At 41.1% G+C, this 115,343-nt stretch carries 98 protein-coding genes (1 of these 98 running past the window's edge); 64 read left to right on the top strand and 34 right to left on the bottom strand.

Translation table 11 applies throughout. The features are described from left to right. Together QQK00_RS10905 and QQK00_RS10910 are read right to left on the bottom strand one after the other, a co-directional pair. On the bottom strand, nt 1-10,530 hold a 10,530-nt coding region (locus QQK00_RS10905), incomplete at its 3' end, for a hypothetical protein (RefSeq protein ID WP_284217602.1). Nucleotides 10,531-10,772: 242 nt separating this feature from the next. Continuing rightward, on the bottom strand, nt 10,773-12,224 hold the full coding sequence (locus QQK00_RS10910; RefSeq protein ID WP_284217603.1) for a TrkH family potassium uptake protein: 1,452 nt from the start codon (nt 12,222-12,224) through the stop codon (nt 10,773-10,775). A 455-nt stretch (nt 12,225-12,679) separates the two neighbouring features. On the opposite strand from QQK00_RS10910, the gene polA reads away from it, so the two are divergent. Beyond that, nucleotides 12,680-15,469, top strand: coding sequence for a DNA polymerase I (gene polA, locus QQK00_RS10915; protein ID WP_284217604.1), 2,790 nt, complete (start codon nt 12,680-12,682; stop codon nt 15,467-15,469). Between the two features lie 209 nt (nt 15,470-15,678). Here the strand turns inward: polA and yihA are convergent, their stop codons facing one another. Beyond that, the gene (gene yihA / locus QQK00_RS10920) at nt 15,679-16,287 is read right to left on the bottom strand and encodes a ribosome biogenesis GTP-binding protein YihA/YsxC (protein ID WP_284217605.1); all 609 of its coding nucleotides are present in this window, start codon (nt 16,285-16,287) and stop codon (nt 15,679-15,681) included. Nucleotides 16,288-16,458: 171 nt separating this feature from the next. On the opposite strand from yihA, the gene QQK00_RS10925 reads away from it, so the two are divergent. The 6 genes from QQK00_RS10925 (at nt 16,459) to QQK00_RS10950 (ending at nt 21,976) form a co-directional block, all read left to right on the top strand. Beyond that, nucleotides 16,459-17,082: a c-type cytochrome gene (locus QQK00_RS10925; protein ID WP_284217606.1), complete on the top strand. Its 624-nt coding sequence runs from the start codon at nt 16,459-16,461 to the stop codon at nt 17,080-17,082. A gap of 356 nt (nt 17,083-17,438) precedes the next feature. After that, nucleotides 17,439-17,951 carry a Der GTPase-activating protein YihI gene (gene yihI / locus QQK00_RS10930; protein ID WP_284217607.1) on the top strand — a complete coding sequence of 171 codons (513 nt, stop codon included), beginning with the start codon at nt 17,439-17,441 and terminating at the stop codon, nt 17,949-17,951. A gap of 3 nt (nt 17,952-17,954) precedes the next feature. Then, a complete protein-coding gene (locus QQK00_RS10935; RefSeq protein WP_284217608.1) occupies nt 17,955-18,410 on the top strand; it encodes a DUF2489 domain-containing protein in 456 nt (151 codons plus the stop codon). An 87-nt stretch (nt 18,411-18,497) separates the two neighbouring features. Next, on the top strand, nt 18,498-19,406 hold the full coding sequence (gene glyQ / locus QQK00_RS10940) for a glycine--tRNA ligase subunit alpha (RefSeq protein WP_284217609.1): 909 nt from the start codon (nt 18,498-18,500) through the stop codon (nt 19,404-19,406). After that, entirely contained in the window at nt 19,406-21,505 is a 2,100-nt protein-coding gene (gene glyS / locus QQK00_RS10945) for a glycine--tRNA ligase subunit beta (RefSeq protein WP_284217610.1), read from the top strand. Before glyQ ends, glyS begins: the two co-directional genes overlap by 1 nt. 9 nt (nt 21,506-21,514) lie before the next feature. Next, the gene (locus QQK00_RS10950) at nt 21,515-21,976 is read left to right on the top strand and encodes an early set domain-containing protein (protein ID WP_284217611.1); all 462 of its coding nucleotides are present in this window, start codon (nt 21,515-21,517) and stop codon (nt 21,974-21,976) included. Nucleotides 21,977-22,065: 89 nt separating this feature from the next. On the opposite strand, the gene QQK00_RS10955 is transcribed toward QQK00_RS10950, so the two are convergent. Then, nucleotides 22,066-24,057, bottom strand: a complete 1,992-nt coding sequence (locus QQK00_RS10955) for a beta-propeller domain-containing protein (RefSeq protein ID WP_284217612.1) — start codon at nt 24,055-24,057, stop codon at nt 22,066-22,068. A 175-nt stretch (nt 24,058-24,232) separates the two neighbouring features. Between QQK00_RS10955 and QQK00_RS10960 the strand changes: the two genes are divergently transcribed. The 4 genes from QQK00_RS10960 to QQK00_RS10975 are packed head-to-tail and all read left to right on the top strand — an operon-like array spanning nt 24,233 to nt 27,507. Then, complete coding sequence (locus tag QQK00_RS10960; RefSeq protein ID WP_284217613.1) at nt 24,233-25,126, top strand: MipA/OmpV family protein; 894 nt, start codon at nt 24,233-24,235, stop codon at nt 25,124-25,126. A 9-nt stretch (nt 25,127-25,135) separates the two neighbouring features. After that, nucleotides 25,136-25,561 (top strand): DUF3019 domain-containing protein, encoded by a 426-nt coding sequence (locus tag QQK00_RS10965; RefSeq protein ID WP_284217614.1) that lies wholly within the window; start codon nt 25,136-25,138, stop codon nt 25,559-25,561. Continuing rightward, nucleotides 25,561-26,271 carry a response regulator gene (locus tag QQK00_RS10970; protein ID WP_284217615.1) on the top strand — a complete coding sequence of 237 codons (711 nt, stop codon included), beginning with the start codon at nt 25,561-25,563 and terminating at the stop codon, nt 26,269-26,271. The genes QQK00_RS10965 and QQK00_RS10970 overlap by 1 nt, the downstream gene beginning before the upstream one ends. 9 nt (nt 26,272-26,280) lie before the next feature. Next, nucleotides 26,281-27,507 carry an ATP-binding protein gene (locus QQK00_RS10975; protein ID WP_284217616.1) on the top strand — a complete coding sequence of 409 codons (1,227 nt, stop codon included), beginning with the start codon at nt 26,281-26,283 and terminating at the stop codon, nt 27,505-27,507. Between the two features lie 8 nt (nt 27,508-27,515). Here QQK00_RS10975 and QQK00_RS10980 read toward each other — a convergent pair whose 3' ends face one another. The 3 genes from QQK00_RS10980 to QQK00_RS10990 all read right to left on the bottom strand — a co-directional run bounded on the left by QQK00_RS10980 (nt 27,516) and on the right by QQK00_RS10990 (nt 30,247). Continuing rightward, a complete protein-coding gene (locus tag QQK00_RS10980) occupies nt 27,516-28,286 on the bottom strand; it encodes a DODA-type extradiol aromatic ring-opening family dioxygenase (RefSeq protein WP_284217617.1) in 771 nt (256 codons plus the stop codon). A gap of 19 nt (nt 28,287-28,305) precedes the next feature. Next, nucleotides 28,306-29,244 carry a glutathione S-transferase family protein gene (locus QQK00_RS10985; protein WP_284217618.1) on the bottom strand — a complete coding sequence of 313 codons (939 nt, stop codon included), beginning with the start codon at nt 29,242-29,244 and terminating at the stop codon, nt 28,306-28,308. Between the two features lie 109 nt (nt 29,245-29,353). Continuing rightward, nucleotides 29,354-30,247, bottom strand: coding sequence for a LysR family transcriptional regulator (locus QQK00_RS10990; RefSeq protein ID WP_284217619.1), 894 nt, complete (start codon nt 30,245-30,247; stop codon nt 29,354-29,356). 148 nt (nt 30,248-30,395) lie between these two features. On the opposite strand from QQK00_RS10990, the gene QQK00_RS10995 reads away from it, so the two are divergent. Both QQK00_RS10995 and QQK00_RS11000 read left to right on the top strand, forming a co-directional pair. Next, nucleotides 30,396-30,971, top strand: a complete 576-nt coding sequence (locus QQK00_RS10995; RefSeq protein ID WP_284217620.1) for a YceI family protein — start codon at nt 30,396-30,398, stop codon at nt 30,969-30,971. A 146-nt stretch (nt 30,972-31,117) separates the two neighbouring features. Next, nucleotides 31,118-31,945: a hypothetical protein gene (locus QQK00_RS11000; RefSeq protein WP_284217621.1), complete on the top strand. Its 828-nt coding sequence runs from the start codon at nt 31,118-31,120 to the stop codon at nt 31,943-31,945. 132 nt (nt 31,946-32,077) lie between these two features. On the opposite strand, the gene gyrB is transcribed toward QQK00_RS11000, so the two are convergent. The 4 genes from gyrB to dnaA are packed head-to-tail and all read right to left on the bottom strand — an operon-like array spanning nt 32,078 to nt 38,388. Beyond that, nucleotides 32,078-34,495 (bottom strand): DNA topoisomerase (ATP-hydrolyzing) subunit B, encoded by a 2,418-nt coding sequence (gyrB, locus tag QQK00_RS11005; protein ID WP_284217622.1) that lies wholly within the window; start codon nt 34,493-34,495, stop codon nt 32,078-32,080. A 2-nt stretch (nt 34,496-34,497) separates the two neighbouring features. After that, nucleotides 34,498-35,601, bottom strand: coding sequence for a DNA replication/repair protein RecF (gene recF, locus QQK00_RS11010; RefSeq protein WP_284217623.1), 1,104 nt, complete (start codon nt 35,599-35,601; stop codon nt 34,498-34,500). 12 nt (nt 35,602-35,613) lie between these two features. Next, nucleotides 35,614-36,741 (bottom strand): DNA polymerase III subunit beta, encoded by a 1,128-nt coding sequence (gene dnaN, locus QQK00_RS11015; RefSeq protein WP_284217624.1) that lies wholly within the window; start codon nt 36,739-36,741, stop codon nt 35,614-35,616. Between the two features lie 24 nt (nt 36,742-36,765). Further along, nucleotides 36,766-38,388 carry a chromosomal replication initiator protein DnaA gene (gene dnaA / locus QQK00_RS11020; RefSeq protein WP_284217626.1) on the bottom strand — a complete coding sequence of 541 codons (1,623 nt, stop codon included), beginning with the start codon at nt 38,386-38,388 and terminating at the stop codon, nt 36,766-36,768. A 475-nt stretch (nt 38,389-38,863) separates the two neighbouring features. Between dnaA and rpmH the strand changes: the two genes are divergently transcribed. From rpmH to QQK00_RS11140, 24 genes are all read left to right on the top strand, one after another. Then, nucleotides 38,864-38,998 carry a 50S ribosomal protein L34 gene (gene rpmH / locus QQK00_RS11025; RefSeq protein WP_284217627.1) on the top strand — a complete coding sequence of 45 codons (135 nt, stop codon included), beginning with the start codon at nt 38,864-38,866 and terminating at the stop codon, nt 38,996-38,998. A gap of 12 nt (nt 38,999-39,010) precedes the next feature. After that, a complete protein-coding gene (gene rnpA / locus QQK00_RS11030) occupies nt 39,011-39,370 on the top strand; it encodes a ribonuclease P protein component (RefSeq protein WP_284217628.1) in 360 nt (119 codons plus the stop codon). Continuing rightward, complete coding sequence (yidD, locus tag QQK00_RS11035; protein WP_284217629.1) at nt 39,370-39,633, top strand: membrane protein insertion efficiency factor YidD; 264 nt, start codon at nt 39,370-39,372, stop codon at nt 39,631-39,633. The genes rnpA and yidD overlap by 1 nt, the downstream gene beginning before the upstream one ends. Before the next feature lie 20 nt (nt 39,634-39,653). Then, nucleotides 39,654-41,303: a membrane protein insertase YidC gene (gene yidC / locus QQK00_RS11040; protein WP_284217630.1), complete on the top strand. Its 1,650-nt coding sequence runs from the start codon at nt 39,654-39,656 to the stop codon at nt 41,301-41,303. Nucleotides 41,304-41,393: 90 nt separating this feature from the next. Then, nucleotides 41,394-41,876 (top strand): YajQ family cyclic di-GMP-binding protein, encoded by a 483-nt coding sequence (locus QQK00_RS11045; RefSeq protein WP_284217631.1) that lies wholly within the window; start codon nt 41,394-41,396, stop codon nt 41,874-41,876. Nucleotides 41,877-41,908: 32 nt separating this feature from the next. Continuing rightward, nucleotides 41,909-43,273 carry a tRNA uridine-5-carboxymethylaminomethyl(34) synthesis GTPase MnmE gene (mnmE, locus tag QQK00_RS11050; protein WP_284217632.1) on the top strand — a complete coding sequence of 455 codons (1,365 nt, stop codon included), beginning with the start codon at nt 41,909-41,911 and terminating at the stop codon, nt 43,271-43,273. Nucleotides 43,274-43,284: 11 nt separating this feature from the next. Next, complete coding sequence (gene mioC / locus QQK00_RS11055; protein WP_284217633.1) at nt 43,285-43,716, top strand: FMN-binding protein MioC; 432 nt, start codon at nt 43,285-43,287, stop codon at nt 43,714-43,716. Further along, the gene (locus tag QQK00_RS11060; protein WP_284217634.1) at nt 43,713-44,360 is read left to right on the top strand and encodes a DnaT-like ssDNA-binding domain-containing protein; all 648 of its coding nucleotides are present in this window, start codon (nt 43,713-43,715) and stop codon (nt 44,358-44,360) included. Before mioC ends, QQK00_RS11060 begins: the two co-directional genes overlap by 4 nt. After that, on the top strand, nt 44,357-45,181 hold the full coding sequence (locus QQK00_RS11065; protein WP_284217635.1) for an ATP-binding protein: 825 nt from the start codon (nt 44,357-44,359) through the stop codon (nt 45,179-45,181). Before QQK00_RS11060 ends, QQK00_RS11065 begins: the two co-directional genes overlap by 4 nt. 681 nt (nt 45,182-45,862) lie before the next feature. Further along, nucleotides 45,863-47,764 (top strand): tRNA uridine-5-carboxymethylaminomethyl(34) synthesis enzyme MnmG, encoded by a 1,902-nt coding sequence (gene mnmG, locus QQK00_RS11070; RefSeq protein WP_284217636.1) that lies wholly within the window; start codon nt 45,863-45,865, stop codon nt 47,762-47,764. Continuing rightward, nucleotides 47,764-48,402, top strand: coding sequence for a 16S rRNA (guanine(527)-N(7))-methyltransferase RsmG (gene rsmG / locus QQK00_RS11075; RefSeq protein ID WP_284217637.1), 639 nt, complete (start codon nt 47,764-47,766; stop codon nt 48,400-48,402). Before mnmG ends, rsmG begins: the two co-directional genes overlap by 1 nt. Nucleotides 48,403-48,413: 11 nt before the next feature. After that, the gene (locus QQK00_RS11080; protein WP_284217638.1) at nt 48,414-49,196 is read left to right on the top strand and encodes a ParA family protein; all 783 of its coding nucleotides are present in this window, start codon (nt 48,414-48,416) and stop codon (nt 49,194-49,196) included. Between the two features lie 24 nt (nt 49,197-49,220). Beyond that, nucleotides 49,221-50,135, top strand: coding sequence for a ParB/RepB/Spo0J family partition protein (locus tag QQK00_RS11085; RefSeq protein WP_284217639.1), 915 nt, complete (start codon nt 49,221-49,223; stop codon nt 50,133-50,135). Between the two features lie 202 nt (nt 50,136-50,337). Further along, nucleotides 50,338-50,718 carry an ATP synthase subunit I gene (locus QQK00_RS11090; protein WP_284217640.1) on the top strand — a complete coding sequence of 127 codons (381 nt, stop codon included), beginning with the start codon at nt 50,338-50,340 and terminating at the stop codon, nt 50,716-50,718. A gap of 52 nt (nt 50,719-50,770) precedes the next feature. Continuing rightward, nucleotides 50,771-51,604, top strand: a complete 834-nt coding sequence (atpB, locus tag QQK00_RS11095; RefSeq protein WP_284217641.1) for a F0F1 ATP synthase subunit A — start codon at nt 50,771-50,773, stop codon at nt 51,602-51,604. A 45-nt stretch (nt 51,605-51,649) separates the two neighbouring features. Continuing rightward, the gene (gene atpE, locus QQK00_RS11100) at nt 51,650-51,865 is read left to right on the top strand and encodes a F0F1 ATP synthase subunit C (protein ID WP_284217642.1); all 216 of its coding nucleotides are present in this window, start codon (nt 51,650-51,652) and stop codon (nt 51,863-51,865) included. A 46-nt stretch (nt 51,866-51,911) separates the two neighbouring features. Further along, a complete protein-coding gene (gene atpF / locus QQK00_RS11105; protein WP_284217643.1) occupies nt 51,912-52,382 on the top strand; it encodes a F0F1 ATP synthase subunit B in 471 nt (156 codons plus the stop codon). Between the two features lie 12 nt (nt 52,383-52,394). Then, nucleotides 52,395-52,928, top strand: coding sequence for a F0F1 ATP synthase subunit delta (gene atpH, locus QQK00_RS11110; RefSeq protein WP_284217644.1), 534 nt, complete (start codon nt 52,395-52,397; stop codon nt 52,926-52,928). A gap of 13 nt (nt 52,929-52,941) precedes the next feature. Next, nucleotides 52,942-54,483, top strand: coding sequence for a F0F1 ATP synthase subunit alpha (gene atpA / locus QQK00_RS11115; protein WP_284217645.1), 1,542 nt, complete (start codon nt 52,942-52,944; stop codon nt 54,481-54,483). A 56-nt stretch (nt 54,484-54,539) separates the two neighbouring features. Further along, on the top strand, nt 54,540-55,400 hold the full coding sequence (atpG, locus tag QQK00_RS11120; protein WP_284217646.1) for a F0F1 ATP synthase subunit gamma: 861 nt from the start codon (nt 54,540-54,542) through the stop codon (nt 55,398-55,400). A gap of 31 nt (nt 55,401-55,431) precedes the next feature. Next, nucleotides 55,432-56,814: a F0F1 ATP synthase subunit beta gene (gene atpD, locus QQK00_RS11125; protein WP_284217647.1), complete on the top strand. Its 1,383-nt coding sequence runs from the start codon at nt 55,432-55,434 to the stop codon at nt 56,812-56,814. 30 nt (nt 56,815-56,844) lie between these two features. Further along, nucleotides 56,845-57,261, top strand: coding sequence for a F0F1 ATP synthase subunit epsilon (locus tag QQK00_RS11130; protein ID WP_284217648.1), 417 nt, complete (start codon nt 56,845-56,847; stop codon nt 57,259-57,261). Nucleotides 57,262-57,698: 437 nt separating this feature from the next. Further along, nucleotides 57,699-61,310, top strand: coding sequence for an Ig-like domain-containing protein (locus QQK00_RS11135; protein ID WP_284217649.1), 3,612 nt, complete (start codon nt 57,699-57,701; stop codon nt 61,308-61,310). Between the two features lie 5 nt (nt 61,311-61,315). Next, nucleotides 61,316-61,897: a hypothetical protein gene (locus QQK00_RS11140; RefSeq protein WP_284217650.1), complete on the top strand. Its 582-nt coding sequence runs from the start codon at nt 61,316-61,318 to the stop codon at nt 61,895-61,897. A 142-nt stretch (nt 61,898-62,039) separates the two neighbouring features. Here the strand turns inward: QQK00_RS11140 and QQK00_RS11145 are convergent, their stop codons facing one another. The 3 genes from QQK00_RS11145 to QQK00_RS11155 all read right to left on the bottom strand — a co-directional run bounded on the left by QQK00_RS11145 (nt 62,040) and on the right by QQK00_RS11155 (nt 66,270). After that, a complete protein-coding gene (locus tag QQK00_RS11145; protein WP_284217651.1) occupies nt 62,040-64,886 on the bottom strand; it encodes a hypothetical protein in 2,847 nt (948 codons plus the stop codon). 29 nt (nt 64,887-64,915) lie between these two features. Beyond that, on the bottom strand, nt 64,916-65,671 hold the full coding sequence (locus tag QQK00_RS11150) for a fimbrial biogenesis chaperone (protein ID WP_284217652.1): 756 nt from the start codon (nt 65,669-65,671) through the stop codon (nt 64,916-64,918). Between the two features lie 83 nt (nt 65,672-65,754). After that, nucleotides 65,755-66,270 (bottom strand): hypothetical protein, encoded by a 516-nt coding sequence (locus QQK00_RS11155; RefSeq protein WP_284217653.1) that lies wholly within the window; start codon nt 66,268-66,270, stop codon nt 65,755-65,757. Nucleotides 66,271-66,743: 473 nt separating this feature from the next. Between QQK00_RS11155 and QQK00_RS11160 the strand changes: the two genes are divergently transcribed. Beyond that, the gene (locus tag QQK00_RS11160; protein ID WP_284217654.1) at nt 66,744-67,145 is read left to right on the top strand and encodes a GFA family protein; all 402 of its coding nucleotides are present in this window, start codon (nt 66,744-66,746) and stop codon (nt 67,143-67,145) included. A gap of 49 nt (nt 67,146-67,194) precedes the next feature. Further along, nucleotides 67,195-67,710: a hypothetical protein gene (locus QQK00_RS11165; RefSeq protein WP_284217655.1), complete on the top strand. Its 516-nt coding sequence runs from the start codon at nt 67,195-67,197 to the stop codon at nt 67,708-67,710. A 67-nt stretch (nt 67,711-67,777) separates the two neighbouring features. Here QQK00_RS11165 and cydB read toward each other — a convergent pair whose 3' ends face one another. The 3 genes from cydB to QQK00_RS11180 all read right to left on the bottom strand — a co-directional run bounded on the left by cydB (nt 67,778) and on the right by QQK00_RS11180 (nt 70,775). Continuing rightward, nucleotides 67,778-68,782, bottom strand: a complete 1,005-nt coding sequence (cydB, locus tag QQK00_RS11170) for a cytochrome d ubiquinol oxidase subunit II (protein ID WP_284217656.1) — start codon at nt 68,780-68,782, stop codon at nt 67,778-67,780. Continuing rightward, nucleotides 68,782-70,155, bottom strand: coding sequence for a cytochrome ubiquinol oxidase subunit I (locus tag QQK00_RS11175; RefSeq protein WP_284217657.1), 1,374 nt, complete (start codon nt 70,153-70,155; stop codon nt 68,782-68,784). The genes cydB and QQK00_RS11175 overlap by 1 nt, the downstream gene beginning before the upstream one ends. 71 nt (nt 70,156-70,226) lie before the next feature. Next, nucleotides 70,227-70,775 (bottom strand): GbsR/MarR family transcriptional regulator, encoded by a 549-nt coding sequence (locus QQK00_RS11180; RefSeq protein WP_284217658.1) that lies wholly within the window; start codon nt 70,773-70,775, stop codon nt 70,227-70,229. 466 nt (nt 70,776-71,241) lie between these two features. Between QQK00_RS11180 and QQK00_RS11185 the strand changes: the two genes are divergently transcribed. Beyond that, the gene (locus tag QQK00_RS11185; RefSeq protein ID WP_284217659.1) at nt 71,242-72,228 is read left to right on the top strand and encodes a DUF2971 domain-containing protein; all 987 of its coding nucleotides are present in this window, start codon (nt 71,242-71,244) and stop codon (nt 72,226-72,228) included. Nucleotides 72,229-72,373: 145 nt separating this feature from the next. Here the strand turns inward: QQK00_RS11185 and QQK00_RS11190 are convergent, their stop codons facing one another. The 3 genes from QQK00_RS11190 to QQK00_RS11200 all read right to left on the bottom strand — a co-directional run bounded on the left by QQK00_RS11190 (nt 72,374) and on the right by QQK00_RS11200 (nt 74,019). Further along, the gene (locus QQK00_RS11190) at nt 72,374-73,162 is read right to left on the bottom strand and encodes an ankyrin repeat domain-containing protein (protein ID WP_284217660.1); all 789 of its coding nucleotides are present in this window, start codon (nt 73,160-73,162) and stop codon (nt 72,374-72,376) included. Between the two features lie 205 nt (nt 73,163-73,367). Beyond that, the gene (locus tag QQK00_RS11195) at nt 73,368-73,646 is read right to left on the bottom strand and encodes a helix-turn-helix transcriptional regulator (RefSeq protein WP_284217661.1); all 279 of its coding nucleotides are present in this window, start codon (nt 73,644-73,646) and stop codon (nt 73,368-73,370) included. Next, nucleotides 73,639-74,019: a HipA domain-containing protein gene (locus QQK00_RS11200; RefSeq protein WP_284217662.1), complete on the bottom strand. Its 381-nt coding sequence runs from the start codon at nt 74,017-74,019 to the stop codon at nt 73,639-73,641. The genes QQK00_RS11195 and QQK00_RS11200 overlap by 8 nt, the downstream gene beginning before the upstream one ends. 757 nt (nt 74,020-74,776) lie before the next feature. Here QQK00_RS11200 and QQK00_RS11205 point away from each other — a divergent pair. Further along, on the top strand, nt 74,777-76,072 hold the full coding sequence (locus QQK00_RS11205; protein ID WP_284217663.1) for an Ig-like domain-containing protein: 1,296 nt from the start codon (nt 74,777-74,779) through the stop codon (nt 76,070-76,072). A gap of 155 nt (nt 76,073-76,227) precedes the next feature. On the opposite strand, the gene QQK00_RS11210 is transcribed toward QQK00_RS11205, so the two are convergent. The 11 genes from QQK00_RS11210 to QQK00_RS11260 all read right to left on the bottom strand — a co-directional run bounded on the left by QQK00_RS11210 (nt 76,228) and on the right by QQK00_RS11260 (nt 84,809). Continuing rightward, nucleotides 76,228-76,698, bottom strand: a complete 471-nt coding sequence (locus QQK00_RS11210; RefSeq protein ID WP_284217664.1) for a prepilin-type N-terminal cleavage/methylation domain-containing protein — start codon at nt 76,696-76,698, stop codon at nt 76,228-76,230. Nucleotides 76,699-76,788: 90 nt separating this feature from the next. Continuing rightward, nucleotides 76,789-77,058 (bottom strand): superinfection immunity protein, encoded by a 270-nt coding sequence (locus QQK00_RS11215; protein ID WP_284217665.1) that lies wholly within the window; start codon nt 77,056-77,058, stop codon nt 76,789-76,791. A gap of 87 nt (nt 77,059-77,145) precedes the next feature. Next, nucleotides 77,146-77,730: a hypothetical protein gene (locus QQK00_RS11220; protein WP_284217666.1), complete on the bottom strand. Its 585-nt coding sequence runs from the start codon at nt 77,728-77,730 to the stop codon at nt 77,146-77,148. Further along, a complete protein-coding gene (locus tag QQK00_RS11225) occupies nt 77,720-78,229 on the bottom strand; it encodes an RNA polymerase sigma factor (RefSeq protein WP_284217667.1) in 510 nt (169 codons plus the stop codon). Before QQK00_RS11225 ends, QQK00_RS11220 begins: the two co-directional genes overlap by 11 nt. A gap of 107 nt (nt 78,230-78,336) precedes the next feature. Next, nucleotides 78,337-79,086, bottom strand: coding sequence for an FkbM family methyltransferase (locus QQK00_RS11230; protein ID WP_284217668.1), 750 nt, complete (start codon nt 79,084-79,086; stop codon nt 78,337-78,339). 26 nt (nt 79,087-79,112) lie between these two features. Next, nucleotides 79,113-79,487 (bottom strand): 6-pyruvoyl trahydropterin synthase family protein, encoded by a 375-nt coding sequence (locus QQK00_RS11235; RefSeq protein ID WP_284217669.1) that lies wholly within the window; start codon nt 79,485-79,487, stop codon nt 79,113-79,115. Between the two features lie 59 nt (nt 79,488-79,546). Further along, nucleotides 79,547-80,521: an MDR/zinc-dependent alcohol dehydrogenase-like family protein gene (locus QQK00_RS11240; RefSeq protein ID WP_284217670.1), complete on the bottom strand. Its 975-nt coding sequence runs from the start codon at nt 80,519-80,521 to the stop codon at nt 79,547-79,549. Between the two features lie 2 nt (nt 80,522-80,523). After that, entirely contained in the window at nt 80,524-81,483 is a 960-nt protein-coding gene (locus QQK00_RS11245; RefSeq protein WP_284217671.1) for a RibD family protein, read from the bottom strand. Nucleotides 81,484-81,504: 21 nt separating this feature from the next. Continuing rightward, nucleotides 81,505-83,289: a sulfatase-like hydrolase/transferase gene (locus tag QQK00_RS11250; protein ID WP_284217672.1), complete on the bottom strand. Its 1,785-nt coding sequence runs from the start codon at nt 83,287-83,289 to the stop codon at nt 81,505-81,507. Between the two features lies 1 nt (nt 83,290). Continuing rightward, entirely contained in the window at nt 83,291-84,115 is an 825-nt protein-coding gene (locus tag QQK00_RS11255; RefSeq protein WP_284217673.1) for a class I SAM-dependent methyltransferase, read from the bottom strand. Continuing rightward, the gene (locus tag QQK00_RS11260; RefSeq protein WP_284217674.1) at nt 84,096-84,809 is read right to left on the bottom strand and encodes a CDP-alcohol phosphatidyltransferase family protein; all 714 of its coding nucleotides are present in this window, start codon (nt 84,807-84,809) and stop codon (nt 84,096-84,098) included. Before QQK00_RS11260 ends, QQK00_RS11255 begins: the two co-directional genes overlap by 20 nt. 336 nt (nt 84,810-85,145) lie before the next feature. Here QQK00_RS11260 and QQK00_RS11265 point away from each other — a divergent pair, with 336 nt between their 5' ends. The 8 genes from QQK00_RS11265 to QQK00_RS11300 all read left to right on the top strand — a co-directional run bounded on the left by QQK00_RS11265 (nt 85,146) and on the right by QQK00_RS11300 (nt 93,256). Continuing rightward, nucleotides 85,146-86,186: a glycosyltransferase family 4 protein gene (locus QQK00_RS11265; protein ID WP_284217675.1), complete on the top strand. Its 1,041-nt coding sequence runs from the start codon at nt 85,146-85,148 to the stop codon at nt 86,184-86,186. Beyond that, a complete protein-coding gene (locus QQK00_RS11270) occupies nt 86,174-86,827 on the top strand; it encodes a methyltransferase family protein (protein WP_284217676.1) in 654 nt (217 codons plus the stop codon). The genes QQK00_RS11265 and QQK00_RS11270 overlap by 13 nt, the downstream gene beginning before the upstream one ends. Next, nucleotides 86,828-87,532 (top strand): class I SAM-dependent methyltransferase, encoded by a 705-nt coding sequence (locus QQK00_RS11275; RefSeq protein WP_284217677.1) that lies wholly within the window; start codon nt 86,828-86,830, stop codon nt 87,530-87,532. 394 nt (nt 87,533-87,926) lie between these two features. Further along, entirely contained in the window at nt 87,927-89,327 is a 1,401-nt protein-coding gene (locus QQK00_RS11280) for a M20/M25/M40 family metallo-hydrolase (protein ID WP_284217678.1), read from the top strand. Continuing rightward, nucleotides 89,328-90,179, top strand: a complete 852-nt coding sequence (locus QQK00_RS11285; protein ID WP_348521153.1) for a putative RNA methyltransferase — start codon at nt 89,328-89,330, stop codon at nt 90,177-90,179. 5 nt (nt 90,180-90,184) lie between these two features. Then, nucleotides 90,185-91,171, top strand: coding sequence for an FAD:protein FMN transferase (locus tag QQK00_RS11290; RefSeq protein ID WP_284217680.1), 987 nt, complete (start codon nt 90,185-90,187; stop codon nt 91,169-91,171). A 70-nt stretch (nt 91,172-91,241) separates the two neighbouring features. Further along, entirely contained in the window at nt 91,242-92,318 is a 1,077-nt protein-coding gene (locus QQK00_RS11295) for a phosphotransferase family protein (protein ID WP_284217681.1), read from the top strand. A 146-nt stretch (nt 92,319-92,464) separates the two neighbouring features. After that, nucleotides 92,465-93,256 carry a substrate-binding periplasmic protein gene (locus QQK00_RS11300; protein ID WP_284217682.1) on the top strand — a complete coding sequence of 264 codons (792 nt, stop codon included), beginning with the start codon at nt 92,465-92,467 and terminating at the stop codon, nt 93,254-93,256. 34 nt (nt 93,257-93,290) lie between these two features. Here the strand turns inward: QQK00_RS11300 and QQK00_RS11305 are convergent, their stop codons facing one another. From QQK00_RS11305 to QQK00_RS11315, 3 genes are read right to left on the bottom strand one after another with little or no spacing between them, the layout of a single operon-like run. After that, on the bottom strand, nt 93,291-94,943 hold the full coding sequence (locus tag QQK00_RS11305) for a general secretion pathway protein GspF (protein ID WP_284217683.1): 1,653 nt from the start codon (nt 94,941-94,943) through the stop codon (nt 93,291-93,293). A gap of 21 nt (nt 94,944-94,964) precedes the next feature. Further along, nucleotides 94,965-97,448, bottom strand: a complete 2,484-nt coding sequence (locus QQK00_RS11310; RefSeq protein WP_284217684.1) for a LamG domain-containing protein — start codon at nt 97,446-97,448, stop codon at nt 94,965-94,967. A 2-nt stretch (nt 97,449-97,450) separates the two neighbouring features. Then, nucleotides 97,451-98,560, bottom strand: coding sequence for a hypothetical protein (locus QQK00_RS11315; RefSeq protein WP_284217685.1), 1,110 nt, complete (start codon nt 98,558-98,560; stop codon nt 97,451-97,453). Between the two features lie 831 nt (nt 98,561-99,391). Here QQK00_RS11315 and QQK00_RS11320 point away from each other — a divergent pair. The 15 genes from QQK00_RS11320 to QQK00_RS11390 form a co-directional block, all read left to right on the top strand. Then, nucleotides 99,392-102,106, top strand: coding sequence for an HzsA-related protein (locus tag QQK00_RS11320; RefSeq protein WP_284217686.1), 2,715 nt, complete (start codon nt 99,392-99,394; stop codon nt 102,104-102,106). Nucleotides 102,107-102,108: 2 nt separating this feature from the next. Then, nucleotides 102,109-102,858 carry an SH3 domain-containing protein gene (locus QQK00_RS11325; protein WP_284217687.1) on the top strand — a complete coding sequence of 250 codons (750 nt, stop codon included), beginning with the start codon at nt 102,109-102,111 and terminating at the stop codon, nt 102,856-102,858. 9 nt (nt 102,859-102,867) lie between these two features. Next, a complete protein-coding gene (locus QQK00_RS11330; protein WP_284217688.1) occupies nt 102,868-103,614 on the top strand; it encodes an outer membrane beta-barrel domain-containing protein in 747 nt (248 codons plus the stop codon). Nucleotides 103,615-103,624: 10 nt separating this feature from the next. Beyond that, nucleotides 103,625-104,128 carry a TlpA family protein disulfide reductase gene (locus QQK00_RS11335; RefSeq protein ID WP_284217689.1) on the top strand — a complete coding sequence of 168 codons (504 nt, stop codon included), beginning with the start codon at nt 103,625-103,627 and terminating at the stop codon, nt 104,126-104,128. Nucleotides 104,129-104,137: 9 nt separating this feature from the next. After that, complete coding sequence (locus tag QQK00_RS11340) at nt 104,138-104,434, top strand: DUF4266 domain-containing protein (RefSeq protein ID WP_284217690.1); 297 nt, start codon at nt 104,138-104,140, stop codon at nt 104,432-104,434. Next, on the top strand, nt 104,394-105,590 hold the full coding sequence (locus tag QQK00_RS11345; RefSeq protein ID WP_284217691.1) for a DUF3570 domain-containing protein: 1,197 nt from the start codon (nt 104,394-104,396) through the stop codon (nt 105,588-105,590). Before QQK00_RS11340 ends, QQK00_RS11345 begins: the two co-directional genes overlap by 41 nt. Before the next feature lie 2 nt (nt 105,591-105,592). After that, complete coding sequence (locus QQK00_RS11350) at nt 105,593-106,159, top strand: hypothetical protein (RefSeq protein ID WP_284217692.1); 567 nt, start codon at nt 105,593-105,595, stop codon at nt 106,157-106,159. A gap of 106 nt (nt 106,160-106,265) precedes the next feature. Continuing rightward, complete coding sequence (locus QQK00_RS11355) at nt 106,266-108,299, top strand: tetratricopeptide repeat protein (RefSeq protein ID WP_284217693.1); 2,034 nt, start codon at nt 106,266-106,268, stop codon at nt 108,297-108,299. Further along, on the top strand, nt 108,296-111,625 hold the full coding sequence (locus tag QQK00_RS11360; protein WP_284217694.1) for a tetratricopeptide repeat protein: 3,330 nt from the start codon (nt 108,296-108,298) through the stop codon (nt 111,623-111,625). Before QQK00_RS11355 ends, QQK00_RS11360 begins: the two co-directional genes overlap by 4 nt. Further along, nucleotides 111,615-112,472 carry a tetratricopeptide repeat protein gene (locus QQK00_RS11365; RefSeq protein ID WP_284217695.1) on the top strand — a complete coding sequence of 286 codons (858 nt, stop codon included), beginning with the start codon at nt 111,615-111,617 and terminating at the stop codon, nt 112,470-112,472. The genes QQK00_RS11360 and QQK00_RS11365 overlap by 11 nt, the downstream gene beginning before the upstream one ends. Next, a complete protein-coding gene (locus QQK00_RS11370; RefSeq protein ID WP_284217696.1) occupies nt 112,472-112,882 on the top strand; it encodes a hypothetical protein in 411 nt (136 codons plus the stop codon). Before QQK00_RS11365 ends, QQK00_RS11370 begins: the two co-directional genes overlap by 1 nt. 150 nt (nt 112,883-113,032) lie before the next feature. After that, nucleotides 113,033-113,698, top strand: coding sequence for a MotA/TolQ/ExbB proton channel family protein (locus QQK00_RS11375; protein WP_284217697.1), 666 nt, complete (start codon nt 113,033-113,035; stop codon nt 113,696-113,698). A 12-nt stretch (nt 113,699-113,710) separates the two neighbouring features. Next, the gene (locus tag QQK00_RS11380; protein WP_284217698.1) at nt 113,711-114,313 is read left to right on the top strand and encodes a biopolymer transporter ExbD; all 603 of its coding nucleotides are present in this window, start codon (nt 113,711-113,713) and stop codon (nt 114,311-114,313) included. Continuing rightward, nucleotides 114,314-114,877, top strand: a complete 564-nt coding sequence (locus QQK00_RS11385; RefSeq protein ID WP_284217699.1) for an ExbD/TolR family protein — start codon at nt 114,314-114,316, stop codon at nt 114,875-114,877. After that, nucleotides 114,874-115,343 carry the 5' portion of an AgmX/PglI C-terminal domain-containing protein gene (locus QQK00_RS11390; RefSeq protein WP_284217700.1) on the top strand. It continues 553 nt past the right edge of the window, so 470 of the gene's 1,023 nt are visible here — the first part of the coding sequence; its start codon is at nt 114,874-114,876; its stop codon lies beyond the right edge, outside the window. The genes QQK00_RS11385 and QQK00_RS11390 overlap by 4 nt, the downstream gene beginning before the upstream one ends.

The raw sequence follows: 115,343 nt of genomic DNA on the forward strand, positions 1-115,343 counted from the left end.
ACTGTGGTTGAAATAATCCGGCACCTCAAATGCGTGTACGAAAGAGTTTGGCGAAAGCGTAGCACTCCCTGATGATTGCTTCACACTTATTGGCTGTTGCGCTACTTCTAGAGTAAATACAACTGGACTACTTTTGCTTCCATTTTCATCTACGGCTCGTAAGGTAAACGTAAATCCATCTGCACTTAACGGCAGCGCACCAATTGAACGAAGACCACCTGCATTTGCCTCCAAATACGGCGATAAACCAGAAAACTCCACACTTGCTATACTATCCCCATCATTGTCCGTAAAACGTCTCAGTAAATTTTCTTTTGAAATACTGAATGTATTTCCTTCACTTACTGAAAATACTTTCGAACCAGATTTTGCAATAGGAGTACTTTTCTTAGTAATAGTAAAATCAACCTCAGCAGTCGAACCTCCAGCCCCAGTACCTGTGACCGTGAACCCTACGCTTATTGCAGTTGACGGTCCAACCGCAGGCCGACTAAACCCAAAGTACACAAGCCGTGGAGCACCCCCACCTGGATTCACAACACTCGCATTAAACGGCCCCAAGGGGGCACTTCTACCATCTATTGTTATATTACTTACTTCAAATGAAGCGCCGTCACTGTGGTTGAAATAATCCGGCACCTCAAATGCGTGTACGAAAGAGTTTGGCGAAAGCGTAGCTCTCCCTGATGATTGCTTCACACTTATTGGCTGTTGCGCTTTAACACCAGGAAAATAAAAGGTAAAAGAAACTGGAACTGAGGGCAATCCGTCACCTTCATTATCCGTTGCGATAACTTTAACCGTGACTTCATGCGCCTCTTGATTTGTTGGGCGATACGACAGCCTGTTGCCTTCGACTATACTAATGGTGCCATCATCAGCGTCACCAAAGTCATAAATGCTATAGATTAGTTTAGAAACATCTTCGTCATCCTGAAAATAATTAAACAATGGGAAGTTACGGACTGTCTCACCTAGTAGCATACCCAACCGATAATTTTTGTCAGGTATGGGTTCAGGCGCCACATTCACATCTACACTAGCGCTAATCGTTAGAATGAATTGGTTACTTGTAGTGCCATCATTTGCTATAACTTTGAAAGTAACGTCACTACTGAAGTTTACTGGAACTACTTCCCCTTCTTTTGTCTTAATAGTTGCAATACCAGAGTCTATATTTGAGATATCCAGTTCCAACCAATCCGGTAAGCTAGCCAATGGTTCAGCCACTACATTGAAGTTAAGTTGTTTACCTTCAGGATCTTGTATAAATTCTATTAAATTAAATTCTTTTTCATATGTTGTTCCGGGTAATAATTCAGGAACTTCACCAAACCTTATTTCAGGATCACTAAATCTGGGCTTTAAATCATCTCGCACGGGCAAGAAAAACGGTAATAAAGTAAACAATTCCGTTTTTTCTGGTTGCTTCGCCCTAATAGCATAATGATGATCACCAACTTGAGCCTCTTGAGCATGGATATGCAACACATTGTCGCCGTCACCATCGGTATCCAATATTAACTGCAACCAATGGCCGCCAAAGGTCGCCGGATTTGAACTCAAGTTATCATCTACAACCACATATTCATTGCCTTGTTTTAGCAACAACTCGTACTCAAGATCATCTATTTGTTCATCAATAAAAATGTCTTTTAGTTTACCAATTTCGTAATTGTATTCTTCACCGGTCGTCGCTGGTGTATAAGACAAGCCCTGAAAATCTGGATTGATACTAGGCGCCTTGTCGGCGTCTATTGTCCCTGAATAACCATTGAAGACTTCAACACTTCTGCGGTTACCCATTGCATCGTAGGTATATCTTAGTGCAGAACGTATTTTTTCTTGTGTTTGATCATTGACATTAATGTCTGTCACCAACACTTGGGTGGCTCGCCCGTGAGCGTCGTATGTAGTATCTGTGCGCTCAATTAGCGTTTGCTGCAAGCTATTGACGGTTTTTCTGGTTTCGCTGACTAATTGGCCTGCAATGTCATATTCAAAATCACTTCGGCTTGTGGTGGATGAATCTTCTACCGACTTTAATAGCCCGTTGTCATAATATTCATAGTCAACTGTTTGGTTCTTTACTCCAGCCAGTTTAAAATTAATCGTGCGTTCTTCTAATAAGCCGTTTTCATGGGTAAAGATATATTCGTTATCGCTTAAGTCACTCTTTTGTATCTGCTGACCAAAATAGTTGTAGGTATTTTCTATCTGATTAAGCTTGCCAGATGTTGCGGCGTTTATGCGAAGTCTGTCATAACTTTCAACCGTTTGTTGGCCTTGCCTGTTGTACGCGTAACTCATAACGACGTTTTCAGGACTATGCGTTTTTGTCACATTTCCGCGAATGTCATTTTCATAATGATATTGGTGATCTAAGGCATTGGTAAACTGCGTTTTATACCCCAACTCATTAAATATAAAGCTATTCAAGCGCTGGTAGGTCAATGCACTTCCATCTTCTGGCGCACGAATGTCTCCTGTTTCAATGACTCTGCCAAGCTTATCGACCTTTGTGGTAGAGATATACCCGATAGCATCCCGAGTGGCGATATGCTCACCAAACACGTTGTACCCTAAATGTGTAGAATGTCCAACCTCGTCTTTAGTTTGCGTTAAATTCCCACGCGCATCATATTTATTTACGCGCAGTCCGTTGTTGGCATCTTTGCGAGCAATTAACTGATTGTAAATATCGTAGTAATTATTAAACTCTGGTGCTTTCACTTCAGAACTACCATCGTCATCGGCCACTACTACTAAATGGCGGGTTTCATTAGTTATCTGATTGTTATGGTTGTACGAATAAGTCGTTGTGTAACCGTTAGCATTAGTAACTTGAACAACGTTCCCCCAACGGTCATATTGTTGCCTTACTACCGGCGTAACCCTTGCCGAAAGACCATCACCTGCACGTTTAGCAACGAACGACGCTAAAAATTGTTTTTCGACTCTACCAAGCTTATCAAGTACATTTAATGTATCCCCCCTACCAGCATGAGATGAACGCACAACATTGCCGCGTAAATCATATAAATAGGTTTTTGTTGCGCCATCACCCTCGTTAGTAGACTCCAAGCGCCCAGCATTGTCATATTTAAAATAGACCTGCGGCGCAGCATTGCTTTCACCGTTGAACTGAGGATCGCCTTGGTTGGTGATTTCACCAAAGCTATTGTATTTTGATACGAGTTTTGTTTGTACTGTATGCTTGTCATTGGCTAAATGAGACAATGTTGTTTCTTTTACTTGTCCTAGCGCATCGTACATATAGGCAGTTACAGCATGTTCATTTGTCGCTGGCGCTGGGGCATATTGCCAATTTGGAATTGTTTCATGAATATCTATTGTTGAGCTTGTATGTGTTAATCCGGTGCTTAGGGAGGCCACTTCAATGCCGTGCTCGTCTGCAACTTCAACGGTGATGACTAAATAGCTACCATCCGGAATCGAATGTCCTGCTAAAGCACCTTGTAAGACACCAGAACTTGAATCGAAAGTAACCGTTGCAGGCAATGTAAACTGTGTTCGTAAGGTATAGTCATGCTCTCCTTGATAATCTGTGTATAACGTTGCTTTAAGATCATAGTCGTAGGTAGTACTGGGGTTCACAAATTGACGCGCTTGCTCAATAATGTTCCCTTGATAATCATACTTAAAGGTAGTTGATGCGCCTTCTGCGTCGATTTGCTTAAGCACTTGATTGCGTGCGTTAAATAGCTGAGTAGTCACACGCACGTCAGTATCATTTTCAGACAACAATGTATGAGCATTACCTGCGCCTTGTAGCGTGCGGATTGTATTACCATGCACATCATATTGGTAAGAGGTAATCAGTGAGGTAGTACCTTGATGTAAATCGTTCCGCAACGCTTTTACGTCAGTAACAACACTTGCCGCTTGCTGCGTTGTGCGCGCCAAACGACCGATGGAATCATACGCATTTACGCTAACCCGCCCGTTATTATCGACACTTACAATGTTGCCTGCATTATCGTATTCTGTCACCACTTCGCTGTCGGTAGTTAGTTTTGTCGCCGTATTAACGTTAATATCTTCAGCGTCAGTGGAAAGTGCGTGATAACGTAAGTTAGTTTGGATGTCTTTTACTTTGCGCCCTAACGTATCGTACTCATAAGCCCATACTCTGTCGTTCTCAGCAAATGAGTCAGGAAAAGCGCTACTTTCGATGACTTTGCCCGCTAAATCAGAGTTAACGACCGGCCCGGCATCTTCAAGCATATTCGTAACTTGCCCAAAGGCATTGTAAGCGTATTGCGTAACGTAATTCTCGGAGTCAACCATGTATATTTGATTGCCGAGTTCATCATAAAAATAGCGTGTATCAGCAAAGCTTGAACTGTTAATTTTTTCACGTTGCAGCGTCACTTCACCAAACACATTATATATATAAATCGTTTCTGGACGGGCGCTACCTTGGGTCACTGCCCCTTGTGCATTTACTTCACCATAAGTCACAAGAGGCTGCTTAACGCCTACCACTTGTCCCAAAGTATTGTATTCAGTATTTACCGTACGAGATTTGGACTCAGTTGAGTCCAGCGATGACAGCCATGTTTCAATTTGCTCAATTGAAATTTCTGCATCCTTATTGCGCAGCGTCATAGTCAGCTGTTTTTCATAACGAGTAAGGGAAGTCTGGTTTCCTTGAGCGTCGTACTCATAAGCGGTTACATAACCTTCAGCATCAACATCAAAGGCCACTCGGCCACCCGCATCGTATACCTTATAGCTATTAATAGTGCTTAAAGTCTTAGGCGAGTCCGATGAGTCAGTCACTATGATTTGGTTAATATAGGCTTGACCAAGGGCGTTGTAACGAGTATGTGAGGTAACATTGGGTGCTTCGCTATCTACCGCCAATGTTGGCTCACTTACGCTGATTTGCCGGCCTAGCTCATCGTATGTAAATGTGGTTGTTTGTGCCTGTTGAATTGACGCATTGCTAAGTGCAGCTATATGTCCACTATCAAGCTCCTTGCCATTTGCCACAACTAAAGACGATGATGCGGCGCCAACCCCTACGCGTACCACGCCCATAGTGCGTGAAGTAACATTACCTAAATCGTCATAGCTAATTGCTGTCACTTGACGAGCTTCAGGGTATGCAGTCAGCGTATTGCCGTTTTGTACCTGCACATCTTTGATAACGGGGGTAAACTCAAATGAGAGACGCCCAGCATCGTCGTAAGCATAGTGCCAAACATCGTTGTTGCCATTGGTATATCGTATTTTTTGACCGGCATTGTTGTATTCCCAGTGTTCAACAATGTTGTCTGCACTACCCGCAAGCAACTGAGTAACCGTTTCTACTCGTCCTGCCGCATCATAAGTCGTCTCAGTAGTTCTGTCCTTAGTACTGGCATTTGTAAAAACACGATTGGATAGCTGACTAAAACTGAACTCTGTCGCGCCCGTCTGAACTGGCGTCGCATATGCTGTAGTTTTAAATACACGACCTGCCGCGTCATATTCGGTGCGCGTGACCGCACCTTCACTGTCAACAGTAAAACTTAAACGGCCGGCACTATCGTAAACAAAATGAGACACGCGATCATTTGGATCATTTTTGTTTACCTTTGGAATACCATCTACATCTAAATGGTATAAAGCAGCAAGGTCACCTCTGGAATAATTAGTGTCATACGCAATAGTGTTAGCCATTGCTCTGGTTTGAATTAGCTGTCCGGTTGCATCATATCGATTCTGTTTTACTTGTGCCTGCCCATTTGCCAAGCGCTGTAAACTGTATACTACCCGACCATTGTCGTCATAAACGGATGCAGTCTGCATGTCTTTGCTATTGTTTGCAAAAGGCAATAAACCCGCTATGCCATTCGACGATACTTCGCCCTTCGCAATGCGCTGCTTGTCTGCATTGGATATAGTACTGGGGTTTGCATATTTTACCTGAGCAGTAACAAGTCCGCGGCGGTCATATGAATTCACAGTCACGGCGCCGACAGGATCAATACTTGCAATCAGTCGATTGTTTGCGTCGTATATGTAGTGTTGCTGAGCACCTATTGTTGCATTAGCGTCCGCAATTCTAGAGGCCATAGCTTCGGGGCGAATAGGGCTTACATCATCAAAATCAGAAGAGCTAAATGTCTGCTTGTATACCGTTTCGCTAGTTTTATTGCCGTTAACATCGTAGGTAGATTTGCTCAGTGTACCGGCATTATTTAGAGTGTAGATTAACTGCCCAGCAGCGTCGTAAACAAAACGGGTTTTATGACCCTCTGGATTAATGCTGGTAATCACATTTCCCACGTTGTCATAAAAATATTGGTGTGTACCGTCTATCCCGCTAGTACTCATGCGCTCTAAACGGTTATTGGCGCTATAAACATATGTGGTAGACACCGCGGCATCACTGCCATAGCCTTCTACACGCGTAACATTATTGCCGTCTTTGTCGTACTCTAAGTGTGTATGACTTGTAAGTTCACTTAAAGAACCATCGTTTTCTAAGCGACCTGTTTGCGTGTCTGTCAGCTCACCAAAGCCGTTGAAGATTAATAGAGTACCAGTGCCGTCTCCGCTATCTATCCATTGAGTGCGGTTTTGTCCATTATATTTATACGATTGCGTATGTGCAGCGTTACCACCACTTACACCGGATTTCACTTCAACAGTACGACCTAATATATCGTAGGTAGTGATATTCGACACCGCACCGAATTGACTCTGATACGTTAATGTAACTTCAGTACCTCTGGTTACCTTGTCGTTGTATTGGTAAACAGTGTCATTATTATTTGCATCTGTTTGACTAATTACGCGCCCGAAAGCATCGTATTGCGTCGTAGTGGTCGCATTTGCTGCTGCACCTTGCGTCGCGGGGTTATTGTCAAAGTCGACCGTAGCACTAGTACGCAAACCTCGATTATCATATGTAAATTTGTCTGTTCGTACATTGTCGCTAGACAAGCGCGTGTGGGTGTATGCTAGTTGCCCAAACCGGTTATAGTCGTTGTCTACATGCTGGCCATTACTAATATCACCGCTACGTTTACTGGTATGCAATACATCAAGGTTACCTCGTTTTGTGTAGGTAAAGTCTGTTTGAATATCATCATCCGTATGTATCGACTCAATAATAGACTGCAGGCTTGATTCCAAATCACCGCCAAGCAAATTGGGTAAGGCGGAAAGGGGAAGACGCTTGGTATAAACGATTGTTTGCTTTAATTCACCAAAGTTATTATAAATATTTTCGGTAACTTCGCCGTCATCAGTAATTGTCGCCGTTAGTTGCTCACGATCGTCATAAAAATAATAGGTGGAATGCCCTTCTGCATCTGTTGTTGATGTAACTCTCCCTTTACTATCAATAGCACTCCTTGTACCGTTTCCAACATTATTTGATATTGCCGTCTCTAGCGCAGCGTTAGAGATATCATCCTCAAGAAATGAAGTGAAAGCTGACGAGGAAGACACTCTTCCATTCAATACCCCTACTTCTCTATCAAGTAAATCCTTTTTAAACCAATTGGTTCTAATTTCATCCGACACCCCTGGATTTCTAGTCACGCCAATAAGATAAGCTTGGTCGTTATAGATGTAAGACGTCACTAGGCCTTGTGGCTGCTGTGTTTCAGTAGCGACTTGACCTCGAGCATTGTAAGTATAGATGCTTATCTGATCTTCATCATTTGATGTTGGTAAAGTTAGGAGACCGCCCGAGTAATTCCGTTTAAGTTCTGCATACACTCTTGAGCTTTGTACTTGCCCATCAGGGTAGTACTCGATGGCAGTAAGTTGGCCTTCTGGCGTTATGCTTGCTGCAATTTGGCCTAAACTATTATAAATGGTGTAACTACTGCGGTCAGCGCCAATGGCAAGTTTACTGTCTGTATTTAGCGCTGGTTTAAGGTCACTCCAAGCACCATTGATTTGCAGAGTAATATTAAAGGCAAGTCCTGTATAGGCCGTTGACTGACTAGCATAACTCGTCGATTTAATTTGGCGGCCGCCATTATCATAAAAATACTCTGTGGCATATCCTTCAGCATCAACCGTAGCCAGCATCAGGCCATCATCAGTGTAAAATGTGCGCTGAATCCGAGTATTGCTATTTACGACCATCGTTGGCAAAGAAGTTTGCGTAATATCCACTGTCACATCATACGCAATCGCATGGGTACGTCTGCCAGCTGAGTCATAACGGAACTCGGTAACACTGCCTTCAGCATCGATTTGAAATGTTTGGCGACCAGCGTCATCATATATATACCGAATGCTTCTATCGGCAGAGGCATCACGACCAGCCTCAGAAATCATGTTTTCGACGTCAATTAAAGCTAAGGGTTTGTCGTCGTTATTAACTGCAAAGTCATCTTCTGCATTTAACCAAGCACCCGTAATAACAATGTCTTTTGCATAAGTTGTCGCAAAAGTGAGTTGATTCGTATCTGAGTATTCATAGGCAGTCACAACGCCTGCACGGTCGATAGAAAAAGCCCTACGCCCGGCGTCATCGTATATTGTATAACTTTTTGCACCATTACTATGTTGCGTTGCGATTTGGCGTCCTTGGGCATCAAAATAGAAACGTTGTTCAGCAAAACTCGCTAGGTCATTTGCAATCCCCGTCTGCGTCGATGATAAACGCCCCGCGGCATCAAAGGTATTAGTGGTAACCAAACCATTATGCTGTGTAGTCGATATCCGCATAGCGCTGTCTTCATAGTTATGCGTGATTAATTCAACACGAGATTCGACGTTTGGCGAGCCGTTGGTTGAACCTTGAGTAACTATAACGGTATCGTACTCGGCCAATACACGATTCAGACCGTCATACGCATAAGCTTTTTGACGCAGTTCAGGTGAGGTTTCAGATAGTAAACGTCCCATCATGTCGTAATGATAATATGTGGTTTGCGCCATAGAAGGGTTACCTTCACCGCTTGGCGTCACTTCTTCATATTCTGTCTTAGTGGCTATTTGCCCTCTGAAATCATAAGTATAATCGACAGTACTCACATCATATTTTCCAAAAGTACTGAGTGATGCACGCCAAGTAGTTAAATCATCTAACGACGGTTCGCTACCAGCAACCAGAGCTGCACTATATGCATCGCGGTGATAGCTAAACTCTTGCTCAAGCTGCCCTAAATCATTGTAGTCAAACTGCGTAACTCTGTTTTCAGGAGAAATGGTAAAACGTAAATTGCTGTCGTTATCGTAAATATAAAAGGTCGAAATGATACTATCGGGTTCACCGATTTGTTGTAAATGCAAGGACTCCTCAATAAGTTGGTTTTTACTATTGTAGCGTCTTTCTACTGTATCGCCTTCCGCATTGACTTGAGAAATTTGATTGCCATTTTCATAGGCAAATGTAATGAGTTGACCTGCTCCGCGACTAACAGTCTCAATGTCTCCGTCTGCAGTATAGGTATATGATGTCGTTATTTCTTGCGAATCAATCATTGATGTCATGCTGCGCAAGCGCATGTCACCATCGCTAGAAAACGTCGTGGTGCGACCTGCAACAGTTACATCAGTATCTAGTCCGCCAAACGCATTTGCCTCATAATAGTAATTTGTAGTGCCTGATTCGCCATCAATAATTTGGGAAATTTTACCGGCATGGGCATGTCCATTCTCGTAATAATGGAAGGTTAAACCGGTACCATCACTCTGCGCCAATGATGCAATACGTTGTGAAGTACTATCTTTGTATGTATATGTAGTTGCGAATACTTTTTTGTCATCAATATTGTTGTCATCTGGGGTTAAATCTATGCTAACTGCTTCAAGACGACCATGTTCATCATACTTGTAGTATTGGCGGCGAATTTCCTGGGTATCACCATCGCTATCTACGGTGCCAAAGCGAATTGCTGTTATACGTGCGTTACCTGTAGAATTGCTATCGTATTCTAATACTGCTGTTTCTTGTGTGACGGTACCTGCGTTATTAACAACATCAGATACTATCCTTACAAGCTTCGTACCTTCATACTCGTAGCGGTGACCATGCCCTTGCCTGTCTAGAGCCGCTACTTGTTTACCCGTATTGTCATAATGTAAACGAACTAAACTACTGCCTTCTTCGAACATCCATCCGTTATTTTCGTAGGTCAATTTGTCGTGTGCGCCTGCGCCATCGCTGCTCGAGTATGTAATAACACCGCCAACATTGCTTTGTCGTACAAAGTGTTGTTCTGCTCCATCGGCAGTTATTCTTTTAACGCTCACTGACCCAGCGCTTCCATTAATGCGACTTAAAAACCCTAAACGCCAATGGTCATCACCGTTTGCATCATCAATACTGCCAATACTGTTGTAAGTTCGCAGACCCGCTACATCCACACCAAGATTTGCAATACCGTTGTCTTGACCTTGAATGACCAAACTACCTGTAGCCGCGTTAACAAATACACGCTCATTCCCTTGACCTAAACCAGCTTGTCCATAGGCGCCTTCACGTCCAATTAATGACAATGAAGAATTAAATAAACCTGCACCTTCGCTTGCTACAACAGCTACCATTTTTACATTCCTTTTATCACAACAATTTCGCACACCTCACGACAAGGTGTTTAGTAGCTATTCCACGAAATGAGAATTTTTTTTAGCTTTTTTTTATTATTTTTTTGTTAAATTGAAAATATTCAATAATTTCAATATATTGAAAGAGGATTATTATTCAGTGACGTGAAAGTAATGTGTGGATTTCAGTAAATTAAATGACGTAATTGCTAGAAACGAGAGAATTGAAACATTTTAAATCATCAACTCCGCCAAAACGTAGGCGAAAACAGCACCAATAAAGAAAAGACTTCGAGTCGCCCAAATACCATCGCCATGACTAATAGCCATTTAGCGGAGTCAGATACTTCAGCATAAGTGCCTGCCACTGAGCCTAAACCGGGGCCAAGATTATTTAGGGTTGCTGCAGTAGCAGAAAATGCAGTGATGTTATCTAAACCGGTACCAATAAGCCCAATCATGATGAACACAAACACAATAGCGTATGCGGCAAAAAAGCCCCAAACTGCATCAACGACTCGGTTTGGCATTGCCCTGTCACCCAACTTTACCGCGTATACCGCTTTGGGGTGGATGAGTCGGTCTATTTCTCGCTTGCCTTGCAAAAATAGCAATAACACTCGAATGACTTTTAAGCCACCGCCTGTAGACCCTGCACACCCGCCAATAAAACTTGAGAATATAAGCAATATGGGTAAAAAAGTAGGCCAAGATGAAAAGTCAGTTGTCGCAAAACCTGCGGTAGTACTTATTGAAACTGCCTGTATCATTGCTTGATCTAATGAGGCCTCAGCGGTGTCGTATACCTGAAACTTAACAAGTACCAGAAAACAAACAGTGATCAAGGCAATTTGAATAGTGAAAAACGATTTACACTCAGGATCTTTAAAGTAATTCTTAATATTTCTGCCACTAACGGCAGCGTAATGCAGTGAAAAATTTAATGCCGCTATCCATAAAAAGATTACACAAACCACATTCACAGCGACGCTGTTAAAATGTCCTAGGCTAGCGTCGTAGTTAGAAAACCCACCAATGGCGATAGTTGAAAAAGCATGGCAAACCGCGTCAAACAAGGTCATACCCGCCATCCAATAAGCAAAAGTACAAGCAATAGTAAGCGACAAATAGATGTACCAAAGATGTTTAGCGGTATCGGCAATACGCGGTGTCATTTTTGAATCTTTTACTGGGCCTGGCGTCTCGGCACGGTATAGCTGCATTCCCCCAACGCCTAAGATTGGCAACACCGCAACAGCTAGCACAATGATTCCCATACCACCTAACCATTGCAGTTGCTGACGATAAAACTGCACTGCCGTTGGCAAAAACTCGATGCCTTCGATAACAGTAGCACCAGTCGTCGTTAAGCCAGAGAATGATTCAAAAATTGCGTCGGTAATGGTCATTTGAGGTTGATCTAGTAACGCAAATGGCAAAGCACCAATCCCACCTAGCACCGTCCAAAATAGAACTACAATTAAAAAACCTTCTTTAGCGCGCAAGTCCTGCTTACTGCGTCGATGCGGGTACCAAATGATTAAGCCAGTAAATAAGCTCAAGAAAAACGCAACGACAAAAGCTAAGCCGCCGCCATCTTCATAAATTAGTGAGATTAAGGCTGGAGGTAACATAGTGACACTGAAAATCGCCACTAACAGTCCTAAAATCCTAATAATTGCGCGATATTGCAAGCTTATTTAACCTTGTTTGTATTGCTTCTGGTCTAGTCTACAATGCTTGGCAAAACATCGACAAGCACAATGCCACTTTTTATTTCTTATTTATAAGCTATTGACACTCAAAGATAAAAAAAATAACGAATTTATTCCTTGGCAATACTTAAAATTGTGTTAAATTTATGTGATGTCAAACGCAACATCCCTCCGTTTGCACATAATAGAAATAGGTGGATTCACCTATCTCACAAAAAATAATAAAAAAGAGTAAGGATATCCGGCACTTTGCCCCTTGTTGTAATCCCTGCAAAAAATTTGAATATACTTTTTTCATATGAAAAAGGTAGTGTTTTTGTGTCTTTAGCTCAATTTACTAACAAAGTTATCCACAGGTTTTAAACAAAAAAGTATTAATTTTTATCTATAAATTCATATAGTTATGAAATAACACTAACAAAAGCGACATTATTATGCACAAAACTCACTCTGCTCCTTTAGTACTTGTCGATGGCTCGTCTTATTTATTCCGAGCATTTCACGGAATGCCGCCACTCACCAATTCGAAGGGGCAAGACACTGGCGCAGTTTATGGTGTAGTTAACATGCTTCGTAGTCTGGTAAAAGATTACAACCCGACCGAAATGGTGGTGGTATTTGACGCCAAAGGGAAAACATTCCGTGACGACATATACAAAGAATATAAGGCGAATAGACCACCAATGCCTGACGAACTTCGCAGCCAAATAGCGCCGTTGCATGTCATTGTAGAAGCCATGGGCTTCCCGATGATCGTACATGACGGCGTGGAGGCAGATGATGTTATTGGTACCTTGTCTAGACAAGCCAGTGAAAGCGGCAGAGCGTGTGTGATTAGTACTGGTGACAAAGACATGGCACAGTTAGTCGATGACAATGTTACGCTAATAAACACCATGACCCGCACTACTATGGACAAAGCTGGCGTAATAGAAAAGTTTGGCGTGCCCGCTGAGTTGATAATTGATTATCTCGCCTTAAAAGGCGATAAAGTCGACAACATTCCTGGTGTACCTGGCGTAGGTGATAAGAGTGCCGTAGCAATGTTAAATGGCATTGGCGGTATTCATGCGATTTACGACAATCTCGACGACATTGCAGCCTTGGATTTTCGTGGCGCAAAAACCATGGCAAAGAAAATGGAAGCTCACAAAGAGCAAGCATTGTTGTCATACGAATTAGCCACCATTGTCACTGATCTAGCATTGCCTTTTTCTATCGAAGAACTGCAGTTAAAGGCCTTAGATAAAGCGGTACTGCGCGAGCAATTTGCTAACTTAGAATTTAAAAAATGGTTAGCCGAAGTTAGCGACCAAGGACAAGCATATGTTGAGGATGCAACAAATAATAACTCACCTCTTGAAAACACTGGCAATTCAGAAAATTCGGATAGCGACCCGTCAACAATAGACAGAGATCAATACCAGATTATTCTAGACGATGGTGATTTTCTAACGCTCATCGATAAACTCCAAGCCGCGACCTTAGTTGCGGTAGACACCGAAACAACCAGTCTAGATTATATGCAGGCTGAATTGGTGGGGATTTCATTTGCGTTTGCAGCAAATGATGCTTGCTATGTGCCGGTAGCTCATGATTATCCTGATGCACCTGAGCAACTCGACAGACAATATGTACTGAATGCGCTTAAGCCTATTCTAGAATCCGCATCCATCAAAAAAGTGGGCCAACACATTAAGTACGATCAGAACGTTTTGGCTAATTATGATATCGATTTACAAGGTGTCGTGTGCGATACCATGCTGGCATCGTATGTGCTAAATAGCGTTGCCACACGTCACGATATGGATAGCTTGTCGCTAAAGTATTTAGGCCATAAATGTATTAGCTTTGAAGAAATTGCCGGTAAGGGCGCCAAACAACTCACCTTTAATCAACTGGATATAGACATTTCTGGCAAGTATGCAGCTGAAGATGCTGACGTTACTTATCGGCTATTTGAGACACTCACCGAATTATTGGCACGTGAGGAAAAACTTACAGACATTCTTGAAACCATCGAAACACCCTTATCCCGTGTTATTTCTAAGATGGAGCAAACCGGGGTATTAATTGATGCACAAATGCTCGGTCAGCAAAGCCAAACGCTTGCGACACGCATTTTAGAGTTAGAAAAACAAGTCCACGAAATGGCTGGTGAAACGTTTAATTTAGGCTCAACAAAACAACTTCAACATATTCTGTTTGAAAAGATGGGATTGCCCGTAATTAAAAAAACGCCAAAAGGTGCCCCTTCAACGTCTGAAGACGTGTTGCAAGAATTAGCCAATGAATACAAGTTGCCCGCGCTGATTACCCAGTATAGAGGCTTAACTAAATTAAAAAATACCTACACTGATAAATTGCCGAAAATGATAAACCACCGCACAAATCGTGTGCACACGTCGTATCATCAAGCGGTTACGGCTACAGGGCGCTTGTCATCGAGTGATCCAAACCTACAAAATATCCCCATCAGAACAGACGAAGGCCGACAAGTGCGTCAAGCATTTATACCTAGACCTGGATACAAAATAGTCGCCGCCGACTATTCTCAAATTGAGTTACGTATCATGGCACATTTAAGTAAAGATGAGGGTCTACTCAAGGCATTTAATCAAGGCAAAGACATTCACACGGCTACCGCTTCGGAGATATTTTCAGTTCCTACCGATGAAGTGAGCACCAACCAACGTAGAAGTGCCAAAGCAATTAACTTTGGATTGATTTACGGTATGAGCGCATTTGGCTTATCTAAACAACTCCATATTAGTCGCCACGATGCACAACAATATATGGATACTTACTTTGCTCGCTACCCGGGCGTATTAGACTATATGGAAGCAACACGCGAAACAGCAAAATCATGTGGCTATGTAAGCACAGTATTTGGTCGCCGCTTATATTTACCTGATATTAACGCAAGCAATGGTGCCAGACGCAAAGGAGCTGAACGCGCTGCGATCAACGCACCAATGCAAGGCACTGCAGCCGACATTATTAAAAAGGCCATGATAGATGTGGCTGCTTGGATAGACACATTAAATGACGACAGTGTTTCAATGATCATGCAAGTGCACGACGAACTGGTATTCGAAATAAAAGAAGAACATTTAGTTACGCGCAAAGACAAGATTTGTGAACTCATGCAGCAATGTGTGTCACTTTCGGTGCCATTAGAAGTAGAAGCTGGCGTCGGTATGAACTGGGATGAAGCACATTAGGCCCCTATTTTCGGCAGGTATGAAGGCTTTTTCATCTCTGAATGAAAAAATTTAAAAATAAATTTGAATTAGTTTGAACTATCCGTTCAGGCAGCACTCATAAGTAGCGAATGTGTTGTTCTCCCCAAGTAGTAAAAAGCCCCGTTAGTGTGTTTCGGGGCTTTCTTTTTTCTAGCGTTTCTCTATTTTATTCAAACATACAATGCCAATTACTGCGCTTTAGTTTCAATCTCTAACCACTGCATTAAAATATTTTCTGCTTCACTCAAACCTACGCCAGAAAGCGACGAAAACGCATGCACGGTAATATCGCCTTGAAACGCTAGTGACGCTTCTCGAACCATCAATGTTTGTGCTTTGCGCTTCCCTGCTTTTAGCTTGTCGGCTTTTGTTAATAGTATTAGGACCGGCAACTCTGCACTCACGGCCCAGAAGATAAGGTCTTGATCGAGATCCTTTAAAGGGTGTCGAATATCCATTAATACAACTAACCCGCGCAAACACTCCCGTTTTTGCAGATATTCACCCAGAGATTTTTGCCACTTCTTTTTCATGGGAATGGGTACTTTTGCATAACCATACCCTGGCAAATCAACTAAGCGTCGACTTTCATCTAATTCGAACAGGTTAATTAACTGGGTTCTACCCGGCGTTTTACTTGTCCTGGCTAAGTTTTTTTGTCTAGTTAATTTATTTAATGCACTCGACTTACCCGCATTTGAACGCCCCGCAAAGGCAATCTCGATACCATCGAAGGCACTTAAATGCTGAATATCAGGCGCACTAGTTAAAAACTTGGCCTTTGTAAAATATGACATACCACCTCAAATTTGCTGAATAGCCAGCTTATGTTTACAAATTTATATAACTTTCATTGATTTAAATCCATTGTATTACCAACAAACTGTTTTTTTAACTGCTTATTTGTGTAAAATACACGACCACTGCCGTTATAGGTATGTTACCCCTCATCTTTAGAGAATTTAAGTATGAAAAATTTATGTTTACTTTTTGGACTAGTATTTTTAAGTACATCTGCATTTGCTGTTGATGGCGATGCTGAAGCTGGCAAAACCAAGTCAACTACCTGTGCGGCATGTCATGGTTCTGATGGAAATAGTGCACTTAACTTAAATCCAAAAATAGCAGGGCAACATGCTGGGTACATCCTAAAACAATTGAAAGAATTCAAACTTGCCGCGTCCACTGGCGGTAAAGAAGGCAGAAACAATGCAGTGATGAATGGTATGGCAATGCCTTTGTCTGAGCAAGACATGAAAGACCTCGCCGTATATTTCTCCAGCCAAGAACTTAAAATAGGCGAAACGCCTGAAGATGTCATCGAAGCAGGAGAAGCACTTTACAGAGGCGGTGACGCAGAAAGAGGTATTACTGCTTGTATCGCTTGCCATGGACCAAATGGTGGCGGTATGAACTTAGCGGGCTTCCCACAAATTGGTGGCCAACATGCAGCATATACCAAACAACAGCTCGAAATGTTTCGTTCTGGTGACCGCAACAATGACTTAAATGAAATGATGAGAAACGTTGCGTCTCGCCTAACAGATAAAGACATTGATGTACTTTCAAAGTATTTAGGCGGTTTACACTAAATAACATATCGAAATTATTGTAAATAAGTTGTAAATTTTATTTTTTTGAGTATTATCTACTCATCGCATAATCATGACTTGAAATAAGTTATGATTATGAGTACTATCAATGTATAAGAAAGCGTAATGGATTACCTACAACAATACTGACCAATTAGTTAATAAAAATAAAAGGTAATTAGTCAGCAAGAAGCACAAGATGTGCAAAACGGGAGAGGTGTCGTTAGACACTAATTAATATAAGGTGATAACTTTCGGGTTATCACCTTTTTCTTTGCGAGTGGTAAAATTTTTTTTATACAAATCGCTCATGAACCTTTAGTTGTTCAAGTAATATTTTGATAGTAGGAAGCGCAATGCCAAGGCATAAGAAATCACGTAAAATTGGAAAAATTGGGATCAGTAAAGATGAACGCCCTACCCCTCGTATAACTAGCTCTAAACCCAAGAACAAATGCGGTAAAAAGCCAGGTTCTCGACAACAACTAAATGCTGCAGAATCTAACGGTCATAAAAACACACAAAAGACAGACTCTCGCATCGGCAGTAAAACAAGCATCGATTTAAATAAATACAAAGACGGTGGTGTGAAAAAAACGAAATCTAAAGCGCCTGAAAAACGCTACTTTTCACCAAAAGAAGAATTAGACGCAATTGAGAACGATACTAAACTCGATACGCTACTAGACAAACAAGAGCAAAAATCGCTAAGCCGCGAAGAACAGGAATATGTAGAGGCAAAGCTCAAACGACATAGCGAGTTATGCAAGATGCTTGGTATAGATCTCCCTGAAGAAGACGAGGATACAACAGACAATGATCCGTTTTCATCATTAGACGCAATTAATATCGACGATTTTAAAGATTAGAGAATGACCGTGTACTGGATATTAGTTATTGCTGGCGCCTTAATTGTTATTGGACTTGGTATATACGCCGGGCGTTTGTTGTTTTTGTTACAAGCACAAAACAATCGTCAATCAGCTGTGCGTGATAAACGAATAGACACAATTACGGACAGTGTCCAAACCATTGCGTTTGCTATGCAGCAACAACAATGCGATTTGTCTGAAGGGGTTATTCGTTTGTGGAATCTATTGGAAGCCATTCCAATTTTACCTCATCCAAATTTTCAGCAACATTACCCAGGCGTTTATGAGCTTTATAGCCGCATTCAACATTTCCCAACGTTGGACGCAAGGCAAGCATTAACCAAGCAACAACGGCGTGAACAAGACAAAGAACGAGAGCAAATCGAAAGTGAGCTAGCAAGCAAGGTAGCCGTCGACGTCGATAAATTACGACACTTCAATGCACATAACGAGTAAGGCATTAGTGCAGATACCAAAACTACATTAATCAAGCTATAATGCTCGCCTTTTGAAATTTTAACTAGCAAACACACGATACCGCGGATGCATAATTACGATTTAAATACCTTTCAAGGGTTAATTTTGGCGCTCCAAGATTATTGGGCTCGCCAAGGCTGTGTCATTATCCAGCCTCTAGACATGGAAGTGGGTGCTGGTACATTCCACCCAATGACTTTTTTACGCTCGCTCGGCCCAGAGCCAATGAGCAGCGCTTATGTTCAACCTTGTCGCCGACCTACTGATGGCCGATACGGCGAAAACCCAAACCGCCTTCAACATTATTACCAATTTCAAGTAATGCTTAAACCATCGCCCGATAATATTCAGGCCTTATACTTAGGCTCATTGGAAATGTTAGGATTTGACCCCAAAGTCCACGATATACGCTTTGTCGAAGACAACTGGGAATCCCCTACCCTCGGTGCTTGGGGACTAGGTTGGGAAGTGTGGTTGAACGGCATGGAAGTCACCCAATTTACGTACTTTCAGCAAGTAGGCGGTATCGAATGTAAGCCAGTCACAGGTGAAATCACTTATGGCCTAGAGCGCTTAGCGCTTTACATGCAAGGCGTAGATAGCATTTATGATCTCGTTTGGACGAAAGGTCCTTTTGGTAACGTGACTTACGGCGATGTGTTTTTACAAAATGAAAAAGAACAATCAGCCTATAACTTTGAATATGCCGATGTTCCCTTTTTGTTTGAAAGCTTCGACCAATTTGAAAAAGCCTGTCAGACACTTATCGATGCAAAGTTACCGCTACCCGCATATGAGCAAGTAATGAAAGCATCTCATGCATTCAATTTACTCGATGCGCGACACGCAATTTCAGTAACGGAGCGACAAGGCTATATCTTGCGCGTAAGAACGCTCGCTAAAGCATGTGCCGAAATGTACTACGCATCGCGCGAAGCACTGGGTTTTCCTCTTTGCAATGGAGCTGCTGAATAATGACAACACAATCAAACACAGCAAATTTATTGATTGAGCTTGGTACTGAAGAACTTCCTCCCAAAACGCTTAAAAAGCTGACGGATAGCTTTAGCACAAACCTAGCAAACGAAATTAAGAAGTTAGGCTTTTCATTTTCAGACACTAAGGCCTTTGGGGCGCCGCGCCGACTGGGTATTTTGCTTAGCAACTGCGAACGTGTACAAGCTGACAAAATCGTTGAGAAGCGGGGTCCAGCGGTATCTGTGGCATTTGATGCAGATGGCAATGCGACACCTGCAGCAAAAGGCTGGGCTAAGTCGAATGGTATAGACATTACAGAAGCGGAAAGACTCGTTACTTCTAAAGGTGAATGGTTACTGCATAAGGCAATAGTTCAAGGGCAATCGCTAGACAATGAACTTGAAGGCGCGCTAGAGCGTGCGCTAAAACAGCTGCCAATACCTAAACCAATGCGTTGGGGCAGCTCGAATGCAGAATTTATTCGACCTGTGCACACCGTTTGCGTGCTGTTTGGTCGTGAGGTAATAAATCTTCGCTTGTTTGGTTTGAGTTCAGGAAATACCGTGTCAGGCCATCGTTTTCATGGAGATTTTCGTGTAGCAATTGATGACGCCAGTGAATACATAGATACCATGCGCAAGCAATATGTACTCGTGCAATATGAAGAACGAGTGAATGAAATCAAAACTCAGCTGGAAGACAATGCTAAGTCGCTAGGACTAGTTGCAGATTTTGACCAAAGCTTACTCGAAGAAATATCGTCTCTTGTCGAATGGCCAGTTGTATTGACGGCCAATTTTGAAACTGAATTTTTAGATGTACCAAAAGAAGCCTTGATATACACAATGAAGGACGACCAAAAGTACGTGCCTTTGTTAAGTGAAAATGGTGAACTGAGCAATACCTTTTTATTTGTTTCGAATATTGAAAGCAAAGACCCAAGTCAAGTAATTTCAGGTAACGAAAAAGTTATACGCCCTCGCCTGTCTGATGCTAGATTCTTCTTTGAAACAGACAAGAAAACAACCCTTGCAAGCAAAGCGGATAAGCTAAGTACAATACTCTTTCAAAAAGATCTGGGTACCGTTGCCGAAAAGTCTGAGCGGGTCGCTAAAATTACGCAAATCATTGGTGAATCCTGTGGCTTCAGCGCGCATACATTGGCAAATGCGAAACGTGCTGCGTTATTAGCAAAAGCTGACTTGGTGTCAAATATGGTAATGGAATTTACCTCTATTCAAGGCACCATGGGTAAGCATTATGCATTACATGATGGCGAAGACAATGCGGTTGCACTTGCAATAGAAGAACAATATTTACCTCGCTTTGCGAATGATAAACTCCCGTCGTCAGACCTTGGCGCACTAGTATCCTTGGCAGAGAAACTCGACACACTGGTAGGTATTTTTGGTATCAATAAAATACCTAAAGGGGATAAAGACCCCTTCGCACTTAGACGCAGCGCAATCGGTATTCTACGTATTCTTGTAAGTAACAAGATGAATATCGATTTATCAGCCTTAGTCGACAGTGTCATTACTACCTTCGATGATAAGCTCAAAAACGCCCAAGCCAAAGAGCAGGTATTGGCATTTTTACTTGACCGATGTAAGCCTTTTTATGCAGATTTAGGTATTAGTAGTGATGTCGTAAATGCTGTCATGAATGTTACCAATAGTTATTCATTGAGTGACATTGATTTACGTGTAAATGCTGTTGCGCAGTTTGCAAAATCAGACGCTGGTGCTAGCCTGATTGCGGGAAATAAACGGGTCAGCAACATTCTCAATAAAAACAAGATTGAGCTCAATACATACTCCAAAGTGAATACGGAGCTTTTTGAAACGAACGAAGAATCAGCGCTTTATAACGCGTTTATCGACATTGAGCATTCGTTAACATCTGAGACAGGCAATTCGGACTATTCGAGTGTATTATCTAAACTTAGTGCTTTAGAAGCACCATTATCTGCGTTTTTCGATAAGGTGATGATAATGACCGATAATGAAAACGTGAAAACCAACAGAATTGCTTTAGTGGCTAACGTTCGCTTGGCCTTTTTAGCGGTTGCTGATATATCCGTCATCAACGTATAACGGCTATATATGCGTATTGTTAAAGGCAAAAACCTGTTAATCGTATTGAGCACGAGCGTTTTTTTAAACGCTTGTGCCACAATGCAATCAGCAGAGAACATATTTTCAAACGAACCCGTAAATGACTATTCTAATATGTATTTGCGTGGCGTATTTAACTGGTGGGAAGCGTCAGATAACTTTAAGTTATTACCCATAGAAGACTATAAATACACGGTTACTATTGAGTTAATTGCTGATGGTCAACCATATGACTTTAAAGTTGCCGATGATACATGGACACATAAGCTCAATTGCGGTCTAAAATTTGGCAACCAAGTAATTGAACTCGATGATGATATCGACCTATATTGCGCAGGTGACTCTACAAATTTGCAGTTCACACCTAATGAAACGGCAATGTATACCTTCACGCTTGACACGAGAGATGACGACGAGCCCGAACTAACGATTGTAAAACAACTCCAATAAACACAGTATTCAAAATCTTCACCAGCACTTATAAAAAAGGGGCTCAATATTTGAGCCCCCCACCTTCCTTCCATAAAGATGCTATTCAGTTAATAAGGACCTGATAATTCGCTGGTAGCTGACCAAGTACCGTGCCAAAAACTGTTGCCCCTTAAGTAGTAAACATTGTCTCCGTGAATAATGCTGCGGTCTTCTCCAGAATAGATGTACAAATCATCTTCGCTCTTTACTACCAATTGCATCGCTTGTTCCATCGTCATAGCGTTTGCATCTACCTCTAAACCAACTAAGCTATATTCTGTCCCTCTGAAGAGGTTACCGTCTTGCAGCCACCGCTCTACAGGTAGGGCAAACTTGAACAAATCCCCCTCTTGCAAGACAGAGAGTGCAAGATAATTAAACTCAATTGGCGTATAAGCGTTTTCCCAAACTCGCTCTGCTCGAACAACTGGATTTTGTGGGTCCACGACATCAAACAAGCTAACCTTCATGCCGTTCGTGGTAGGTAATATAATGACGTCATTCCCATTGTCCGGTAAGTTATTTGGACTAACCTCTTGACCGATACCTAAGACTAAGTTTTCACCGATTGGATGAAGGTAACTTGAGAATCCAGGAATTTCTAAACTACCCGCAATTTTAGGGGCTAAGGCATCCGATAAGTCCAATACATATAACGGGTCGATTCTTTCAAACGTTACCACATACGCTTTGTCGCCAAAATAGCGCACTGCATACACATCCTCCCCTACTTTACCAATGGGTGCAGGCTCTGCGTCATTTGGTAACTCGCTGATTACATCTAAACTATTACTTTCTTCAGCAAGCACAAACAGTTTGTGTTCTGGGTCACTAAAGTCGTCGTAGTTAGTGGTCAATATACGCAGATTTCCGTCGTGCTCACTCAAGCGCAAATTTGCAGCACCACGACCGTTTATTATGCCGTCTACGGTGCCTGAAGCGTTATAGCTCAAACTATCCAATCCTACTTTGTGGATTGTCGTTGTGTCTGAATAACCAGCCGTTAAATAAATATTCTGCGCTGACATATATAAATTATTTGCTTCTGCACTTAGACAAGTTGCATCAAAGTTTGCAGGATTATTTAAGTCAATCTTCACAACGGTAACTAGCTGTGCATTACCTTCTTCACGTTTTACATCGCTTGGAATGGCACAATCGTCCAATGAGAATAATGGGGATTCAATATCATTAATGGTAATACTTGGTATAAGCTCTTCGTCGTCTAATCTAAGCAAAGCGTTGTAGTTATCTACTAAGTCGTCATCATTCTCAGCCCCAACAACTAAGTCTTCAACGACGGGGATATATTGCATAATCAAGTATATATCATCACCAATTCTGCGACTGTTAACTAAGCTCCCATCAATGGATACTGTAGCGTCACTCACTGGACTAGATGGGTCAGATACGCCGTATACATCTAAAGTGACTTTTGTTTCGCCTGTACCAATTGGCGCAAAAAAGCTCGTTCTAAATATATCGATAGGATAACTAGGCGCAGACTGCGTGATCACGCCAAGTTTGTCATCGGCCAAATACAAACCACCCACATTGTAAGTTTCGGGGATATCTAAACTCGCCACTTCTTGCAAGGAATCATCGTCCTGACGCGCTAATACACGCACTTTGGGTGAGTAACCGTCTTCTGGATACCAAACGGGAACATCTGCAGAAAATGCATATTCACCGTTATATTCAATCCTGTCAGCTTCATCAACACCCACTTCTTGCGTGTTGGTTTGAGAAAACCCTCTAGCACCGCTAGCTGCGGCATCATTAAATGTATTAACAACTTCGGGAAAGCCAAAAATTTGTTGCTGAGCATTTAAATAAACGCCATTTTTAATATACAAACTAACAGCGCTAGCGCCAGGCGTAGATAGCGCTGCATCTGATGTTTGCCTTTGCTCAAGGTTTGGCGGCGATGTAACCGGAACAAACTCAGGCTCTGGTGCAGTGGTATTGCTGCTACCACCACAAGCGGATAAAATAGATACACTAATCAAACTCAAACCAAACAACATTTTATTTGACGTTAAATTGCTACGGTGTTGCATGTCGACTTCCTTTTATATTCGTAAGTGAATAACGTTATCCTAACGCGCATCGTATGTATTTTTCAGATCAAAAATGCGATTAAATGTGAATATTTGTAATCGTTTAGTGTGTTTAGCAAATCGCTTTGATAACCTGCAAACTGTCAGAGTCTAACGCAATTAATCAGGAGGCATATTGCAAGCTTTAGCGACGCGTATTAAGTATGTACTGCTTTTACTTATAGTAAATGCAAGCCTACCTGTTTTTGCCTGTGAAAACCCAAAGAATTGCAGAGATAACGAGTACGTAGAAAACAACAGTTGGGAATTTGGGGTCGCGATAGGTGCAGGCGTGCGAACAAACCCACTATCCGGTGGCGACGACATACCTTTAGTACTCATCCCGGATATTGCTTGGTACGGCGACAATGCTTATTTTGACAACGGTGAATTGGGCTATCAATGGGTACAATCTAATGATTTCGCGCTAGAAACGTTTATTGAAATAAATAGAGAGCGCGCTTTTTTTTCTTTCTGGCATCCTGAGAATATTTTCGTAAACTCGAATTTTATTGAAGGCTCTTTTCCTGCGTCTCCGCAAGATGATAGACAAAACATTCTTAGTAGCACACCCATCACAGTTGAAAATGTCGCAAAGCGTCGCTGGGCAGTAGATGCAGGTATTCGTGCGCACAAGTACTTTGACCATACAGAGTTTAATGTGGCGTTGTTTTATGATGTATCTGGCACTTATGATGGTGGACATCTCGAGGCAAATTATTACTACCGTTGGCAAATACCAAAATGGGCATTTTCGGTGAATACACGCGTGACATGGAAAAGCGAATCATTGATTGACTATTATTATGGTGTATCGCTTATGGATACAAATTCTTTCGACTTATTGTATAGTGGTGAGAGCACAGTAAATGTCGGTTTATATGCAAAAGCTAGTAGAACAATTAATGAGAATTGGCAATGGCTAATTATGGCGAGTACAGAATGGCTTGGCGATGGAATGACTGATAGTCCAATCGTTGTGGAAAGCGAAATAAATACGGTGTTCGTTGGCCTCGCATATCGTTTTTAAGGGACTTTGATGGGTTACAAACCCCAGCTTTATATACTTATTTTGTGTATCAGTATCGTGTTTTCTGCACGTACTGATGCTCAACAAAACAAGCCTATGGTGCTGCAAACGACCCTCCACGGTCAAACGTTCTCATTGTCACCGACAACATGCGTAACAAATAAAAACGATGAAACTTGTCAGATGGATTTGCACATCGTATTGGAAGACTCAAGTATAAAAGAAAATGTTTGTATCTTCCTTAGTGGGACGTCACTGGGTTGTTGGTTTAGTCAAACGATGCCTGAGTTTATTTCTGTCAAACTTTTACGCGCTCAGCAACTCGTCATAAAGGAAGAAAATGGCAAGACTCTATTTTCTCAAACTTTATTCATCAAGTATATCGAGCCAATAAAAAAACGCCGTAGAATAAATAATCCATGGAGTATTTTTTAATGATTGAATTAGTACTAGTGGAAGATGATCCCAGGTTGTCAGAATTGGTCTGTCAATATTTACAGAGCAATGATTTTAATGTCACCGTATTCGCAGACAGCCAAGGATTGATTGAACATGTCGCCAGTAAAACACCCTCAGTGATAGTGCTGGATGTAATGTTACCCGATATCGACGGGTTTCAATTATGCAAAATTTTACGGCAACTTTACGCCGGCCCACTACTTTTTTTAACGGCAAAAAATGAAAGTGTCGATCAAGTCATTGGTTTAGAACTTGGCGCAGATGACTATATCGTAAAACCGGTAGAACCACGGGTGTTACTTGCTAGAATTCAAGCCTTACTTCGGCGTGCAAATAAGAAAGAATTGAGTCAGCCAACAAACCTCGCTGCTAACAACATTTTGTGCTTTGGTAATTTAAAAATTGATAAAGATTCACGAAAAGTCACATTGACAAATGAAGATATTCCCCTGACTAGTCATGAGTTTGATATGCTTTGTAAGCTTGCAGACAACCCAGCAAAAGTTGTGAAAAAAACCACGCTATATACAGAATTGATTGGCCGTGAATATGACGGAATTGATCGTTCAGCAGATGTACGAATATCAAGATTACGTAAAAAACTGAAAGACAATCCAAAGAGTCCTTTTCGTATAAAGACCATTTGGGGTAAAGGGTTTTTCTTCGTACCTGACGCATGGGATTGATTACAACCCATGGCAAAACTGTTTATTAGCTTTTATGCCTTTATCACCTTGTCACTCATAGTGATAAGCAGTGTGTTAGATGTACTTTTACCGTCCGAAAATACACACTCCCCGGAATTGCAGGTGTTATCTGAACTAACAAACTCACTAAAGAAACACCCGCAAATCTTAGCGTCAGCGTTAACGAACAAAAACCTTACATTTCAAACCTTACATTTAAGTGACATTGCGTGGCCAAATGAATTACGAGATAAAATTCGTTTAGGCGAAAACGTCATTCTTTACGACAATGACGGACAAACTATATTTGTCCCACTTGAAAATGACTCCATTATTGCAATATCGATACCTGATGAAGCTAAGCAAAACAAGGACTACTTTTTTGTATATGCATTTGTATTCTTAATTCTTTTAGCTGCTTTAACTGCAGCCTGGTCGTGGCCATTGTGGCGAGATTTGTCTAAGGTTAATCAGTCGGCTCAGTCATTTGACAAGCACGGTCACTTGCAGGCCATTGAAGTACGCAAAAGCTCACTTATCTACCCAATTGCAAAAACATTAAATGGCCTAAACGATAAGGTTGCCGATGTACTCAATAATCAACGCATGTTAACTGGTGCCGTTGCGCACGAATTTCGTACCCCCATCGCGCGACTTAAATTTGCCCTCGCAATGCACCCAACACCTGAATCGAAAGAATGGGTTGCACTACAAAGTGATTTAGACGAGCTAGAAACGCTTGTACAGGAATTACTTGACTACACGCAGTACGAGTCTATTGAACCTGAATTAAATGTCGCAGAACTACCGCTCAAAGCGCTTTGCGAAAACTTGGTGTCGAAGTTCGCTGTTAGTACTGAATGTAACATTTCAGTAGGGGGCGATGCATGTATTTTGAATGGCGATGGCCACTTTATCGAGAGAGCCATTAGTAACTTGCTGGCAAACGCCATCAGACACGCTAAGAGCGAGGTCAAAATTGGTATTGAATGCGATGAAAAACACATAATACTTAGTGTTGATGACGATGGTGCAGGCATTAAAACGGAGATGATGACAAAGATATTTACGCCTTTTTATCGACCCGATGCAGGTAGAGACAGGATAAAAGGCGGCGCTGGTTTAGGCTTAGCCATCGTACAACGCATTCAACATTGGCATGGTGGTGAATGTTACGCAGAAACGAGTGCCACATTAGGTGGCGCGCGTTTAGTGCTGATGTATCCAAAGGATTAGTCTATTCTTTATGCATGATGGCCAAAGCTAAAACAAGAATTGTTGAGAGAACCAAATTCGTAGCTATCATGAATTAACATACTTTGTTCATGCATTGCTGCGCCAGCTGCAATTAATAAGGGGACATAATGTTCCAACGACGGATGTGCAATTGTCGCTGAAGGATGCGCATCATAGAGATGTGTTAGTTCAGCATAATTTTTATCTTGAACACACTTTTGTAACCAAGCAACAAAGTCAACGGCCCAAGGTTCTGGGGTACTACCATGGCTGAGTCTTGACAGGTTGTGCGTCGCGCCACCTGATCCAATAATGAGTATTCCCTCACGCCTTAACTCTTTGAATGCCTCTCCTAGCAACAGATATTCATTTAAGTTTTTATATCTTGGGACACTTAATGCGGTTATAGGAATATTACCCTTCGGATAGCTAAGCGATAAAACAGACCAAGCACCATGATCTAAACCTCGACTGTTCTTTTTATATGCAATCTCTTTCTCTTGCAGCAGCGCACAGATTTTATTAAAGAGCCATTTAGGCTGCTTAGCTTCATATTGTACTTTATGTAATTCAGCGCCAAACCCTATAAAATCATGAATAGTGCTTAGCTCTTCGTTATTGCTTATTTCGAGATCGTGACTCAACCAATGAGCAGAAAAGACAATGATTGCTTTTGGCTCAGGTAGGTCTTTAGCTAATGATTGCAAAAAATCTTTTGCTGAAGAATTACTTAATACTCGATTGGGCGCACCATGAGATATAAATAACGATGGCATCATGATGGTTAGTCCTCCTAGATTAAATAGCCACAGCTAATTCAGGTCCTACAGGAACAATCCCCGTTGGATTAAGTGCTTTTACGGAGTAATAACCGGTTTTAATGTGATCAATATTGATGGTTTCTTTAATACCTGGAATATGAATAATTTTGTCAATGAATGCACTTAAGTGCTCATACTCGCCAATATGTTTCTTATTACATTTAAACAAGCTGTAGTAGGCGACATCAAACCTGACTAATGTAACAAAGAGGCGAATATCAGCTTCTGAGATTTTCTCTCCAAGTAAATAGCTTGAATGAGATAGTTTTTCGTCAAGAACATCGAGGGCGCTAAATAGATTTTCATAGGCACGCTGGTAAGCATTTTGTGATTGTGCAAATCCCGCCTTGTAAACGCCATTGTTGATTTCCTGATAAATAAAATCATTCAAATCCAATAATTCGGTCAATTTATCTTTAGGACGCAAATTGAGCTGATTGTTCGTAAGGTGATTAAATGCAGTATTGAGCATTTCAATGATATCTGCAGACTCATTGTTAACGATTGTATTTAGTTTTTTATCCCAAAGGACTGGTACCGTTGCTCGCCCGGTATATAAAGCATCAGCGTGTGTATAAAGTTGATGAATATACTTAAAACCATGAAAAGGGTCTACATCATCAGCGCCTGGGTAGCTACCAAAATTCCAACCTTCATCGGTCAAAAAAGGCTCTACCACACTGACTGAAATATAGTCTTCAAGTTGTTTTAAGCGTCTGACCATTAACGTTCGACACGCCCATGGACAAACATAGCTTACAAAAAGATGATACCTATCCTTTTCTGCAACAAACCCCGTGTCGCCTGTTGGCGTGATCCAGTGTCTAAACGATGATATTTGACGAACAAAACTGCCGTCATTACTTGTTTTTTGATAAGGATCCCAACTTTTCGTCCACTTTCCATCAACTAGCATAATTATTCCTCAACTCTATTTGTGAGGGAAATGATTACTTAATTTCAAAAAAGAAACAATAAACCATTATTTCATTTATTGTTTCTTTTTAGTTTACAATGATATTTCGCTACTGCTGTTGGGCAAAGTGCTCACTAATGGCATTGATGAAAGCTCTCACTTTAGGAGACAGGTGGTTCCTATGACTGAATATAACGTAAATACCTAAATTCATTAATTTCCACTCAGGTAACAAACGTATCAATTGGCCACTCTCAATTTCTTTGTCAACGGAAAAAGACGGACAAATACCGATACCAGCGCCGCTTATCAAACACCTTTTTACTGCCATTGCGCTATTTAACTTAATATGTCCAGTGGGTTGTATTACGTGCTCTTTCGATTGATTTGTAAATTTCCATGATTTACCGCCTCGATAATTGGTATCGATAATTAACTTTTGTTGCTGTAAATCTTTCGGATGAGTAATCGTCGCTTGGTTTTTTAAGTATTCAGGGCTGGTACATAACACTAATTCTGCGTCGGATAATTTTTTAGCAATTAGGCTGGAGTCGTCTAATTTTCCTATACGTACCGCTAAGTCGTAACCTTCTTCGACAATGTCGATATAGCGATCTGCCAAATTGATATCTAAAGTGACATCAGGATATTGTTGCGAAAATTGGCTAATGAATGGAATGAGATGGGCACATGTGAATTCTTGAGAAGGCACCGCAATTCGCAATTGACCATGAACACCTTGGTACTTGTCTTTAGTACTATTTTCCAGTTCATCAAACGCGTTTAACAGCACTTGGCAACGGTGATAATACTCACTTCCTTCATCAGTTAAGCTCATTTTTCGAGTTGTGCGTTGCAGTAGCCTCACACCCAAGTCATCTTCTAATTGTGCTACGTACCGGCTAATTAGTACTTTAGAAACATTTAAATTTTTAGCACCAGCCGAAAAAGAACCTGCTTTAACAACTTCACAAAATGCTGTCATGCAATTGAGTTTATCCATTTACCACCCGTCGAAATTATTGTTTCTAAATTGGTAACAGTTTATGAACATGTGTAGCTATTGTATATCTAAACAAAACAATTTGTAATACCTATGGTTTCGCCTAATTGGCGTTTAATTTTTAAAAAGTAAATTATTAGAGGGTACTATGTTTATAAAAAAGGTAGCGTTAATTACAGGCTTTGCTTTAGCAACTTCTTCATTAGCAAATGCTAAACCTCCCAAGGGCAATTATGCGATAGATAGTTCTCACACGAGTGTGACATTTACCGTTGATCATATGGGCTACTCGCGGCTAGTAGGTGGTTTTAATGATGTCTCAGGGATTATCAATATCGCCGAAAAAACAGACTCTTCAATGAATATTGAAATCAAAACAGCAAGTATAGATACGAATCATGCCAAACGAGATATCCATTTAAAAAGTCCTGATTTTTTTAACGCAAAGCAGTTTCCTGTTATTCGTTTTACTAGCCCTTTACATATTGATGAAAGTGAAGAGGTCGTCACGTTAACAGGAGAACTTGAATTATTGGGTGTTACTAAACCTATTGAATTGGCATTACATAAAGGAAAAGAAGGCGAAGACCCTTGGGGGCTATATCGGATTGGCTACAATGCAAATGTTACCTTAAAACGTAGCGATTACGGTATGAACTTCATGCAAGGTGGTGTTGGTGACGATATTGCCATCTCAATAAGTGTAGAAGCCATTAAACAATAGTGCTGATTTCTTGCAGATCACGTAGGCTGCTTTTCGCTTTGTACGCCTACGTGATCAGTATTTAGGTGCCGACTTCTGCACCTTAATGTCTAAATTGACGCATTTACCCAAGCATATTTTTCGAGATTATCTTCAAGGAACTTTTCATGTTTTCTTTGCTGGCCTTCCAAGCACTAATTGTCCCTCTTCTATTGTCATTCGTTCTTTATTTTTTTTCTCAAAAAAATGAATTTATTCACCGAAAAAAAACACCTATAAGCATTCTTTTATGGATTGGCGTTTATACTTGGATTGTTAATTTTCCGAATTTCCCCCCACGCCTAATCCTTGATTGGTTGGGTATTGTCATCTTGCTATTAGCTATCTCATACTTCTTTTTGCGATTACAATTATTTTGGGCACAATGCTATTTGTTTTTAATTAGCCTAGGATTCGTAGTCATAAGTACGTGGTCCGTTATCAGTTATGATGCAACGCTTACATCACATTGGCTTATTTGGTTAGAAATATGTTGTTTTTTCATCATTTTCAATTTTGTAGTGCATCGCCATTTAATCATTTCATCTAGCCACCAGAATATTAGCTATTTTAATGTTGCTTTTATATTTTGCGCACTAGGTGGTATTACTATTATTAACGGTAGCTTAGTATTGGGTATTCTGATGTTAGCCTATGGCTTTTTACTCGGTTCACATGCCCTGCGCGAACTCTTTTGTCAGGATTCACACAAATATGACGTGAACGCCTCTTTGCATCTCATCATATTTTTCTATTTTTCACTGATGTCGCGAATTTACGCCGATGTGCCATTTTTTATTATTACAATATTGTGCTTCGCTTTTACATATAGCGTGTTTAAGTTCCCATCAAACACCGCACAAAAGTATGTAGCAAGTTTTATTGGCATATTGTTACTTGTGGGGTCTGCTTGGTATGAATATATTAGTCAAATGAATACACATAGTTACTATTAGAGTTTGGGGTAATTGGTCATGGTACGGGTACGTACATTGTTTTAAGTAAAATAAAAAAGGTGCTCATAAAGAACACCTTCTAATAACAACATGAGATCTTTTGGCAAAGACTGTCAGACCTGAGAATAAGGTCTACACATCAAGATTCTCGACATTCAATGCGTTAGATTCGATGAAATCTCTGCGAGGCTCTACTTGGTCGCCCATCAATGTTGTAAACAGTTGGTCAGCGCCAATAGCGTCTTCAATCGTTACCTGTAGCATGCGACGACTATTTGGATCCATTGTCGTTTCCCACAATTGTTCCGGGTTCATCTCACCTAGCCCTTTGTAACGCTGTATATATTGCCCACGTTTCGCTTCAGCCATTAACCAATCTAGCGCTTCTTCAAAAGACTCAGACGGTTTAGTCTTTTCCCCACGCTTAATATATGCATCTGATGCCATCAAACCATTAATAGTTTGATTTAAAGTAACGATTTTTTCATACTCTGGTGATTGTATAAACTCTTGATTTATAAGGTATTCATAGTCAATACCATGCTGTTTCATGGTAATAACGAGTACGTTTACACCATTGTCATCCAATCTTACGTCCATAGTAAAGCTATGAGACTCACTGTCACTTTCAGATAAAGCATCAACGATATTTTGACCTGCACTTTGAAGCGCAGCTTTGTCTTTTAGTGTTTCAGCAGAAATCGCATCGTTATACAATAACTGTGTCAATATTGACTTTGGCATTCTTCTGCGGCTCATTCTGTCAATCATAGCCATGGTGCTTTGATAAAGCTTAACCATATTCTCTAGTGCTACACCTTGAATAGCCGGCGCATCTTCACTCACATGCAACGAAGCACCATCAACTGCAATATTGGTTAAGTACGCACTAAGAGCCTCATCATCTTTTAGATATTGTTCTTGCTTCCCTTTCTTTACTTTATAAAGTGGCGGTTGCGCGATAAAAATATGGCCGCGTTCAATCATTTCTGGCATTTGGCGATAAAAGAATGTCAGTAGCAATGTACGAATGTGTGAGCCATCCACGTCAGCATCGGTCATAATAATAATACTATGATAACGCAGTTTATCTGGGTCATATTCATCCCGACCTATACCACAACCTAAGGCTGTAATAAGTGTAGCCACTTCTTGTGATGACAACATTTTGTCAAAGCGCGCTTTTTCTACATTTAAGATTTTACCCTTAAGCGGCAATATCGCCTGATTTTTTCTGTTACGCCCTTGCTTCGCAGAACCGCCAGCAGAGTCACCCTCCACTATGTAAAGTTCAGACATTGCCGGGTCTTTCTCTTGGCAGTCGGCTAATTTTCCAGGTAAACCAGCAAGATCTAAGGCCCCTTTACGACGAGTCATCTCTCTTGCTTTTCTAGCGGCTTCTCTAGCCCTAGCTGCATCAATGATTTTATTTACTATTATTTTACTTTCTGTTGGGTGTTCTATCAAAAACTCAGAGAATTTTTCACCCATAGTCGATTCAACCGCAGATTTCACCTCAGACGATACTAACTTATCTTTTGTTTGTGAGGAAAATTTAGGGTCAGGCACTTTTACTGAAATAATAGCCGTTAAACCCTCTCTTGCATCGTCCCCGCTTGCGCTAGTTTTGTTCTTCTTGTTGTAACCTTCTTTTTCCATAAAGTTATTTAAGGTACGAGTTAAGGCACCACGAAAACCTGCTAAGTGAGTTCCGCCATCTCGCTGAGGGATGTTATTAGTAAAACAAAATATATTTTCTTGGAAACCATCGTTCCATTGCATCGCTACTTCAACAGCTATGCCGTCTTCCCTTTCTACTGAGAAGTAAAATGGGTTGCTGTGCATCGAATTTTTGTTCTTATTTAGGTACTCAACAAAAGCTCTTATCCCACCCTCATAATGAAAATGGTCTTGACGTCCGTCTCTTTCGTCTTCGAGTTTAATTGATACACCGGAGTTCAAGAACGACAACTCTCTAATACGCTTGGCTAAGATATCAAAATGAAATTCAACGTTAGTAAACGTCTCTTCACTCGGCCAAAAACGGATAGTCGTACCTGTTTTGTCCGTAGTGCCGGTTGCTTTTAACGGTTCATTTGGGACACCCATGGTATATTCTTGTTCATGTACTTCACCATTACGTCTTATATTGATTGTCAGCTTTTTAGAAAGTGCGTTAACAACCGATACACCTACACCGTGGAGACCACCTGATACCTTATACGAATTGTCATCAAATTTCCCGCCTGCATGCAGAACGGTCATGATAACTTCTGCTGCACTGACCCCCTCTTCAGGATGAATTTCCGTAGGAATTCCTCGACCATCATCACTTACACTAACCGAATTGTCAGAATGAATTTTTATTACGATGTCACTACAATGACCAGCTAAGGCTTCATCTATAGAATTATCAACCACCTCAAACACCATGTGGTGTAAGCCAGTACCGTCATCCGTATCACCGATATACATTCCTGGCCGTTTGCGGACAGCATCTAAGCCTTTAAGTACTTTAATACTGGATGAATCATAGTTATTTTCCGACATCTTCACTCCTCGAACACGCTGTTATGTTTCACGTGAAACACTTTTTTATTTTTGTATTTTTCAATGAAAGACAATTGATCTTTCTCAATTGCTGTAACAAACAGTTGAGTGCTGTCTTCCACAGCCTTGTCTAAAAAAAATTCCTTTGTAGCGTCATCAAGCTCTGCGCTGATGTCATCCACTAGGAAAATCGTATTTTTATTAGTTTTTCTCTTAAGCAACTTTACTTCAGCAATCAACAACAGAGATACAAATACACGTAGCTGCCCCCTAGATAAAAATTCCGATGCTGGTTTACCATCAACCAAAAATACTAAATCGGCTTTGTGGGGCCCTACTGATGTAAAGCCGCGAATAAGGTCTCGTTCAAGCTTTGTATTTAATGCCTCTGACAAGCTACTATCTTTATCCCACCCTTGATTATAACGTATCTCTACATTTATCTCAGGCCTAAATTGAGCATATAGCGTAATTAATTCTTTATTTAAATCATTAATATAGGATTTTCTATGGGCATCTATTCTCAAACCGAAATTTTCGAGTTGTGGTAACCAAGAATCAAAAAAATCTGTATTACCTATCCCAGTTACATTCGTAGATTTTAAGAATGCATTTCGTTGCTTTAGTACTTTTGTGTAAGAAGAATTTGCCAAATAGAAAGATTGTTCCACGTGAAACAACAACCAATCAATATATTTCCTTCGCAACGACGGAGAGCCGACAATAAGCTCGCTACTCTGAGGCGTGAATATTTGCACAGGTACCTTTCGAACAATGTCTCCAACCCTAACCGACTTCTCACCATCAATATTGAAAGTAAAGCCGTCTTGCCTACTCCTTGAGAAACCAATCTTATGCGTTGTATCTAACGCTTCATAGTTAGAAAACACAGTAGCGCTTTCTACATTAGTTTCAGAAGCATTGATAATACTATTCGGTTTATTTGTACGAAATGACCTGCCAAAGCCAAGTACATGGATTGCTTCCAAAATACTCGACTTACCTGCACCATTGGCACCGTAGATAAAATTAATGGTTGGACTGGGTGAAAGATCTAATTGAGAGAAGTTGCGGAAGTTAGTCAACCGCAACTGATTGATATGCATATATAAGTTTTACTAAAGTCTCATTGGCATGATGACATATTGTGACGTTTCATCTTCAACAAGCTCATCATTCTTAATATTCATACCCTGAACAAGTGCGCTAGCGTTAGAGTCTGACAATTTGAAAATAACAGAGTTGCTTTCAAGTACATTCAGCGCATCTATAAGATAAACAACGTTAAAACCGATTTCTAAGGGCTCGCCGTCATAATTAACCTCAATAATTTCTTCAGCCTGTTCTTGTTCTGGATTGTTTGCTGTGATCTTTAATTCATTTTGTTCAAGGTTTAGTCTAACGCCCTTGAATTTTTCATTAGTAAGGATCATCGCTCTCGAAAACGCGCTCTTAATTGCATTCCTGTTAACGACCAAACCTTTATCTGTGTCTTTTGGTACGACACGATTATAATCGGGGAAGCGCCCATCAACGAGTTTACTCGTAAAAATAAACAAATTGCTAAAAACACGAATATGATTACTACCGACCTGTACCTTTATGTTCGTATCATTGTCTTCAATTAACCGAGAAATCTCTAACACACCTTTTCTAGGAATAATAACTTGCTTTTGCGGCAAGGTTGACGCGTTGTAAGGCATTGCAGCCATAGCTAGTCGGTGGCCATCAGTAGCTACCGTTCTAATCTCATTGTCGCTTGTTTCTAAACTCATACCGTTTAAGTAATAACGCACATCTTGTTGCGCCATAGAAAACTGTACAGAATCGATTAAGTACTTCAAATTCCCTTGGCTTATTTCAAACTCTGACTCACCCTGCCAATCTTCAAGGTTTGGATAATCATCTGCGGATAATGTAGACAATGTGTATTTAGCACGTTGTGCTTTTAGTATTGCCTTATTGTCTTTTATCTCGAAAATAATGCTAACTTCTTCTGGCAAGCCACGCACAATATCTAAGAGTTTCTTTGCAGGAACAGTAATACTACCTTCAGAAAAGGCGCCACTTAAACTGACACTAGCCATAAGTTCAACTTCAAGGTCAGTCCCAGTTAACCACAGTGATCCTTCAGAAACACGCAATAAAACATTGGCTAATATAGGAAGCGTATGTCGTCGTTCTACGGCTCCTGACACAAGCTGCAACGGCTGTAACAAACTTTCACGGCTAATAGTAAAATTCATTTCTTATTCTCGTTTTGCGTGTTGTTATGAAGAAAGTGTTCTAATTAAATTCTTATAGTCTTCTAAAACGTCGTGGCTCAATCCCTTAAGCTCTTCTATTTTCCTAACTGCATGAAGCACTGTAGTATGATCTCTACCGCTAAACGCATTACCTATCTCAGGCAAACTATGATTGGTAATTTCTTTTGCTAGTGCCATCGCCATTTGTCTTGGTCGAGCGACGCTACGTGTTCTTCTTTTAGATAATATATCAGCCACTTTTATTTGATAATAGTCAGCAACTGTTTTTATTATGTTTTCAATAGTAACTAACTTATCCTGCAAGGCAAGTAAATCACGTAATGCATCCCTAACAAAATCGATCGTAATTGGTCGACCGGTAAAATTAGCATTTGCAATAACTCGATTAAGCGCTCCTTCTAGCTCCCTTACATTACTTCTGATCCTCTTTGCCATAAAAAATGCAACTTCACTTGGCAAGTCAATTCTATTTTCATTAGCTTTACGCATCAAAATAGCAACGCGAGTTTCCAACTCAGGCGGCTCTATAACGACGGTAAGCCCCCAACCAAACCTTGACTTCAACCGGTCTTCTACCCCATCAATTTCTTTCGGGTATCTATCAGATGTAAGAATAATCTGTTGATTGCCTTCCAACAAGGCATTAAAGGTATGAAAAAACTCTTCCTGGGAACGTTCTTTATTTGCGAAAAACTGAATATCATCAATTAGCAAGGCATCTACTGAGCGATAAAATCGTTTAAAATCCTCTATAGCATTGTTTTGTAACGCTTTTACCATATCTTGAACAAAGCGTTCAGAATGCATATAAACAATTTTTGCATTCGGATTTTTATCCACAATCCCATTACCAACGGCATGAATTAAATGCGTTTTACCTAAGCCAGTACTCCCATACAAAAACAAGGGATTATATGATTTTCCTGGATTTTCAGCGACTTGCATCGCAGCAGCACGTGCCAATTGGTTAGATTTACCCTCAACAAAATTATCAAATTTGTAATCAACTTTTACATTACTTTTATGATTATTCAATTTAGGAATTGGAACAATGGGCGCATTATTATTAGCTGAATTGCTTACATCATTCATTTGACTAGCGTTGCTTTGTGAAGATGCTAACGCGTTACCATTAAGTGCTTTTGAATGTTGATTCCCTTGATCTTGATAATTAATTGGTGCTGGGTTCTCAGAGTTAAATTCGAAAGACCTCGCAAGTGGACTATTCACGTTCCCTTTACTAGAAGACGCATACGCAGAAAGGCTTTGCGTTGATTCTCTACTGGCTTGTGTAACAAAGTCGCTGTTACTAGTTTTTGGAGTAAACGGCTTGCAATTTGAAGCGGTATCAGGATTATGATTGACGTGAGGGTTATGTATTTCTGGCGGCAGCCCAACCTTTAAAAGCAATGCTGGCGCGTCAACACCGTATATTTGGCGAAGCGTTGTAGAAATTAATTCAAAGTACTCATCTCGCACCCAATCAAGAATGAAACGATTACCTGCATACAAGTGCAAACTTTCACCATCGAAATGAGACTTTAAGGGCTTTAACCACATGCTAAATTGTTCAGATGACAACTCATGCTTAAGCATATCCAAACATTGGTCCCAATCGATATTCAAGGTTCTTTTTACCTATAATAATGTAAAAAATTAGCGCTACAATATAGCCGACGATAAATGATTTATCCACAGAAAAAGCGCCATTTACGCACCAATGCTTACTAATTATTCACATTCTTTCTTAGGTAACTGTTTTAGCTCAATATTCAAACAAATATTTTGTACAAGCCAACGATTACAAGACCACCTACCACAGTAATTCAAACATAGTTTACCAAACTAGCCATGAATATTTACACTTTTTTTACATAATTGATAAGCAATTTGTGGATAAGTTAATAACGAAAAATAATAACTGTGGATATAACAAACCGATTGTTTGCTGAACCCCTTAAATAACGCAGATTTATGCGTAGTTTTTAGTTGACAAAAGCAACTTTGATCACTACTATTCGGCGTCCAATTAAACAGGTGTTCGTAAAACCTTATTAGAAGGTAAGCAATATACACCGCATAACTTAAACGAGAATAGGTCATGAAAAGAACTTTTCAACCCAGTAACCTTAAGCGTAAGCGTTCTCACGGTTTCCGTGCTCGCATGGCCACTAAAAACGGTCGTAAAGTATTGGCTAATCGCCGTGCGAAAGGTAGAAAGCGTATTTCTGCTTAATGCTAAACGTTAGTGAAAAAAACACTATATAGCTTTCCAAGGGAGTCGCGTCTGCTGACTCCCTCAGCATTTTCTAATGTATTCGACAAAGCAATTCCCGCTGTATCACCACAAATAACACTGCTTGCTCGCCCTAACAAACTTGAAATTCCAAGATTAGGTATCACTGTACCTAAGAAGAAAGTAAAACTTGCCTCAAATAGAAATCGCATAAAGCGATGTGTGAGAGAAAGTTTTCGATTAATCGCGCATGATTTCCCAAATGTTGATATTATCGTCATCGCTAAACAGGGCGTGGGCGACATGGACAATAAAGCCATATTCGAACAACTGGAAAAACAATGGCGTAAACTGAAAAAACGGTGTCAATGATGGCTAAAAAACTAACTTCGATAAGCACCGTTGCTGCGTTTCCGCTAATTGGTACTATCAAAGTATATCAATCAGTAATATCACCAATGCTTGGACAAAATTGTCGATTTCATCCAAGTTGTTCTTGTTACGCAAAAGAGGCATTAGAAATCCACGGAATATTTAAAGGTACCTTATTAGCGGCGACACGAATTGTTAAGTGTCACCCGTTACACCCTGGCGGAATTGATCCAGTACCAACATCTGTTTCACATAAAAAATAATCTGGAATTACGAGAGAGTTATGGAATCCCAAAGAAGTATTCTCATTATTGGTTTGTTATTAGTAAGCTTTTTACTATGGATAGAGTATCAAGAAGCGTATGGCCCTCAACCAATTGAAAGTGCTGAAGAAATTCAGCAGCAAAACACCCAAAACACAGAAAGTAGTGATGGATTCGTGCCACAAGCAGATACTTCTGCATTGCCGCAGTCACTAAATACGGCAGAAACGAATGCTCAACGGTTTGTTGACGTCACTACAGATACCCTACACCTAACCATCGATACCATCGGTGGTGATGTAATCGCAACTGATTTAATTAAATATCCTGTAACACAGGGCGGTGATGATGCATACCAAATTCTTACTTCGGAGCCTGCTACGCTATATATCGCCCAAAGCGGGTTAATAGGTAATCAAGGTACAGATCTACAAAGTGGCCGTGCGCAGTATAGTGTTCCACAAGGAACATATGCATTAGACAACGATAAAGAACAACTTATAGTGCCACTAAGTGTAGTTACAAAAGATGGTATTCAAGTAACTAAATCGTTTACGTTTACACGCGGTAGTCACGCTATCGATGTAAGCTACATAGTTAATAACACCACGTCTCAAGTTGCTCAAGTACAACAGTACTCGCAATTAAAACAAACACTAACGGAGCGGAGCGAAGGTAGTATGTTCATGCCTACTTATCGTGGCGCTGCATACTCAACCCTAGAAGATAAATACGAAAAATATACGTTTTCAGACATTCAAGATGAACGTCTTAATATTGCCACTCAAGGTGGCTGGGTGGGTATGCTAGAGCACTATTTTGTGTCGGCTTGGGTACCGCCTCAAAATGAGACAAATTCTATTTATTCAGCACTATCTAATAATGCCGCCATTATAGGATATAAAGGCCAAACGGTTAACATTCCAGCGGGTGAAACAACCACTTTATCAAGCATATTATATATTGGACCAAAGGACCAAGGTGTACTTGCAAACATCGCTCGCGGCTTAGATTTAACGGCTGACTATGGAATTCTTTGGTGGATATCACAACCTTTATTTGCGCTACTTAAGTGGATATATGGCATTGTTGGTAACTGGGGCTTCGCTATAATATTTACCACAATTATAGTGAAGGGCGCCATGTATTGGCTAACCAAGAAGCAATACGAATCAATGGCAAAAATGCGTGCCCTACAACCAAAACTACAACAGCTAAAAGATAGATTTGGTGACGACAAACAGAAAATGTCAAAAGGCATGATGGAGCTATATAAAAAAGAAAAAGTGAATCCGATGGGAGGTTGCTTCCCTATGCTGCTACAAATGCCAATATTCATGGCGCTTTACTGGGTATTGCTAGAAAGCGTTGAATTAAGGCATGCAGAATTCGGTTTATGGATAAGTGACTTATCTGTACGTGACCCTTGGTTTGTACTGCCTATCCTTACTGGTGCATCAATGTTTTTGTTACAGCGCTTGCAACCAATGACAATTCAAGATCCTATGCAACAGAAGATATTTCAGTACATGCCTGTCGCAATGAGTATATTCTTCTTCTTCTTCCCTGCGGGATTAGTATTGTATTGGTTAATGAGTAATATAATCACGCTCGTCCAAGCAAAGATAATATATGCCTCAATGGAAAAACGCGGATTGAAAACAAAATAACCTTAAAAAAGCCCGCACAAACTGCGGGCTTTTTTTTGCACCCATATTCGTCTTACAATATAAAAAAGAAAACAATTATACGGAGCAATCATGCCTTCTTTTGACATCGTTTCAGAACTCGACAGTGTAGAAGTTAAAAATGCAGTGGACAATGCAAACAGAGAACTCTCAACCCGTTTTGATTTTAGAGGCGTTGATGCTTCTTTCGAATACAACAAAGAAACCGTCACCTTAGTTGCAGAAGGTGATTTTCAACTACAACAACTGCAAGACATGCTAAGGAATGCTTGTTCAAAACGGAACGTAGATGCCAGAGCAATCACACCAGAACAGGTTGAGCGCACAGGCAAAACACACAAACAGGTAATTTCATTCAAACAAGGCATTGACCACGAACTCGGCAAAAAAATTAATAAGCTAATTAAAGATAAAAAAATGAAAGTACAATCGAGTATTCAAGGCGACCAAGTAAGAGTTACTGGTAAAAAACGAGATGATTTACAAGCAGTAATGGCCTTGCTACGGGGTGAAGATTTTGGACAGCCGCTTCAATTCAACAATTTCCGCGATTAAAGATTATTTAATTTAACGTATAATTAACCGCCATGGAATTACATAAAGAAACCATCGTTGCGCAAGCAACCGCACCAGGTAGGGCGAGCGTAGGCATTATCCGTGTGTCGGGACCAAATGCGAAAGCAGTAGCCGCTAAAATACTAGGAAATTGTCCATCACCTCGTAAAGCAGTTTATCAACCATTTTATGACGCAAATGGCGATGTAATTGATCAAGGTCTGGCGTTATTTTTTGTGAACCCTCACTCTTTTACTGGTGAAGATGTATTAGAATTACAAGGCCATGGTGGTCAAGTGGTTATGCAACTACTCATGGATAGTTGCCTAGCCACTGGCTTGGTTCGTCTAGCAAAACCAGGTGAATTTAGTGAACAAGCATTTTTAAACGACAAGCTTGATTTAACCCAAGCAGAAGCCATCGCTGACCTTATTAATGCATCTTCTACACAGGCGGCAAAAAGCGCCGTTAAAAGTCTTCAAGGTGAATTTTCGAAAACTATTCATCATTTAGTAGAGCACGTCATTCAATTGCGTATGTATGTTGAAGCAGCTATAGACTTCCCTGAAGAAGAAATTGATTTTTTGAGTGATGGCAAAATTCAAGGCGATCTGCAAAATATCATATCTGCATTGAACACAATAAAAGAACAAACAAAGCAAGGCGCTCTTTTAAGAGAAGGTATGCATGTCGTCATTGTAGGTCGCCCGAATGCGGGAAAATCTAGTCTGTTAAACGCACTCGCAGGCAAACAATCAGCAATTGTCACAGATATTGCTGGTACTACAAGAGACGTACTAAAAGAGCAAATACACATTGACGGCATGCCATTACATATAATAGATACTGCAGGGCTTCGTGACGCTGTTGATCGGGTAGAGAAAATAGGCATAGAACGCGCTTGGGAAGAAATAAATAACGCCGACCGTGTATTGTTCATGATTGACGCGACAACAGAAAACAAATTACTACCTCAAGATATTTGGCCAGAGTTTTTTGACCGACTTCCCGCAAATATTCCAGTTACTTTGATCAGGAATAAGAGTGATATCACTGGAGAGTTGCCTCAATTGATAGAAGACGAGTACCCAACAATCTGCATATCTGCTAAACAAGGTAGCGGCATTGATATACTTAAAACGCATTTAAAAGCAGCCATGGGATTTGAACAATCTGGGGAAGACCAAATTATTGCGCGTAAACGACATATAACGGCCTTACATGACGCTGAAAGCCATATCCTAACAGGGAAGTCACAACTAGACGATCATATGGCAGGGGAATTACTAGCAGAAGAATTACGCATTGCTCAACAATCGCTGAATGAAATTACGGGTGAATTCACTTCAGACGATTTGTTAAGTAAAATATTTTCATCATTTTGTATTGGTAAATAGAGAATCGCCTTGTGGACATTGAAATCGTAATTGGTTCTGTACTTGGTGCAAGCGAGTATGTAGCAGAAGCACTGGATGAATACTTACAAACAAAAGGTCATAACTGCAAACTTCACTTCACACCGTCCTATGACGAAATAAATTTTAGTAATGTCATCATCATCGTCACCTCGACTCACGGAGCAGGTGACTTACCAGACAATATTCAAGCCTTTGCAAACTCACTTAAAGATGCATCATTATCAGGATGTAAATATATACTAATTGGTCTAGGAGATACTAGTTATGATACTTTTTGTGATGGTGCACGAAAGATGGAATCATTACTATCTAATGCTGCGGCAACAATTATACACCCTCCGCTATTTATCGATGTATTGCAACACCCAGTACCAGAAGAATTTGCACTCGAATGGCTTGAACAAGTTGTTGATAAGTTGTGAATATAGTCGAAACTGAAGCCTTAAAACAATCACTTAGCAACGAAGCTAGGGTACTCTACAGCCTATACCTACGACCGCTTTGGACACAAAATTCACAAAAAATCACAATCAAAAATAAAGCCGTTTTGTTTCTATTAAATACTAAAGAAAAACGTATTACGCGTGGCAGACAAATTACAGAGTTGTTTGTCGAATTAAGCGAAGTAGGCCTAGTAAAATTTGAATCAGATATCGATTTTTCGAAAAGCCTTAACAATAAACAAGTAGAACTACCCCTTAGCCAAATTCCTAAAAATATTAATAGCAATGAATTACATCAGCAACACCAAGCGATAACTATCGATTGGCGACCATCAACAGATTATTTTGACATGCTGTGTAAACTAGTCGGTGTAATTGAAATTGATTACGGTGCAGATGAACTCGGAGAATTTATCGCCTATTGGTTAGGCAGACCGGAAATGACGCAAACCCCCTATCAATGGACACAAAAATTTGTGTTACAGTTAAAACAACGGCGAATGAAAAACCCTAGTAATTATGGACAAAGTAAAACGGGGCATCAATGGGTAACACCAAAAGCTGGTCTGGTATTCGATCAAAATGTCGAAAAATTAGTAAATCAATATAGCGAAAAGAAATGAAAAGTTTCCAACAACAATTAGCTGATTTAGGTAAGCGTCTAGGTAAGAATACTAATTCTTTATCCGAGAGTATAAGTGAAGTCCCAAACTACTCGGAACGTCGAAAACAATACGATGCGCAAGCTAACAATGATATTGCCAAACTGCAACTGGAAACAAAACAAGCGCGTATTCAAGCACTTTATGGCGCGTCAGAACTCAACGAAAGTTGGACATTTGATAGACTAATAGAAGATTCTGCTGACGTAAAAGAAGCGATAAGCATTGCTCAAGCGTTTATCGGCGCTCACAGCGATCCTAGTTGGAGAAATAGCCGTGCGCATATGATGATATTTTATGGAGATTACGGGCGTGGAAAGTCTCATATTGCCGGCGCCATTGCACATCAGCTAATTCAGCAATTTGAAATCACTGTTTTATACAGACAACTCCAAACACTATTAGAACTGCGTTTCTTCTCCTACGATTATCAAGCTGAAGACAAGGCGTCAATGAAGTTTAGAGAAATAAGTAAGCAGCTGCTTGACGTAGATTTGCTTATATTAGACGAAGTTTGTGTAAACCAGACCATATTAAAACAATCGGCACAGAGCTGGTTAGGAAGCCTGTTACGTCAACGCTGCGCAGACAACAAAAACTGTATTCTCATTACTAATCATCATTTTAATGATTTACCTAAAGCACTTGGTACTTATTGTTTTGAATCGATAAAAGAATATGAGACTTACAAAGTACAATTTCAGGGTCCAAGTCGGCGCGGCTCTCATGAAGAGCCAGACGAGTTATCGTCCAAAAGCGGGTATCAACCCAATCAGTTTTAAGCCAATCAGTTCAAAGTAAGTACCCTATAATAACCTAGCATTATTAATATTTTCATCTGTCACTCTAACATCGTCTCTACAGTCAAAAAACCATAACTGGCCTATCATCAATTGTTGCAGCGTGCTTAACAATCACGCAGCTATTTAAAAAACACGACGAAATTCAAATTCTGCTGCACACATGTCGGTACATATTTTCTTACATAGACGTAATTTTTACGTCTTTTATCTAAAAGAATTAACAAAAATGAGAGGTGTAATGGAATTATCCGCTTGTGGATAACCTAAGAATAAGCCTGTTAATATCCACAGAATAGGATCTGAACAAAAAAAATGAAAATATCAGCTGTGGATAAGTAGCCTATTTATACAGACATTACACCCTGTCTATACGCGAGTTATCCCAAAGTTAATTATCATATAAAATATTGATTTTTATAGAAAATAATGAGTTTTCCACAGAAAATGTCGCCCTTAATAAATATAATAATAAAGATCTCTATATAGATCTCTTTAATAATTAGCATTGGTGATATTTTGTACATCGATAGGAAAGAACAACTAAAAACGAAGTAACTGTTCAATTAATAATCATTTAAAATTAACGCATACTCATATAAACTATGCGCCCTTTTTTTAGGGCGAAGATATCAAACGTAATTACGCAATTGAGAGAGTAAAATGTTTTACCAACAAGACTACGATGTAATTGTGGTTGGTGGCGGACATGCCGGCACCGAAGCAGCATTAGCATCTGCACGTATGGGTGCAAACACATTACTATTGACGCACAGCGTTGAAACTTTAGGCCAAATGTCTTGTAATCCTGCCATTGGTGGCATTGGTAAAGGCCATTTAGTAAAAGAAATTGACGCATTAGGTGGCATCATGGCAAAAGCCATTGATAAAGCAGGTATTCAATTTCGTACATTAAACTCGTCTAAAGGCCCTGCGGTAAGAGCAACCCGTGCTCAGGCAGATAGAACCCTATATCGAATTGCCGTAAGGCAAGCACTTGAGCAACAAGAAAACTTAACTCTTTTTCAACAGTCTTGTGATGATCTCATTGTAGAAAATGAGCACGTTACTGGTGTTGTTACGCAAATGGGGCTTAAATTTAAAGCCAAAACGGTTGTACTAACAGTCGGTACATTTCTTGGTGGTACTATCCATATTGGCCTTGAAAATTACAAAGGTGGTAGAGCTGGCGATCCGCCGTCTATTGCCTTAGCAAATCGTTTAAGAGAATTACCTTTTCGAGTTGATAGATTAAAAACAGGCACACCAGCTCGTCTTGATAGTCGCAGCCTTGACTATTCAGTCATGCAAGAACAGGCTGGTGACAATCCATTGCCTGTATTTTCGTTTATGGGCAACGTAGAAGATCATCCAGAGCAAATTTCTTGTTACATTACCCATACTAACGAAAAGACACACGATATCATTCGTTCTGGTTTAGACAGGTCACCGATGTTTACCGGTGTTATTGAGGGAATAGGTCCACGTTACTGCCCATCAATAGAAGATAAAATTACACGTTTTGCAGATAAAAACTCCCATCAAATATTTGTTGAACCTGAAGGTTTAAATAGTATTGAAGTGTATCCAAATGGCATTTCAACTAGCCTTCCTTTTGACATACAAACAGGTTTGATTCGTTCGATTAGAGGTTTTGAACATGCTCACATCATCAGACCTGGCTATGCCATTGAATATGATTTTTTTGACCCCCGAGACTTAAAACAAACCCTTGAAACAAAATATATTAATGGGCTATTTTTTGCTGGGCAAATTAACGGTACAACTGGATATGAAGAAGCAGGCGCGCAAGGTCTCATCGCCGGAGCAAACGCTGCGTTACAATGTATGCAAAAAGATCCTATTTCATTGCGCCGTGACCAAGCATATATGGGTGTATTGATTGATGACTTAGCCACATTAGGGACAAAAGAACCCTATCGCATGTTTACGAGTCGTGCTGAATATCGTTTACTGTTGCGCGAAGATAATGCAGACGTGCGTTTAACTGAAATAGGCAGAAAAGTAGGCTTAGTCGACGATGAACGTTGGGCAGCATTCGAAGAAAAAATGGAAGCTGTCGAGAAAGAAAAAACGCGACTATCACAAACTTGGGTACATCCAAAACATGCGGCTGTTGATAACTTAAACCAAGTACTTAAATCACCTATTAGCAAAGAAGCGTCTCTGGAAGAGTTAGTGCGACGTCCAGAAATGAATTATCAGATGCTTACTAATATTCCAGCCTTAGGACCATTTGTTTCAGATCCAAAAGCGGCGGAACAAGTTGAAATACAAATAAAATATGCTGGTTATATTGCGCGTCAACAAGACGAAATCGCCAAAACGCTACGTCACGAAAATACCTTGTTACCTGCGGAATTTGACTATGCTTCTGTGTCAGGTTTATCGAATGAAGTTGTGGCCAAATTAGAACAGGCTCGACCAGAAACGATTGGAAAGGCATCGCGGATTTCGGGTATTACGCCAGCGGCAATTTCATTGCTATTGGTATATCTAAAAAAATACAGCATGGTTCGAAAGCAAGGTAAAAAGACGGCGTAATGGCAAACAGTGAACATGATTTAGCGCAGCAATTAGACAGTCTAATTCAACAAACTGATTTACAAGTGAGCAAAAAGCAACGTGAACAATTGCTTGCATTTGTTGCCTTGATGCACAAATGGAATAAAGCGTATAACCTAAGCTCAGTAAGAAATCCAAGTGAAATGTTGATTAAACACATTATGGATTCGATTATGGTTATGCCTCATGTTGATGGGCATCATATTGCTGACGTTGGCACTGGGCCAGGTTTGCCAGGTATTCCCTTGGCTATCATGCTACCTGACAAAAAATTCACACTGATTGATTCTTTGGGAAAAAGAGTCAGATTTATCAAGCAGGTACTTCACGAACTAAAAATTGAGAATGTTGTTGCATTACAAACCAGAGTAGAAACATTTCAACCGACACCACTTTTTGATTGCATTTTAAGTCGCGCATTTGCATCAATGTCTGATATGCTTGATTGGTGTGAGCACTTGGTCGCAGAAGACGGTTACTTTTTAGCCTTAAAAGGGCAACTGCACCAAGAAGAGGTCAATCAAATAGATACGCGTTTTTCAGTTGGAAATACGATTCAACTATTTATCCCCTCCTTAGAGGGTGACCGCCATTTGGTTAAAATCAAAAAAATATAACAGGACTTATTTTGGCCAGAGTCATTTCTATTGCAAATCAGAAAGGTGGGGTTGGTAAAACAACTACCGCGGTAAATGTTGCGGCGTCTATGGCAGCCACCAAACGTAAAGTACTGCTAATTGACCTAGACCCTCAAGGTAACGCAACAATGGGGTCCGGCGTAGACAAATATGAAGCCGAAAATACCTGTTATGAATTACTTATTGAAGAAAAACCGGCTGATGATGTAATCATAAAAAATACGAGCGGAAAATATGATTTAATTGCTGGTAACTCTGATGTTACCGCGGCAGAAATTAAACTTATGGAAGTATTCGCGCGTGAAGTCAGGTTGCGTAATGCATTGGCAAAAATCAAAGATAGATATGATTATGTGTTTATTGATTGTCCACCATCGCTTAATCAACTGACAGTGAATGCACTCGCAGCATCTGACTCTGTATTGGTACCAATGCAATGCGAATATTATGCTTTGGAAGGCTTAACAGCGTTAATGGATACAATTCAAAAATTAGCATCTGTGGTAAATCCGAATTTGAAAATAGAAGGCGTACTTCGCACGATGTACGATCCTAGAAATCGTTTGGCGAATGACGTTTCCGAACAATTAAAGCGACATTTTGGTGAGCAAGTCTATCGCACTGTAATCCCACGAAATGTCCGCTTGGCTGAAGCCCCAAGTTTTGGTGCGCCAGCAATGTATTATGATAAGTCATCAACCGGTGCCAAAGCATACTTGGCATTAGCAGGTGAAATCATTCGTCGTCAGAAAAAAGCACAAGCGGTTGCTTGATGATAATAGTTTGTAGAGGTAAACATGGCGCCTAAATCTAAAGGACTTGGACGTGGCTTAGATGCATTGCTGGCGACTAGTCAAAGTTATGCAGAAAAACAATCAAGTGATGATACCCCTGAAGTATCAAGTGAAAGTGAATTACAGCAGCTGCCTATCGAATTTTTGTCTCCAGGCAAGTACCAACCCCGTAAAGACATGGCCACTGAAGCCTTGGAAGAATTGGCAGCGTCAATAAAATCTCAAGGTATTATTCAACCTATTGTGGTTAGGCTGGTCGGCGAAAATAGCTATGAAATAATTGCTGGAGAGCGTCGTTGGCGCGCGGCTCAAATTGCTCAACTAGACACAGTACCTTGTTTGGTGAAATCTATTCCCGACGAAGCTGCTGTCGCGATGGCCTTAATTGAAAATATACAGCGTGAAGACCTTAACGCAATGGAAGAGGCGCAAGCACTTGACCGTTTAATGGTTGAATTTAAGCTAACACATCAACAAGTTGCTGATGCCGTAGGAAAATCACGTACAACAGTGACAAATATTCTTCGTTTGAATGGCCTTCAAGAACCTGTTAAAAGACTGCTCGAGTACGGTGATATTGACATGGGCCATGCAAGAGCATTATTAGCTGTAGACGGTGAGCTTCAGCATTCACTCGCTAAACAAGTCGCTGAACAAGGCCTAACGGTGCGTGAAACAGAGGGGTTAATCAGAAAAATTCAATCTGATGATGCGACTGAACCTACTAAGGCATCAAAAACTGAAAAAGAAATAGACCCAGATGTTAAACGTTTGGTTAACAGTTTGACGGATACTTTTGGGGCGCCAGTGAATATTTCACACAATAGTAAGGGAAAAGGAAAGTTGACGATTTCTTTTAGTGACTTATCACAATTGGAAGGAATATTGGCACATATCGATATTAAGGATGATAGTTAGTCTTTGATTCGCTTAGTGATTAATGCGCTAATTGCGATTGTCGCACCAAATTAGTGAGTGACTTCGATAAATTCGAATAACTTTATATGAATTTTTCTGTTGAAGGAATGGCAGAATTGGTATGAATAATTCCTCTTTATAGTTGAATTATTTTGCATTCGCAGTATACTTCGACCGCTTTTAAATTAGGTGTTACAAGATAATGCAGACCGATTTGGCAGCGTCAGGTAAAAGCCTTGCAATAAAAGGTATCGCTGTTCAATTAGTGCTTAGTGCCACAATGATCATAATTTGTGCACTAATTTGGCCGTATTACGTATCATCAGTTGCGCTTGGTGTAATTAGTTTTGTATTACCCCACTGTATTTTTGCATTTTGGATATTCCGACATGCTGGTGCGAGCAAGAATCAACAGGTTGTTCGCAGTTTGAGTCAAGGTATGAAATTAAAGTTGGCTCTTACTAGTTTAATATTTATTGTTGCGTTTTCCGTGTTTACTGCGCACCCACTTTTTTTACTTGGTGCATATGCAATAGTAACTGTGAGCCAGTGGCTTGCAATGTTTTGGTTTAATCAGCATTAGATGAACCGAACAAATAATAACGATTTTTAAATTACACAATTTGGGTTATAAAATGGCGTCTGAATATACCACTACTGAATATATCAAACACCACTTAACCAACGCTAGAATGTGTTCTACCGACGAAGGCATTGTCTTCAACAAAGCTTGTGAAGATGCAGGTTTTTGGGTATGGCACGTTGATACACTAGGTTGGTCTATTGGTCTTGGTCTACTTTTCTTATTTATTTTCCGCAGCGTTGCAAAAACGGCTACTACTGGCGTACCAGGTAAGTTACAAGCATTTGTAGAAATTATCTTCGACTTTGTCGATAGCAACGTGAAAAGCACCTTCCATGGTAAAAGTGAACTTATTGCGCCATTGGCATTGACCATATTTGTTTGGGTATTGCTAATGAACCTTATGGATTTAGTTCCAGTAGACATATTACCGATGATTGCGGGTATGGTGGGTGAATATGGGTTTGGTATGGACCCTCACGATGTATATATGAAAGCAGTGCCAACTACTGACTTGAATCTTACATTTGCATTAGCACTTGGCGTATTTATCTTAATTCTTTTCTATTCAATTAAAATGAAAGGGTTTGGTGGTTTTACAAAAGAACTCACCATGCAGCCTTTTAATCATCCAGCATTTATTCCAGTAAACTTTATTTTGGAATCTGTAACACTGTTAGCTAGACCCTTATCACTTGCATTGCGTTTGTTTGGTAATTTATATGCCTCTGAGCTTATCTTCATATTGATCGCAACCATTGGTCTTGCACAGTTACCGCTGCACTTTATATGGGCAGCGTTCCATATTCTGGTGCTACCGTTACAAGCTTTTGTATTCATGATGCTGACGATTGTTTATCTCAGCCTTGCATGTGAAAAACACTAATTTAAACACTTTTAATTTTAACTTAACTAAAAATCGGAGATTTACATGTTATATATCGCAGTTGCTATACTAATTGGTATGGGTGCTCTTGGTACTGCTATCGGGTTTGGTTTACTTGGTGGTAAATTCCTAGAGTCTGCAGCTCGTCAACCAGAACTTGCACCTACGCTTCAAACTAAAATGTTTATCGTTGCTGGTCTTATCGATGCGATCGCTATGATCGGTGTTGGTATTGGCTTGTACATGTTGTTCGCGCTTTAATCACTATTAACTTACTTTTAGCGAACTATATTAAGGAGGAGCGGACGTGAGTATCAACGCCACTCTAATTGGTCAATTAATTGCTTTTGCTGTTTTCGTATATTTCTGTATGAAAATGGTATGGCCGCCATTAATGGCCGCAATTGAAGACCGTCAAAAAACGATTGCCGATGGCTTAGCAGCAGGTGAACGTGCTGAAAAGGATCTGGAATTAGCTCAAGCAAAAGTGTCTGAGCAATTGAAAGATGCGAAAACGCAAGCTGCTGAAATAATCGAACAAGCGAAAAAGCGTGCCAATCAACTAGTTGATGAAGAAACGCAACGTGGTCACTCTGAGCGTGAGAAAATCATCGCACAAGGTCATGCCGAAATTGAAGCTGAGAAGAATCGAGTAAAAGAGGAACTGCGCAAGCAAGTGGCTTCTTTAGCGATTGTTGGTGCCCAACAAATTCTTCAACGCGAAATCGATGCGCAAGCGCAAAACGACATTGTTGAAAAACTTGTCGAAGAGCTTTAAGGGAGTAGCGCCATGTCTGAATTGACAACTGTCGCTCGCCCCTACGCAAAAGCAGCTTTTGATTTTGCGGTAGAAAAGTCTGACATTGAAAACTGGCAAAGTATGCTGGTTTTCGCTGGTGAAGTTGCAAATAATGAAGCGATGAGCGAATTGTTAGCAGGTTCCGTTGCTGCAAGTAAACTTGCAGAAATTTTCATTTCAATTTGCGGTGAGCAATTAAATGAAAATGGCCAAAACTTTATTAAAGTTTTAGCTGAAAACGAACGCCTGGCTGCCCTACCCGCAATCGCAGAAAGCTTTAATGCACTTAAAACTGAGTACGAAAAAGTATTAGATGTTGATGTAACATCTGCTAGTGAACTTGGTGTAGAGCAACAAACCAAAGTTAGTGCCGCATTGGAAAAACGATTTGCGCGCAAAATACAGCTTAATTGTAACGTGGATCCTAGCTTAGTTGCTGGCTTAATTATAAGAGCCGGCGATACAGTGATTGATGGTTCCGTAAATTCAAAATTGAACCGTCTGAAAGACGCGTTGCAAGCATAACGGGGATAAGAGCATGCAACTTAATTCCACTGAAATTGCTGAACTGATCAAAAAAAGAATTGAACAGTTTGATGTAAAAAGTGAAGCGAGAAATGAAGGAACAATCGTTGGTGTAACTGACGGTATCATTCGCATTCACGGCCTTGCTGATGTAATGCAAGGTGAGATGATTGAACTTCCTGGCGGTCGATACGCCATTGCACTAAACCTTGAACGAGATTCAGTTGGTGCCGTTGTAATGGGTCCATATGCTGACCTTCAGGAAGGTGTAAAAGTAAATTCAACCGGTCGTATATTGGAAGTGCCAGTAGGTCCTGCACTTTTGGGTCGCGTTGTAAATACATTAGGTGCACCAATAGATGGAAAAGGCGCAATTGACGCTTCTGGTTTTGAACCAGTTGAGAAAATTGCACCGGGCGTAATTGAGCGTCAATCAGTAGATCAGCCGGTACAAACTGGTTATAAGTCTGTTGATTCAATGATTCCAATTGGTCGTGGTCAGCGTGAATTAGTTATCGGTGACCGCCAAACAGGTAAAACTGCTTTAGCAATCGATGCAATCATTAACCAGAAAAACACAGGCGTTAAATGTGTTTATGTGGCGATTGGTCAAAAAGCGTCAACCATCGCTAATGTTGTACGTAAGTTAGAAGAGCACGGCGCGATGGGTCACACCATTATTGTGGCTGCATCTGCATCTGAATCTGCTGCATTACAATACCTTGCGCCATATTCTGGCTGTACGATGGGTGAATACTTCCGCGATCGCGGTGAAGACGCGCTTATTGTATATGATGACTTATCTAAGCAAGCGGTAGCATATCGTCAGGTATCACTATTGCTTAAACGTCCACCTGGACGTGAAGCATACCCTGGTGACGTATTCTATCTTCACTCACGTCTTCTTGAGCGTGCTGCACGTGTTAACGCAAATTATGTTGAAAAATATACCAATGGCGAAGTGAAAGGTAAAACCGGTTCATTAACCGCGCTACCTATCATTGAGACACAAGCAGGTGATGTTTCAGCATTTGTACCAACCAACGTAATCTCAATTACTGACGGTCAGATCTTCCTAGAAACTGACTTATTTAACGCGGGTATTCGTCCGGCGGTAAATGCAGGTATTTCAGTGTCTCGAGTTGGTGGTGCTGCACAAACCAAAATTGTGAAGAAGCTTGGTGGTGGTATTCGTTTAGCACTTGCGCAATATCGTGAACTAGCGGCGTTCTCGCAATTTGCTTCTGACCTTGATGAAGCAACACGTGAACAGCTTGAGCATGGTGAACGTGTGACTGAATTAATGAAACAGAATCAATATGCACCACTTTCTGTGGCCGAAACAGCGGTATCGTTGTTTGCTGCAGAGAAAGGCTATTTGAAAGACGTTGAATTGAATAAAGTACTGGATTTTGAATCTGCCCTGCACTCTTACATGAACAGTGAAAGCGCTGAGTTGATGAACACTATCAATGAAACGGGTAACTACAATAGTGATATTGAAAGCCAACTAAAAGCTGCATTTGATTCGTTCAAAGCAACCCAAACTTGGTAATCAATTTTGCCTCACTTATATGTGGGGCACATTGTTGAGTAATCGGAGAAAGTGTCATGGCTAGCGGAAAAGAGATAAAAGGTAAGATTGGGAGTATTAAAAATACTCAAAAAATTACCAATGCAATGGAGATGGTTGCTGCTTCAAAAATGAAGCGTGCACAAGAGCGCATGAGCGCTGGCCGTCCCTATGCACAAAGCATGCTAAAAGTGATTGGTCATATTGCTAACGGAAATCTTGAATTTCGTCATCCATATTTGGAAGATCGTGAAGTCAAGAACGTTGGTTTTATCGTTGTATCTACTGACCGTGGATTATGTGGTGGTTTAAACACCAATGAATTCAAGGCAGTGGCTGGAAAAGTTCGTAGTTATAAAGAACAAGGTGCAGATGTAAGTTTTGCTGCCTTAGGTTCAAAAGCTGTTGGCTTCTTCGGTCGTTTTGGTGGCAAAGTACTTGCTGCTGAATCGGGTCTTGGCGACAAACCAAGTGTTAGTGATGTAGTAGGTGTTGTTAAAGTGATGCTTGATGCATACGATAACGGTGAATTAGACCGTATCTATTTGGTTTACAACAAATTTGTAAATACCATGTCACAAGAACCATTGATCAGTCAGCTATTACCTTTACCTAAATCAGAAGATGAAGGATTAAAGCATCGCTGGGATTACATTTATGAGCCAGATCCAAAAGAAATTTTGGAAAAACTGATGGTTAGATACATCGAATCACAAGTGTATCAAGGCGTTGTAGAGAATGCAGCGTCAGAACAAGCAGCACGTATGGTAGCAATGAAAGCCGCTACTGATAATGCTGGTAATCTCATTGATGACTTGCAGTTAGTTTATAACAAAGCGCGACAAGCCGCGATTACGCAAGAGATAAGCGAAATTGTGAGCGGTGCAGCTGCTGTTTAGGTAAAGAATTTAAAGTTTAAGAGGACAAATTATGAGTCAAGGTAAGGTCGTCCAAATCATTGGTGCTGTTGTGGACATTGAATATCCGCAAGAATTAGTACCACGTGTATACGATGCACTTAAAGTGACCGAAGGTGACTTAGCGGGCTTAACATTGGAAGTACAACAACAGCTTGGTGGTGGTGTTGTACGAACAATTGCGCTAGGGACTACAGACGGTTTACGTCGCGGTATAGCAGTAGAAAATACAGGTGAAGCAATACAAGTTCCAGTAGGTAAAGCGACCTTAGGTCGTATAATGGATGTATTGGGTAACCCAATCGACGAAGCTGGCCCAATCGGTGAAGAAGAAAGAATGTCTATTCACCGTGAAGCGCCAAGCTATGAAGATCAATCAAGCTCAGTTGAACTACTCGAAACTGGTATCAAAGTAATCGACTTAGTATGTCCATTCGCAAAGGGTGGTAAAGTTGGATTGTTCGGTGGTGCGGGTGTTGGTAAAACTGTAAACATGATGGAATTAATTCGTAATATCGCAATTGAACACAGTGGATACTCAGTATTCGCAGGTGTTGGTGAGCGTACTCGTGAGGGTAACGATTTCTATCATGAAATGAACGAATCAAACGTACTAGATAAAGTATCGCTGGTATATGGTCAGATGAACGAGCCACCAGGAAACCGTTTGCGTGTTGCATTAACAGGTTTAACGATGGCGGAGAAATTCCGTGACGAAGGTCGTGACGTACTTTTCTTTGTTGATAACATCTACCGTTATACATTGGCGGGTACTGAAGTATCTGCACTACTTGGTCGTATGCCTTCTGCGGTTGGTTATCAGCCAACACTTGCTGAAGAAATGGGTGTACTTCAAGAACGTATTGCGTCTACTAAGACGGGTTCGATTACGTCTATTCAGGCCGTATATGTACCTGCGGATGACTTAACTGATCCATCGCCAGCAACTACCTTTGCTCACTTGGATGCAACGGTTGTATTGTCTCGTGATATTGCTTCATTGGGTATATACCCAGCAGTTGATCCTTTGGATTCAACGTCGCGTCAGCTTGATCCACTTGTTATTGGTCAAGACCATTACGATACTGCACGTGGTGTTCAATCTGTGCTTCAGCGTTATAAAGAGCTAAAAGATATCATTGCAATCTTAGGTATGGATGAGTTATCTGATGAAGACAAGCAAGTGGTAACACGTGCGCGTAAAATTCAACGTTTCTTGTCTCAACCGTTCTTCGTAGCAGAAGTATTTACTGGTTCTCCTGGTAAGTACGTTTCGCTTAAAGATACGATTGCTGGCTTTAAAGGTATTCTAAGTGGCGAATATGACGACCTTCCAGAACAAGCGTTCTACATGGTTGGCTCTATCGAAGAAGCACTTGAGAAGGCTAAAAAGTAATCTAAGTTAATAGATTACGGGAGATTTAATATGGCTATGACAGTTCACTTGGATGTAGTAAGCGCTGAAGACTCGATTTTCTCGGGTTTAGTTGAAAGCATCCAAGTTTCTGGTAGCGAAGGTGAGTTGGGTATTAATCCCGGCCATGCGCCTTTGTTAACAGGCATTAAACCTGGCATGCTAAGACTAGTTAAGCAACATGGCGAAGAGGAGTTTTTGTATGTTGCTGGCGGGACTCTAGAAGTTCAACCTAGCCAAATAACAGTGTTAGCAGATACTGCATTACGTGCCGATGATATTGATGAGTCTTCAGCATTAGAAGCTAAGAAGCATGCGGAAGAAAAAATTGCACAAGCAGACGGTGCTGATTTTGATTACGCAGAAGCAGCGATTGAATTATCTGAAGCGATCGCTCAATTAAGATTGATTCAAAAACTGCGAAAGTAATATCTGACTGGTTTAAATCGAATATTAAAAAAGCTAGCGTTGCGCTAGTTTTTTTTTGCCTATAATTTATTAAAAATTTCTTACATATTATTTTAGTAGTCCGGCAAGACGTTCTAAACGTTTCAATACGAAACATTAAAAATCATCAATTTTAATCCTAATACACATCTAAATATATAGTCTACACATAATAAATTAATCATTGTAAATAAAAGGTTAATTTGTGTTCTTGTAATACAACTAACGACAAAAAATGACAAAAAAATAATAGTCTAGTTAATCAATACCTTACTGTCTAAAACACTTCTAAGTTTTAACGAAACTAAACAATATTGTTAAGAATTGTTAACAATTAATTGTGAATTATTTAGAATGTACGGGTTAAATTCATACCTCCGTATGATTTTGTATATTTGATTAATTGAGAGGAATCGCTAATGAAGCGCGTTACCAAGGGGCTAGTTTTAGCTGTCGGTATAGCATTAATGCCAACGAGTATTTATGCCCAAACTGAGACGGTCATCAACGTAGATACTAAACATAGCAAGAACGGTGTATCTGAGTTTGATAGAAGAAAATTTATCACTGTGCATTCGTCCATAAACGAAAACGATTGGACAGGTGAAGAAGATAAACTTGAATACCTAATCAACGATTTGAATGTGTATTTTGGTCGTGACAACGGTTCAATGCCTTGGAATATTAACCAAGCGGTGCAAGACCCAAGTCGTCCTGGGTTTGCTGACCCAAATTGGATAGCCTCTCAAGGGGAATATACAAGAGAAACAGTATATGGCGTTAACAGAGCAGACAGGCACCAATATGATGACAAAGCTGATGTGATGATTGGTGGGCAAGTCAATCCATTCTGGCCGGTACACATCACAAACCCTTGTTGTGCAGATCATGAAGGCTGGGAAATTGGTGGCGCAGATGCTGTCGGTGAATTCATGGGACGTTTTTTAAATGAATTTTACAGAAACGATGGTGAATCTGTTACAGAAGGTCACCCACGTCCAAGTATTCTAGAAATCTTAAATGAACCGCTCTATGAATTAACAACGACAGGTACAACCCCTCCAATAGACGTTTTTCAATTTCATAATGATGTCGCTGACAATATTCGTTTATTTAATAGTGATGTACTTATTGGTGGTTACACAACAGCTTTTCCTATTTTCGAAGAACGTAATTTCGAACGGTGGGCGGAACGAATGAAGTTGTTTATTGATACCAGCGGTAATCATATGGACTTTTTCTCTATCCATCTATATGACTTTAATTCTAAAGGCGGCGATAGAACTGTAGATTACTTTAAAGGTGGGCGTGTCGAAGCAACAATGGACATGATGGAACATTACAGTCAATTAGCACTTAGTACTCAAAAGCCTTGGGTAATTTCAGAATATGGCGGGCGCGATCACTTTTTAGAAGATCAAGCGTGGTCTCCACTAAGAGATTGGCATTTCATGAAGGCGATGAGCCCGATGATGATGCAATTTATGGACAGACCGGATAGTGTGCTAAAAACACTACCTTTCATTGTAGCAAAAGCGACATGGGGTACGGTTGATGGTAACCCTTACCCTTGGAGACTTTTACGTCAAGCACACGAAGGCATTGGTGAAACAGGTGACAATTGGGTATTCACAGAGCAAGTAAAATTTTATGAACTGTGGTCAGATGTAGAAGGTACGCGTGTAGATACTACTTCGTCTAACCCAAATGTGCTTGTTGACAGTTACGTTGCAGACAATAAAGTCTATGTCATTTTGAGTAACCTCAGCCGAGATACTGAAGAAGTGTACCTTCAAACCTTTGGTGCAGAAGGCAATGGTGTCCAGTCGGTAAAAATAAAGCAACTTTATCTAGATGCTAATACGCCAGTACTTAGCAATGAAACAACGGCATCAGCACCTGAAAGCATTAATCTTGGCGCAGAAGCAAGCGCCATCATTGAATATACTTTTGTATCTGATATTACTATTGATGAAGAATCTTCAGAGAGTAAATACTACGCCACAAGTTACCTACAAGAAATTACTGAAAATACAGCTATACCGTTTACTATCAACGGTGTAAATACAAGCGACTTTGGTGAAGCGGTACTGCGTTTCGCTGTTGGTCGTGACCATGGTTTGTCTCTTGCACCGGTCGTTACAGTAAACGGTACAGCCCTTTCTGGTGATGTCGTTTATGCGGGTGATAACCAAGCTGAACGTCCACGCTTTTTTAGTTTGCTTGAAGTTGCGGTACCAATGTCACTATTAGAAGAAAGCAATGCCGTTACTGTGAGCTTTCCTGACAGCACAGGTCACATTGCTAGCATGGCCTTGAAAGTATTCAACTTTAGCGACGATGTCCGCGACGTGCCGGGTGATGTTACAGGTATTGTGATTACTGCTGAAGAAGATATTTTGGCCGTGGGTCAAACGGGCACCGTTAACGCGCAAGTATTACCCTTCTTTGCTGACAATCAAGCTTTTTCCTTGTCTTCTAGTGATAACAGTATTGCAACAGTTGATGACAATGGCGTAGTAACTTCTATTGCTGCCGGTAACGTGGTTATTACTGCTACAAGTGACGAGGGAGACTTTACTGCAGAGACCACTATCACGATTGAAGAACCTGTTAGTCCGAGTATTTCGTTCGATGATACAAGCTACTACGTAAATACAGCGTTTGAGAATAACGGCGTTATCACTGTTACCACAAACTACGAAGCCGGCACGGGAGAGGTAGTGACCGATGGCGTAGGTGGTATTCGCTACTTTGTACGTGAATTAACGGCTGGTTTTGCATCAGTTGTAAAAGACATCATTGTATTTGACGCGAGTGTCATTGGCACACAACGCGGTACTTCTGTTGTCGATATTCCACTTGATTTTGCAACACCGACATCAGACTTGCCCGAAGGCAATTTTTACTTTTTGTTTGTTCAATTCGAGTCTTCTAACGGTGAAACCAAAAATGTTGCCGCATTCCCCCTAAACATTGTCGAAGGTGAAGTAGAAGATGTTGATCCATTCTTGACCTTGCAAGATGCTGATGCAATTCGCTCTACGCCAGTAGTATCCGGCGGAACGTTATCAGTGACCACTGAATTTAACGCTGGCGCAGGTGCAGAAGTTTCAGATACTGCAGGCGGTATTCAATATTTCTTTAGAGAATTAACGCCCAGTTTTGGTTTAGTAAATGACTATATTACGTTTGACGCGACGGTTGTTGGTGAACAGGCGGGTACGTCTACGGTTGATTTGTCACTGGATGGCGTGCCACCGAGTGACCAATTGGACGATGGTAACTTTTACTTCCTATTTGCACGCTTTATCGATACCAATGGCGTGGAGCAGTCTATCGACGGAGTATTCCCTATTGAGGTCGTTGCACCAATCGCTGAACCTGTATTATCTTTAGATAACAATGATGTATTTACTGGCGACTTATTAGAAGGCCAAACAGTCACAATTTCTACGACATTTGAAGCTGGTGCTGGTGAAACAGTTACAAGTAAATACAATGGTATTCGCTATTTCTTCCGTCACCTCAATTCAGGTTTTGGTGTGGTCAATGACATTATCGTTGAAGACAGTAGTGTAGTAGATATGCAGTCAGGCACCTCTAGCGTAGAACTTTCGTTAGCAGGTGTTTTACCTTCAAGTGCCTTACCTGAAGGTGATTTTTACTTCCTCTTTGCCATCATGGGCTCTAGTAATGGCAATGACTATAACATTGTGCCAGTGTTCCCAATTTCAGTACTGGCAGATACCGACGGTGATGGCGTTCCAAATGAAACTGACCAAGACGACGATGGCGACAATGTGCCTGATGATGTGGATGATTATCCTCTAGATCCGACGTTAGGCGTTAAAGGTGACTTTGATGGTGATTTGGATGTAGATCGTCGCGACCTTGCGCTATTTGTTCGACTGGTGCGTAACCCTGCGAGCTTGCGCCCAGAATATGACTTTGATGGTAACGGTGTAGTCAACAGAGCTGACGCTAATACACTAAAAACTTTATGTACTAAAACTCGTTGTGCGGAGTAACTACAATGAAAAAATTATTAATCGCTAGTTTAATTACCCTGATGAGCTTTGGCTCATCAGCGGGCCTTGTTTTCAGTTCTAATTCGTCGACTGTTGGTGTCGGCGATACTATCACGCTAGATATTGCGTTTGATTTTAATAGTAGCGCAAGAACAGACGATATTTATGAGTTTGGATTAGATCTTGTTTTTGATCCTAGTGTGGTCGCCTTCGATAGCGCCGTTCTAGTTGGGCCTTACGCAACCTTGGACGAAGACATGAATGGCTTTGACGACTACGACTTAGGCATTGACGATTTCAGTTTTGCTGACCTTATTTTATTTGATGTCTTCAATTTAGATTTTACTGCGCCATTGTTGCCGACAACGGGCGTTGTTGACCTGTTGAGTGTGCAATTTACCGCCTTAGATTTTGGCGCGGCTAATTTCATGTTGGAATCTGTTGCATTGGTTGACAGTTTTTTTTCTGAAGAAATTCTAGATGCAACGTTTGAAACGTCTGTGACTGTGGTGGATGTGCCTACGCCATTGGTATTTAGTTTCGTAGGTTTAGGGATTACTTTACTGATGTTGAGAAGAAAGGAGTAATACTTCCTTAGGGCGTTCCACGGATTTCCAACTAAAGGCGTTACCGGTTCATTTTTGGTAGCGCTTTTTTCAAATTAGTAACCTCCGTTACTTATTTGGCATATAAAAACCAATAGACAAAATATAGGTAAGTACTAACTATTTAGTTGATAGTTTCCGATACGGCTAGTACTTTCTGATAAGCTGCATGGGCAAGTAGTCCATTGGTTTCATTTTGCGAATTGTCTATTGCTGCTAAGCTAGCTTGTATAGAAGCTTTTAAAGCTAAATACGCCTGCCGTTGCAAGCCAGAATACGCGTCTGCTTCTTTTTCTAACTTAGCCTGTTCAATGCTTTTGTGTGTTTTACTATCAATCAATACTATGTCATCCAAAGATACAATATCACCTTCCTCTGGCGCTTCAATAACGATGGCTTCTTCGGGTATGGCTAATCTAAAGTCTTGAAGCTTTTCCTTATCTAGTTGCAACATATACCTCCCAGGAGGCACTTTTGTAAAAAAGAAGAAGCCATCTACTTCTGTCATGCTTGTAAAATGATTGGCACCGTTGATTTCGAGTAAGTTAACTGTTAAGCCTGCTAAGCTGCGAACTTCACCTTCTTTTTCTTGAAGAATTATACCTTCGATGTCATTAGTTGTTACGATTGGGAATTCAATACGAGCGGTCCCTCCTTCGTGTGTAGCAAGTAACACAGGCGGTTTTGACGGCATAAAAAACGGGTCGTATAAAGTGCCCTCATCGACGCCTACTTTTTGATAGCGATTATTGGTGAACAATTGTACTTCGCCGTTTTCTGTCGTTTGTTCGTCAAGCCAGTTGTGTGAGCCTTCAAAACCAACGCCTACAAGGGGTTCGTCGTTTCCATTAAATTGATTGTCCCTATTGCGATCTAAATACGCAAAGGCTTCAACTTTTGCAGCACTAGCTCCTTTCGGCTTACTTAATTGCAGTCGCTGTTTGGGTTTGTTATAAAACAAATCCCCCGTGATGCCAATGTTCACGTTCCAATGACCTCCGCTATTAATGTTCGCGCCAAGTTTAAAGTTGAATAGTTCATATCGCCAACTTGCCTGTTGGCGATAAGTAAATTTATGTTTATTGTTGGCGCGGTAACTGATATTGCTCTGCTGAAAAGTTTTTAACTTTTGTGGCCAACGTATGTTCATCGTGTAACTGTCGATATCTAGACGGTCAAAAGGCTGCCATGACAAAGAATGGCTAAATTGAAAATTTCGGATACGATGCGTTAAAAAAGCATCATGAACTGTTTTGTGTGAACCCCGATTTTCTGAATAAGACAATTTGTTTGAAAGAGTATTGCCTCTACGACTTTGTGAAACACCAATTCCTGCTGATAAAGAGCGGCTACCATCTAACCGCTGTCTATTTGAAATATTTAGGTTCGCAGAAAAAGGCTTTGTACTGCCTAATCGTGCATTTAATCTAGCTTTTGTATCATACACAAAATCTGCGTTATTGCTAAATTTGCTACTTGTAAAATCATTTAGATAAGTATGTTCAATACTAGCATTTACTTTATTAGATAATCGACTATTTACACCGACAAATGAAGCTTGTCCACCGCCAATTTGTTTAGCGTGCCGAACCCGAATTGCGTGATCGCCGATATTCATATCAGCGCCAAACGTGGCATAGTCTTCAAAGTTATTATCTTCAGTTTCTTGCCGTTGATAATCTGAATTTAGGGTAATATTGTGGCCAATACCAAAGGTAGTTGAAGCGCCAAAGTGTCTTTCTTTGCTATTTTGAATATTGCCATCTAACAACCGTTTCGCGGCATCCGCAGCATATATGCGAAAATCAAAATCTCCCTTAGGAAGTTGCTCTCTTCCCACGTCGACAATTTGCGTTCTGCTTTCTTCGAGGCCCTCTGGACTGAACAAGCGTATTTCAAATTCGTTACGACCAAAAAATGTGGAGATATTGGAAAATATTACTTGGTTGTCGTTATCACTTACGGTTTCTTCTAAAAACTCTCCATTTCTAAATAGGCGAGCACGCCAACCTGGTAGTACTGTTTCTTCAATTCTTATACTCGAAAAATTCCGTCGCCTATTTTGAGAATAGCTGAAGGTGTTAATGCCTAAAGCTTGTAAGGAAGTACCAACTAACTCATCTCCATCTAGGGATAAGTCGCCTAATTCATATTTAATGCTGCGGTCGTCGATAGTTTCTATACTTTGTTTAAACTGAGTGATGGTATCATCAACTAAAAAGTTCTTACTCAAGCGAAGGAACTGCTTTGAACCCGTCTTACTATTACTAAGGCGATAATTGGTTGACATATAAGCCAAGTCGAAATAGCCGTTGATATTTGCACTATGTGAAGTATTGCTTTTTGTTGAGTCATGGCGAGCATCTAATCTGTAATTGATACGTGGCAAGGTAAGTAATTTGTAGTCGTCCGCTACCATAGTTAGCGTTTGCAAAGGTGTATAAACTCGTTCACTAACTAGTTGTTTGCTTTTCTTTCCTGATCCAAAGCGCTCATAGCTGCTAGTAAAGTTTAGTTGCATTATTTCAAAATTTGTACTGCTTTCGCCACCTAATAAGGTGGCAATGACTCGAATATCTACATAAATATCAAAATCGTCAGTGTACCAATATGCCACTGTTGACTCTGCGGTGGAAGTGAAATCAATATCAAATCCACATGACAAAGGCGAATGTTCATCATATTCAGATCTAAAACTATTTGGGTTAAACGTAATACGCCAAGGTAAATCAAAAGCATCAGGCAATTGCGATATAGCCACAAGATGAGTGTCACCCACGGGAAAAACATCAACGCTGTCTAGCACTGATCGGTTATTTACCCGCAGTACCATAAACAATAGGTCATCTTCGTTGATTTCTGCAGCTTGCCAATTATAAGTAGAATTGCAGGCAAAGCTGCGGGGCAGGTATAGAAATAGACAAACCATCACTAAAAAAGATAGGGGTAATCCTTTACCAGTAAAGCTCATGGACTTGCCTGCGACAAAAAAATTCTCGTCTAAAGCGTGAAGTCGATATTAGATTTCAAGTTGCCGCCATACTTTGCAACTTCTTGATACTCAATATTTATTTTTGAGGCAGAGTCATCTATGTTCAATGGTATTCGGATGCGGCGTTCAGACACAGAGGTATATACCGCAACGCCATTTAATATGCCGACTTCTTGGTCCTTATTGTCCCTGATAATAAAATTACCGTATAGGCTGCGATTACCATCGAGAGTTTGCCAAAATTCAACATGTGGCGTGTTATTAATGTTAACTAGTCGGGGCCGCTGTAGGCTGGTTTGTGCATGCACGTCGCCATGCCTGACGATTATGGGAAAGTTATAGCTCATAGTCGGTTTGAGTGAAACAGATCCCGCTGCTCTAAGATCTGGCGAACTCTTCATGCTAAATACAGCGCGGTATTCACCATCTTTTAAATGGCTAGGGCGTCGGACTGAGAATCGAATCACCTGCTTACCGCCAGGTTGTAAAGTCCCACGTTTAGGAGAAAATCTAATTAATTTGATGGCCGAGTTATCAGTGTTATCTACCTTTTTTATGTTGCCATGTTCGTCCATTTCAACTAAACGCATTTGCGTTGAATAAGTCATGGGTACCGAACCAGTGTTTCTCAGTTGCAAGGCTTCGGAACGTTGTTTACTATCAAATACGAGGCGATTTTTTGACATTGCTAGATTTGCAAAAGCAGAATGCACATTTAATATCAGTAGTAACGTGATTACGGCAGAAAAATTTTTTATTGACATGGTAGCGGGTCACTCCTGTGTAATATTTGATATATCCTGATGAGCTAAAGGACTTCATATGAGTCCTTTAGCATCAATAGCTTTTATTGGAAAAGAACTTCAACTGTGTAAGGTGCTGTTTCATCAGCGCCTGGAGTTAGCGTGTTGTTTACTGTTAGCTGACCATAAACGTCAATTAGAAGGTCTGAACCAGAACCATCTGTAGTAACACTGATTGCGCCATCAGCAGATGCATGCCCATCGGAAGCCGCTGCCGCGTTATTGATGTCAAAAGAAGGTACAAATGTTACGTTAGTACCAGCTGAAAAAGTCAATTCAACGGTTACGCCGGTATTTGGTAGTAAACCAGTGACATCTACTTGGCCAAGTGCTATTTCAGCGGCAGAAGCATCACAAGCACCCGTTACAGCACCAGCATCGTCCATAGTACATACAGATCCTGATGCAACTTGTACTGTACCGAAATCTATTGCGGTAGAGTTAGCTATGCTAGCGTCAGCAGCGGCTGTAACGTTCGCATCAAACGTTTCGCTTGCAGCAAAAGAAGCAGAAGATACCAACGTTGCTGTTACTAAAGCAGCTAATTTAAATTTATTCATGATTAATAATCCTTTTATATTACAAAATTGTGTGTTTATTCCCTCAATCCCACCGTTGTGCTTGAAGGCGAGATGAATTTAAGCATCGAAAATTTATCTGGTAAGTATTAATTCGAATAACCAAGTATGGTGTGAAAAAATAGCGGTTTTAAAATGTATACTTAGGTTTAGGGGTGAAAGTAATGATTTTTAGACTTAAGTTTATACATCTGTTTGTTTGGAATTGTGAATACTCAAATTTTATGCATGTAAAATCATGTATTTACTACTTGCTCGACTAGTAAAGATATTTCTTTAATAGGTTTTTTCGAAAAAACGTTTTTAAATTTTGCATTTTTACTATAAATCTATAAAAAAACTTAATAACAATCACTTAGTGTGATTTAAGTGCATAGTCTAAAGTATAGTATGTTGGTAAATATCGAACACTTCCCGGTTTACTCGGAATAAACTCATTGAAAAAGGCGTCTATTATGAAATACACAGGCAGTTGTCATTGCAAAAAAGTGACATTTGAAGTTGATTTACCCGAATCAATAGAGTGTGAGCGTTGTAATTGTAGTATTTGCAGTAAAGCGGGGTTTGTTCACCTAATACTGCCCTTATCAAAATTTAAGTTGATAAGTGGTAAAGACGATCTTACTACTTATACCTTTAATACCGGTGTCGCCAAGCACACCTTTTGCAAGCTCTGTGGTGTAAAACCCTTTTATACGCCGCGCTCCAACCCAGATGGTATCGATATTAACCTCAATTGCCTCGATGAATTACCAAAGGAGGTTCGTATAGTCGAGTTTGATGGACGGAATTGGGAAAAAAATGCGAGTGCATTGGCGCATAAGTCGAAATCAAGTAATGAGGCAAACAAGCGATAACAAATATGCTGAACTTTTATCAGCTTTTATTAATTTAACAGGAAGTTTTATGAAAGGAAATATATTGGGAGTAGCGTTGTTACTTAGTTCTGCTGGTGCAATGGCAGGTTGGCTGGAACCTTCTGAATCCTCTATTTCAGAATTTTATCCTGCGGCATCGTTCTGCGGAATGCAAAAATCGAATAATACTGAAATAACTGACAGTCGAATCGTTGGCGGTGGTTTTGAGGTTAGAAAAGGCTCCAAAATGTCATGTAATCTGCCAGTGAAGCCCGGCAAATATGTTGAACGTATTGTTATCAATTACACCAAATATAATAACGACCCTCGACAATGTCGAGTCGGTTTTGTCCGTTCAACAAGTGGAGGTGTTGCGTCGAATTACATGGCTCTTTCAACGTATAAAGGTCAGAAAGTTTGGTATTACGAAAATTTGGGTAGTATCAACCTTAGTGATGCACTAAAGGGGCAGAATTTATGGATTGGTTGTGATCACTATGTGTTCGATCAACCAAACGCATTCATGCGGTACGGTACTATTCGCGTGGATTATACTGCCGGCTAGCTTTCATATTAGACTTTACAGCCGAGTATTGATTGCTCGGCTGATATACATGAAATAGTCGGAAATGTTAATAATACCTCAAGGCATCAGCCTTTCCTCTAAACGCATAATAAGCCACGGCCGTATATGCGGCGATAATTGGCACGACGACTATTGCGCCGAAAAATATAATGTTTAGCGAACTTTCGGCACTTGCTGCCTCGTAAATGGTTAAGGCATTGGGTACCACATACGGATAAAAGCTCAACGCTAAGCCAACGAAGCATGTCATAAAGATAATTGCAGTCATCAAAAAGGGTAGCCAAGCGCCCTCGTCCTTTTCGAGCGGTAAACGCCTTAACACTAAGTACCCTAACGCAAACATTGCAAAGCATAAAAGCGGAATGGCGGCGTATAAGTAGACAAATGGTCCTTGCGTCCACACTTCAAAAGCATTGGCATTCACTAATGGATTGATTAAGCACACACTTAAAATCCCGACAAAACAAAAGACACCCGCTTGCTTGCTGCGTTTGATGGCGTGCAACTGCAAATCTCCTGAGGTTTTTAATATTAGCCATGTATTGCCAATGAGTGCATATGCAGCACTAACACATATACCACTGAAGCCGGCGAAGAGTGTGCTCCATAGCGTATATTCGAGGCCCATGATATAAATACCGAGCATGAAGCCCTGGCTAAAGGCGGCCAAAATAGATCCTGCTTTAAAGGTAATATCCCAGCGAAACTTATGTTCGGGTTTTACCTTTGCTCTAAAGTCAAAGGCCACGCCACGCATGATCAGGGCGATGAGTAATAAAGTTGCAGGTAAGTACAGTGCTTTGAGTATTGCACTGTGCGCCGACGGAAACGCGACCAACAGCAAGCCAACCGCAAGCACCAACCACGTTTCATTGGCATCCCAAAAAGGCCCGATTGAGGCAATGGATGTATCGCGCCACGCTTCGTTATTGAGCGGTAAGCAAATTCCGACGCCTAAATCGTATCCGTCGAGTATGGCGTAGAGCAATATCGATAGTGCCGTTAACGCAGCAAATATAAGTGCGAGTTGATGATGACTAAAATCAAACATTAGTTGGCTCCTCTAGTTGCTGTATTGCCTTGCGTTTTTTGTTCAGGCAAGCCCGGTAAGCTTAAATCGTACTCTTCAACGTCTACGGCTTTGCGTGCCAAGTTAAGTAGCGTTTTGATATAGGCAATGAGTAAGACACAATAAATGCTTAAGTACGCTGCAAGTGTGAGTGCAACATTTTCCCCAGCTATAGTGGTGACGGCGTCAGCTGTTTTTAATACTCCGTGTACTAAATAAGGCTGACGTCCTATTTCCGTGACATACCAACCGGCTAGGGTGGCTATCCAGCCAGAAAAGCTCATGCTCATCAATATTTTAAGTTGTAAAGCGGACAAGCGTTTTTTGCGCAGGAGCGTGATACTGCTCCACCACGCGATTGCTATCATTAGTAGACCAATGCTGACCATTACTCTAAAACTAAAGAATACTGGCGCTACTGGCGGATGAGCGCCTTCAAACTCGTTTAAGCCCTTAATTTCACCTGCTGGATCATGAGTAAGAATGAGACTTGCCAGTGTTGGAATTTCAATCGAAAATTTATTGCTTTGCGTCGCCTCGTCGGGTAAGCCAAATAGCACCAATGGCGCACCTTTTTCGGTATGCCATACCCCTTCCATCGCTGCAATTTTTGCTGGCTGATGTTCAAGCGTATTTAATCCGTGTAAGTCGCCAACAAAGGCTTGTGTTGGCGCAAGTATAGCGGCAGCAAATAGAGCCGTTTTAAGCGTAACGTTTGGCGCTTTTTTATTGTCACCACGGTAAATGCGATACGCGCTTATACCTGCGACTAAAAAGCACACCGTTAGCGCAGAACTAAGCAAGGTATGACTAAGACGATACGGAAATGACGGATTAAAAATGATTGCCATCCAATCGGTCGCATAGGCGACACCTTCGCGCATTTCAAAACCATCGGGCGTTTGCATCCATGAATTTAACACGAGTATCCAAAATGCCGACATGCTGGTACCAAAGGCCACAAGGAAGGTGGCTGAGGTATGTGCCCACGCAGGGACGCGATTAAAGCCAAATAGCATAATCCCTAACATGGTGGCTTCTAAAAAGAAGGCTGTTAGTATTTCATAGGCGAGCAGCGGCCCTGCTATATTCCCGATGGTTTCCATAAAGCCCGGCCAGTTGGTACCAAACTGAAACGACATTGTAATACCACTTACGACGCCCAAGGCAAAGGTCAAGGCAAATACTTTTACCCAAAAGCGGTAAGCGCGCATCCACACTGGGTGCTGTGATAGGTCAAAGCGCACTTTAAAGTAAAATAGTAACCATGCAAGCGCGATGGTGATGGTTGGAAACAATATATGAAAGCTAATATTGGCGGCAAACTGGATCCGCGATAACACTAACACGTCCATTTTTATTACCTCTAGTAAATTAAAAAATCTGTCTACTGTCGACTGAGCAGTTTATTAAGGCTGGTATGTGCTCAACTCTTCTTTTGAATAAGCTTGTCTTTTAAATCCAATACCTTGCCTACACCCGAGCCAAGTTTCATCAGGGTGTTAAGCTTTTCTGGTGATAAGGTTTGTAAGCTTTGCGTCCAATGCGTGATGTTTTCGAGTAAGTCGTGAATTTCATGAATTTTTTGCTGCGCATGGACTTCTTGATGATTAGCAGCTTCGTCTAACAATATGTCACGAAGCAAAGACAGAGTAGGGTCCATTTCACGCTTACGACGCTCTTCAAATACTTTGTTCGCCATATCCCAAATGGTACCTTTGGTTTGGTAATAGTCTTTACGGTCGCCTTGTTTATACGTAGTTTGTACTAATTGCCAACTGTGTAATTCTTTTAGTCCCATACTCACATTACCACGAGAAATACCCAGCGCTTCGCCAATGTCATTAGCGCTTAACGGTGATTCACTCAACACTAATAGCGCATATATCTGCCCTACCGTGCGGTTAAACCCCCAGCGGCTGCCCATTTCACCGAAGTGAAAAACAAAAGATTCGATCATTGGTGTCATTTGCATAATATATATTTCTGAAATTTCAGTATTTTCTGAAAGTATAAAAGATTGTTGATTTAGATCAAGTTGTTTTGGTCATAGATGGTTGTTGTATGATCTCATATTTGTTGAAATATAAGTGATTTGACGCTGGATGCATTGAATTCATTGTTTTGAGGGTGAGGAGTCGATCTTCCAAGCAGTATTATGTGGGTCTGCTTAAGACAAACATGATCCGATCTACTAAAAAAACATAGTAGCGGCTTTCTGTAGAGAACTATAATTTATTCCAGTGGGATATTTTAGGAGCGGCAACTTCCAGCTCGTCTTATAGTGTATTAACACCTTCGGCTTTGCTATTGTATTTTAATAACTCGTTTGGAAGTTAGTGCTGTAACTTCTGACAAGTTTTGATTTATTTTGCCACCAAAGTGGCTTCGCATAAGAATGTCTTTCATCACTGAATTAAAGAGTAGAACGGGGAAGTTAGTTGGCTTTATATCACTATACAAATCTAGACGCGTTAACGAGTATTATTCAAAACAATGAGTTATGGTTTACGCACATAAACTACATGAATGACAGTCAAGAGTTATATGAAGGTCTAGATAAAATAGTCGATAGGTGGTTATATAAAAGGCGATTAAAAAGACATATCAAATCCACACAGTTGAACATTCCTCCTGAAGATTTAAGGAAAGAGTTTGAAGCAATGTGGGACAATCGGCTACATCGGGAAATTTATAGAGAATCTGAAGCTTTTTTGGAGGAAATTGAAAAATTCAGAACAAACTGCAATATTTTCGTTATGTCCTTTAGCGAATCAAGCGACCTCCTTAGTCAGTGGAGAGGGTATTCAAATTTATCCCAAGGCTATTGTATAGAATTTGACGAAGGCCGTCTAAATGAGCAATTAAATCGGCAACAAAAAATGTTTAATGCTGACGAGAGTATGCAGTTTAGTTTGCAGCAATGTATGTATAGTGATGAGACTTCAAATAAGTTGATAGAGGAACATAGTGATAAGCTAATGTCAAAAGAGCCCTACGACCTTTTAGAAATAAATGAGGATGATTTTGAAAGGTATTACGCGAAATACGACATTCAAAGTAATCTTGTAGAAGACAAGCACTATGCAGTTATATACGAAAAAGTTCACAATCTGCTATCCAATATATTAATAACGGCCGCCAATATAAAAAATAATTCATTTAGGGAAGAAAAAGAGAAACGAGCAGCAATTTATCTATCTAACGAATGCGCCTCACGAGTATCTTATAGAAACAAAAACGGTGTTTTAATACCGTTTTTCAAACTTCCTATAACCGAGAATGTTATAGAGTCGATAACCTTAGGTCCAGGACCTAACGCAGAACTAGCTGCTGCGTCATTGGCTCAGTACTTAACACAAAAGTTTGAGAACGCGGATGTGCCGAAAGTACATATCTCTGAAACGCCATTTAGGGACAGCCTTTGACTCAAAATGCTAAGTAAAGTTTAAATTAGAAATACCAAAATAAAACTACAAACACTATCGAGCGACAAGTCAACGTTTTAGATGAATGTAGAGCAGTTGCTCGTGCAAAGCGGTCATTCATAAAATTGCTCTTTATACTAAATATTTACGTTTTCACTATAGATAGATATCGAATAGCACTAGAGCAATCCTTACCATTGTCCCAGCCATCTTCAACAGCTTCTGCAAGTTGAGTAACAGTGCGACCCTTACTTGATTTTATCGTTGCATCAGCTCCCTGAGATACGAGCTTTTTAAGCAATTTCGAATTACACTTTTCTAAGTGCATTGGCGAGCCATATTCAGGCTCTTTTGCTCCAAATATCATTAATCGACACCTAGCATGATTGATATTTGCGCCATGCTTTGCCATCAATGAAATAATCTCGATGTTTTCCGTCATTACAGCATCACAGATAAGGGGAGCATGCGGTCCTTTAGTGTTTGGATCAGCTCCTTTTTTTAGTAAATATGATATCGCGTTGACATTTTCATTTTGGATTGCTGAAAGCAAGAGTGTTGTGCCGTTTGTAGCAGTGGCATTGGCGTCTCCCCCATAAGACATTAGTAACTTTAGTACCTTGAGATCTGGGTATTCTCTCGTTGTTGCATAATGAATTGGAGCATACCCAATGCCGTTTAACATATTTGGGTTAGCTCCATACTTTAATAGAGTCTCAATAATATCTGTATGTCCCCACTCTACTGCATATTGTAGAGGTGTATCTTTTCTCTTGTTTTTTGTTGGCTCTTCTACATTAATACCTAAATCTAGTAACTCGACAACTTTCTTGAGATTACCCTCAGATACAGCACTGTGTAATGGTGTAGAGAACTCGACTGCGACAGTTGAATGAGATAAAAACAATACCATAACAAACGAAAATAATTTCATAGAGATCAATGTACTTTAACTTTTAGAATTACTTTAGCAATTCATGGAGAAACAGTCATTTACATTTGGTAGTTCTATATCCACTCTTTTTTGTCATTGAGAACTACTACCCAATGGCCGCTCAATGTAAAGAGCGGCTGTTCAATACTCATGTTGTGAATGACGCTACGTTGTCAACGACGATGTGAGTCTGCAACATTAGTATTTATAACTCTCGACGAACCGCCCTAACACTTAATTGAAATCCGCCCGGCGCTAAAATTTTATTCAACACCGAGAATCGAGGGTCTGTATTGCCTTTTTCAATATCACGGAGTGTTTTGTCTGATACTTTGATAAATTTGGCATATTGAGTTTGCGTCATGCCATATAACCTAGTTCGAACTTGTTTGACTAATTCGCCGATGGTAATTATATTTTTAATGAGATCTGTTTCTAGTTCAGCGAGAATCTGTTTTCGTTCCTCGGCAGATAAGTTAACCATCATACACTCCCATTTCTGCTAATTTTTTCTTTATGTTATGAAAACCAATTGCAGGGAAATTTAAGATCTCAGCTGGACAATTTAGGTGTTGTAATAGCGCTGGTAAGTCACTTAACTTTTCTGCTAGTTGTTTCAAAAATAAAACCAATTCTTCAGGGTCGCAAAAAACCGAAAGCGATTGGGCTACTTTCGCAAAGTTAATCTGTCCACCTGTTTCACAATTATTACCCCATTTAAATAAACGCGTAACCAACTCGGGATCAGCTTTCATGGGAGCAAAGTCATAAATAGGCGCAAAACGAATATCACCATCAAATTTTAAGAAGGAAATATTTCGTCCATGGTTATCCGAATTTCCAAATACATGGTTCAAAAAGTCACGGGTGACATACATGCGTTAATCAGCAAAGCATAATTTTGCTGAAACTTGCTTGCAGAGCTGGCCAGTGTGGGTAATCAGTTGGGATTATACCTATTGGCGCATTCATGCTGCATGCCCAGCTGTCTCTTGTATCATAATTGGCTGCGGCTGCAATATAGTCGGGATTATATGATAAAGAACAACTTGCACTGAGTTGTTCTCCGGAGAAACTCAGTGTAGCGGCATCCCACCATTTCCCCTGATTAAATAATTGTAGTGTTACGGTTTGCATGATTGATTAAGTAGTTTGTTACCGTTTATTTGAATATACTAGCATTTTTCCGGTAGATATCTACCGTTTATTTGTTTGTCGATATGAATTTTCGGAAATAAACTACCGACAGAACGGCGACGGTACTGGATGGTGATTGATTCGTTTATACATAGGTAAACTGCTACGGCGTCGTTTCAGTTGTTTCCCCTATGTTTAGTTTTAACATTCGGTGAAAGAATTAGTGCTTCTATCCTGTCAGATAAGCCATACACTTTTTATTCCGGCTGTGTATTTGGCAGTCTGAAGTACGGTGTTGTATAGCTAATGTACTCGTATCAATAGATTCAACCATTACATTGGTGTTTAGTTACGTTTAGTTTATATTAAGCCCCGAATAAATCGCACACACAAACATTCTTGCGAATCCTATTTAGTACATCCCTGTCATAATAATCGATGGGTTTACATTCATATTAATTGGAGAAGTAGTCGCTAATGTCAAAAGTTTTTTTAGCACACCCAAAAGTTCTTATCTTGCCAGTTGTAGCACTCTCACTAAGCGGATGCGGCGGTGGAGGCAGTTCTGGTAACAATGAGCCGACGGTACCTGAAACAGTAAATACCATGCCTGTAGCAAATGACGATCAACTTGTGGTTGATGAAAATAGTACGCCGGGCGTGTCTAATCAACATGATGTATCCACAAATGATCAGCTTGGCGCAAATGGTGGGGACAGTGACAACTACAGTTTATCAAGTGCACCTACCAATGGGTCTGTCATTGAAATAAGTGATGGCGTATTTGAATATGTGCCCAATGCAGATTTTTTTGGTTCAGACAGTTTTGTCTATACCATTACTGATGTAGACGGTGATTCGCAAACCGCGACCGTCTCTGTAACGGTCAATGAAGTGCTTGTTAACAATGGCCCAACTGCCGACGATTTTAACAACATGGATCCCGCATTTCCTTCTTTTGTGTCGATTGATGACACCACGCCAGTCGGTAAAAAATGGGTCAAGTTTGATGCCATGTCTGATGAGTTCGATGAGTTTGATTCATCTAAATGGTTTAATTCTACCTGGAACTATGGCGTACCTGTCTTTATGTCAAATACTAGTGAAAACTCGGGCGTAAGCGATGGAAAGTTATGGATTAAGGCGACCTTAAACGAGGCAAATCCAGAGGATCGTTGGTTTCAGACGGCAAGAATACATAGTCGAACCAAAGCGAAATACCCGATGTATACAGAAGCGAGAATTAAAACGGCACATATCTCTGCCTACAATACGTATTGGTTAAACAACGGGAATATTGATAACCGAGATGAGATTGATGTTATTGAAAACAATTCAAAGCCATCATGTAATTGCCAGCCTGATTTCCCCAATCAAATGAACTCACAGTACTTTCAGGCTGATGAGACTAAAGTTCCACAAACCGTTAGAGAAAAAGGCAATTACCTAAGATCCAATTTGTTAGAAGCCAACCCACTGCGAGATAAAGGTTGGAATGAGGACTATCATATCTATGGCGTATGGTGGAAAGACGAAAAAAATATTCAATTCTATTTGAATGGTGAGCCTGCAGGCAGTGTGCTGGTGGGTGACCATAATGATGGCAGAATATATGAACGTGAATTTACCAGGGACTTAGAAATTATTTTCGACTTATGGACCAATGAAGCTGATTGGTTAGGCGGTTTGCCGCCAAAATCTGATTTAGCAGACGATACCATTAATACTATGCGTATTGACTGGGTCAGAACATGGAAATTAGAGGACGAATAAAACCTTTGTATTTGGGCACAAGCGCGTCAGTTAAGGTGTGCTTGTGCTGTATAGTTTGTTCACGATGCACTAACTTAGGCTCATTTGCGACGATGACAGATTGGGTTTCTCGACTGAAAGATGAGCAGGTAAGCCCTTAAGCAAAGGTCTTACCATCAACACCCATCGCTAAATATTTCTACCCGTGCTGCCCTATCTGACCTCGCTGAAGTATAGCGAACACGACAGTCACTTGGATCTTGGGCGTTTCTTAAGCGCACGTCTATTGCCCCTAACTGCCCGGCACAATTGCCACCAATCCATTGATAACTATCATCATCTGCAGTTACTGCCCTTGCAATGCCACTCGGGTGAGGGCAAGGGTAACCGCATCGCAGTGTGATGGTTTGTCCACCCATTTCAATGGTTGGATCGCTGGCACAGTCCGTTTTGTTGTCTATTTCCGCTTTGTAGTTTGCTAAGTTTGCAGCTGTGCGCATACTTCCCGCTAGTGATTCTAGTTTTGCTATTCTTGCGTCAACACTCACATCGATAAACTTAGGTGCAGCGATGACCGCAATTACGCCTAGGATGACAATCACAATTATCAATTCAATCAGTGTAAACCCGTGATACTTGGCTAGCATGCTTGATTTCCAACAATATTTTTACTCAATACTCATATATCGGAACAGATGCAATAAACCTGTATACAACATTGTTGCAAAGTGGACGACTTAGGTAGCCTTTATGTCAGATTTTACTTTATCTTTGTAGCGCTCAAATACTTTGCCAGTACACGCCCACACTAACAATCCACTCCATGCAATGAGAGAAAAGCCTGCAGGAATACACGCAACTAAGATATATTTGGCGTGGGAAGGATTGAGTACCACAGCGATCATTGCGGGTAAGAACCATACCGCGATGACTAAAATACTAATAAGTGCAATCTGAAGCATCGTTAATCCAGCGAGCTGGGCTAAAAAGTTATTTATGGTTTCCATCGGTGTATTCCTATGTAAAGTTAAACCTAGTCTTTCTTCTTAGCTATGTAGTCTCGGCATATTTTGTTTTATTACATTAATCGAATATTAATTTGTGACTTTTGCTTCTAAGGCTTTTACTTCATTAAGAAAGCGCTTTTCGCGTTTATATGCCCAGATTCCCCAAAGAGAGAACCAAATAATAAAAATACATATTCTGACAGCTGCGCCAATCACCTCGTCTTCACCAAAATAAAGTTGCATTAATACGACCGCAATTCCGCCACTTGCAGCAATCCAACCTAGGTGCATACTTAAATTAGCTATGCGCGCATTGTTCCGTAGTTGTTGAAGACAAGCATTTATATATTCGGTTGTGTTATTAAATTGGCCGAAAGCAGAGTGCCAGCGTAATTTAATGAAATACACAGAAATCGTTGTTGCAACACTCGCACAGACTAAAAAGAATATTTTTAACAATGTGCTAAGCTCTATGCCTACACTTAGGATCACTAGCCAAGGCAGTATTGAGAGTAAATCAATGGAGATATAGAAGCGTTGTTTTCGCCGCTGTGATTTAGCCAAGTTAACAATTTCTTCTACATTTACATTCAATGCAGGCTGCTGCTGCCATAACGCAGCCAGCTCATTATTGTCCTCGACAGAGGGTAAGGCATCGCTATTATTCGTCATGGCTCAATTGCCTCCTTAAACTTTGTTTCGTGCGAGTAATCAGTACACCAACGTTTGATACATTTAAACCGGTGACCTCGCTGATTTCTTGATAAGTTAAACCTTCCATAAACAAGGTTATTACTTGCCTGGCTGGTAGTTTTAGTGCTCGGATAGCTATCAATAAGGTACTTAGTTGCTGATTTTGAATCAGCATTTGGTCGTGATTATTTTCAGCCGAACTTTCGTCTATTATCGATTGTTCAACACTGTCTTGGGCATGTGTTTTGAGTGTTTTGGCTTCTTTTATCACGTGGGTAATTGCTCTATTATGCGCAATCCGCAGTATGTAGGTCTTAATACTGGCATCACCTTTGTAACGCTGAACGCCTTGCCAAACAGCAATGCATATCTCTTGGTAAAGTTCTTGGCGTAAACTTAAGCTGGCTTCATAGCTTGCCGCTACCCGAGAAAGCAAGGCAGCGTACTCGTCCATAAGGTCGTCGAATTTGGGTGTCACTACTGGTCCGTATCCAAGCGTTTTTGTTAATAGTCTTTTAGTATTTGATTTTCTTACATGTTGTCTAAAATAATGACTATTTTCTTAACACAGGTATAAAAAATGCGCTATTTGCACGAATCAAACCGGCAATATATATCACCAGAAAAAATACCCTTTTTAAACTGTTTGATATCGTTAACGACTTGATGATCATCTACCCAATGGTCAAAGCGCATTTGAAAGGTTTCTTTGTAAGACCAGTTGAAATGCTTATAACCAAGAGATTTGAGTACATCTAAACACTCTTGCATGCGTGTTTCACTGAAACTGAGAAACTCAAACGAGATATATGGGAGGGCTACCGACAAGCCTTTTAATACTTGCAACTCAAAGCCTTCTACATCAATTTTACAAAAGTGTGGCGTACCATATTTCTGAATCATTGCATCGAGCGTTGAAGTCTCAATTGTTATTTTTTTATCAAACTCAATGCGTAAATTAGACGCTGCTGTGAGTTCTTTTTCCCAGTCATTACCGGCTAACGTCGATAAGGTGGGAAACAAGGTGCTTATGGCGAGGGTTGCGTTTCCTGGTGCTTCGCCTAAGCCAACTCTTTCTAAATTGAATTGAGTATTGGCTGCAAATTTCTGGGAAAGGTAGTCAGCAAAGTTAGGTTGAGGTTCAAATGCGACAACCCGAGCGTTAAGCCTTAGCCATGTGTCGGCACGATCGCCAAGATGAGAACCCACATCAAAGCACAAATCACCGTTGCCAATGAAATTAGCATAAAATTTCTGTTTACGACGATGCTTTATGGGGTTCCACTCATAAAGCAATTTGGAAAGTAACCAGCCTAGTTTTGATTTGACACTCATAATAACCTATTTAGTACTTACAGGAGTTAACTACCCTGATAAGACGCCCATGCGTCGTGAGTTTCGCCTAGGCAGACGTTTATCGTGCCAGAAAACACGTCGGCAGTAATCATTTTAATTTCATCATGAATGTGCTTCGCCAAAAACTCCGTGGTGGTCAACTGACCTGAGAATTGAGGCTCCTCATCTAAGTTTTTGTAATTTAGATTTGCCAACACTTTTTGCGTAACGGCCTTGGCTTCACCAATATCAAGCACAACGTTTTGTGCTGTTAGTCCAGGGGATTGAAATTCGACATCAACCACATACGTTGCGCCGTGCATGTTTTGCGCGGGGCCAAAAAACGGATCTGGCAAGGAATGTGCGATCATAATGGATTCTCTAATTTTTACTGCAAACATAGTACTCACCTAATTTTATTTGTTGTTTATGTTAATTATTTTCAATATGTTTTATTGTTTTAGGGATATTTGATACACCAAATTATACCGTTGGGCGTATTACCGCTGCGCATCGCCTTAAAAAAATCTGGGGAATCAGCCAGAAGAACGTCATCTGCAAATAATTCGTCGTATATTGACTGTCTTAACAATTCGATAGCGTAAGACTTTCGGCTAACGTAACTTTCTTTCGGTTTGTGCTTAGGGATATTGGATACTTGAGAGCTTATGAGTTTTAAACGGTTGTAATGAAAGTGTTCACCTAACATTATCGAGACGGGTTTATCAACATACCAGCTTAATTCCACAATGGTGCCTTCAAATGCTGCGGACTGTATGCACCATTGCAAACCTGATGATGAACAAGTGGTGTGGTATATAAGGTCGAATTCGTCCAAGGGTTGTTCCGACGATTGTACTTCAAAACCTAATGACGCTGCCTTGTGTCTGCGCCAGTGGTCGGCTTCAATAATGGTTATGTTGGTAATCTCTAGTTGATGTAAGGTGCAAGCGAGTAAAGCGCCGATATTGCCGAAGCCGCAAATAGCGACGTTGATAGTATTGCTATCATTAAGAAGTAAGTGTTCACTGTCCCATAGCGCGTTTACGATTGTTTCCATATTGCTGACAAGCGTTAGACGGCGTGCAGGTATATCGTTTGGTAGCGTAAACAACGCGTCTGAAGATACTTTCGCTATTTGCTGATGTGGGTGTAGTAAATGTACGAGAGTATTGTCTAAGGTTTTGCCGACCAATGAATAGCCATACTTTATGGGTAGGTTAAAGTTGCCATCCATGTAGGGTACAGACATTTTTTCAGACAATCTGTCGTCCACTTTTCCCAGTGCAACCATTTTTTCTGTGCCGGTCGATATAAGCGAATAAAGGCTATGTATTATTTTTTCTTCAGCCATGCTCTCTTGCTGAAGAGGTGTCGGTTCTTCTCTTAGTTCTGAATGAGTTGAGTTGATATGCCATAAACTTAGGTTACTCATATTTAAAGCTGCCCTGTGACAACCATCGCATCACCCATTTGCGTGTACACGACATTTGACAATTTTTTTGCCTGATTGACTTCAGTTATTTCTGGTAGTGAAACAAACGAATGCCCAGAGCCAAAAATAAGCGGGGCAGTATGCAGTTGCAGCCAATCAATGGCGTTGCTTTGCATAAATGCTTTGATCGTGGTTGGTCCGCCTTCAAGTAAGATGGACGTGACATTCTCTTTTCGCAAATTTGCCAATGCACAACTAATTGCTTGCCCTTGTTCATCGCCAGAATAAGTAATGATTTTCAAGTGAGTTAAAGAAATACTGTCTGAATCTATGTCCTCTACACAGTCCTTTTTACACAGTAAGAAGTTTCTCATATTTGTGATATCGGGCAAAGATTCTAAGGCTATGGACGAATTACATAGAATGATCCTTGCAGGGTTAGGCCCTTCCACATGCCGTACATTCAGGCTTGGGTTTTCACTTCTAGCGGTATTCCCACCGACAATGACGCCGTCGACTAACGCACGTATCCTATGCGCATGCTTCAGGTTTTCCGTGTTGCCAATCCACTTGCTTGTGCCAGAAATCGTGCAGACTTTACCATCTAAGCTTTGCGCCATATGGGTAACAACGAATGACCGGTGCCTGTGATGCATATTTATGGTCGCGAGTGGTATATACAATTGTAAATGTGTCTTTAAATGATGTTCCATATCTGTCACAAAGTATAAATACAAACATTGATTAAATATGGTGATTGGCTCGCAGCTAATACTTCTAAGTACAAGCGTGCTAATCAATACGTCAAACTGAGAATTCTGAGCCTTTGCAAGTTCACTTTCATCGTTGAAAAATACGATGGTCGACAGATTAAATCCAATTATGTTTACATCGTCTGGGATGCTTTTGCATCGTTCTTTTAACTTAAGTATTTGTGGCCAATATTGTGCTAAAGTATCCATTAATTTATTTGCCTGCATTTACTAATCGGTTGAATCATTAACTTCATTGAGTTCTACACCATTGGATAGTATTGGGAGATCAAGAGATGGATCTTCACCAAGGATTTGATTGCACGCAGTAGCAAAAATGCTCATGAACCCTTCGTGTTTAATGTGTGATTTGTGTCCTCTTAAATTCATGGTTTTTTTGAACCCGTAGTGTTTAAATGTATCAATAAAGGGCTCGTTTTTACTAATAATATGCACGGGTGTTTCTAAACCCATACGAGGAATAGCAATAAGCGGTGGCTGATGATCTCCAAATACTACGAGCACCATATCGTCATCTTGATTATTTAGGGCAAAATCAAACACACTTGAGAGTTGATAGTTTATTGATGCCAAGTATTTATCGTGGTTACTTTTCATAGTGTCGGTGGAGAGTTCGGGCATGTAATCTAATGTATTTATACTGCGCCAGTCTTCGACCACTTTCGTTGGAGATATCCAAGGAATATGCGAATTCATTGTACAGTAAAACACACATACAGGTTTTTCAATCTGTGATTTAGCGCGCTCATACCCATGATTAATTACGTATTGATCGGGTGCACAAAATCTTTTTTGCAAACCAAAAAATGGTATTTTTTTTCCGGTAAAATCTAACTTTTTCCAATCCACAATATCGTCTGGTTGAAAGCAGCGTTTGATTGGGTCCCAGTTGATATCTTTGTCAGAGACTCCGCCCATAGGACAACAAAGCAAATTGTGGTAACCATTGCGATGCATGAAATGAAAGATGGACTCGTATTCACTAAAGTTATTTGTGGATTCAAATAGTGTATCGTAAAGCTGTATATTCTCGACTTTGGTGCCGTACATAAAAGTAGTGTAGCTAAGCCAAGAACCACCACTAAAAATGGGCGAAGTGGAAAAGTGTGACGCTACATGCAAACCAGCATGAGAAAATTTTTCACGGTAGTTTTGAATAGTGCTTTCTAAGTGCATTGCCAGTTTAGGATCTTTATAAACCCTTGCTCCGTATGATTCCACACAAATAAAGACAAAATTTGGTTGCCGTTTTAGTTTAACCTTAGAAAAAAGGTTTTTTTGTTGAAAAGATGCTTTGCTCTGTAACAAGATGGTTTTGTATTTTTTGCAGAACATGATGTTTCTAATCAAGTGATGCGTTGTCGAAAATACATTGCGCCAGTGCAAATCCTTATAACGATATTTACGCCAATCTAAAAGCGCTAGTGTCGTTCGTTTTTTCCAATCCAATAAGCCAAATATCACAATAGTCAAAAGTACTAAAATGGTTACAGTATTCTGTAGCAAAAACGCAGAGTTATAGTAAGTGATTATTAACCATTGGTTAACGTGAAAAGCGAGGTAACCTAGTAATCCAATAAAGCAAATAAGCCCAATTATTAGCGCCACTGCGCGACTTTTAAAGATAATGATTCCTGTATTAATTAGAGATAAATCGCTTAAAAACGCTGGTGTACGGCTAAACACAAAAATCATGACCGACAGGTATACAATATATATTTGAGAAATAAGTAGTATCCCTGTACTGATATATACAGTCACAGACAACGGCGTTTTGAATATCAGTAAGATTAGTAGAATCAGGCTAAATTCAGCATTTATCCTGAAAGGGTCAGAAAATTCCAATTTGCTAAATAATAACTGATGCAACTTGCGGTGACGCACACGCTTTTCCGTCAAGAATGAAAATGGATTGGCTTGCTGTCTGATATTGATTAAATAATACGGTAGAAAGCAAAAGATGTTGATGGAAACAAAACCTAACCAAAACAACATATTAATTTATTTTCCTATATATGTGAGCTAAGTACTTCATACGTTTTTTTTTGTATAATTTGTCTAATATAAATCCACCTCTAAAAGCTTGCCAACCCATATGTTTTGGTTTAATCATTAATAAAACAGTCATGATTCCGAGTTTTAGGTTGGTAAGCAAGGTCGGCGTATTCTGCATTAGGTGTGTAAAATCAAATTGTTGATACTCAACAGAATCTTTTGCGTTAGTGAGGTTGTTTGGATCCATATGCGATTGACTAAGTACTTCACTTAGTTGCCAGTCGGACATAAGTGCGCCTAATTGATTTTTGCAGGTGATAGCTTGCAAAGTATCTTCGACCACTACTAATGTACCATCAGGTGTAAGTGCATTTATAAGACCGATCAGTGTGAGCTGGATATTGGGGCTGTGTTTGATGGATTCTACTGCAATTATCATCGAATATTGTTTATCTTTCACTTCATCGAAAGATAAACAAGCGAAGCTTAGTTGGTTTTCAGAGGTTCCTTTTTGAGTCTGGTGAACCATATGGGCTTGGTCGATTTCATTTGGACTAATACTGATACCTAACACTTTAGCTTCAGTATGTTGGGCAATAAATGAAGTTCCCCAACCAACGCCGCATCCTGCATCTAATATGTCACCTGTTTCTGGAAAGCCGATATATTTTTCTATCCATTGATAAATATCGCAAATATCGTTTTCCGAAAAAGCCAATACTTTATGAATGGGGTACAGGTTGTTTTTCTTGTATTTTGATTCAGTTACGAACAACTGATCATACAACGCGTGCACTTCAGTTTTTTTAGGTTTCTTTGTTTTCATGCCGGAAATACTCTATGTATGAAATACTAAACGAAATTAACACGATAGATGCGCTTATCGCTAAGGCTAAATTTTTGAAAGGGTTAGGTAAAATAATAGCGATAAGTAGAATCAAGAAATTGATTCCCGCTAGAAAAGCCGCGTAGTTTTTTTTACATTCTTTGTAAAAGGGCTTAGGGAAAACTAATAGTGTAAGCCTGTACATATACCGCATTAAACCTGGCAGTAACAACCAAACACCTAGGTCTGTCGTAAGATAGAAGTATAGGCCCAATGCGGTGACTAAGAAAGCATCTGCTTCCATATCAAAAACGCGTCCAAAATCTGATGATGTTGACAGTTTTCTTGCTACGAATCCGTCAATGACATCTAGCGCCATCGAGACCGCTATTGTCACAAATAAGATATTTGAACTAAAAGATTGAAAGTTTAATATTGCAAACATTACCAATAGTAAGCGAGTGAGCGTTAGCCAATTTGCGAGACCCGCAAATATCCGGTAGCTGCTCAAGAAGTTAATATGACTTAATATGAGGAGAGAAAAAGACAAGCCACTTATCGTAACAAAAAAGCCCATTGACTGAAAAAACATCGCTAACATTGTTCCAAAAAATAGCAAAATGGCATGAAAGTCTGACCATTTCTCCAATCCGAGCGGAATGTATTGATTATAGCGCTTGTAAAATGCGGTCATAAATGATCCTGAAGTAAATCAATTAAATTGCTACGTTTCATGTTTTATCGTTCATTTTTCAAATCGAATCTCTCACTTAATCACACAATTGTCACAGAAATATCACTGACAAAAAATGTTGCACGAATACCGGTGCTTATCACTAGGTGCACGTCGTGGTGGTATTCGAGTAATACGACACTATTTCTTAAAAGTTGCAGTATTTCTCTGAGTGTGCAACTTTTTTTACCTTTTGGCGTAATTCAATGTAAGGTAACGATGTCACATATAGACGTTCTTGGTTTATGTCAACAACCATGGATACATGAAATTAATCCGCAAAAAAGTCATTGAAATTTGTATTTAATTATTGAAAAAGAGCTAGAGAATATCTCTGGCGGAAATTTATATAACAAACAGCTTGTCTCTGTTCTCTCGGAGTGGGGTATAGGTGTTTGTGTGTATAAACTAAACTCAGAAATTAAATTTGAACAATGGTTAAGCTCCCTATTACCTCATAGCGTAATTATTCTTGATAGTATTGTTGGTGAACCATTTGTTAGAGTGTTAAAAAAACGCCACTACAACTTTAAAATTGTGTATCTTTGCCATTTGCCCATGGGCCTGCGACTAAATGCAGGAAAATCTCAAAAAGTAGTATTACTCAATGCTGAAAAACAAATTCTAAAATGGTCGGAATTTACAATATGCACAAGTGAATTTACTGAGAAGTATCTACAACGTTTGCATGAAAGTTTCATTTCTGTTGTTTTAAAACCTCAGGTAGGTGTACCGAGAGCACAATTGCGAGTTAGGCGTAAAAAAACTACCTGTAATGATGATGCGCTGAATATTTTGTGTGTTGGCAATATTCATGTCGGTAAGGGTCAACTAAAGGTCATACAAGGGCTTTTAGATTTTACAGATGTTCCATGGAATATTACTTTTATAGCTGGCCAATATTTTTCAGACACAGATTATCTATCCGAAATTCAAAGTATTGTTGATCAATTAGGGCTTCAATCGAGAGTAAGGTTACGTTTTGATCTATCTGGAGAACTGCTGTGGGAAGAATACCAACAAGCAAGCGTATTTGTTTCTTTAACCGAATTTGAAACTTATGGAATGGCTCTGGCCGAAGCGTGTTCATTTGGTCTTCCAATAGTGGTAAATGATGTGGGTGGTGTAAGAGAGAGCACTAACAAAGATTCAACTGTTTATCTGTCGAATGACAAGCAGTCGTTTACAAGGTGTTTGCGTCGCATATTTTATGAGCCAATGTTTTTTGAAAATTTAAAAATAGCAGCACTCAAAAATGCAGATGCGTTGAATGTTAGGCTAGATGAACATCAAGCATCTTGTGCTGAGCTAAGAAGTAGGTTGTCATGTTTGAACTAAATTTTGTTTTTTTTATTCTCGTTGTTACGTATTTATCCATTCTATTTGAAATCGTTGTATTGCCAGTGCCGAGTGTTGCGTCGACATATCAGTTATTATTTGTAAATAAAGTTGATGCGGGTGTGCTTAAGTTCGAAAAAGACGGATTGTTAAGAAAAACAAGGCAGCTACCTTTACTTTTGAAGTTGGGAATGTTGCTTATTCCGACAGTGTTATCCGTTCTTAATTTTGTGTTTCCGATAAGTGTTTTTTTTATTCCGCTAGAGTGGGTGGATATGATAATTATCCACGAACTTAAATCTACGTTTGTTTTAATCACTGCAGTTTTGTTCATTCTTGCTGGTCGAATAATTGCCATTGGATCGGTCATCAATATACGAAATAAAAATACTCAACAGGACGATAGTTTTGATCTTAAAACGTCGGGAATATTTGGATTTTCACGCAATCCAATATTGATAGGTATGTATATTTGCTATTGGGGAATTTTTCTCCTCGTACCTAATTGGATTACTTTGCTGGGTTTTATTCTGTATAGCGTGAATATGCATTTCAGAATTTTATTAGAGGAAGATTTTTTGCGATCAATGTTTGGCGATAAATTTGATAAGTACTTTGACAATACAAGGCGATATATTTAAATGGAACAAACTAATCAAGAGGACATTAAAGGCTGGTTTAACAATATATATAAAACGAAAGGTTTTGATTACTTAAGACCTTTGAAAGCTTATAGGATTTTTTTACGCCATTTAAATGCACAGTCGGGACAACGATTTTTAGATGTAGCATGCGGTTTAGGTCTTATGCTTAAAAATGCTGATGAAAATGGTCTAAAGGTGTCAGGGGTCGATTTGTCAGACGAAGCGGTAAAAATTTGTAAACAATATGTACCGAATGCAGACGTTCACGCAGCAAATGCTGAATCACTGCCTTTTGACTCTAAGCAATTCGATATGGTTACTTGTTTAGGGTCTCTAGAGAGAATGATAAATCTGGAGAAGGTACTTCAGGAATTGCATAGGATTGGTGATGAGAATGCTAAGTACTGTTTTATGGTACGTAATTCAAACACTTTCATTTGGCAATTTTTTAAACGTACTTTAGGTTTGCAAAATAAATACGGTCACCAAGATGCTAAGACATTAAAGGAATGGCGTTTGCTGTTCCATAGTGCAGGGTTTAACGTGCTCAAAGTTGAACGAGACCACTGGCCAATTGTGCGCTGGAAGCGTTGGTTGAGTTTTGGGGTTATACCGGTTGATTATGAAAAGATACCGTACAGCCCAATACCAATTAGATTTGCTACTGAATTTGTATTTGTTTTGGACAAACGTCAAAAATAATAGGCGCGCTCTACCATCCGTGTTGTCGCAAGACAATTCGAACAACAGTTACTTTTGTACTTTTCAAAAACTTACTTTGGATTAGTGGATAGATGCTGCGAAAGCTAATGATTTCAATGCCCTATACTACACAACACCATGCCACTCGCCTCGTTCCAGCGACTGTGTGATATGCGGACTGACGTTTGCCTACGTCAATGAAGTAGTAAGATGGCATAGCTATAGTGGCAACTTAGCAAAACAGTGACTTAATTTTCGTCACGCATAATTAGATCATCGAATTAAGGTCTGTTTTTCGATATGATATATGGGCAAGTCCGAACGTTCGATTATCCTTAGAACACATATAATAATATAAATAAAAAAGCCAAGCATATGGCTATTGGAGTATACCATGCGACTGACAAAGCGCCTCGCCGTTGGCGTGGCTTTAAGTATTTTTAGTTATCAACTGTTTGCCGACACATCAGTGGTGAGTGATGAGCAAAAAGCAACCGCCGCTCAACTAATGGAATCTGCACTAGAGAGTGATCTTGGCTTTGACATTGTAGAGTCTTTAACGACTGAAATTGGTCCTCGTTTAGGTGGTTCTGAAGCCGAAAAGCGAGCTAGAGATTGGGGTGTAAAACTTGGCAAAAAGCTAGGTTTTGACAAGGTGAGTATTGAAGAATTTACAATGCCTTTTTGGGACCGTGGGCACTTACATATTTCATTAAATACGCCTTATCAACAAGCACTTTATGGCACTGCATTGGGTGGCGCAGCACCTTCTGAAAAAAGTATTCAGACAGAGGTCGTGTATTTTCGCGATATTCATGCATTATCTGAAGTAAAACCGGGCGAATTGGCTGGAAAGATAGCGTTTGTTGACGGCGATTTACTCGTAAAAAGTCAGACTGGTGCGGGTTACGGCCAGGCAAATCAGCGCAGACGTAAAGGTTGGCAATATGCTGAGCGAGGAAACGCTAGAGCACTTGTCGTTCGCTCAGTTGGATCTGATTCACGTCGCTTTCCGCATACTGGGATGATGAGCAAAGATGGTGACAAATGGGCAAGTATTCCGGTAATTGCCATTTCTAATCCAGATGCTGATCACCTGCGCCGCTTACATAACTTAGGTAAACCCTTAAGCCTGACATTACATTCTGAATCGAAATGGAAGGGTGATGTTAGTAGTGGAAATGTTATCTTAGATCTAGTAGGTAGCGAAAAACCCGAAGAGATCGTGTTAATTGGTGGCCATCTAGATAGTTGGGATTTGGGTACTGGTGCAGTGGATGACGGTGCAGGTATCGCGATTACTACTGCAGCGGCGGCGCTTATTTCAAAATTACCTAAACGTCCTAAACGCACGATTAGGGTCGTAATGTTTGGTGCTGAAGAAGTGGGACTTTTGGGTGCATTTGCGTATGCTAAGCAACATGAAGACAATCTTCACAACCATGTTGTTGCGACTGAATCAGATTTTGGTGCACAAACTATTTGGCAGCTTGTTTCTAATGTTAACCCCGAAGCAACCCTGTTGATAGATGAGATTGCTAAGGTTATTTCACCACTAGGCATTGTGCGCGGCGGATCTGATGTACCCGGTGGTGGTCCCGATATTATTCCTTTGGTTGAACAAGGCGTGCCGACCATTCGTTTAAATCAAAATGGTCGTGACTATTTCGATTTACATCATACGCCAGATGATACACTTGATAAAATCGACCCAGATGAGCTTGCACAGAATATTGCGGCTTATGCAGCGACCATTTATCTGATTGCTGATTCTGACGTTGTGCTTAAAAAGTAAATGACAAACCTCGTGAATGAAAAAGCCTATTGGCGTTGTCCCGTTTGCGAGGAGTTTTTATATAAAATTTCGCGCACGTGGTCGTGTAACAACAGGCATAGTTTTGATTGTGCAAAACAAGGCTATGTCAACTTATTGCTAGCGAATCAAAAAAATAGCAAAGCGCCTGGTGACAATATCGATATGGTGGCTGCTCGCCGCGCCTTTTTGAGTGAAGGTCACTATTTGCCTTTGGCAAATCGACTGGCTGAGATGAGTCTATCGCACATTCGGTCAAATGCTTCAGAGAACAAGGCGAACGTATTTGATGCTGGGTGTGGAGAGGGCTACTATTTGCAGCATATTGTGAAGGCCTGTCAACGTGCATCAATGAGTGTTGATGCAGGTGGCGTTGATATCTCTAAGCCTGCTATTCAAGCGGCAGCAAGACGTTATAAAAGTATTGAGTTTGCTGTGGCAAGTAGCTACACATTGCCATTAATGCCTGACAGCCAAGACCTTGTCATCCAAGTCTTTGCTCCCAGCAATGCGAATGAAATTGCGCGTGTGTTGCGCGGTGATGGCAAGTGGATACTCGTTAGTCCAGCGGCGGAGCATTTAAGTGAACTTAAGGCCATGGTGTATGACACACCGTCATCTCACGAGGTTTCGACAGAGGTACCCGTCGGCTTTAATTCAGTTGAGCGACAAAGTTTGTCTTTTTCGGTGTCTTTGGATACGCCGGAGTCACGTCAAAATCTATTGATGATGACACCTTTTTATTGGACGATTTCTGCTGATAAAAAGCAAAAGTTACTGAATGAGTTAGCGCTTGTTACTGCCTCATTTGACATAAAGGTTATGCAAAAGTGAACTATGTGAATACCGCTTTAAAGCATCTTATTTGTTTCGCCTTAGTTACAGCGGCTACTTTGGCAACAAGTACTTTTGCTCACGCTAGTTGGCATAGCAAGTCAGCTGGCATCATGGGAACCAATATTCATGCTGAAGTATTTCATGAAAATGAAGAAATTGCGAAAATCGCGTTGAATGCAGTGATGATAGAAATGGAGCGTATTAACCAGTTAATGAGCCCGTACATAGATACTAGCGAGTTGTCAAAGGTAAACGCGTCTGCTGCTATAACTCCGGTTAAAATTTCAAAAGAACTCTTTGATTTACTTCAGCTCTCTGCCGAGATATCTGTGCTCACGAGCGGCGCGTTTGATATTACGTTCGCAAGTGTTGGTTATTTATATGACTACAAAACAAAAAAGCGTCCGACACAGCACCAGATTAATACCTTATTAAACGCAATTAGTTACAAACATGTGGTTTTAGATGACGTTGAACTAACGGTGTACTTTTCTCATCCCGATGTAAAAATCGATTTAGGGGGGATTGCCAAGGGACATGCGGTTGACACGTCTATCGAAAAGCTTAAAGCGCTTGGTATTAAACATGCCCTTGTGACTGCAGGAGGAGATACTAAGCTGATAGGTGATAGATTAGGAAAACCTTGGATTGTGGGTATTCGTGATCCACGTAATAGCGATAAACAAGCCGTCGTTATTCCGTTGGAAAACACAGCGATGTCGACGTCTGGCGATTACGAGCGGTATTTTGAGGAAGATGGTGTGCGATATCATCATATATTGTCACCTAAAACTGGAGGCTCCAGTGACGAAGTACAATCCGTGTCGATCATCAGCGATGAGAGTGTGTATAACGATGCCCTATCTACCGCAGTATTTGTAATGGGCTTGGAAGATGGATTGGGTTTAATTGATAACCTGCCAAATTACGAGGCAATTGTGATGGATAGTCATCGCCGCATGCATTACTCAAAAGGATTAGCGCAATAGTGCGATGGTAGGTCAAGGTGCTAACTATCGAATTAGCGCAGACGCCATTGTGTAAAGAATTATGTTAGAAATGCAGCTACGTCAATTATTGCCAAAGGGCGCTCAGTATACAAAAATTGAGACAATACAGTCCCTGTGGAGCGGATACGGTGAAATTTCCCGATACGCTATTGATGATCTACATATGCCCCATTTGGCGAATTGTAATGATGCGAGTATTAACAGCAAACAACTGCCATCAACGCTGATTGTAAAGTATATTCATCCGCCGGCGACGTCTGTTCATCCAAAGGGTTGGAATACGAGTACTTCTCATCAGCGAAAATTGTCGTCGTACGTGAACGAATGGCAGTTTTATCGATGGTATGCCGAAATAGCGAATGACGTTAACCTTGCAGTGTCATCCACTTATTCAAAAGTGCCACAGTATTATGGTGGTTACTGCCCTGATAAAGCGCATCAAAATTTTAATGCCTGTTTACTCATGGAAGATTTAGATGCCGTCGGCTTTGTTGGCCGAGCGAATATGATTGATAAGCCCGTCGCTAACCACTCCACAATAATGGCGGGTATTACTTGGCTCGCCAATTTTCATGCGGTGTTTTTACAACATGAAATAACTAAGGTTTGGAAAATAGGTACTTATTGGCATTTAGCTACTCGGCCGGATGAATGGAAAGCGATGCCAGAATCTGCGCTTAAACATGCCGCCTCTCGCATTGACAAAACGTTGAATGCAGCTAAGTATCAAACGCTTGTCCACGGCGATGCAAAATTAGCTAATTTTTGTTTTAAAGTGTCAACAGATCATAGCGAACCTCAGTTGGCTGCTGTGGATTTCCAATATGTGGGCCAAGGTGCAGGAACAAAAGATCTTGTCTATTTTTTAGGAAGCTGTTTGTATCATGACGATCTGGCGCGCTACTTTAGTGGCTATGTTGATGCATATTTTGCTGCCCTGTCTACATCGTTAGAAAATTTGAAACCTTCCAATATTGACGTGAATGCACTTGAACAGGAATGGCGTGCGTTGATTCCTTTCGCATTTGCCGATTTCGAACGGTTTTTGATTGGATGGTCACCAAGGCATGCAAAGCGTTGCGCCTTTTCTGCTGAGCAAACGGTAAGTGCATTGCAGCAGTTATAATCTTAATACCAATTCTGAACATTCTGTACTATGATGAAACTTGCTGGATTTTTATACTAAACAGGAATTTATTTTTTGCGACTGTTTATCGTCGCGTCTACCACGCACGTTTGAGTTTAGTTTAAGTTCAGCTGAGGGGACGACAAATGCACACTTTCATTTCACGTTTCGTAGGTTTGGTTGCGACTATTCTTGTAGTGTCAGCCGCACAGGCCGCAGAATATGAATTTGCTTCCATACAACAACTTAGTGAGCAAGAAGTTGGTCGCTTAGTACTACCTAAAATCTACGATAAGCTGGATATACCAATAAATATCACCCCTTTGCCCGGAAAGCGGGCGGAACAAGATGTGAAGTCTGGTCTTAAAGACGGCGAAATTATGCGTATTTGGTCGTATGGTGAAGGCAATGACAGCGTTATTCGTGTACCTACGTCATACTACTATTTGCTAACCACGGCCTTCGTTAGAAAAGGCAGTATTATTGATATTAAGCAGCACAGTGATTTGGCCAAGCATCGCTTAGCAAAAGTGAGAGGCGTTAAGCATACAAATGACATTACTCGAGGTATGCCAACGGTGATGGATTTCAACTCTTCTTTACAGATGCTTTCTTTTGTTAGTGTAAGGCGCGCAGATATTGCCTTAACCAACTACTTAGATGGTATGTTAACCATTTACAAGCACAAGCTCAGTGACAAACTAGTACCACTTGAAGGCAACTTGGCGAGATTGGAACTCTATCATTATGTCCACGTAAAACATGCCGAATTGGTGCCTAGAATAGATAACGTGATTCGTACTATGAAGGCCTCTGGTGAGTTAGAAAATTTAGTGCGTTTTGCTGAATTTAGCGTGATAGAAGATTACTCAGCGTGTGATGAAGGTATCGATTGCGTATTTCATTCGATTAAAGACCTTCACGTTAACACTGATTGACGCCATATTTTCCATGCAGTGAAATGAATCAACCTTAAGCAATACGACCGTTGACAATGGGTTGAAATGCCGTCAATGAATCCATCAAACTTGCGTTACCTAGGCCATGGTTTGGGAAATACTCTGCAAGCCTTGCTTGCTCACCATGCAAGGCCAGATAATTGAGTATCACGGTTTCAACCAATAAATTGACGTTATTTGCAGCAGGTGTAGCGGCTGTCTCAACTGAACCGTCTCTGCGCATAAAGCCCAATTGTTGATGTTGCGCCATTTGTACTTCATCAGCGCCAATGAGTTGTGGTGTACCGCCAGGGTTGTATACTAAAAAGAAAGATGATGCGGTCGAAGAATTGTCTCCTGTCCATACACCTTTACCTCTGCCATCTAATGAATCGTCTATCATGCCATTGCTAAATACACTGCCGTCACTGCACACGTACATCATGAGTGGCACGCCGACTCTCGCTGCGTATTCTAAGCAGGCGCCCATACAACGGCCAGCCCGTAAATCTCTAATTTCGCCGGTAGCACGATTGCCCACATGATAGTCATAACCGCCCATTGTAATAGTGCCAGCGCCTGCAAAACCGTTAACGACCAACTTCATAACGGATGCGGTTTTTTGAAACTCACGGTCGTTAGAAAATTCCTCTTCGCTGAAAATGCCGCCCTCACCTACAATAACTGGATCTAGCGCAGGGTCCAATGCACTAGGGTCACCAAATCTATCGGTAATATCTGCACTTTTCACATAACCACACCGAACCAAGTCTTTTACTACCTCATCGCTCGAAATCCCAGAATTGACTCTGCCAAGTTTCATATCGCTAATGCGCTGAATGGATTCCATCACGGCGACAGAATCTCCTTGGTTTAACAAGCCGACTAAATCGCCAGTATCGACTAAACCAGTAACGTCGGATGGCCGGTCTACTTTGGTTGGTCGCTTGCTTTCATCTAGCATGGATTGGGGGGCCATTGAGTTACCACCTGAATCAGAGTTCCGAGATCCAACTAAGGTTAACAGACTGCCGTCTGCGCCAGCTTTATTGATGCCGTACATTGGGTTGTGTGGATTGTTGCCAGTATCGTTTTCAGAGCGAGCGGGAATAACTGCACCGTTTACATTTGCTCTATTGGTAAGGGCTAACTTGTCGGTAATACCGCGTAAAAATGCACTATCAGAATGAAACGCTAAGCCTAGTTCTGTATTTACAAAATCAGACAAGCCTGTATCGGGATTTGCGACCGAAGGCGTCATATCACCCGGTAAGCCTTGTCTTGAATATCCTTGCGTGCTTAAAAAGTCTAATTGCCCGCCTCGACCGCCAACTAATACATTTGAACCCGCAATATTTGCGCCGCCAGCCAAGTCAAATACGATAAATGGGATTTTCCCCGCACCTTGCGTAGCTATTCCGCAGCCGGCTTTTAAGGCTTCAAGGTCGGGTGACAATTCGGCAAACGCTTTTTGAGGATTAGCGAACAAGCTCAGCACTGAGCTGCCAAGTGCCAGACCCGTTCCGCACATAAAGCCCTGAGAAATAAACTCTCTACGTGTAATGGGACGTGCATGGTCATTGTGATAAAGCGCATCGTCTTTACCGTGCGCAGTATTTATTCGAGTAGATGCGCGCCTAATTTTATTTTTAACGCTAAATCGAGTATTGCGGGTATTTTTAGACATACTAGTTTCTCCTATTTAGCGCTATTGGATAGTGACGGCAGCGCTGCCTAATATTGCAGCGCAACTGGCTTTGACAACGGTCGATGTAGTGCTTGAGTGACAGCTATTAGACTGTGAACATCGGCTGAGTCTATTAATAAGGCTATCTAATTCTGAGCGAACGGCATCGTTTGCTGGCTGTGTTTGAATACCTTCGCCCAGCATGTTTGTCAGCAGTGGCAACACAATGTTGTCTTTGGTCGCACTGTTAAACCCGTTATTCGCATCATGCGTAAAATCCATATTCGGGAAATAAGCGCTGCGTAAAGGACTGTCCTCTACTAATGCATCGCAGTACTTGATCGCAAGTTGAGTGATTGCCATTTGGTTTGAGGTTAAAAAGCTACTAATACCAGTGACACTCGGTAATTGCTGCCTCAATTGATTATACGTTGCAAGTACGTCTGTTTGCTGGCTGCTAACAGAGCTTAAGGCTGACATACTGGCATTGATTTCTGCAAAGTGTCGAATACCTATTTCCGCTTGACGGGGAATATCTTGCGGGGCTGCTGGAATAGGAACAGGCGCAAGCGATCGAATTGATTGCATATCGCCTAAAGCATCAAAGCTTAGGAAAAATTCATCTAATTCTGGGCCTTTTTGCACGGGAATGATCGTGCCTTGGCGTGACAATGGTAAGCCTCCAAAATCATTCGTTGTAGGCCTGTTACCGTCTATAATAGTATTCATCGTCGCAAATACTTGACCGGTTTTTTCTTCACGACCATTAATGCCTATGCGCATGCCACGAAGCTCAATCCCATCTAAATTGGCACTTTCATCAAGGCTAATAATGAACGGTTGAGTAAATAAGTAGCTATAGGTGTCAAATTGACTGACTTCATATACCACGTAACTCTGCGCTACATTCACAATATCACTTACGCCAAACATCAAGTAGAATTTCTGGCCAATGCCTGCATCAAAGTTGCTTAGTATTTGTTCATCTGACAATATTCGGTTGTGTATCGCAACCATTCTTATGGTCCCCGAAAATGGGTAACGACTGCTTACTTCACTACCCAAAACAAAAGCGAAGCTATCATCCCAGTCGTTTAACAGACTGCCCGCAATGTCGTCTTCATCACCGGTAAATTCACCATTTACATAGATACGGCGTGCGCCGTTACCACTATAGTTCACCACAACATGCTGCAAAGCTGCCTGTAAATCCTCATCCGCGTCGGCAGTGCTTAAGCTTGGTTCGCCATTCGCATCGGTATTTTCGTGACGAACTAAGGCCTCATAATTGTATAAGGTTTGTCCCAACATAAAGTTTCGTCTGTCATCACCACCAGAGTAACTAACAATGCGAGCCGGCCCTTCTTGTGTAACGTTTGCCGGTGCGACCCATGCTTCAATGGAAAACTCGCCCGTTGCGGTAATTAGGTCGTGGAGCTTTTTACTCGTGCTTGTCGTCGCTTGGGCTTTGCCATTTTGAAGCTGGATACCGTAACCACCGACCCAATCATATGATCCAGACAGGGTTAAATTGATGGCTGGCGATACACCACTGGTATCAAATGCAGTATTACCAGAGCCCGTTTTAAACTCCCATTTTGCAATAAGGTCAGATTCAAAGCGACCACCACCACTGGCAAGTGTTCCCTCAACTAGCGAAACGGCATTCGACGCAACAAGGTTGCTGTCCAATTCAGTGTTGGGAATTGCGTCTGCCATGGTTTGAATACTGTCTATAAGTGTTTGCCCGTCTTGTGAACAATCTGTCCAACAGTTGTGGAATTCTTCAGAAATGCGCACAACAATTCTGCTGTCGTCGGGTTGATCTAAGTTTAGTTTAGGTATTGCCGCCAGATATGCTTCGGTCAAATCCTCTGCGCCAATGTACGGAGAGATGGGTATAGCTGCGTTGCTTCTATGACATTCACTGCAATAAGTTTGCAACAACGGATGCAAGTTTTCTGCAAATAAACGACTATCTTGCGGAAAGTTTTTGTTTGCACCTACGGTTCTTGCAGCGGGTGGTGTTAGCTCAATAGTTGTCGCCGAGGCATCGTTGTCTAGCCATTTACCAATCCAGGTTGCCATCAAATCGCCACAAGCATCGTTACTACTCAACCAACAGTTATGACCGCCAGCGACTTTAGTTACGAGCAATGAATCTATGGGACTTGTTTTATTGACTAGCGTATTGGCAAGTGCATACGCCTCGTTAATGTCGTCATTTCTAGCGAATGCAGGCGCTTGCTGATTTTGGATATGGCATGCACCACACTTATCCGTTGTGGCAATGTTGTCCCAAACATTTATTTTAAAATCTTGTACGTCATCAGTGGACGCCGCTGGGCCAGTATAGTTTTGTACTGGGCGGTTATCAGGTGGTGGTACTGGGGTTTCCATCACGTTTGTTTCACCACCACCACAAGCACTCAAAACGACACCGATAAGTAAAATAATAGGTAAGTATGGCACTGACATTGTTGACCTTATATTTATTGGGCGCATGCTTATTCTCCTTTGCAGTAGTTGGCAGTGGCTGCAAAGACTGGCTTCATTAAATAGCCATTTTGGGAAAATTGGGTCGTTACTGTCGAGATAAGTGCGCGGTCGTTTTCATCTTGTGGAGTGCGTAAACAAACGTTTTCGAAAACTTTTGTGACTTGACACTGCGCAAACTGTTGGCTATTGGCAAGTTCTTCCCCCATGCTTTTAGCGCCAAAACCAAACCCTTGCAGTTGTTCAGACCATCCGAGCACCTGGTTAATACCTGCGCGCCAATAATTATCCCATCGGTCATCTTCAATCACAAAACCAAAAGGGAAGTTATTCGCATTTATTTGATGTTTTTTGCTGACTCGTGAACCGGTTGCCGGATCTATTTGCCCTACTTCATTATAAGTCAAGCGCCCGTTTTCTCCTTGGGGGTCAGCTTTAACATCATATGTATATTCGTAGTAAGCGAAAGCTTGCGCCAAGGGATCCATGCCGCTATGACACCCTGAGCAAGAGTTTGAAAATATACGACTGTCTCCCCCGGGGCTTCGGCTTAAATCTTGGCGGATGCGATCTGGTGGTAAGCTGGTATCTTTTAGGGCCTCAAGGTCGGTACATAAGTGATTAATCAAAGTAAAGCGCAGCATCGCTCGATTTGTACCGTCTTTAAAGAATGATTTAGCGCCAGCTCTTGTTGTCATAACACCTGCAGTAGCATCAACGGGTATGCCGGTGATGGCTGATTGCGTGTTCCGGACTAAATGTGTGGATAAATCGATACCGTTGTTTTCTGCACTCAAGTAGTGGTCGTTATTATTTATTGCATAGTTTGGTAAGCCTGAAGCATTCGCGGTATATATAATATCTCCGCTAAGCAACAACCTAAAGTCAATGTCGTCACGTACCATACCAATTACTGTGGCAGTATAGTCATTTAAAGGGGCAAAAATATCACCTTCTTCATTTGTCCAAGGGCTTACCCAATGCTTTAGCGTGATGTTATAAAATGCGGGGTTTTCCATAGCAATTGCTGCCGCGTCAAGCGGCCTATCATTCGCGATATGAGCAGCCATTTCGTTCAATACCGTGATGCTTGGCGGCACACCTGCCAACCGGTCATGCATGCGTTTTGCTTGGCTTGTACTATCTGCCTGTGCGTTTAAGGAAACGAGAAATGAGGTACATAAAAGTGTGGTAAGTGGCAAAGATAATGATCGAATATTTTTTAGGTATTTGTCCCTGAACCTTTTTAATGAGCGAAACATATCTACTTACTCCCGTGTCGCGATCTGGTACTGCCAACATGGGCCATTTATACAACGTGATTCGATTGTTATGGTTATGCAGCTAAGGGCTTATGTCTAATCCAGAATACTTAACAAGTTTCACGCCATAAACGATAAGGCATTGAAATATATTGATAATTTTTTATATACAAAAAAAGTTAATCGAAAATCGCGTCATTTGTGTTACTTTTCATCAACACTCGTCTGGCTCAAATTGCCACGATTTCATTAAAAAACATCAAATAGCCATGTAAATCAAATGCATACAGTGTTTTATCGACTTTACCCACTTAGTTATTGCGTTTAATTCTTAAATATAAAATCCACAATTGTAACAAAATCTCTGCCCTGCCAAGCTATTGAGCATCTATGTGCTTACGGGGACTCATGTAATAAAGCGGATGTAGTCGGCATTTTGAGACACTTATATCGGCAAATAATTACCGGTATTCTGTCTCTCTTACCGCAAGGCTTGTTATACAACATAGAGATATCGGTTCATACATTGCTGGTGCATATATTGCTTTAGTAGTGGTTTTGGGATCATAAATACCCATGCGGTGCGTTTGTGCGTTTTGTGAGGTAGGAAAAGCGTCAGGCGATCTGACATATCAGTGTTGTTCCATATTGATATGTCAACGTATTGAAGAATTAGGTGGCAGTATGCGAATGTGCAAGCAAGAACAAGTGCAAGAATTTACGCGAATTGGGTTGTTCGGTATCTCGTTGCTTGTTGTTTTCATTGCTGGATGTGGGGGGGGATCTGTCGGCACCGAAACTCAGGCTCCAGACCCCGTTGTTGTCGACGTACCTATTGCTTACATTGAGCGTAATATCGAGGTGTCTGATGGCGAGCCAATTAGAACCTTAAGCGATCCTATTCAATTTATTCCTGGTGCCACTCTTTTCATCAAGCAGCGTGCAAATGCATCGGCCATTCCCGTCAATTTAAGTGAACGTATGTTTCCTGATGCCCTAGATGATGAAGGTGCACCGCTACCAATTGATATCAAAGATTTAAAAACGGATTACAGCGGTAATCGAATCATATTTAGTGTGCGAGCCCCGATGATAGACAACATGGATGTTGAGCCCACATGGAATATTTGGGAATATGACCGTTTGTCCGATACTCTGGCGCGCATTATTGCCTCTGATATTGTTGCTGAAGCGGGTCAAGATACTGGCCCGGTATATTTAGCTGACGGTAGAATCATATTTAGCTCAACGCGTCAGAGAGGCAATCAGGCAAGACTCTTAGACGAAGGGAAACCTCAATACGCTGGCTTAGAAGAAAGTTTAGATGCGCATGCATCTGTTTTGCACATCATGAACGCAGATGGCAGTAATATTCAACAGATTTCTTTTAATCAAAGTCATGACCTCGACCCACTTGTACTACCAAATGGTAAACTTCTTTTTAGTCGCTGGGATCAAAACGCTGGGAACAAAGGGCTAAACCTATATCAAATGAATCCAGACGGTAGTGAGCTGGAGATAGTGTACGGTCGACATAGTCATGACATTATCGATGGCGCAGGTGATGTACAGTATAGTAAAGCTAGTGTAACCCCTGATGGCCAAGTGTTATTAGGGCTCAATTCTTTTTCACAAGCCCGTTTTGGCACTGACTATGTGACCATTGATATTGACAATTTTGTTGATTTTCAAATGCCAGTTGACGGTATTTCATCGGTCTCTGAGTCTGCACAGCAAAGTGCATTGCTAGAAGGTATTGACTTAACTGGCGAGATTTCAGCTGCTGGTTTTATCAACGCATTGTATCCTCTTTGGGATGGTAGTGGACGTATTTTATATAGTTGGAGCCAGTGTCGATTATTTGCGCCCCTCGAGAACGTAGAAGAACCAACTGATGACACTGAACAGCCTGCTATTGAACGCAAAATAGCGCCTTGTACAATTGATAATATTGCAGACGAGGCATTTGAGTTAGCGCCGCCTGTTTACGGCTTATGGATGTTTGATCCAGCAGAAAATACGCAATTGTCACTCGGGTTACCAGTAACGGATAAAGTCGTGAGTGAAGTGGTTGCGATGGAGACAAAACCGTTTCCAGCTAATCCGTCAACAACAATCGATAGAACGGCTACAAGTTTGATTGATAGTGGGTTAGGCGTCTTGCATATAAAGAGTGTCTACGACGTAGACGGTGAAGATACCAGTCCATTTGGATTAACAATAACCTCTGACCCTTCGCAGATAAGCGCAAGTGATAGACCTGCAAGGTTTTTGCGGGTGGTCAAAAGCGTTTCAATTCCAGACGATGACACCCTTGACTTTGATAATGGCGCCTTTGGGCGATCACGTGGGCAACTTATGCGTGAAATCTTGGGTTACACGCCAATTCAACCTGATGGCTCTGTAGAAGTGGCTATTCCGGCTAACGTGCCTTTTGCAATAAGTGTTGTGGATGCGAGTGGTAAACGTATTTCTCAGCGACACAATAATTGGTTGCAACTGATGCCAGGTGAGCAAAAGTCTTGTATCGGCTGCCATACTGCAGAAAGTGAAGCCCCTCATGGTAGAGAAAGTGCGCAAGCGGCATCGATCAATTTAGGCGCCCCAAACACTGGCCAAGGTTTTCCGGGCGCTAACCCAGCCTTATTTGCTGATTTGGGTGATACAATGGCACAAACCTACACAAGGGTGGTTGGTTTGCCCATGCTTTCGCCAAACATTGCGTTTGAAGATGTATGGGTAAATTCAGACAGCCAACTGCCTGAGCCGAGTTTTGAATTCGCATATGCTGACTTAGAGACACCTCTTCCTATTAGCCAAAGTTGTGCACAATCTTGGACGTCAGTTTGCCGCGCTGTGATTAACTATCCTGACCACATTGCGCCGATATTCGAGAAAGATCGTCAAATTCTCGACGAGGCCTTAAATCTTGTTAGTGACAATACTTGTGTGACTTGCCATGCGCCAAATGACGCTGATGGCGTCTTGCAAGTGCCTTTAGCCAATTTGGACTTATCCACGACACCGTCGCCAGAAAATGCCGATTTTCTTACAAGCTACAGAGAGTTATTGTTTGCTGACAATGAGCAAGAGATCATTGATGGCGCCCTGCTTGATAGACAAGTGCCGGTGCTTGATGCTCAGGGCAATCAAGTGTTTGAAGAGGACGAAGAAGGTCAACTCATTCTTGATGGGGAAGGCAATCCTATTCCGGTGACTCAATCGATTAACGTAAATCCAAGCATGCGAGTTGCAGGGGCTGGTAATAGTGGCAGATTCTTTGCAGTGTTTGAAACGGGAAGTCACCAAACATGGCTTTCTGACGCAGAGTTGCGACTAATTGCAGAATGGTTGGATGTCGGTGGACAATATTATAACAATCCTTTTGATGCACCCGAGGACTAAACGTGTTTAAACATATTGTCCTCTTTTTTCTTATGGTATTGAGCGCAAAAATTTTAAGTGCGGATGAATTGCGGGTGACGGTGACGTCGCAGTTTACTAACGTCCATTCTGGCCCCGCTGATGAATATCCAGTGTTTTATGTGATCAGTAAAGGCGAAGAGATAGACATCCTTAAAGAGCGCACGGATTGGTACAAAATACGCACGGTTGGCGTGAAAGCGAAGCAAATTGAGGGTTGGATTTATCGAGATGCACTAACGGCAACGGTGCTCAAAAATGGCGTAGGATTGAAAGCGCCTACTGGCAGTTTTGAAGATTACCAGTCACGTGATATTGAGCTTACTTTTATGGGTGGAGTGTTAGATAACACGGCAGCGCTGTCAGCGACAGGTTCATGGATTTGGACAAGAAACATTGCTGTCGACGCAAATTATACACAAGCACTAGGTGACTTTTCTGACAATAAGTTATGGTCGATTCGCATGCGGCATACAGTATTTCCTGCCTGGAAGGTCAGCCCCTACTTAGCGTTGGGAACGGGAGAAATCAGAACTAAGCCGAAAGCTAGCTTAGTGCAATCTGGCGATGATGTGCGTAAAAGTAGCCACTACGAAGTTGGTTTGGGGGTTAGGTATTATTTGACGGATGGGGTATTGGTAAACGCCGAGTATCGCAGCGTATTGGCCTTAACCGACAGAGATGAACAAGAGCGAATTGATCAGTGGCTCATTGGTGCCAGTGTTTTCTTCTAAGTTGAATGTATGATTAAACGATTAAGTGATGTAGATATGCATGTAGCATTAAAAACAAGTATCTCAACAACGCGAGACGTGCTTATTTCAAATAGGTTGAAAGGTGTAGTTTCGTATTGCGTATTATGTTTGATACTCCTCTTCATTCACGCGCAAATAGCGATGGCGCAGGAAGATGTAGTCTCTTCAAATCGTTCCAGTGGCGATACTAATATTGATCCAAATATTGAAAGGAGAAGTGTAGAGGAATTTGATATTGATTCTGAAAACATTGAGGTAGGCGTTTTTGCAGGCATTATTAGTATTGAAGATTTTTCTTCAGATGTGGTACTGGGTGCCAGAATTGCATATCACGTAAGCGAAAACGTATTTATAGAAGCGACCTATGGACAAGCGACGGCAGGTGAAACGAGCTTTGAAGTTTTATCTGGCGGGGCGCCATTCTTGACTGAAGAAGAGCGAGACTACACCTACTATGACGTATCTCTTGGATACAATTTTAATGGTGAAGTATTTTTTACCAAAGATTTGGTTTTTAATACGGATTTCTTTGTGACATTAGGGGCAGGAAATACAGACTTTGCAGGTGACGAGCGTTTTACGGTTTCAGCGGGGATAGGGTATCGATTACTTGTGACAGATTATCTATCGGTACGATTTGATGTACGTGATCATGTCTTCGACAGCGATATCATTGGTGTAGAAAAGAGCGTACACAATTTGATGTTTACGCTTTCCACCAGCATTTTCTTTTAGTGAGACAGCAATGATGAATACCTTATTATCTCAACGCCGCTTTTTTGCCTTTTCAATTTCCGTTGTTTTGAGCATCTGCTCAACTGCATATGCAAGCTCCCCTGCACCTGATTTCACGCTTAAAAGTAAGGACAGTGGCAATATTCGCCTATCTGAGCAGCGCGGCAATATGGTGCTCATTAATTTTTGGGCTAGTTGGTGCGGGCCTTGTCGTCAGGAACTACCTGAAATGGAAGCCTTGTACCAAGAATATCAAGACATGGGTTTTGAAATATTAGCTGTGAATGTCGATGATGACTCCAGCAAAGCAAATATTTTACTTGATGATGTTGAGGTGAGTTTTCCGGTCTTGTATGACCCTGAGGGGCAAGTCAGTCAACTATACGATGTTAACGCGATGCCGACAACTGTGATTGTTGACAGAGACGGCAACCAGCGCTTAGTTCACCTTGGTTACAGAGCGGGTGATGAAGCTAAGTATGAAAAAGCGATTAAGATGTTACTGCGGGAATAAGGATTTTACATGATACCGGGAAGACATAAATTAGGGCTTGTACTTATAAGTTTGCTTGGATTAAGCGCGTGTTCATCGACATCTAATACATCGATTGAGTCAAGCACCGAAAATTCAGAGCGTACCGGTAGCTTTTTCGATATTGGGCCTTGGGTTAAACCCTATGAACGCAGTAATTTGGCTGATCCAATTATGGCAATAGGCCGAAACCCAATTGCTTTATCTTATGCTAAGCATGTACACGAGTCCCGTGAAGGGGCGCGCGGTGCTGACGGTTCAGCAGGTGGCGGTTGTGGTTGCAACTAAATATACAATGAACAGCGTACCTGTTGGGTTTGTCGTAAAGACGATGGTCGGTTTATTTTGTTTACTATGTTCGAGTATCGGATTTAGTGCAGTATTGCCCCAAGACCGTTCAGACGTGATGTATCACAAATATTCGGGAGACGGAGTGAGTATCGATGGACCGTCAATCTTATTGCGAAAGCAAGTTGGTAGTCATGTCTCACTTAGTGCAAATTATTACGTTGATACTGTCAGTGGCGCATCTATTGATGTGCGAGCAACAGCATCGCCGTATCAAGAAGAACGTAAAGAAACGACCTTAGGTGGCGATTTTTTGCATGAAAAAACCTTACTTAGCGTCAGTTATACCAATAGTAGCGAAAATGATTTTGAAGCAAATTCTGTTTACTTGGGCGTGAGTCAAGATTTCTTTGGTGATTTAAGTACAGTGTCGTTGTCTTGGTCTAAAGGTTGGGACGAGGTAGGTGTGCGTGGTGATGAGAGTTTTGCTGAAGAGGCTGACAGGCAAAAATTCGGTTTTGGCTTTACTCAAATCATGACTAAGAATCTGATTATGGGCTTGAGTGCAGAACACGTATCGGATGAAGGCTACTTAAATAATCCTTATCGAAGTGTTCGCTTTTTAGATAGTGAAAGTGATCGAGGGTTTAGGTTTGCCAGAGAAGTGTATCCCAATACTCGGTCATCCAATGCCTACTCCATAAATGCGAATTACTATTTACCCTATCGCGCGGCACTCTATGCAGATGCAAGAGTTTACGACGACTCATGGGGCATTACAGCGAACAACTATAAGTTGGGCTACATTCACCCCATTGGGCATTGGATTATTGATGTATTTGCACGGCACTACAGTCAGGAAAGTGCAGATTTTTATCGAGATATATTTTCTCGCCCAAACGAATTTAATTTTATGGCGCGAGACAAAGAGATGAGCACCTACACAGGTTTAACGGCTGGGCTTCATCTTTCATATGAATGGCAGTTTTCTCAAACGGCGACATTCAAGAAAAGCAGTGTGCATGTTGAATATGATTATATGCGCTTTGATTACGATAACTTCAGGGATGTGACCGCAGATGCCCCCGTCGGTGAAGAGCCTTTGTTTGGTTTTTCTGCCAACGTCCTGAAAATTTATGCTTCGGTGTGGTATTAATTATGCGTTTACTCTCTCGCTTGTCTCCCTTTGTTTATCTTGCAATTTTATTGTTGGCAATTACCTTTTTTGCTGAAGCACAAGCGCGTCAAACTGACCTTGGTGCGGGTGTTGTTAATGATGGTGATTCTGCACTAGCAAAAGATATTGAAAGTTTGCGTCAAGCAATGGTGAGTTTAAACAGAGACTTATTTATTCTTGAAGAAGATTTGCTTTTTCCGTCGTCGACGCAGGTTGCCGTATATTTAGCGATGGATATTGGTGAGTATTTCGCGCTAGACGCCGTTGAATTGCGAATCAATGACAAAGTGGTGACAAATTATCTATATACAGAGCGTCAAGTAAACGCCTTGTATCGTGGTGGTGTGCAGCGTTTGTACCTTGGTAATATTCCGCAAGGCAAGCATCAAATGACGGCGTATTTTGTTGGTATTGGTCCAGAGCAACGTGAGTATAAGCGTGCGGTAAGTATAGCGCTTGATAAAAGCGATGAGCCCTTAGCCATCGAATTGCAGGTGCTTGATTCAACCGCTAAGCAGCAGCCTATTTTTACTGCCACTGTTTTGTAAATACGTACCAAAGATGCGCTTCCTCATATACATCATAGCACTAGGTATTTTTTCACTATGCCTCTGCTGTATCGGTCAAGTAAAAGCACAAACGTCAATAAATACTTTGACAAAAACCGCTATTGCTTCAGAAAAACAAGTATATGCAGACTTTTATCATGTCATGTACACCTATTTTGAAGCAGATTACCTTGGTACCTTAAATAAGATTGAAAAGTCGCATAAACGACATGGCTTTAATGCGCTTACCAGTGATGACAAGGACCGTTTAACCTTAATTAAAGGCGCTGCTCAGTTGAACTTAGGTCTTCATACAAAAGCGCAAGAGAACTTTCTTAGTCTACTGAATAAAAATAGTTCGCAATATGTAAAAGCCAATACTTGGTTTTGGCTAGCGCGTACAGGTTTTGAGAATAATCAAGCCGATATGAGTGTAAAAGCATACGAAGCTGTCAGTAGTAACGGTTTAGAAAGCGAACTGTCGACAGCGCATTGGCAGTCTTTAATCTACATGGCTGCCTATACCAACATGCACAATGATGAAGAATGGGAACCCTTGCTCGCACAATTAGAAAATGACAGCATCTACTCAAGCTACTTATTAGCCAATTTAGCTGGCCGTCACTTCAACAGCGAAAACTACGCAGCGGCTACCCAAGGTTTTGTTGCTGCAAAGCAAGCATTGCTTCAATACCAATCTCAACAACACGCTTTTACTCGACGAGCCATAGGGTTTACTCGAAGCATTGGCAATGCCGCAGCATTTTATTTATCACCATGGCGCTGGTTTAGCGATGATCCAAATAAACACGCTCAGCGTCGTCAGAATGAAGCTAGGGAGAGACAAGCGCTGCACGAGAGTGATGCCCTATTCGATCGTCTAAACCTCCAACTCGCACATAGCTTACTCAAACAGCAAGATGATGTGGATGCATTAGCGGTAATAAACACTGTCAGTGCCAACAGTGGAGACAGCCAACAAGCCTTGCTTACGCTTGGGTGGACCCACGCAGAACAGAATCGTTGGCAAGCGGCGGTAGATACATGGCAATACTTACGTGAGCTAGGGCCAGGGATATTTCAGTTGCAAGCCAGCTATGGCTTGGCTTACGCCTATCAACAACAAGGTCTTTTTGTTGAAGCGTTTTATGCGCTTGAAGATACAGGCGTTCAAATATCTACAACCTTAGATGGCCTTGCACAGTTTGAACAAGATATTGGCGCAGACAATTTTTTTGATGACTATGAGTCGCTATGGCCACAAGCCTTGTTGGATATAAAACGAACATTTTTAACGCAGAATGTAACACATGTGGAAACGGACGGTAGTGCGCAAGCCAACGATGTGAATCCACATTATTTGCTCAATGCCCGGCGACAATTGGCGGCCATTTTAACGACCTTATCTAACAAAGCTGAACAACTTGAGGTACTAAAAGGTTTGCTTGAAGAAAGAGAGCAGCGCTTTGTTGGACGCGTAAATGGACTTTCTTTAGAAGAGAAGGCGGCGCATATTGCGAATACTAAGCTGCATTTGCAAGATATGCAAAAACGCCTCAATCCTACAACAGAACTAGCAAGACAAACGCTTATGTTGTCCATGACGAGTAAAATACAGCAATCGGCATGGCAGCGTTTGAATAATGCTAATGCACGCCACGCGAGGCTAACTCTTAATCTACCCCGTAACGATCCTCCACATAACAAACCACTTAAGCCTAGCTATAAAAAGCGTTTGGCGCGTATTGAGGGGATTTTAAAGTGGCAAATGGAAGACAGTTATGTCGTTAAGCGCTGGGAACATCTTCGCCAATTGCAAGCAGCAACTGAAATACTGACGAAAGCAGAACATGCGTATAGACGAGTCAGTAGCATCGGCGCAACAAATGATGAGTTTGCGTTAACACGCGTAAAAATAGAGATATTAGAAAAACAAATTGCTCAGCGCCGCAAACAAAGTTCTGACTTGCATCAACAAGTTGAACATCGTTTACGTGAGCACTTGTTATCTATTATTTCTCTGCGGACTGAGCAATTAAAAACACAATGGGTAAATACGCGACTAGCAAAAATTCGATTGCAAGATTTACAGGGTGAATTGCTTGTACCAAGCACGTCGTCAGCAGGTGGCTCGCAATGAAGGCACTGGGCATACTATTGAGACTGTTTATTCTTATTTGCCCTATATTATTGGTCTCTGCTTGTGGTATGGCACTTTGGTCACCTGAAGAAACGGATAAAACCAATGTATTAAGTAATGCACAAGTCGCGAAGCAACAAACGTTGTTGGCGGGGAGAAGTTCACGCCCACCGCTTTCGAGCTTAAATTTATTGCCTGCAAGAACATCGGAGAATACTTATTCTTCTAATTTACAAAACGATAAAGCGAATAAAAAACATCAAGTCCCTCAGCTTTCTCTCACAGAAAAGCGCGATGAGTATATGGCATTGTTGGCGCTCGTGGTTGACCCTGAACAGCGCAGGCAAATCCGTTTTCGCTTAGCTGATATTCAGATGTTGTTGGCGGAAGTGCAACTAGAGCAAGGAAATGAAGCACCGAATCAATCTTACTTTGGCGAAGCAATCGCGGCATATTTACAGGTGTTAAATAACAATGAAGTGGTAACGCCCATGCCGGGTTCAAGTCTCACAGAAGAAGAACAAGCGCTTAACATAAAAATGATGGATGCTATGTATCAGTTGTCTAGAGCGCTAGATCTGGCGGGTGAAAGAGAACAAAGTGTTGATGTTGCGAAAGAATTTATTGCTAGCTTTAACCCGAATAGTTTTGCGATAACTAACAAGCATGTTGAGCTTTGGTTTCGCATTGGTGAACATTATTTTACCCAACAAAAATTTGCCCAAGCAATTCACTATTATCGTCAAGTGCTAGCGTATCCCAATTATGGCGATTTTTACGGTATATCAGCCTATATGTTGGGATGGAGCTACTTCAAATTAGATGAATATAACGATGCACTAATTGCATTTGATAAGTTACTTAAACACTCTATGTCTAATCAAGCAGCGCTTGCGTCTAAAACCTTAGACGATATTCAATTGAGTAAAGGCATTAAACGGCTAGTTGAAGATAGTTTACGTGTGATGGCGATTACGTTTTCCTATCAAGGAAATGGCAAGGCGATTACACAGTTTTACCGTGAGCATGGCGAACAATTGTACCAACATCTTGTTTATGAGGAGCTCGCGCAACAGTATTTAGATGACGACCGTTATATCGACAGTGCAGAGGTATTGCTAGGGTTTGCGAGAAATTGGCCCAGCCACCCGCGCGCTGTGTCTTTTTATATCCGTCATATCGACGCATTTATTCTTGGTGATTTTCCAGACAGAGTGTTTATGGCAAAGCAAGGATTTGTCTCGCTCTATGGCTTGGGAAAGGGGGTTGTCGATACGATGCAATCCCCAATCGGCTCCCAAGCATTGCCTTATTTAAAGCAATATTTACCTGAACTCGCACAAACTGAACATAGTGTTGCGCAACAACTAGAGAGATATCTTAAGGTTGAGCAAACGCTCGACACGAGTGACGACCATGCAGATTATCAGACTGCATTTGTCGACGGTGGCAAAAAAGAGGGTAAAAGCAATGCAGACGTATGGCGAAAAATGCCGGTAGCGGCATTAAAACAAGAAAAAAATGCGGCATACGAATCCGCTATTTACTATTACGACAATTTCATTCAGACGTTCACCGATGTAGAAGATATGTCGGCAAAGATAGCAGAACTTCGTTTTTATATGGCTGAGGCTTTGTTTGCACTTGGTCTTTACCTGGAGGCAATCACTGCGTTTGAAACTTATGCCTATAAAGACAAAGTAAATCCTATGGCGGTGGAAGCTGCCTATGCTGGAATATTGGCTTGGCGAGCGCAAGAGATACAGTCAACAGTTTCAAAAAAGCAAGCGATAGATAGTCGCAGCCAACCCGAGAATATTACCGACAATGCAATGGCGTTGTCGACGCCAATTGTCCAGTACACTCCGTCGCAACAAGCGCAAAAACGGTTTGTGGAGACATTTGAGGGTGACCCCCGTAGCGTTGAAATTGGTATCAGTCTGATGCAGACCTTATTTGTATCAAAGCATCATATTGAAGCCATTAAGTGGGCGGCTTGGGTATTAGTAGACGCAAGAGACCAACATAGATTTTCGAATGCACAGCTAGATTCGGCCTATTTGGTTACCGCACAAAGCTATTATGCGCTGAATAATTTTGCTCAGGCAGAGGTTTACTATGCGCAAATCATCAATCGCTTGAATTATTCTGATGAGCGGGTTGTAGAACTGAGAGACGCCCTCGCAGCATCAATATTCAAACAAGCGGAAGTCGCCTTAAACAAGGTGAATTTGGATAAACAAGCGATTGCTCGTTTAGATCTCGCATCGGCCGATTTGTCGGAATCAAGCCATATTGGATTAAATGAAGCACTTACTCATCTGCAACGTCTTATGGATAAAACGCCGAATGTTGATGTTCGAACCTTAGCGCAATTTGATAGTGCAACATACTATGCGCTGCTAGGCAATTGGCAGCGAGCCATTGAATTGTGGCAAGACTTCAAACAACGGTTTCCGCAACATGAATTAACGCCCGCTATTGAGCCTCAATTACTGTTTGCGTTTGAACAAACCGAAGATTGGCAGCCCGCCGCAGAAATGCTGCTTGCGCAATATTTTAATGATAAAACGTCGGCACAAGCATCTGTGCAACTTTTTACTGCTGCGGAATACTTCGACAAAGCCACAAACAGAGAGATGGCACTCGATAGCTATCGTCGTTTTGCTCATGCTTTTCCCACACCTATTGCGAATGCAAATGAAGCTAGATACAAACTCAGTGAATTTTATTTGCAATCCAATGAAGACAGTAAGCGAAGGTATTGGTTAAACAAAATGATGCAGGCACAGCTTCAACTTGCAAAAGCATCGACAAATAATGACCCCAGCACAGCAGGTACACCGCGCTCCCGTTATTTAGCGGGGATGTCAGCAATGGTATTTGCTGAAGACGCCTTTCAGGTGTATAAACGTGTGAAGCTGACCGCGCCACTCGATAAAAGCCTTGCAAAAAAACAACACGCCTTAAGCAAGACGATAGATGCGTATGACCGAGTAATGTCTTTTGCGGTCGCTGAATATACCACGGCGGCAAATTATAGAGTCGCAAGAGTGTATGACATGCTAGCACAAGATCTGATGGACTCAGAGCGGCCTGATAATTTAAGCGCATTAGAAGCATCTCAATACGATATTTTGCTGGAAGAACAAGCGTTTCCATTTGAAGAAACCGCGATTCAAATGCACGAAAATAATATTAATCGCGTTAAAAGTGGCCTTTATGATGAACATATTAAAAAGAGCTTCGTAGCGTTAAGCAAAGCCTTACCAGTAAAGTACAATAAACCAGTGCTGCTTGAAGAGGTAAACGCAGATGAATTGTAGTCTGAAGAAAAGACCTTACTTTGCATGTAAAATCGTTGTGCTGGTTATATGGATAGTAAGTGTTAGTGCTTGTGTCAACTTACGCACCATGAAACAAAGTGACGTTGAAGAGACGAGTGCACCTGAAACTGCAAACGCGACAGCTTCGCAAACAATACCCGTTGCTGAGCAAACGACTCTTGACAAGGAACAAGTCGCAGTCAAATTAGACCCAGATATCTTAGTAGCTAAGTCTCTCTATGCTAAACCGAACCTATATCAACAGCACTATCAACAGAACAACCCTGCTCAACGTAAATTCCTTTTGCAAGCACTAGCCGCGTACTCAAATGAAAACTGGCAAACGGGTTTAGCGCATATTGAACAAGCGTCTGCGCTGGGTAAGCTAAATAGTGCAGCATACGTGTTAAAAAGTGATTTAGCCTTGGCGCTAAATAACGCTGAACTAGCAATCATAGCCTTGCAAAGTGCGCTTGAGGTAAACAAATATGATGCAAAAGCGTTGAATCGTTTGGCAAGTTTAATGCGAGAGCAAGGTGATTTTTCTCGCGCACTTAGTCTGTTGAACCGTGCTATTGCGGCGACGCCCAGCGATGCTGCATCTTACCGTAACAGGGGAGTGTTGTATGACTTGTATCTCAATCAAAAGCCTCAAGCACGAGTGGATTATCAGCATTATCTAGCCTTACTTAAACTCGACAATAGTCGCAGCGATGCTAGTGTTGATAAGGTAAAGACAGATCAAGTAGAGAAAAACATTAAACTTGTCTCTCGCTGGTTAGTCGATCTTTCTCGACAAATAAAGGCCAGTGAACGTGCACAGCAATCTCAAATAGGTAGCGAATAATGAAAACATTACGCTACATATATGTGTGTTTATTAGGTCTATCGTTTCAACCTTTGTTCGCCATTGCGCAAACGCCCACAACGGGTGAAGAAAATACGCGCAGCGAAAATGCCGTCAATCGCATTGATGCACAAAATGAAAGCGACGGTGTGCTCCGTTTGCAAGATACTATTCGAGGGAACAAAGAGCAGCCTCAGGTGCTAAGTATTGTGCCATGGCAATTACCTACCCATAAGCGTATTGATGCCACGACCGAATGGCAGCCAATTGTGGATAAAATGGCGCCATTAGAACGAGGTCAATTTTTGAGGGAATTACAGCTGTTGGGTGCTGAGAATATAGCCGACACAGGGTCAAGTGAAAGTAATAGTGCAAGTAATAGCCGAAGCGACCATACAGGAAACGAGTAGGTATATGTTTATACACCAAAAATTTGAATCGAATACACTTTATCCGCCGCATGCATCGTATAGTGCAGAGGATAAAGGTGCGGGCTCGTTTGGGCAGTATAGCATTTACAAAATTAGACATGATCAATTAACCGTCTGGAGTTATTTATAGTGGATATCCTCGATACCATCACACGTTTTTTTCAGGAAGGCGGTTCGTTTATGCTTCCTATCGCCATTGTATTAGCGATAGGTTTAGCGATTACCATCGAACGTTATATTTTTTTAATTGCCGCCACGGCGACGAATAAACGCGCATTTAAAGACATTGAGCCTTTACTCGCTAAGCAACGCTTTGACCAAGTGATTCAGGTAACCAGACAAAGCAAGGCACCGATTAGTCGAGTGATTGCTGCTGGGATCGATAGATTGAAAGTGTCTCCAAGACGCGAAGATATTGAGTATGCAATGGAAGAAGGGTTAATGGAAACGGTACCTCGTTTAGAAAAACGTACTGCGTATCTCGCGACCTTGGCGAATATTGCAACCTTATTAGGTTTATTAGGGACGATAATCGGGTTGATTGCCGCATTTTCGGCAGTCGCTAATGCAGATCCTTCAGAAAAAGCCAGTTTACTTTCTTCTTCTATTTCAGTGGCAATGAATACAACCGCGTTTGGCCTTATTTCTGCAATTCCGTTGTTGGGTTTTCATGCTCTCTTGCAAACAAAGACGACCGAAATTGTGGATAGCATGGAAATGGCGGGTGTAAAATGCCTCAACAGTATTATTTCAACGCAAAGCATACAGCCACAAACCCGTGCGTCCGACGCTTAAGGTTATACGTAAATGAGAGTACGTGGCTTAAAACGAGTGAAAAAAGAAGATGCTGAATTAGATATTACATCTTTTATGAATCTCATGATTGTGCTCGTGCCAGTGTTGTTAATGATGATGGTGTTTTCTCGTATTACCATTGTTGAACTTAGCTTACCTGGATTAGCGGCTGAGGCTTCGTCAGAAGATATCGCGAAGGAAACCTTAGAGGTGCATGTAAAGGAAAATAGTATTGATGTGTTTTTTCCTCAGGGGTATTTAGTTGAGTCTATCCCAGTGTTTGTGATTGACGATAGTGATACGACAGAGTATTCACCTCAATATGATTTTCAAAGCTTGCAAAGCACACTAAAGCAGATAAAGCAGACCTTAGTGAACAAAGGGGTCGAGAAGAAAGATATAACCTTGTTGTTACCTCAAAATGCCGACTACCAAACGATTGTGACACTCATTGATACGACGCGTTCTTACAAGGATGTACTGATAAATTCGATTGTAGATGCTGAATTGTTTCCCGATGTGTCATTGGGGGACGCGATTGAGGATTTGTCTCTAACGGCGCCACGTATTTCAGACTTGCCCAGTGCAACTGCGTCGACAGTATCGGAGTTATAGATGAAACAATCGATGCGCGCCAAACGGATGGCAAGACACCACAAGCGGAATCAGGCAAAGTCAAAGCTTAGTTTGGTTTCGTTGATGGACATTTTTACAATTTTAGTGTTTTTTTTAATGCTAAATGCCTCTGACGTACAAGTGCTTCAATCCGACGATTCTGTTTCCTTACCAATATCCACTGCGGATAAAGCTGCGGCAGAAACGTTGTTAATGCTAGTCACGCCGAGTGAAGTATTGATTCAAGGTCGCAAGGTGTCGACCACTGCTGCGCTCGCGAGAAAGGAAAAGCGCGCGCTTGAGGCGTTAAAAGCAGAGTTGGATTACCATACCGCGAGAAAGTCTCAGCTCCCTGAGGAAAAGGCTAGTCAGCAAGCGACTGCTCAAACGATGGCGCAGTCAATTACTATGTCAATTACCATAATGGGTGATAGCCAAGTGGAGTATGCTGTGTTGAAGCAAATCATGCAGGTCTGTGCTTCAGCCGGCTACACAAAATTAGCCTTGGCCGTTGAAAACAAAAGCGATACTGGATCTGCGTTAAGTGCCGGTGGCATGCAATGAGTTCGGTTGCTTCTGACACCCTATTCAGCAGTCAATTACCTTGGGATAGTGCGGCTGCTGAAAATGGACGTTTTGGTAAAATTACCCTCGTTATTTTATTGTTTACGCTTTTGTTTGCTGCGTATGTGGGTATTACCGATTTACCTGATATTCCACGAGAGCAAAAAGAAGAATTACCACCGCAACTTGCGAGAATAATACAAGTACAAGAACAAGCACCTGTAACACCACCAGTACCAATTGAGCCTGAACCACTGCCTGAACCAGAGGAACCTGCTCCAGTACCAGAAGTGCAAGAGAAAGATCTCGTTGAGCCACAGCCCAAGCCAGAACCTGAAGACAAAATTAAACCCGTATCTGTGCCTGAAAAAGAGATACCCGTTGAAGTTTCGGCAGCGGAAAAAGTAAAACAAGCGCGTGAGACAGCAAAAAGCAAAGGAGTGCTCGCACTGAGCGACACATTAGC

It is taken from the genome of Agaribacter marinus, assembly GCF_030160655.1.
GTDB classification, from domain to species: domain Bacteria; phylum Pseudomonadota; class Gammaproteobacteria; order Enterobacterales; family Alteromonadaceae; genus Glaciecola; species Glaciecola marina.

Excerpts from the sequence above, each read along its gene's own strand:
- atpA (WP_284217645.1), top strand. The coding sequence starts at position 52,942 with ATGCAACTTAATTCCACTGAAATTGCTGAACTGATCAAAAAAAGAATT.
- atpE (WP_284217642.1), top strand. The coding sequence starts at position 51,650 with ATGTTATATATCGCAGTTGCTATACTAATTGGTATGGGTGCTCTTGGT.
- QQK00_RS11315 (WP_284217685.1), bottom strand. The coding sequence starts at position 98,560 with ATGCATGACCGGTTGGCAGGTGTGCCGCCAAGCATCACGGTATTGAAC.
- atpD (WP_284217647.1), top strand. The coding sequence starts at position 55,432 with ATGAGTCAAGGTAAGGTCGTCCAAATCATTGGTGCTGTTGTGGACATT.
- QQK00_RS11180 (WP_284217658.1), bottom strand. The coding sequence starts at position 70,775 with ATGCAAATGACACCAATGATCGAATCTTTTGTTTTTCACTTCGGTGAA.
- QQK00_RS11240 (WP_284217670.1), bottom strand. The coding sequence starts at position 80,521 with ATGAGTAACCTAAGTTTATGGCATATCAACTCAACTCATTCAGAACTA.
- polA (WP_284217604.1), top strand. The coding sequence starts at position 12,680 with ATGCACAAAACTCACTCTGCTCCTTTAGTACTTGTCGATGGCTCGTCT.
- QQK00_RS10925 (WP_284217606.1), top strand. The coding sequence starts at position 16,459 with ATGAAAAATTTATGTTTACTTTTTGGACTAGTATTTTTAAGTACATCT.
- QQK00_RS11285 (WP_348521153.1), top strand. The coding sequence starts at position 89,328 with ATGACAAACCTCGTGAATGAAAAAGCCTATTGGCGTTGTCCCGTTTGC.
- QQK00_RS11155 (WP_284217653.1), bottom strand. The coding sequence starts at position 66,270 with ATGAATAAATTTAAATTAGCTGCTTTAGTAACAGCAACGTTGGTATCT.
- QQK00_RS11090 (WP_284217640.1), top strand. The coding sequence starts at position 50,338 with ATGCAGACCGATTTGGCAGCGTCAGGTAAAAGCCTTGCAATAAAAGGT.
- QQK00_RS11045 (WP_284217631.1), top strand. The coding sequence starts at position 41,394 with ATGCCTTCTTTTGACATCGTTTCAGAACTCGACAGTGTAGAAGTTAAA.
- yidD (WP_284217629.1), top strand. The coding sequence starts at position 39,370 with ATGGCTAAAAAACTAACTTCGATAAGCACCGTTGCTGCGTTTCCGCTA.
- QQK00_RS11230 (WP_284217668.1), bottom strand. The coding sequence starts at position 79,086 with ATGAGTGTCAAATCAAAACTAGGCTGGTTACTTTCCAAATTGCTTTAT.
- QQK00_RS10955 (WP_284217612.1), bottom strand. The coding sequence starts at position 24,057 with ATGCAACACCGTAGCAATTTAACGTCAAATAAAATGTTGTTTGGTTTG.
- QQK00_RS11270 (WP_284217676.1), top strand. The coding sequence starts at position 86,174 with ATGTTTGAACTAAATTTTGTTTTTTTTATTCTCGTTGTTACGTATTTA.
- QQK00_RS11175 (WP_284217657.1), bottom strand. The coding sequence starts at position 70,155 with ATGGACGTGTTAGTGTTATCGCGGATCCAGTTTGCCGCCAATATTAGC.
- dnaN (WP_284217624.1), bottom strand. The coding sequence starts at position 36,741 with ATGAATTTTACTATTAGCCGTGAAAGTTTGTTACAGCCGTTGCAGCTT.
- QQK00_RS11215 (WP_284217665.1), bottom strand. The coding sequence starts at position 77,058 with ATGGAAACCATAAATAACTTTTTAGCCCAGCTCGCTGGATTAACGATG.
- mnmG (WP_284217636.1), top strand. The coding sequence starts at position 45,863 with ATGTTTTACCAACAAGACTACGATGTAATTGTGGTTGGTGGCGGACAT.
- atpH (WP_284217644.1), top strand. The coding sequence starts at position 52,395 with ATGTCTGAATTGACAACTGTCGCTCGCCCCTACGCAAAAGCAGCTTTT.
- QQK00_RS11130 (WP_284217648.1), top strand. The coding sequence starts at position 56,845 with ATGGCTATGACAGTTCACTTGGATGTAGTAAGCGCTGAAGACTCGATT.
- QQK00_RS11300 (WP_284217682.1), top strand. The coding sequence starts at position 92,465 with ATGCACACTTTCATTTCACGTTTCGTAGGTTTGGTTGCGACTATTCTT.
- QQK00_RS11085 (WP_284217639.1), top strand. The coding sequence starts at position 49,221 with ATGGCGCCTAAATCTAAAGGACTTGGACGTGGCTTAGATGCATTGCTG.
- QQK00_RS10935 (WP_284217608.1), top strand. The coding sequence starts at position 17,955 with ATGACCGTGTACTGGATATTAGTTATTGCTGGCGCCTTAATTGTTATT.
- QQK00_RS10975 (WP_284217616.1), top strand. The coding sequence starts at position 26,281 with ATGGCAAAACTGTTTATTAGCTTTTATGCCTTTATCACCTTGTCACTC.
- QQK00_RS10970 (WP_284217615.1), top strand. The coding sequence starts at position 25,561 with ATGATTGAATTAGTACTAGTGGAAGATGATCCCAGGTTGTCAGAATTG.
- QQK00_RS11220 (WP_284217666.1), bottom strand. The coding sequence starts at position 77,730 with ATGACGAATAATAGCGATGCCTTACCCTCTGTCGAGGACAATAATGAG.
- atpB (WP_284217641.1), top strand. The coding sequence starts at position 50,771 with ATGGCGTCTGAATATACCACTACTGAATATATCAAACACCACTTAACC.
- recF (WP_284217623.1), bottom strand. The coding sequence starts at position 35,601 with ATGCATATCAATCAGTTGCGGTTGACTAACTTCCGCAACTTCTCTCAA.
- QQK00_RS11320 (WP_284217686.1), top strand. The coding sequence starts at position 99,392 with ATGTGCAAGCAAGAACAAGTGCAAGAATTTACGCGAATTGGGTTGTTC.
- QQK00_RS10985 (WP_284217618.1), bottom strand. The coding sequence starts at position 29,244 with ATGCTAGTTGATGGAAAGTGGACGAAAAGTTGGGATCCTTATCAAAAA.
- QQK00_RS11245 (WP_284217671.1), bottom strand. The coding sequence starts at position 81,483 with ATGGATACTTTAGCACAATATTGGCCACAAATACTTAAGTTAAAAGAA.
- yidC (WP_284217630.1), top strand. The coding sequence starts at position 39,654 with ATGGAATCCCAAAGAAGTATTCTCATTATTGGTTTGTTATTAGTAAGC.
- QQK00_RS11305 (WP_284217683.1), bottom strand. The coding sequence starts at position 94,943 with ATGTCTAAAAATACCCGCAATACTCGATTTAGCGTTAAAAATAAAATT.
- QQK00_RS11160 (WP_284217654.1), top strand. The coding sequence starts at position 66,744 with ATGAAATACACAGGCAGTTGTCATTGCAAAAAAGTGACATTTGAAGTT.
- QQK00_RS11295 (WP_284217681.1), top strand. The coding sequence starts at position 91,242 with ATGCAGCTACGTCAATTATTGCCAAAGGGCGCTCAGTATACAAAAATT.
- QQK00_RS11205 (WP_284217663.1), top strand. The coding sequence starts at position 74,777 with ATGTCAAAAGTTTTTTTAGCACACCCAAAAGTTCTTATCTTGCCAGTT.
- QQK00_RS11065 (WP_284217635.1), top strand. The coding sequence starts at position 44,357 with ATGAAAAGTTTCCAACAACAATTAGCTGATTTAGGTAAGCGTCTAGGT.
- QQK00_RS11210 (WP_284217664.1), bottom strand. The coding sequence starts at position 76,698 with ATGCTAGCCAAGTATCACGGGTTTACACTGATTGAATTGATAATTGTG.
- yihI (WP_284217607.1), top strand. The coding sequence starts at position 17,439 with ATGCCAAGGCATAAGAAATCACGTAAAATTGGAAAAATTGGGATCAGT.
- QQK00_RS11135 (WP_284217649.1), top strand. The coding sequence starts at position 57,699 with ATGAAGCGCGTTACCAAGGGGCTAGTTTTAGCTGTCGGTATAGCATTA.
- cydB (WP_284217656.1), bottom strand. The coding sequence starts at position 68,782 with ATGTTTGATTTTAGTCATCATCAACTCGCACTTATATTTGCTGCGTTA.
- QQK00_RS11145 (WP_284217651.1), bottom strand. The coding sequence starts at position 64,886 with ATGAGCTTTACTGGTAAAGGATTACCCCTATCTTTTTTAGTGATGGTT.
- QQK00_RS10980 (WP_284217617.1), bottom strand. The coding sequence starts at position 28,286 with ATGATGCCATCGTTATTTATATCTCATGGTGCGCCCAATCGAGTATTA.
- QQK00_RS11340 (WP_284217690.1), top strand. The coding sequence starts at position 104,138 with ATGATACCGGGAAGACATAAATTAGGGCTTGTACTTATAAGTTTGCTT.
- QQK00_RS11260 (WP_284217674.1), bottom strand. The coding sequence starts at position 84,809 with ATGACCGCATTTTACAAGCGCTATAATCAATACATTCCGCTCGGATTG.
- mnmE (WP_284217632.1), top strand. The coding sequence starts at position 41,909 with ATGGAATTACATAAAGAAACCATCGTTGCGCAAGCAACCGCACCAGGT.
- QQK00_RS11235 (WP_284217669.1), bottom strand. The coding sequence starts at position 79,487 with ATGTTTGCAGTAAAAATTAGAGAATCCATTATGATCGCACATTCCTTG.
- QQK00_RS11310 (WP_284217684.1), bottom strand. The coding sequence starts at position 97,448 with ATGCGCCCAATAAATATAAGGTCAACAATGTCAGTGCCATACTTACCT.
- rpmH (WP_284217627.1), top strand. The coding sequence starts at position 38,864 with ATGAAAAGAACTTTTCAACCCAGTAACCTTAAGCGTAAGCGTTCTCAC.
- QQK00_RS11370 (WP_284217696.1), top strand. The coding sequence starts at position 112,472 with ATGAAAACATTACGCTACATATATGTGTGTTTATTAGGTCTATCGTTT.
- QQK00_RS11140 (WP_284217650.1), top strand. The coding sequence starts at position 61,316 with ATGAAAAAATTATTAATCGCTAGTTTAATTACCCTGATGAGCTTTGGC.
- QQK00_RS11280 (WP_284217678.1), top strand. The coding sequence starts at position 87,927 with ATGCGACTGACAAAGCGCCTCGCCGTTGGCGTGGCTTTAAGTATTTTT.
- QQK00_RS11195 (WP_284217661.1), bottom strand. The coding sequence starts at position 73,646 with ATGGTTAACTTATCTGCCGAGGAACGAAAACAGATTCTCGCTGAACTA.
- QQK00_RS11335 (WP_284217689.1), top strand. The coding sequence starts at position 103,625 with ATGATGAATACCTTATTATCTCAACGCCGCTTTTTTGCCTTTTCAATT.
- QQK00_RS10965 (WP_284217614.1), top strand. The coding sequence starts at position 25,136 with ATGGGTTACAAACCCCAGCTTTATATACTTATTTTGTGTATCAGTATC.
- QQK00_RS11360 (WP_284217694.1), top strand. The coding sequence starts at position 108,296 with ATGAAGGCACTGGGCATACTATTGAGACTGTTTATTCTTATTTGCCCT.
- QQK00_RS11350 (WP_284217692.1), top strand. The coding sequence starts at position 105,593 with ATGCGTTTACTCTCTCGCTTGTCTCCCTTTGTTTATCTTGCAATTTTA.
- QQK00_RS10990 (WP_284217619.1), bottom strand. The coding sequence starts at position 30,247 with ATGGATAAACTCAATTGCATGACAGCATTTTGTGAAGTTGTTAAAGCA.
- rsmG (WP_284217637.1), top strand. The coding sequence starts at position 47,764 with ATGGCAAACAGTGAACATGATTTAGCGCAGCAATTAGACAGTCTAATT.
- QQK00_RS11255 (WP_284217673.1), bottom strand. The coding sequence starts at position 84,115 with ATGAAAACAAAGAAACCTAAAAAAACTGAAGTGCACGCGTTGTATGAT.
- QQK00_RS11385 (WP_284217699.1), top strand. The coding sequence starts at position 114,314 with ATGAAACAATCGATGCGCGCCAAACGGATGGCAAGACACCACAAGCGG.
- QQK00_RS11330 (WP_284217688.1), top strand. The coding sequence starts at position 102,868 with ATGATTAAACGATTAAGTGATGTAGATATGCATGTAGCATTAAAAACA.
- gyrB (WP_284217622.1), bottom strand. The coding sequence starts at position 34,495 with ATGTCGGAAAATAACTATGATTCATCCAGTATTAAAGTACTTAAAGGC.
- QQK00_RS11000 (WP_284217621.1), top strand. The coding sequence starts at position 31,118 with ATGTTTTCTTTGCTGGCCTTCCAAGCACTAATTGTCCCTCTTCTATTG.
- QQK00_RS10950 (WP_284217611.1), top strand. The coding sequence starts at position 21,515 with ATGCGTATTGTTAAAGGCAAAAACCTGTTAATCGTATTGAGCACGAGC.
- glyS (WP_284217610.1), top strand. The coding sequence starts at position 19,406 with ATGACAACACAATCAAACACAGCAAATTTATTGATTGAGCTTGGTACT.
- QQK00_RS11365 (WP_284217695.1), top strand. The coding sequence starts at position 111,615 with ATGAATTGTAGTCTGAAGAAAAGACCTTACTTTGCATGTAAAATCGTT.
- glyQ (WP_284217609.1), top strand. The coding sequence starts at position 18,498 with ATGCATAATTACGATTTAAATACCTTTCAAGGGTTAATTTTGGCGCTC.
- QQK00_RS11275 (WP_284217677.1), top strand. The coding sequence starts at position 86,828 with ATGGAACAAACTAATCAAGAGGACATTAAAGGCTGGTTTAACAATATA.
- QQK00_RS11190 (WP_284217660.1), bottom strand. The coding sequence starts at position 73,162 with ATGAAATTATTTTCGTTTGTTATGGTATTGTTTTTATCTCATTCAACT.
- QQK00_RS11165 (WP_284217655.1), top strand. The coding sequence starts at position 67,195 with ATGAAAGGAAATATATTGGGAGTAGCGTTGTTACTTAGTTCTGCTGGT.
- QQK00_RS11380 (WP_284217698.1), top strand. The coding sequence starts at position 113,711 with ATGAGAGTACGTGGCTTAAAACGAGTGAAAAAAGAAGATGCTGAATTA.
- yihA (WP_284217605.1), bottom strand. The coding sequence starts at position 16,287 with ATGTCATATTTTACAAAGGCCAAGTTTTTAACTAGTGCGCCTGATATT.
- atpG (WP_284217646.1), top strand. The coding sequence starts at position 54,540 with ATGGCTAGCGGAAAAGAGATAAAAGGTAAGATTGGGAGTATTAAAAAT.
- QQK00_RS11250 (WP_284217672.1), bottom strand. The coding sequence starts at position 83,289 with ATGTTGTTTTGGTTAGGTTTTGTTTCCATCAACATCTTTTGCTTTCTA.
- QQK00_RS10995 (WP_284217620.1), top strand. The coding sequence starts at position 30,396 with ATGTTTATAAAAAAGGTAGCGTTAATTACAGGCTTTGCTTTAGCAACT.
- QQK00_RS11150 (WP_284217652.1), bottom strand. The coding sequence starts at position 65,671 with ATGTCAATAAAAAATTTTTCTGCCGTAATCACGTTACTACTGATATTA.